Source organism: Streptomyces sp. NPDC038200, from assembly GCF_055600785.1.
On the sequence record NZ_JBVJYH010000010.1, the window covers coordinates 1 to 112,200 of the forward strand.

The following is a 112,200-nucleotide window of genomic DNA, read 5'->3' on the forward strand; positions in this document are numbered from 1 at the left end:
GAGGCGGCCGCCTGGATGCGGCCGAACTTCTTCGCCAACACCCCCGACATCCTGCACGCCTACCTCCAGCACGGCGGACGGCCCGCCTTCGAGGTGCGTGCCGTGCTCGCCGCCACCCTCTCCCCCGCCTGGGGGATCTACAGCGGTTACGAACTGTGTGAGAACACCCCGCTCCGGGAGGGCGGCGAGGAGTACCTGGACTCGGAGAAGTACCAGCTCAAACCCCGCGACTGGGAAGCCGCCGCACGGGAGGGCCGCACCCTCGCGCCCCTCATCACCCGGCTCAACACCATCCGAAGGCGGCACCCGGCGCTGCAGCGCCTGCGCAACCTCCGCTTCCACCGGACCGACAACGATGCCGTGCTCGCCTACAGCAAGAGCACGGGCCCGGACACGGTCGTCGTGGTCGCCAACCTCGACCCCCACCACGCCCAGGAGGCCACGGTCTCGTTGGACATGCGGCAACTCGGCCTGGACCGGGACGCCACCCTGTCGGTGCACGACGAACTGACCGGCGAGACGTATCACTGGGGCAGGACCAACTTCGTGCGTCTCACGCCCGGCCGGACCCCGGCGCACGTGTTCCACGTCGGGCGATCGACGCACCAGATCGGAGGGCCCGCAGCGTCATGACCGTCAACGATCCCGTACCGGACACCTTCGAGGACACTCCCGCCAAGGACCGGGACCCGGAGTGGTTCAAGCGCGCCGTCTTCTACGAGGTGCTGGTCCGCTCCTTCCAGGACAGCAACGGCGACGGCATCGGCGACCTGAAGGGCCTGACCGCCAAACTCGACTATCTCCAGTGGCTCGGCGTCGACTGCCTCTGGCTGCCGCCGTTCTTCGAGTCGCCCCTGCGGGACGGCGGTTACGACGTCTCCGACTACACCGCCGTCCTGCCCGACTTCGGTGACCTCGCCGACTTCGTGGAGTTCGTGGACGCCGCCCACCAGCGCGGCATGCGCGTGATCATCGACTTCGTCATGAACCACACCAGCGACCAGCACCCGTGGTTCCAGGAGTCCCGCAAGAATCCCGACGGACCGTACGGCGACTACTACATGTGGGCCGACGACGACAAGCAGTACCAGGACGCCCGCATCATCTTCGTCGACACCGAGGTCTCCAACTGGACCTTCGACCCGGTACGCGGCCAGTACTACTTCCACCGGTTCTTCTCCCACCAGCCGGACCTCAACTACGAGAACCCGGCCGTCCAGGAGGAGATCCTGGCCGCCCTGCGGTTCTGGCTGGACCTCGGCATCGACGGCTACCGCCTGGACGCGGTGCCCTACCTCTACGCGGAGGAGGGCACCAACTGCGAGAACCTGCCCGCCACGCACGCCTTCCTCAGGCGGGTCCGCCGTGAGATCGACGCGATGTACCCCGACACGGTGCTCCTGGCCGAGGCGAACCAGTGGCCCGAGGACGTCGTCGACTACTTCGGCGACTACTCCACCGGCGGCGACGAGTGCCACATGGCGTTCCACTTCCCGGTGATGCCGCGCATCTTCATGGCCGTGCGCCGCGAGTCGCGCTACCCGGTCTCCGAGATCCTCGCCAAGACGCCCGCCATCCCCTCGCACTGCCAGTGGGGCATCTTCCTGCGCAACCACGACGAGCTGACCCTCGAAATGGTCACCGACGAGGAACGCGACTACATGTGGGCCGAGTACGCCAAGGACCCGCGGATGCGCGCCAACATCGGCATCCGCCGCCGCCTCGCGCCCCTGCTCGACAACGACCGCAACCAGATCGAGCTGTTCACCGCCCTGCTGCTCTCCCTGCCCGGCTCGCCGATCCTCTACTACGGCGACGAGATCGGCATGGGCGACAACATCTGGCTCGGTGACCGCGACGCCGTCCGCACCCCCATGCAGTGGACCCCCGACCGCAACGCCGGCTTCTCGACCTGCGATCCCGGCAGGCTCTACCTGCCCACCATCATGGACCCGGTCCACGGCTACCAGGTCACCAACGTGGAAGCCTCCATGTCCTCCCCGTCCAGTCTGCTGCACTGGACCCGCCGCATGATCGAGATCCGCAAGCAGAACCCCGCGTTCGGGCTCGGCTCCTACACGGAACTCCAGTCGTCCAACCCCGCGGTCCTGGCGTTCCTGCGCGAGTACGGCGACGACCTGGTGCTGTGCGTGAACAACTTCTCCCGCTTCGCCCAGCCCACCGAACTCGACCTGCGGACCTACGACGGACGGCACCCGGTCGAGCTGATCGGCGGGGTGCGCTTCCCCGCCATCGGTGAACTGCCCTACCTGCTCACCCTGCAAGGCCACGGCTTCTACTGGTTCCGGCTCACCCGAGTCGCATCCCGCATCGGCCGCCGCCGCTGACCCGTCCACGACGAGGAAAGGACGCGTCACCATGCCGAAGACCATCACCCCCCGGCCGAGAACCGCGACCGGACTCGACGGGCCCCTGGCCTCGTTGGGCGGGCTGCTGCGCGAGTGGCTGCCGCGGCAGCGCTGGTTCGCGGGCAAGGACCGGCCCGTCACCGATCTGTCGGTGCTGTCCGTGACCGAGCTGTTCCCGGGGTGTCTCCATCTGCTGGTGCACGCCTCGCACGTGCCGGTGCCCACCCCCGGCGGCACTCCCCCGCCCGGCGACTGCTACCAGCTGCTGCTCGGCCTGCGCCCGCACCTCGCCCCGCGGCTGGAGCGGGCCTTCATCGGGCGCGCCGAGGAGGGGCCGCTGGCCGGGCTCGCGGTCTACGACGCGCTGCACGATCCCCGCTCGGCCCATCTGCTGCTGGAGCGGCTGCGGCAGCCCGGGACGGCGGGCCCGCTGCGGTTCGAGGCGGATCCGGCCGCCCGGGTGCCCGGCGGTCTGCCGCCGCGGCTGCTGGACGCCGAGCAGTCCAACTCCTCGATCGTGTACGGCGACGCGTACATCCTGAAGCTCTTCCGGCGGATCCAGCCGGGCGTCAACCCCGACCTGGAGGTGCCGGCGGCGCTGGCCGCGCAGGGCTGCGCCCGGGTGCCCGCGCCGGTGGCCTGGTTCACCACGACCGCCCCCCGCCCGTCCACCCTCGGGGTGCTCCAGCCGTTCCTGCCGGACGCCACCGACGGCTGGTCGCTGGCGCTGCGCGCGCTCGCCGCGGGCGACGACTTCACCACCGAGGCCCGCGCGCTGGGCCGGGCCATGGCCGAGGTGCACCTGGCACTGGCCGAGGCCTTTCCGGCGGCCGGGCCGGGCGAGAACGGCCGTACGGCCGAGGCGATGTGCGCGCGGCTGGACGCCGCCGCCCACGCCGTACCGGGGCTGCTGCCCTTCGTGCCCGGCCTGAAGGCCGCGTTCGGAGCGCTCGCCACGTGCGACACCGGGCCGCCCGCCCAGCGCATCCACGGCGATCTGCACCTCGGGCAGGTGCTGCAGGCCGGCCGTGACTGGTTCGTCATCGACTTCGAGGGCGAACCGTCCCGGCCGCTCACCGAGCGCCGGGCCCCGCAGTCCCCGGTGCGGGACGTCGCGGGGATGCTGCGCTCCTTCGACTACGCGGCCCGGCAGCGCCGCCCCTGGCGACCCGAATGGGCGCGCCGCTGCCGGGAGGCGTTCTGCGCGGGCTACGCGGCTCGCGCGGGCTGGGACCCACGCAAGAAGCACGCGCTGCTGCGCGCGCACGAGACGGACAGGGCGGTCTACGAGGTGCTGTACGAGGCGAGACACCGGCCGGACTGGCTGCCGGTTCCGATGGCGGCGATCAAACGGCTCGCCGTGTGGGGAGGCTGACGCATGGCCCTGCGTGACACCACGCGTCCGGAGACCGCGGGCCCCGTGCCGCCCGCGGCCGTACCGCTGGACCCGGCCGACCGCGGCCGGCTGCTCGCGGGCGCGCACCACGATCCGCACGCCCTGCTGGGCGCCCACCCGGTGCCGGGCGGCACGCTGTTCCGGGCACTGCGCCCCAACGCCCGGTCCGTGAGCGTCGTGATCGACGGGGCGCGCACCGAGATGTGGTCGGAGGGCGACGGCCTCTTCGCCACCGTCCTGCCCTGCCCGGCGATCCCGGCGTACACCCTGCTGGTGACGTACGACGACGCCGAGCTGGAGGTGGACGATCCCTACCGCTTCCTGCCCGCCCTCGGCGAGCTGGACCTGCACCTGATCCGGGAGGGCCGGCACGAGCAGCTGTGGCGGGCGCTCGGGGCCGAGCCGATGGTCCACCAGGGTGTGGCCGGCACCCGCTTCACCGTCTGGGCGCCGAACGCCCGGGGGGTGCGGGTGGCGGGGGACTTCACGTACTGGGACGGCACGCAGTACCCGATGCGGTCGCTCGGCGCGTCCGGCGTGTGGGAACTGTTCCTGCCCGGTATCGGGGAGGGCACCCGGTACAAGTTCGAGATCACCTCCCGGTACGGCCACCGTTTCCTGAAGGCCGACCCGATGGCCCGGGGCACCGAGGTGCCGCCGGACACCGCGTCGGTCGTGACGGCCTCGCACTACGAGTGGGGCGACGCCGAGTGGATGGCGCACCGCGGCGACACGCCCGTGCACCGGGCGCCGTTCTCGGTGTACGAGGTGCACCTGCCGTCCTGGCGGCCCGGACTGACGTACCGGCAGCTCGCGGAGGAACTCCCGTCGTACGTCCGGGGCATGGGCTTCACGCACGTGGAGCTGATGCCCGTGGCCGGGTACCCCTTCAGCGGCTCCTGGGGCTACCAGGTCACCTCCTACTACGCGCCGACACCGCGGCTGGGCACCCCGGACGACTTCCGGTACTTCGTGGACGCCTGTCACCGGGCCGGCCTCGGGGTGATCATGGACTGGGTGCCGGCGCACTTCCCCAAGGACGACTGGGCGCTCGCCCGGTTCGACGGTGATCCACTGTACGAGCCCGGCAACGCGCTGCGGGCCGAGCACCCGGACTGGGGCACGTACGAGTTCGACTACGGCCGTACCGAGGTGCGCAACTTCCTCGTCGCCAACGCGGTCTACTGGTGCGAGGAGTTCCACATCGACGGGCTCCGCGTGGACGCGGTCGCCTCCATGCTCTACCTCGACTACTCGCGGGACTCCGGGCAGTGGGAGCCGAACATGTTCGGCGGCCGGGAGGACCTGGACGCGGTCGCCTTCCTCCAGGAGATGAATGCCACCGTGTACCGGCGCTGCCCCGGTGTGGTGACCATCGCCGAGGAGTCCACCGCGTGGGACGGGGTGACCCGGCCGACGGACAGCGGCGGCCTGGGCTTCGGCCTGAAGTGGAACATGGGCTGGATGCACGACTCGCTGGAGTACATCCAGAAGGAGCCGGTGCACCGCAAGTACCACCACGACGAGATGACCTTCTCGATGGTGTACGCCTACAGCGAGAACTACGTGCTGCCCATCTCCCACGACGAGGTCGTGCACGGCAAGCAGGCGCTGGTGTCGAAGATGCCCGGGGACTGGTGGCAGCGGCGCGCCGACCACCGCGCCTATCTGGGCTTCATGTGGGCCCACCCGGGCAAGCAGCTGTTGTTCATGGGGCAGGAGTTCGCCCAGGGAGCCGAGTGGTCGGAGGCGCACGGCCCGGAGTGGTGGCTGCTCGGCGACGACTACCACTCGGCCGGTGACCATCGCGGCGTCCAGGAGCTGGTCCGGGACCTCAACCGGGTGTACCGGGCGACGCCGGCGCTGTGGCAGCGGGACACCGATCCGGCCGGTTTCCGGTGGGTGCTGTGCGACGCGGCGGACGACAACGTCCTGGCGTTCCTGCGGTTCGCCGACGACGGCGGCCCGTTGCTGGCGGTGTCGAACTTCTCCCCCGTCGTCCGGCACGACTACCGCCTGTGGGTCCCCGACGAGTTCCCCGCCTGGCAGGAGGAGCTGAACACCGACGACGTCCGCTACGGCGGCGGGGGGGTCGGCACCGAAGGGCCCGTCAAGCCCGCGAACGGCTTCCTGACGCTCACGCTGCCGCCCCTCGCCACCGTCTGGCTGGCGCCGGAAGGCTGACACCCGCAGGTGTCGGCGGCCGTCCCAGGGGCAGTCGGGGTCGTACAGACCGCGACTGCCCCTCGTGGCACATTTTCGGAAGGGCGGCACCACGTGCGCACCGTCGGAGTGGAGGAGGAACTCCTCCTGGTCGATCCGGACAGCGGCGAGCCGAAGGCGCTTGCGGCGCCTGTTCTCGCGCATGCCGCGCAGGACGATCCCGGACAGGACGTGTTCGAGAAGGAACTGTTCGGGCAGATGCTGGAGTTCGCCACGCATCCGCAGTCGGACATGGCGGCCCTCGGCGACGAGATCGTCCGCTGCCGCAAGGAGGCGGCCCGGCACGCCGGCGAGATCGGCTGCGCGGTCGTCGCGCTCGCGGCCTCGCCCCTGCCGGTCAGCCCGTCGCTCACCGTGAACGAGCGCTACCGGTGGCTGGCCGAGCGGTACGGGATACCGACCTGGGAGCAGCTGGTGTGCGGCTGCCATGTCCATGTGTCCGTGGAGTCGGACGAGGAGGGCATCGCCGTCCTCGACCGGATCCGGCCGTGGCTGCCGGTGCTGCGCGCGATCAGTGCGAACTCCCCGTTCTGGCAGGGCAAGGACACCGACTACGCCAGCTATCGCAGCCGGGTGTGGAACCGCTGGCCGTCGGCCGGGCCGACCGAGCCGTTCGGGACCGCCGAGCGGTACCACCGGCGGGTGACCGGCATGGTGGCCACGGGGGTCATCCTGGACGAGGCGATGGCGTACTTCGACGCGCGCCTGTCCGCCCGCTACCCGACCGTGGAGATCCGGGTGGCGGACGTGTGCCTGAGCGCGGGCACCGCCGCGCTGATCGCGACGCTCTGCCGTGCCCTCGTGGAGACGGCCGCACGCGAGTGGCGCGCGGACCGGCCCGTCGCCGACCCCGGAGTGAGCCTGCTGAGGCTGGCCGACTGGCAGGCCGCCCGGTTCGGCCTGGAACGGGATCTGCTCGACCCGGTCACCCTGCGGCCCCGGTCCGCCCCCAGCGTGCTGCGCGACCTGCTGGAGTACGTCGGGGACGCGCTCACCGGCAGCGGCGACGCGGCCCGCGCCGAGCGGGCCGTCGAGGAGCTGCTGCGCACGGGCAACGGGGCGCGCGAGCAGCGCGCGCTGCTGCAACGCACCGGCAGTCTGCGGGACGTCGTCACCGAGTGCGTGCACCGCACCCAGAGCTGAGCGTCCCGCCCGGCGGGCTCATCGCGGGCTCTTCGGCGGGCTCACAGGATCATGATCAGGGCGTACACCAGGAAGAACGCCGCGACCAGGACGACGAGGACCAGGATCAGCGTCAGCGGCGCCTTGGCCCAGCCCTTCGGTGGATTGTGCGTCTCCCGGGGCCCGGCCGCGGGCAGGCTGCTCTCGGCAGGAGGGGTCTCGCCTGGCGGGACCCCGCCACCGGGCTCCAGCCCCGTGGTGCGTTCGGGCTCCGGATCGGGGTTCACATGACTCATGTCTCCCGAGTCCCCAGGACACGCCCACATCATCAGCCGATCACGACTTCCTCGTTCCTCGCACCGAACGCGCTTACCTGGGCTACATTCGAGCACCGCCGACACCGAGCCGATCGGCGGAGTGACCCTCCGTACACCAGGAGCAGCGCATGCGGAACGTCGCCCTCGCTCCAGCCGTGGCCCCGCCGCTCACCGGCGGCCTCGCCGACAGTGTCTTCACGACGGCGGACCGGGATCCGACGCTGCCGGTGCTCGCGCGCCGCGCGGGCCCGGAGGCGACCCGCTGGGAGGAAGTGACGGCGGTCGAACTGCGGGACGAGGTGGTCGATCTGGCCAAGGGCCTGATCGCCGCGGGGATCTCGCCCGGCCACCGGGTGGCCCTGATGGCCCGGACCCGTTACGAGTGGACGGTGCTCGCCCACGCGCTGTGGGCCGTGGGCGCCGAGGTCGTGCCGATCCATCCGGCCTCCTCGCGCGACCAGGTCGAGTGGATCCTGCGGGACGCGGGCTGTGTGGCCGTGGTCGTGGAGGACGAGCAGGGCATCATGACCGTCGGGACCGTCTGCACCCGGCTGCCGCGGCTGCGGCACGTCTGGCAGTTGGACGCGGGCGCCCTGCCCGGCCTCGTCGAACGCGGCGCGACGGTCCCGTACACGACCGTGGAGTCGCTGCGCCGCATCGTGCTGCCGGACTCCACGGCGGCCATCGTCTACACCTCCGGCACCTCGGGGCGTCCGCTGGGCTGCGCGCTCAGCCACCGCGGCCTGGCCTACCCGTGCGACACCCTGCTGGCCGGCTGGGCGCACACCGCGGCACCCCCGGGCGAGCAGCCGTCCGTGCTGGCGTTCCTCCCGTTCTCGCACGTCTACGGCATGATGATCATGCTGATGTGTGTGCGCGGCGGGGTCCTGCTGGGGCACCAGCCGGAGCTGACCGAGGTGGCGCTGGCGTCGGCCCTGAGCACGTTCCGGCCGACGTACCTCTACGGCGTGCCGTCGGTGTTCGAGAAGCTCTACAAGACGTTTCTGCGCACGGCCCAGCAGGCGGGCCGGGGCGCCCTGTTCGAGCGGGCCGCGCAGACCGCGCGGGACTTCGCCGCGGCCGAGGAACGCCGTCGGCTGGGCACCGGACCGGGCCCCGGCCTCGAACTGAAGCTGCAACACGCCCTGTACGAGCGGACGGTGTACCGCAGACTGCGGGCCGCGCTCGGCGGCCGGGTGGTGCGCGGCACCTCCGGCGGTTCCGCGCTGGACCGCGAACTGTGCCTGTTCTTCGACGGCATCGGCGTGTTCCTCCACGACGGCTACGGGCTCACCGAGGCCTCCGGCGGGATCACCATGCAGCCGCTCGGCCGGGAGAAGTCCGGGACCGTGGGGCTGCCGCTGCCGGGCACCGAGGTCCACGTCGCCGAGGACGGGGAGATCCTGGTCCGCGGGCCCTCGGTGTTCCAGGGCTACATCAGCGACGAGCCGGCCACCCGGGCCGCGCTGCGCGGCGGCTGGCTGGCCACCGGGGACATCGGGCGGCTGGACTCCGAGGGCTATCTGGCGATCACCGGCCGCAAGAAGGACATCATCGTCACCAGCGGCGGCAAGAGCGTGGCGCCGGCCCTGCTGGAGCAGCGGCTGCGGATGCATCCGCTCATCCACCAGGCGGTGGTGATCGGCGACGACCGGCCCTGTGTCGGCGCGCTGATCACCCTGGACCCGGACTTCCTCGCGCACTGGCGGGGCGCGCTGGCCCTGCAAGGGGACTCCCCGGGCCGGGAGACCCGGGAGGAGAACGCGCTGCGGGAGGAGATCGCGCGGGCCGTCGCCACCGCCAACAGTGCGGTGTCCCGCGCGGAGTCCATCAGGGTCTACCGTGTCCTCCAGGAAGCGTTCGCACCGGACAACGGACTGCTCACGCCGTCCATGAAGCTGCGCCGGGCCGCCGTCGTGCGGCACTACGCGGCCGAGATCGAGGCGATGTACCAGGCGCGTTCCCGGTCGCGGCCGGGCCCGCAGGAGCCGGCCGAATGGGACGAGCCGGACGACGTCTTCCGCTGAGCGGGAGCGCACGGCGGGGGTGCCGGCCCGAGGAGGACGGATAGCCTGCGTGGCGGTGGGAACCCGCAGCACAGACAGATCAGCAACGACGACCGTCCTGGTCGCAGGGCCGTACCCCGGCCCTGTCCGCCGGGACCGGGGAATGCGAGATGGTGACCGAGCCGCGCTGGGACGACCCACCCCCCTCGGAGGAGAGGTACGAGCGTACGTTCTCCTTCCCAGGTGAGCTGCGCAACGTCACGGGAGCCCGGCTCGCGGCCGAGGAGTTCCTGTGTACGCTCACCCGTGCCTCGCCGCCGGGCGCGCACGAGTACTGGGACGACATCCTGCTCGTCGTGACCGAGCTGGCCGCGAACGCGATCCAGTACGCGCCGGGCCCGTTCGACCTGCGGATGCGCCGCACCTTCGACGGGGTGCACGTGACGATGCGGGACACGAGCCGGACCAGGCCCGAGCCACGGCCCTTCCATCCGCGCACCGGTGGCGGCGGCATCGGCTGGCATCTGGTGCACACGCTGTGCACCCAGGTCAGTGTCGTGGTGCACGACACCGGCAAGGACATCCACGTCTTCCTGCCCTGGTGACGGGTGTTCGACGTGTAAGTGCGCGCCGACCGGTTACTCCATCCGTCACCGGGGGCATGCTCGCCCCCACGCGTTCGTCTGCCTGCCGCACCCAGCTGGCGGAACGGCTGGAGGCACGGTGGGATCGGAGTCGGTGCGCAGCGATCCAGGGCATACGAGCGGCGTCGAGTCGGACCGCCTGGAGCCGCAGAAAGGGATGAACACCGTGACACGACCCAGGATCCTGGTGGTTGGCGCAGGCTTCGCCGGAGTCGAGTGCGTCCGCCGCCTGGAGCGGAAGCTCGCCCCCGACGAAGCCGACGTCACGCTGGTGACGCCGTTCGCGTACCAGCTCTATCTGCCACTGCTCCCCCAGGTCGCCTCCGGCGTGCTCACGCCGCAGTCGATCGCCGTCAGTCTGCGCCGGAGCAAGAAGTACCGCACCCGGATCCTTCCGGGAGGGGCCATCGGTGTGGATCTGAAGTCCAAGGTGTGCGTCGTCCGCACCATCACCGACAAGATCGTCAACGAGCCCTACGACTACCTCGTGCTGGCCCCGGGCAGCGTGACCCGCACCTTCGACATCCCCGGCCTGACCGAGCACGCGTTCGGGATGAAGACGCTCGCCGAGGCCGCCTACGTCCGCGACCACGTCATCTCCCAGCTGGATCTGGCGGACGCCAGCGACGACCCGGCCGAACGGGCCGCGCGGCTGCAGTTCGTGGTGGTCGGCGGCGGTTACGCGGGCACCGAGACCGCGGCCTGTCTGCAACGGCTGACGCACGCCGCCGTGCAGCGCTATCCGCGGCTGGACCCGGGCCTGATCCGGTGGCATCTGATCGACATTGCGCCCAAGCTCATGCCGGAGCTGGGCGACAAGCTCGGCCGCAGCGCCCAGGAGATCCTCAAGCGCCGCGGCGTCGAGGTCTCGCTGGGTGTCTCGATCGACAAGGCCGGCCCGGAGGAGGTCACCTTCACCGACGGCCGGGTGGTGCCGACCCACACCCTGATCTGGACGGCCGGTGTGGTCGCCAGCCCGCTGATCGCCACGCTCGGCGCGGAGACGGTCCGCGGCCGGCTCGCGGTCACCGCCGAGATGAGCCTGCCGGGCCACGACGGGGTGTTCGCGCTCGGCGACTCGGCCGCCGTGCCGGACCTGGCCAAGGGCCAGGAGGGCGCGGTCTGCCCGCCCACCGCGCAGCACGCCATGCGGCAGGGCAAGAAGGTCGCCGACAACGTCATCGCGGCGCTGCGGGGCCTGCCGCTGCTCCCGTACGAGCACAGGGACCTGGGGCTCGTCGTCGACCTCGGCGGCAAGGACGCGGTGTCCAAGCCGCTGGGTGTCGAGCTGCGCGGGGTGGCCGCGCAGGCCGTGGCCCGCGGCTACCACTGGTCGGCGCTGCGCACCAATGTCGCCAAGACCCGGGTGATGACCAACTGGCTGCTGAACGCGGTCGCGGGCGACGATTTCGTCCGCACCGGCTTCCAGGCCCGCAAGCCCGCCCGGCTGAAGGACTTCGAGTTCACCGACTCGTATCTGACGCCGGAGCAGGTACGGACCCGGGTGGGGGACGTCCAGCCCTGATGTGACCGGGATCACCAAGGACCGCCGATCATTCCGTACCGGATCGGCGGTCTTCCCTGGTGATCAGGAAACGACACACGGACAGGACACCTCGCCATGACCGAGAAGACCGTGAAGGGCCCGGCGAGCTACTTCCCCTCGATCGAGAAGAAGTACGGCCGCCCGGTCGGCGAGTGGCAGGAGCTGATCCGCTCCTCGCCGCTGGAGAAGCACATGGAGCTGGTCGGCTGGCTGAAGTCCGAGCACGGGCTCGGGCACGGACACGCCAACGCCCTGGTGGCCGCCACCCTGGCCGAGGGCAGGTAGCCCGGGTCCGCGTGCGATGCTGGGTCGGAGATCGATTTCCGGCACGGGAGAGAGCGCGGCGGCGTGAGGGCAGCGGGACGGTCAGGACGGGTACGGATGTGGGACCGGCTCGCGGCGTCGGACCCCGGGCTGCTCCGGCTCACGGCGGGACTGCGCACGGTCACCGCCATCGCCCTCACCCTCGCCGTCCTCGCCGCCCTACGGGTCCCGGTGCCCCAGCTGGTCGCCGGGGCCATCGCGGCGATGGCCGCCACCTTCGCCGTCCGGGAGAAGCAGGCCGGCCCGCAGGCGGTGACGCTCGCGCTCGGCCTGCCGGTGGCGCTGGCCTCGGTGTCGCTGGGGGCGCTGCTCAACCAGCGGGTCGTCGTCGGGGACCTGTTCTTCGTCGTCCTCATCTTCTGCGCCGTCTACGGCCGCCGGTTCGGCGACCGGGGCACGGCGCTGGGGCTGATCGGCTTCCAGGTCTACTTCCTCTCCCTGTTCGTACGCGCGACGACGTCCGCGCTGCCCGCGTTGTTCGGCGTCGTCTGCGTGGCCTTCGCCTGCAGTGCCGCCGCCCGGTTCGTGCTGCTGCCGCAGACCCCGGCGGGCACTCTGGACCGGTTGCGGCGGGCCTTCCGCGCCCGGCTGGCCCAGTTGCTCGCCGTCCAGACCGAGTTGCTGGACGCGGGCCCCGACGACGCCGAGAAGGTGCTGGAGGACCTGCGCGACGGCACCGCGCGGCTGCACGAGACGGCGCTGCTGATCCAGGGCCGGCTGGAGGACGGCACCTCGGACCCGGCGGTCGCCCGGCTGCTCCAGCGCCGGATCGCGGACGCCGAGATCGCCGCCGAGCGGCTGGGTCTGCTGCTGCTCACCGCGCGCAGCGCCGAGCGGACCGACACCCTGACCCTGCATCTGCCGGGTGCCCCGCTGCCCTCCGGCGGGGAGCTGCCGGTGCGGGACGAGGCGACGGCCGCGCTGCGCCGGGACCTCCAGGCGCTGCGGCTGCTGATGCTGCGGCCGGCCGGCGAGGCGTCGGGGACGGCGCTCGCCCAGGTGCGCAACCGGCTGCTGGGATACCGCGAGGAGGAGAACCTGCCCGCGGCCGCCCCGGCCGTGCAGGACGTCTTCCGGGGCCTGGGCGAGGCCGCCCGGGCCGCGCTGGGTCTGCGGCTCGCGCTGGACGGGCCGCAGGACGAGTCCGACGACTCCCCGGCGACCGCCCGCTCGCGCGAGGAACTGGACGCCGAGGACGCCGCGATCGAGGTGAGCGAGGAGAGCGAACCGGAGGAGGCGGAGCCGTCCGGCCTGAAGCGGCCCACCACCCGGGCCGCGGTCCAGGTGGCCGTCGGCTCCTCGCTGGCCATCGCCGGCGGCGAACTGCTGTCCAGCCAGCGCTGGTACTGGGCGGTGCTGACCTGCTGGATCGTATTCATCAACACCGCTTCCACCGGCGAGATCCTGGTGAAGGGCTACCGACGGCTGCTCGGCACGGTGCTCGGCGTGGTGGCCGGCATCGTGCTCGCGGGGCTGGTCGGGCACCACACCTGGACGGCGTTCGCGCTGGTGCTGCTGTTCGTGTTCGCGATGTTCTACACCGCGCCCCTGTCGTACACGCTGATGTCGTTCTTCGTCACGGCGATGCTGGGACTGCTGTACACCCTGCTGAACACGTACAGCCTGTCGGTGCTGGTGCTGCGGGTGGAGGAGACGGCGCTCGGCGCGGCCTGCGGGGTGATCGCGGCGGCGGTGGTGCTGCCGATCCACACCGACCGCCGTACCAACGACCTCCTCGGGGCGGTCCTCGACCGGCTCGCCGACGTCACCCGGGGCGCCGTCGACCAGCTGAGCGGCGGGGCGGGCGGGGACCTGGTGGAGCAGGCGCGTGAACTGGACCAGGCGCTGGCCGACCTGCGGGCGGCCACCCAGCCGCTGACGCATCCGATCACGCCGCTGCGCTCGCGCCGGAACACGGCCCGGTACGTGGTGGCGCTGCTGGAGACGTGCGCATACCACGGGCGTTCCCTCGCGGCCACGGCCGAGCTGCTGCCGACGCATCCGTCGATCGCGGCGGATCCGCGGCTGCGCGGGGCGTGCGGGCGGATCGTGCACAACATCGAGGCGATCTCGGCGCACGTCGCGGACCCGAGGGCCGCGGCCGAGATCGAGACCGGCCCCAGCATCGCGTCGATGCTGGAGCCGGGCACCCTGCGCACCCCGCGCTACGGCCGCGTGACCGACCGGGTGCTGCGTCATCTGCAGCGGCTGGACGAGGCGGTCTCGGGTCTGGCCCGCCCGCTGGGCGTCGCCGGTGGTCCCGCGCAGCCGCGGAAGTGAGCGTTCACCGCGGTTCGGTGCCGGGGCGGCGGCTGCCGAGCACCTCGTCGCGGACGCGGGCGCAGCTGCGGCTGATCAGCCGGGAGACGTGCATCTGGGAGATGCCGAGCCGGTCGGCGATGCGGCTCTGGGTCATGTCCTCGAAGAAGCGCATGTAGAGGATGGCCCGCTCCCTTTCGGGCAGCCGGCGCAGCCCTTCCTTGGCGGCCTCGCGGTCGACCACGACGTCGAAGGAGGTGTCCGAGGCGCCCAGGGTGTCGGCGAGGCTGTAGCCGTCGTCGCCGGAGGAGAGCTCGGCGTCCAGGGACAGGGTGCTGAAGCTCTCCAGCGCCTCCAGCCCGGCGTTCACCTCTTCCTCGGTGAGGCCGGTGTGGGCCGCCAGGTCGGCGACGGAGGGTTCGGGGCTGCCGGGGTTCTGGGTGAGTTCACGTCGGGCCACCCGGACCCGGTTGCGCAGTTCCTGCACCCGGCGCGGCACCCTCAGCGCCCACATCCGGTCACGGAAGTGCCGCTTCACCTCTCCGGTGATGGTCGGCACCGCGTAGCTCTCGAACGCCCCGCGGGACGGGTCGAAACGGTCGATGGCCTTCACCAGCCCGAGCGCGGCCACCTGGCGGAGGTCCTCGACGGACTCGCCGCGATCGCGGAACCGGCCGGCGATCCGGTGGGCCATGGGCAGCCAGGCGGTGACGAGTTCGTCGCGCACGGCGTCCCGCTCCGGCCCGTCGTCCAGCTCCGCCAGCCGGGCGAACAGCTCCGCGGTGTCGGGGGCGTCGTCGTGGTTGCGCCGCGCGGGGGCCGCGGTGGCGGTGTCCGCGGTCGCGTCGGGACGGTTTGTCGGCATGTCGGTCAGCATGCGGAATCGCTCCTGAACGTGGGTTTCAGGGCGCAGCCGGAACACAGATTCCGGATCCTGGCCCGAACAGTGGGTGTCAGGGTTCGCCGCGAGAGCGCCACCGGGCCCGCCAGAAAGGGGCCCAGGCAGCCAGGATGTCTCCCGCTGGGCTCGCGCCTCCGGTCCGAAGCACGAGATTCCGCCTGCCCCCCGGCCACACCCGCAAACACGGCCGATCGGAACTTCGAGAACCGCTTCAGCGCAGCGGCACGACGGCCGTGATGCACTTGCCGCCGCAGGGCAGCTCCGCCACCCGGACGTCCCGGGCCAGCCGGCAGATGATGGGCCAGCCTCGGCCGCCGGGCCGGGTTCGGCCGCGCTCGTCCTCGGCGGGAGCGAGCACCGGGAGTTCGTCGCTGCGGTCGCTCACGGAGACCCGGACGCCGCCGGAGTCGACGCCGACGTCGAAGCCGGTGATGCCGCCGCCGTGCAGCAGGGCGTTGGTGGTGAGTTCCGAGGTGACCAGCAGGGCGTCCTCGACCGCCTCGGGGGCACAGGGCAGGGCGCGGGCGCGGCACTGCTCGGTCACCACGCGCTCGACGGTTCTGCGGGCCTCGGCCGGCCGGAACGGCGCCGGCCTGCGCGGCTCCGGCAGGGTGGCGGAGGAACTGGTCCGGTGCTTGTGGTGCATCCCTTCCTCCTTGGGCGAGGCCCGGGTTGCTGTGCGCTCTCCTCCTTATCCGGCTCACCCGGGGAGGCTCCGTCAAACACCCTGGGTGCCGGGGTCATCACCGGGGATCTTGCGGGTACCCGGCCGGTATGACCGATGTCGTGGACGCGGACGAGTTGTTGCGGCGGATCAGGCGGGGCCGGGAGCGTGCCGCCGAGGAGGAGCGTGCCTGGCGGGAGCGGGCCCAGGGCCTGGCGGCGACGGATCCGGAAGGGTCCCGGGAGGCGGCGGACCGGGCCCGGGCCTACGAGGCGGTGCTGCGGGTGCTGGAGGACATCGTGAGCCCGGGCGGGGGTCCGATGCGGGCGGAAGGAGTGAAACAGGTCACTTGACCCGCTTTCGGTTACCCAGAAGAACGACAGATGGTTTATCGTTCATACATACGTGATGCCGGAGCGGTGCGGACCCGTCCTGGCCCCCCTCCCCGCGTCACCCACACACGGCCCTGGCTGGCTTCCCCCGTCCAGCCAGGGCTTTTTTCTGCCCGGAGCGCGACACGAGCACGAAGTTCCGCTTCCTTCGACGTGCCCGGAGGGACGGCAGCGGCTGAAATGGGCTGTAAGCACAGCCCCCGAACCGCAACCGCCGCCGGCGAGGAGCCCCGCGCCATGACCAAAGCGATCAAACTGCTCACCGCCCTGCCCCAGGCGCAGCGCGAGCGCCTGATGGAGCTGGCCAAGGAGATCTCCTTCCCGGAGGACACCCGGATCTTCGAGGCGGGCGGCACGGCCGACCGGTTCTGGGTGATCCGCTCGGGCGCGGTCCATCTGGACCAGCAGGTCACCTCCCGCCAGCGGGTGACCGTGGCCACGCTCGGCGCGGGCGACCTGCTCGGCTGGTCCTGGCTCTTCCCGCCGTACGCCTGGGACTTCGGCGCGGTGGCCTTCAGCAACGTACGGGCCTACGAGTTCGACGGGCCCTCCGTGCTGGCGCTGTGCGTGGAGGACCCGCTGCTCGGGCTCTCGCTGGTGCGCACGGTGGCCGAGATCCTCGCCCACCGGCTGGAGACGACGCGCGGGAAGCTGATGGACCAGTACGCGCTGCGCCGGGGGCGGGGGCCGCTGTAGGACGTCAGACGCGGTAGCGGCGCAGTGCCGGGACGGCGCAGGCCAGGGCCAGCATCACCACGACGACCAGGGCGCCGCCGCCCGCGACGGCGGCCCGTGGGCCGAACGCCGAGCCCGCGGTGCCGTGCAGGACGTCGGCCAGGCGGGGCCCGCCCGCGACGACCACCGTGAACACCCCTTGCATACGGCCACGCATCTCGTCGGTGGCCGCCGACAGCAGGATCGCGCCGCGGAACACCATCGAGACCATGTCCGCGACCCCGGCCACGGCGAGGAAGGCCGCGGCGACCCAGAGGTTCCCGCTCAGCCCGAACCCGGCGATCGCCGCACCCCAGGCGACGACCGCCCCGACGACCATCCAGCCGTGCCGGCGGGCCCGCGAGAACACGCCGGAGAACAGGCCGCCGAGCACCGCGCCGACCGGGATGCCGGCGAACAGCACACCGAGCGCGAGACCCTCGCCGTAGGAGCCGTACGTCTGCGCGGCCAGCTGCGGGAACAGGGCGCGGGGCATGCCGAGGACCATGGCGACGATGTCGGCGAGGAAGGACAGCAGCAGCACCTTGTGCCGGGATATGTACTGGAAACCGGCCGCTATCTCCCGCACTCCGGCCCGGCGGGCGGCGGCCGGGCCGAGCGGCGGCAGCGCGGGCAGCCGGTGGACGGCCCACACGGTCACGCACAACGCGAGCGCGTCGATCAGGTACAGCTCGGGCAGCCCGATGACCGGGATGAGCACGCCGGCCAGCAGCGGTCCGGCCACCAGCCCGGTCTGCATCACCGTCGAGCCCAGCGCGTTGGCCGCGGGCAGCTGCTCCGCGGGCACCAGGCGGGCGATGGAGGCGGTGCGGGCGGGTGAGTTGAGCCCGAAGAACGCCTGCTGCAGCGCGAGCAGCACCATCAGCACGACCACGGAGTCCAGACCGGTGGCGGCCTGCGCCCAGAACAGCAGCGAGGTCACCGCGATGCCGCTGTTGGTGACCAGCAGCAGCTTGCGGCGGTCCACGGTGTCGGCGACCGCCCCGCCCCACAGCGCGAAGACGACCATGGGCACGAGGCCGGCCAGGCTCGCGTAGCCGACCCAGGCCGAGGAGTGGGTGATGTCGTAGATCTGCTTGGGTACGGCGACGGCGGTGAGCTGACTGCCGACGGCGGTGACGACGGTCGACGACCACAGGCGCCGGTAGGCGGGGATGCGCAGGGGGCGGGTGTCCATCGCCCAGCGGCGCCAGCCCCGCCGGGGCGGGGCCTCGGCCTCCGGCGCGCCGGTGCGGGTCTCGGTGCTGCTGCTCTCGCTCGTGTCCACGGGTGTCCTGGTTGCTCGTTACATCTTTTCGCTTCGAGAGCCTAACTGTCCCAGGAACCGCGGTGCGCGCCGAACGGTTTCGCGTCAGGAACCGGCGACCAGGGTCACGCCCAGGACGAGCATGGTGACGGCGACCAGGCCGTCCAGGGCCCGCCAGGCGCCGGGCCGCGCCAGGAACCGGCCCAGCAGCCGGGCGCCGAAGCCGAGCGCGGCGAACCAGCACAGGCTGGCGAACGCGGCGCCGATCCCGAAGGTCCAGCGCAGCGGGCCCCGGTCGGCCGCCAACGAGCCCAGCAGGAACACGGTGTCCAGATAGACGTGCGGATTGAGCCAGGTCAGCGCGAGGCAGGTGAGCACCGCCCGGCGGCGCGAGCCGGCCGCCTCGCCCTCCGTGCGCAGCCCGGTGCCGGGCCTCAGGACGCGCCGGGCGGCCAGGGCGCCGTAGCAGAGCAGGAAGGCACCGCCGACGATCCCGATCACCCGGAGCGCGGCCGGCCAGGCCACCACCACCGCGCCCACCCCGCCGACGCCCAGCGCGATGAGCACCGCGTCGGACAGGGCGCAGATGCCGACCACGGCCAGGACGGCGTCCCGGCGCGCCCCCTGCCGCAGGACGAAGGCGTTCTGGGCGCCGATGGCGACGATCAATGAGAGACCGGTGCCGAATCCGGACACCGCGGCGGTCAGGGCGTGGTTCATGCTCACGACGCTAGGAAGGTTTACATCACAAGTACAGCTAAAGATTTTTACGTACCCTTAGCGCTTGTGATGTCAGAGCTTCCCCTGGAGCAGGTGCGGACACTGCTGGCCGTGGTGGACGAGGGCACCTTCGACGCGGCCGCCGCCGCGCTGCACGTGACGCCGTCCGCCGTCAGCCAGCGGGTCAAGGCCCTGGAGGAGCGCACCGGCCGGGTGCTGCTCCAGCGCACGAAACCCGTGCGGCCCACGGAATCCGGGGCGGTGCTGGTGCGGTTCGCCCGGCAGCTCGCCCGGCTGGAGCGGGACGCCTGGGGCGAGCTGGGGCTGAACGGCACCGGGGAGCCGACGCGGGTGTCGGTCGCGGTGAACGCGGACTCGCTCGCGACCTGGTTCCTGCCGGCCCTGAACCGGGTGGCGGGCCTCTGCTTCGAACTGCACCGGGAGGACGAGGACCACACGGCGGCACTGCTGCGCGAGGGGCTGGTGATGGCGGCGGTGACCTCCTCGCCCGACCCGGTGCCCGGCTGCACGGTCCGTCCGCTCGGCCGGATGCGCTATCTGCCGGTGGCCGCACCGGAGTTCGCCGCCGCCCAGCTGGCGGGGCGGCCCCTGCCGGAGGCGCTGTCCCGGGCACCCGTCGTGGTCTTCGACCGCAAGGACGACTTCCAGGACGCCTTCGCCCGGCGGCTCGGCCACGGACCCGCCGGCCCCTTCCGGCACCATGTGCCCACCTCGGAGGGGTTCTTGGACACGGTCGCCGCGGGGCTCGGCTGGGGCATGGTCCCGGAGGTGCAGGCAGCACCGCTGCTGGACCGGGGTCGGCTGGTGGTGCTCGCCCCCGGCGAGTGGATGGACGTCGCGCTCCACTGGCAGCAGTGGAAGCTCGACTCCCCCGCGCTGGCGGCCCTGGCCGAGGCGGTCACCGCGACCGCGGCGCGGACGCTGCGCCGCTGAGCGGCCCGCCGCGCGCCGGGTGCCCGGCGGCCCGGCGCGCGTACCGTCGTCCCCCGGTGGCGCGGCGGCCACCGGGCGGGACCGTCGGCCTGCCCCAACCTCCCGCCACCGGTGCCCGGTCGAGCGGCCCGGCGCTCTCTTCGCCCCGCGTCGCGGCCTGTTGACCGCCCACGGTCCCGCGCGGCCCGCGTCCCCGACCCGACCGGTCGGCGATCGTCGCCCGATCCGCCGCCGGTTGTGCTGTTTCATCCCGCCCCGACCGGTGACCCGATTCCTGAGCACGCATGCGCACCGCATGCGGCGAGGCACGAACGACTTCGATGCGATCCAGGAGACTGCGATGGAGAACTGGCGCGGCCACGCCGCGTGCCGCCATGAGGACCCCGACCTGTTCTTCCCGATCGGCACCACCGGGCCCGCCCAGGCGCAGGCCCGGCACGCCAAGGAGGTGTGCGGGCGCTGCCCGGTGCGGGAACAGTGCCTGGACTGGGCGCTGGACACGGGTCAGAGCATCGGCGTCTGGGGCGGTACGACCGAGCTGGAGCGCCGGGCGCTACGGCGCCGCACCCGCTCCCGGCCACGTTCCGGCTGACCCGCGTGGGGGGCCTCGACGCCCCCCGGCGCAGGGCCCCCACGACCTCGTCCACCCCCCTCGGCGCAGGTCCCTCACGCCCTCAGCGGCCCCCTCGGCGCAAGGTCCCCCACGCCCGCTCCTGCCGGGCCATCTCGTCCCGGGCCGCGCCGATCACCTCTTCGGCGATCCAGCACAGCGGCTCGACGTCGGTCACGAGGGGCTCGTTGTCGGGGCCCCGGCCCGCTTCCCGGCCCCGCAGCACCCAGGGGCGCACGCTGGGGCCCTTGTCGTGCGGCAGGTGCGCGTAGTCGTACAGGCGGCGCGCGACCCACAGCTCCACCGACCGGCCCTCCCACCAGGACTCCACGTCGAGCGGGTTGGCGGACAGCCCGGGCATGGGCACACCGGTCAGCTCGTCGGTGCTGGAGACGGCGTCGAGATCGGCGGCGGGGCCGCGGGACCAGCGGACGTACAGGCCCCGGTTCCGTTCCACCAGGCGGGCCGCCTCGGCGAGCGTGGACACGACCGGCAGGTCCTCCGAGCTGCTCATGGTCCGACCTCCCTGTGCTGCGCGTGCGCGGCCGGAGTACCCCCGGCGCACGCCGGGAATCGGACCGCGGTGCCGCGCTGTCAGGGCTCCTCGGCGGGCGGCGGCACGGCCGGCAGGCGCAGGGTGAACACCGCGCCCGCCCCCGGCTCGCTCGCGGCCCCGGCCGTGCCCCCGTGCGCGGCCACCAGGTGGCGGACGATCGGCAGGCCCAGGCCGCTGCCGCCGGTACGCCGACTGCGGGACTTCTCCGCGCGCCAGAACCGCTCGAAGACGTGCGGCAGGTCCTCGGGCGCGATGCCCGCGCCGGTGTCGGCGACCGTGAGCACCACGTCGTCGCCGTCCCGGCCGGCGGTGAGCGTGACGGTCCCGTCGGCGGGGGTGTGCCGGAGCGCGTTGGAGACCAGGTTCCCGAGGGCCTGCCGCATCCGGACCGGATCGGCGTCCAGCCAGGCGGCGTCGGCCTCGGTGCGCAGGGCGACCCCGGCGGCGCCTGCCGCGACGCGGTGGGCGGCGGCGACCTGGTCGAGGAGGTCGCCGGCCCGCAGCGGCTCGCGGTGCAGGCGCAGTGTGCCGGCGTCGGCCGCGGCGAGGTCCTGGAGGTCGTCGATGATCCGCTGGAGGACCAATGCCTCCTCGTGCAGGGAGTCGAGCAGTGCCGGGTCGGGATCGACGACACCGTCGCGGACGACCTCCAGCCAGCCCCGGATGTTGGTGAGGGGGCTGCGCAGCTCGTGCGCGATGTCGCTGACCATGGCCTTGCGCTGGGCCTCCAGCCGGGCGCGCCGCTCGGTCAGGTCGTTGAACGCCTCGGCGAGGATCCCGGTCTCGTCCCGGGTGGTCACCGGTACGCGCACATGCAGGTCGGGCGGCTGCTGTGCGGCCAGGGTCAGTGCGCGCAGCGGCCGTACCAGCCGGACGGCGACGACGGCGGTGACGGCGACGGTGACGGCGAGGACCAGGCCGGCCACGCCGAACACCTTGGCCTTGTTGGCGGGTGACATGTCGAAGCGGGCCGGATTCTGGTCGCCGATGCCGAGGAACAGCTCGGCCACCGGGGCGGCGTAGGGCTCCAGCTGGGTGCGGCGGGCGGTCTGGACGCAGCGCTGGGCGGCCCGCGCGGCCTCACCTGTGGCGATCTTGGAGTACTTGAGCAGGTAGCCACCGCCGAACGGGTCCTTGCCGGTGGGGTCGAAGGTGAGGAACAGCCGTCCGCCGAGGTGCAGACCGGACTGCTTCAGACAGGGCCGGACGAGTTCCGACAGTGCGTCGATGGCCACCTGCTCCGTCGCGGTCGGGGTGTTGAGCCGCCCGTCCTCGCAGACCGTCGCGCCGTAGTCGGCCGGGGCGGTGCCGTCCGGCGTGGTGACGACGGGCCGCCCGCTCGTGATCCGGACGACCGTGGCCTGGAGGCCGTAGCGCTCGTAGCACCGCTTGCGCCTGTCGGCCAGCGCGTCGAGCTTGGCGCGTTCCTTCGCCGGGAGCCGGTAGGGGCCCACCACGCGGGGGTCGATGCCGCTGAGCTGGGCGCCGGTCTCGGTGTAGGTGTCGGTGCGCAGCGGGTCGACGGTGGCGGCGGGCCGGGGCGGCAGGGGGGTGCCGCGGGGCGCGGAGTCGGCGACGAAGGCGCGGTCGGCGGTGGTGAGGGCGATCCGGCGCCCGGTGCGGGCGGCCAGCTCGCGGACGGTGCGCCGCACCCCCGTCCAGTCGGAGTGGGTGGCGGCGTAACCGCTGAGCCGGGCGAGGATGCGGTTGTCGGCGGCCAGGTCCTGGCCCTGTTCCTCCTTGAGGGCGCTGGTGGTGGTGGTCACCGCGAGCCAGGCGGTGGCCGCCACCGAGCAGACGGCGATGAGCGCGGAGACGGACAGCAGCCGGACGAGGAGCCGCTTGCGCAGCGGGATCCGGCGCTTCGCGGACGCCTTCCGGTCGGCTCGGGGGGTGCGGCGCCGCTCGGCCGGCGGCCCGTCGGCCCGTGACCGCCGGCTCCTCACGGCCGGGCCCCGCTCAGCTTGTAGCCGACGCCGAACACGGTCAGCAGCCGCACCGGCCGCCGCGGGTCGGCCTCGACCTTCCGGCGCAGGTTCATGATGTGCACGTCGACGGCCCGCTCGGTGGAGGCCCGGTCGAAGCCGCGCGTGCACTGGAGCAGTTGCCGCCGGGTGAAGACCCGCTCCGGCTCTCCCGCCATGGCCAGCAGGATCTGGAACTCGGCCGGCGTGCACTCCACCGGTGCTCCGTCGCAGCGCACCTCGTGCCGTACCGGGTCGACGCTGATCCCGGCGGCCCGCACGACGGGATCCTCGCCCCGGGCGCCGACGCCCCGCCCGCTGCGCCGCAGGACCGTACGGATACGGGCCATCAACTCGCGCGGGCTGTACGGCTTGGTGAGGTAGTCGTCGGCGCCGACTTCCAGGCCCAGCAGCACGTCGTCCTCGGCGGCGCGGGCGGTGAGCATCACCACCGGGACGTCGGGGTTCTCCGTGCCGCCCCGCAGGGCCCGGCACACGCCGAACCCGTCGACGACCGGGAGCATCAGGTCCAGGACGACGAGATCGGGCCGCAGGCGGCGGGCAGCGTCGAGCGCCGCCGCGCCGTCGTGCACCACCGTGGCGGTGTGCCCCTCGGCAAGCAGCGAGCGCCGGATGAGTTCGGCCTGCTTCTCGTCGTCCTCGGCGACCAGTACATGTGCGCACACGAGTTCGGATCCTAAGCCGCTCAGCGCGCGAGCCAGTCGGCGTACCCCATGACGACGACCGGATGCCGGCCGGGGTCGAGGGTGCGCAGGAGGTCCTTCATGTGGGCCTTGGCGACGCTGACGCAGCCGTGGGTCGGTCCGCCGTGGTCGACGTGCAGCCACACTCCCCCGCCGCGCGCGGGACCGAGGGGCCGGGTCCAGTCCAGCGGCGAGGTGCCCGGCTCGCGGTTGTAGTCGATGGCGACGACGTAGTCGAAGGAGCCCTCCAGCGGTTCGCCCTCGAAGCCGGTGCCGGGCGAGTGGAAGCCGCGGGCGTGGTGGTACGGGAGCCTGCTGCCGGGGTCCGGGAGCAGGCCGCCGGCGTCGGAGAGGGTGTAGACGCCGAGCGGGGAGCGCAGGTCGCCGGACATGTGGTGGGGGCTCCAGCCGCGCAGCGCGTTGTGCGCGGGCCAGGCGGCACCCGCCTGCCAGCCGGTGGCGGTGCGCCGGTGGAGCACGACCGTGCAGCGCGGGGAGTTCTCGCCGCGTCCGGTGACGACGACGGCCTGCCCGCAGCGCTCGGGTATCGCCGCGGACCGCTCGGGTCCGAGGCCGGGTATGCCCCGCGGCGCCGACGGGGTGGACGTCCCGCGGGTGGACGTTCCGGGTCCTGGTGTCCCGGGGGTGGGCGCCGGCGCCGGGCGGCGGGCCGGCGTCCGGTGCCCGGTCGCCTCGGCCCCGCCGCCGCAGCCGGTGAGCAGCAGCGGGGAGGCGACGAGTGCGACGGCGGTTCTGCGTTGGATCATGGGTCGACCTTGGCCGACAGTTGTTTGGAACCGGTCAGAAATCAGGCCCTGTTCGGCTTGCCCTGCGTGTACAGCCAGGTGTGGAACAGCTCCTTCAGCTGCTTCCCGGACTTCTCCTCGGCAAGCCGGACGAACTGTGCCGTGGTGCCGTGGCCGCCGCGGTGCCCGTCCGCCCAGGCGCGCAGGATGCGGAAGAAGTCGCGGTCGCCGACGGTCCGGCGCAGCTCGTGCAGGGCCATCGCGCCGCGCGCGTAGACGGGCGTGCCGAAGATGCGGGCGCCGCTGCCCGGGTCGCCGGGCGGGTAGGCCCACAGGCCGTCGCTCGCGGGCCGGGCGTAGAGGGCGTCGAAGCTCTGCTGGGCGCTCCGGCCGCCGTGCTGCTCGTCGTAGAGCCATTCGGCGTAGGTGGCGAAGCCCTCGTTGAGCCAGATGTCCTTCCAGGCGGTGAGCGACACGGAGTCGCCGAACCACTGGTGGGCGCTCTCGTGGACGAGGGTGTCGAGGTCGGGCGCACGGTCGTAGACCGGCCGGGTCTGTGTCTCCAGGGCGTAGCCGACGTCCGGGGCGTGGTCGACGATCGAGCCGGCGGCCCGGAAGGGGTAGGGCCCGAACAGCTTGCTCTCCCACTCCAGCACGGAGGGCAGCTTCTTCAGGACGGGTCCGGCGGCGCGCGCCTCGCGGGCGTCCACGGCGTTGTAGACCTGGACGCCGTCGCGGGTGGTGTAGCGCTCGACCTGGAACCTGCCGATGGTCGCGGTGGCCAGGTAGGCGGCCATGGGCTGGGTCTCGCGCCAGCGGAAGGTGGTCTGCCCGTGGGCGGTGCGCCGGCCGAGGAGCACGCCGTTGGCGACGGCGGTGCGTCCCTTCGGCACGGTGATCGTGAAGTCGTACGACGCCTTGTCCTTGGGGTGGCCGTTGACCGGGAACCAGGTCATCGGGCCCTGGGGTTCGCCCGCGACGAACGCGCCGTCGTCGGTGGGGATCCAGCCGTCGGCCGAGCCGTCGGGGTCGGTGACCGGCTTCGGGGTGCCGTGGTAGGCGACCGTGACGCGGAAGTCGTGTCCCGACTTCAGGGCCTGACGCGGGGTGACGACGAGTTCCTGCCCGTCGCGCCGGAAGGCGGCCGGGGTGCGGTCGACGGTGACGGCGGTGACCTTCAGGCCCTTCAGGTCGAGGTCGAACCGGGTGAGCCGCTGGGTGGCGCGGGCGCTGAGGACGGCCGTGGCGTCCAGGCGGCGGGAGGTGGTGTCGTAACGGAGCGTCAGGTCGTAGTGGCGTACGTCGTAGCCGCCGTTGCCGCTGAGCGGGAAGTACGGGTCGCCCGCGCCGGGCGCGCCGGTGCCGGACGCCGTGGGTGCGGCGGCGCCGAGCAGCGCGGCCACGGCAGCGGGAACGGTGGCGAGCACGGCGGTACGGCGTCGGACGGGCTGTCTGCGGGGCGGCGTCACATGCGCTCCTCTGGGACTGGGCGGTGATCGACTGGCCGTCAGACTAGGCGGGAGGCGGGCCCGTTTTCCCTCTTCTTCCGGTCAAGTCACTCCGCGTCGCCGACGGCTCGGCGCGGAGTGCCGCAGTACGCTCGCACAACCGTCCCCGATCCCGAAGGGCCCGACCGTGAGCGTGCGCGTGCGCCGGATCTATGAACCGCCCGAGCCCGACGACGGCCTGCGCGTGCTGGTCGACCGGCTGTGGCCACGCGGCCTCGCCAAGGACGCGGCGCACGTGGACGAGTGGCCGAAGGGGCTGACCCCGTCGAGCGAGCTGCGCACGTGGTACCACTCGGGCGAGGGCTCCTACGACGAGTTCCGCCGGCGCTACGAGGCGGAACTCGACGCGCCGGAGGCCGCCGACGTGCTCGACGGACTCCGCGAGTCGGTCCGTGCGGGGCAGGTGACCCTGCTCACGGCGTCGAAGAAGCCGGAGCAGAGCCACGCGACCGTGCTGGCGGAGTTGCTGGCGAGCTGAGGGTCAGGCCGTCTGCCGCGCCGCCGCACGACCCGCCGCCCGGCCCGAGAAGAGGCAGCCGCCGAGGAACGTGCCCTCCAGCGCGTTGTAGCCGTGGACACCGCCGCCGCCGAAGCCGGCCACCTCGCCCGCCGCGTACAGCCCCTCGATCGGTGTGCCGTCGGCGCCGAGGGCCCGGGAGTCCAGGTCGGTCTGGATGCCGCCGAGGGTCTTGCGGGTCAGCACGTGCAGCCGGACCCCGATGAGGGGGCCCGCGGCCGGGTCGAGGATGCGGTGCGGGGCGGCGACGCGGCCGAGCCGGTCGCCGATGTAGCGGCGGGCGTTGCGGATGCCCTGGACCTGGGAGTCCTTGCTGTAGGGGTTGGCGATCTGCAGGTCGCGGGCCTCGATCTGGCGCCGTACCTCGGCCGCGTCCAGCAGCGGCTTGCCGGTGAGACCGTTCATCTTCTCGACCAGCTGCTCCAGGCGGCCGGCGGTGACGAAGTCGGCGCCCTTGTCGAGGAAGGCCCGCACGGGTGCCGGGGCGCCCTTGCCGAGCAGCCGGTCCCGCAGCACGGCCTTGCGGTCCTTGGCGGTGATGTCGGGGTTCTGCTCGGAGCCGGAGAGCGCGAACTCCTTCTCGACGATCTTCCGGGTGAGGATGAACCAGGAGTGGTCGTACTCCGCGATGTCCTCGGTGGTGCGGAGGTACTTGAGCGTGTTCAGGGTGTCGTAGCCGGGCAGGCAGGGGTCGGGCAGCCGGCGGCCGAGCGCGTCCAGCCAGACGGAGGAGGGGCCGGGCAGGATGCGGATGCCGTGGCCGGGCCAGAGGGGACTCCAGTTCTGCAGGCCCTCGGTGTAGTGCCACATGCGGTCGCGGTTCACCAGTCGTACGCCGGCCTCGGCGCTGATGTCGAGCATGCGGCCGTCGACGTAGGCGGGGACGCCGGTGACCATCTCGGCGGGGGGCGTGCCGAGCCGCTCGGGCCAGTAGCGGCGGACGATGTCGTGGTCGGCGCCGATGCCGCCGGTGGTCACGACGACGGCCTGGGCGGTGAGTTCGAAGTCGCCGACGCGGTCGCGGCCGGAGGGGGCGCCGCGCGGGGAGTCGTCGGGGGCGAGGAGGGTGCCGCGCACGCCGCGTGCCGTGCCGTCCTCGACGACCAGCTCGTCCACCCGGTGGCGGTGGTGGAAGGTCAGCAGTCCGTCCCGGGCGGCCTGGCGGGCGTACCGCACGAAGGGTTCGACCACGCCGGTGCCGGTGCCCCAGGCGATGTGGAAGCGGGGCACCGAGTTGCCGTGCCCGTCCGCCCGCAGGTCGCCGCGCTCGGCCCAGCCGACGGTGGGCAGCAGCTCGATGCCGTGCCCCTGGAGCCAGGAGCGCTTCTCGCCGGCCGCGAACTCGACGTAGGCGCGGGCCCAGCGCACCGCCCAGGAGTCCTCGTCGGCGAGCCGGTCGAACTGCGCGCTGCCCTGCCAGTCGTTCCAGGCGAGGGCGAAGGAGTCCTTGATGCCGAGGCGGCGCTGCTCGGGCGAGTCGACGAGGAAGAGCCCGCCGAAGGACCAGAACGCCTGGCCTCCGAGATCGGCGGCGTTCTCCTGGTCGACCAGGGCCACCCGGCGGCCCCGGCTGGTGAGTTCGTGTGCCGCGACCAGGCCGGCGAGACCGGCTCCGACGACGATGACGTCCGCGTCCATGGGCGACTGTGTCCTTCCTGACGGTGCTCGTGCGACCGTGCTCATGCGGGGGTGCGGCTGCCGTCCGTGAGCAGCGCGGTGAGCAGCTGCCCCAGCCAGGCCCGGGCGGCCGTGACGTCCCGGTCCAGCAGCAGTTGGGTGGTGACCCCGTCGTACGCGGCGACCACGGCGTGTGCCGCGCCGTCGACGTCGCCCAGCACGGCGGGCAGTGCGGTGTGTCCCCGGGCCCGGGAGAGCCGGTCGGCGATGGCCTGCCGGAGCCGGGCGCGGTGGTCGAGGAGGGCTCCCGAGACGGCCGGGTCGCGGGCCGCGTGGACCAGGAAGTCCGTCTTCACGAGCAGCCAGTCCACGTCGAGCAGCAGCACCTCGGTGACCCGGTCCACCGAGGCGGGCACGTCCAGGCCGGGCCCGTCCTGGGCGAGCGCGTCGGCGACCTGGGCGGCGATGAGGTCGGCGCGCTCCTGGTAGAGGGCGAAGAACAGCTCGTCCAGGGTGGCGAAGTTCGAGTAGAAGGCGCCCCGGCTGTACCCGGCCGCCTCGCAGACCTCCTCGATGGAGACCCGTCCGAAGCCCTTGGCCGCGAACACCGCGAAGGCGGCGTCGAGCAGCCGGGCCCGGGTGCGGACCCGGCGCCGCGTGACGCGCCCGGGTGGGTCCTGCGTGGGTTTCATCGGCACCGGCCTCTCACTCGCCACCCCTCTTTCGATACATGAACGTATCGGATACATGGATGTATCGAAAGCCCCCTGCACATGCCCGGGCGCGCGACCTATCGAATGGAACGGATTTTCGATTAAGGAGTAGGGTGGGCTCATGGCCACGCACCTCCAGGGCTCCCTGTTCGACCAGACCGACGAGCTGCGGCTCGGCCCGCTCGACGGGCTGCGCCGCACCGGACTGAGCTCGGGCGCCTGGATCGACGTCCTGCCGGGCTGGCTGACCGGGGCCGACGCGCTGTTCGACCAGCTGGCGGCGGACGTCCCCTGGCGGGCGGAGCACCGGAAGATGTACGACAACGTGGTCGCCGTGCCCCGCCTGCTCGCCTACTACGGGGCACCGGATCCGCTCCCCCACCCGGTGCTGGACGAGGCCCGCACCGCCCTGTCCCGGCACTACGCCGAGGAACTGGGCGAACCGTTCACCACGGCCGGGCTGTGCTTCTACCGCGACGGCCGGGACAGCGTGGCCTGGCACGGGGACCGGATCGGGCGGGGCGCCCGTGAGGACACCATGGTCGCGATCCTCTCCGTGGGCGCGCCCCGGGACCTGCTGCTGCGCCCGGCCGGCGGAGGCGGCGGCACGCTGCGCCGGCCCCTCGGCCACGGCGACCTCATCGTGATGGGCGGCTCCTGCCAGCGCACCTGGGAACACTGCGTCCCCAAGACGGGCCGGGCCGCCGGACCGCGCATCAGCATCCAGTTCCGGCCGCAGGGCGTGCGCTGACGTCCGCCGGGACCCGGGCGCGGCGCCCGGCGCGCGACACCATGGCGCCCCCTCGTGCGAGCCGCCGTCGCGTCTGATTGGCTGTCCCCGACGATCCGCCGCTCGAGGCTCGGGGAGACCATGCGGGCTGACGTACACCAAGTCGCCGACGACACCTATCTGGTGCACGGCCACAACACCAACTGGGTGATCCTCAAGGACGGCGACGCCGTCACGCTGGTGGACACCGGGTACCCCGGCGACCGCGCGGGACTGCTGGAGTCCCTCGCGGCGGTGGGCGTTTCACCGGACGCGGTCGCCGCCGTCCTGATCACCCACGCGCACAACGACCATCTGGGCTCTGCCGAGTACCTGCGCGCCGCCCACGGCACCCCGGTCTATCTGCATCCCGCCGAAGTCCCGCACGCGCGGCGCGAGTTCCTCCAGCAGGCGAACATCGGCGACGTGGTCCGCAACGCCTGGCGGCCCGGTGTCCTGCCCTGGGCCGCGCACGTGATCCGGGTGGACGGCCTGCAGAGCCACCCCGTCGCCACGCCCGAGCCGTTCCCCGCCGAGGGGCCGCTCGACCTGCCGGGCCGGCCGGTCCCCGTGCACACCCCCGGTCACACGGACGGGCACTGCGCCTTCCACCTGCCCGACGCCGGCGTGGTGATCTCCGGGGACGCCCTGGTCAGCGGGCACGCCACCTCCCGGATCAAGGGCCCGCAGATGCTGCTCGGCTTCTTCCACCACGAGCCCGCGCGGGCGCTGGGCTCCCTGGACGTGATCGGCGCGCTCGACGGCGACACGCTGCTGCCGGGTCACGGGCCCGTCCACCGCGGCTCGGTGCGGGCCGCGGCCGAGCAGGCCCGGGACCGCGCCGCATAGCCGGACACGGCGTCCGCGGGCCGCGCGGCGGACCGCGCCTCCTGCAACGGGCGGGTGTGGCCTTAGGGTTCGCGTCATGGCCTTGCAGATCAGTGCCACGAACCCGGAGCACCCCGCTCTCCTCCTCGCCCTGCCCTGGGACACACCGCTGGAGGAGTGGCCCGAGGAGTACCTCGTGCCGCTCCCCCGCGGCATCTCCCGGCACGTGGTGCGCTACACGCACGCCGGCGACGAGGTGATCGCCGTCAAGGAGCTGGCCGAACGGCCCGCGCTGCGCGAGTACGAGCTGCTGCGCGACCTGGACCGGCTGGGCATCCCCGCCGTCGACCCGCTGGCCGTGATCACCGGCCGCACCGACCCCTCCGGCGCCCCGCTGGAGCCGGTGCTGGTCACCCGGCATCTGCGCGGCTCGCTGCCGTACCGGTCGATGTTCGAGACGACCATGCGCCCGGCCACCATGCACCGGCTGATGGACGCCCTCGCCGTGCTGCTCGTGCGGCTCCACCTGGCCGGCTTCGCCTGGGGGGACTGCTCGCTGTCCAACACCCTGTTCCGGCGGGACGCGGGCGCCTACGCGGCCTATCTGGTCGACGCCGAGACGGGCGACCTGCACCCGCGGCTCAGCCCCGGCCAGCGGGAGTACGACCTGGACCTGGCCCGGGTGAACATCAGCGGGGAGCTGCTGGACCTGGAGGCGTCCGGCGCGCTGCACCCGTCCGTCGACCCGGTGGAGTTCGGGCACGAGATCTGCACCCGCTACCGGGGACTGTGGCAGGAGCTGACCCGCACCTCGGTGTACCCGGCGGGCAAGTACCACTACATCGAGCGCCGGATCCGCCGCCTGAACGACCTCGGTTTCGACGTGGCCGAGATGCAGATCGAGCACTCCTCCAACGGCGACACGGTCACCTTCGTGCCGAAGGTCGTCGACGCCGGTCACCACCAGCGGCAGCTGCTGCGGCTGACCGGCCTGGACGCCGAGGAGAACCAGGCGCGGCGGCTGCTGACCGACCTGGAGAGCTGGATGGCCACCCAGGACGACTACGTCCCGGGCGACCCCCTCGCCGCCCGCCCCGAAGTGCTGGCCCACCGCTGGGTACGGGACGTGTTCCGGCCCACCGTGCGGTCGGTGCCGCCGGAGCTGCGCGGCTCCATGGACCCGGCCGAGATCTTCCACGAACTGCTCGAACACCGCTGGTACCTGTCCGAGCGCGCCCAGCACGACATAGGTCTCGACACCGCCGTCAAGGACTACACCGAGAACATCCTGCCCCGGGCCCGGACGACCCTGGAGCCGACCGAGCCGGAGTAGCTCACTCGTGCGGGACCACGGCCACCGGGCAGCCTGCGTGGTGGAGCACCCCGTGCGCGACCGAGCCGATCCGGGCGCCGACGGCCGTGCGGCGCGCCCGCCGCCCGACGACCATCAGCTGCGCCCGGCCGGCCATCGACAGCAGCACCTGGCCCGCGCTGCCCATCTCGAGGTGCTCGGCCACCGGCACCTCGGGGAACCGCTCGCGCCAGGGCTGGAGGGCCTCGGCCAGCGCCTGCTTCTCGTACGGTTCGAGACCGCCCGCGTCGTCCAGCAGCTTGAGGGAACCGGGGCTGTAGGCGAAGACCGGGGGCAGGGTCCAGGCTCGTACGGCCCGGACGGCCGCGCCGCGGGCCGCCGCCGTCTCGAACGCGAACCGCAGCGCCGCCGCGCTGTCCTCGGGGCCGCCGTGCTGGCCGACCACGACGTCCCGGCCGGCCGCCTCCGCCGCCGCCTCGTCCTCGGCGCGCACCAGCACGACGGGCCGGGACGTCTCCGCGATCACCTGCTGGCCGACCGAGCCCAGCAGGAACCCGACGACGGGTCCGTGGCCGCGCGAGCCGAGCACCAGCATCTCGGCGCCGGCCGCCGCCTCCGCCAGCGCGTGCGCGGCTCCGCCCTCGACCACGTCGGTGGTCACCGTCAGCCCCTGATGACGCTCGGCGACCGTGCGCACGGCCTCCGCCACCCCCTCCGACACCCACCCCTGCTGGGTGTCCCGGTCGGCGGTGGCGAGCGCCTCGGCGTACCGCCAGGCGTGCACCACGCGCAGCGGCAGCCCCCGGCGGACGGCCTCCCTGGCCGCCCAGTCCAGCGCGGCCAGACTCTCCTCCGTGCCGTCCACCCCTGCCGTGATCGGGCGTGTCATCCGTGGGCCTCCTCGTCGTCGCCGGGTCCTCGCGGTGCCGATGCCCGCTGTCGGGACGCCGGCGGTCACCCCCAATGATGATCTCCGGCACACGGGCCGTGCCACCGGCTCCCCGGTTCCCCGGGCGCCCGCGCGCTCACTGGTCGCTGTGGGACAAGCGTCGTGCTCCATCGGGCAAGCGGAACCCGGAGCCCGAACATACGATGGCCTGGAACCGGTGCGGTGGTCCCCAGGACACCGTGCCGTGGGATCCGGACACTCGGGTGGGGAGACGCATGACACAGGCCGCCGAGACGGCGCGGACCGTCATCCTGACCGTGGACGACGACCCGGGGGTCTCCCGTGCCGTCGCCCGCGATCTCCGGCGGCGCTACGGCGAGTCGTACCGGATCGTGCGCGCCGAGTCCGGCGAGTCCGCGCTGGACGCGCTGCGCGAGCTGAAGCTGCGCGGCGATCTGGTGGCGGTGATCCTGGCCGACTACCGCATGCCGCAGATGAACGGCATCGAGTTCCTGGAGCAGGCGCTCGACGTGTACCCGGGAGCGCGACGGGTGCTGCTCACCGCGTACGCGGACACCAACGCGGCGATCGACGCGATCAACGTGGTCGACCTCGACCACTATCTCCTCAAGCCCTGGGACCCGCCGGAGGAGAAGCTCTACCCGGTCCTGGACGACCTGCTGGAGGCCTGGCGCACCAGCGATTTCCGGCCGGTGCCGAGCACCAAGGTGGTCGGGCACCGGTGGTCGGCGCGCTCCTCGGACGTGCGCGAGTTCCTCGCCCGCAACCAGGTGCCGTACCGCTGGTACTCGGTGGAGGAGCCGGAGGGCCGGCGGCTGCTGACGGCGGCGGGACAGGACGGGCGGCGGCTGCCGCTGGTGGTCACCCCGGACGGCGCCGCCCTGGTCGAGCCCGAGGCTCCCGAACTGGCCGCACGGGTGGGCCTGGCGACGACACCGACCGCCGACTTCTACGACCTCGTGGTGATCGGCGGCGGACCGGCGGGCCTCGGCGCGGCCGTGTACGGGGCCTCCGAGGGGCTCAGGACCGTGCTGGTGGAGCGGTCGGCGACCGGCGGGCAGGCCGGGCAGAGCTCCCGGATCGAGAACTACCTCGGATTCCCGGACGGCGTCTCCGGCGCGCAGCTCACCGACCGGGCACGGCGCCAGGCGGCGAAGTTCGGCGCCGAGATACTCACCGCCCGTGAGGTGACGGCGCTGGAGGTCAACGGCGCCGCACGCGTCATCCGGTTCGCGGACGGCTCGGCGATCGCCGCGCACAGCGTGATCCTCGCGACCGGCGTGCAGTACCGGCAGCTGGAGGCCGCGGGCTGCACCGACCTGACCGGCTGCGGGGTGTTCTACGGCTCGGCGCTGACCGAGGCCGCCTCCTGCCAGGGGCAGGACATCTACATCGTCGGCGGCGCCAACTCGGCGGGCCAGGCGGCGATGTACCTGTCGCGCGGCGCGAAGTCGGTGACCCTGCTGGTGCGCGGGTCGGACCTGTCGGCGTCCATGTCGTACTACCTGATCCAGCAGCTCAACGAGGCGCCGAACATCTCGGTGCGCCCCCACACGGTCGTGGACGCGGCCCATGGCGCCGACCACCTGGAGCAGCTGACGCTGCGTCACACCGTGACCGGGGAGACCGAACAGGTCGACGCGCAGTGGATGTTCGTGTTCATCGGGGCCGCCCCACTCACCGACTGGCTGGGCGACACGGTGCTGCGCGACGAGCGCGGGTTCATCCTGGCCGGCCCCGACCTGACCGCCGACGGCCGGCCGCCGGCCGGCTGGGAGCTGGACCGGCCGCCGTACCACCTGGAGACCAGCATTCCCGGCGTGTTCGTGGCGGGCGACGCACGCGCCGAGTCCGCCAAGCGTGTCGCGTCCGCCGTCGGAGAGGGAGCCATGGCCGTGATGCTCGTCCACCGGTACCTGGAGCAGTCGTGAGCGGGCAGCTCATGCCGTGCAGCGCCAAGGAGATCGGCTCGCTGTTCCTCTTCGAGAAGCTGAGCGCCGAGCAGCTGGGCCGGCTGTGCGCGGCGGGGCGGGTGGAGCTGTTCCAGCCGGGCCCCGTGTACACCGAGGGCGACCCGGCCACCTGTTTCTTCGTGATGATCGAGGGCACGGTCGTGCTGTCCCGGCGGGTCGGGGGCGACGACGTGGAAGTCACCCGGACCTCGCAGTCCGGGGTGTACGCGGGCGCGATGCAGGCCTATCTCGGCGACCGGGTGCGGCAGGTCTACAACAACTCGATGCGGGTCACGCAGCCGACGCGGTTCTTCGTGCTGCCGGCGGACCTCTTCGCGGACGTGATGCGCGAGTGGTTCCCGATGGCCGTGCACCTGCTGGAGGGCCTGTTCTTCGGCTCGAAGAACACCCAGGCGATGATCGGGCAGCGGGAACGGCTGCTGGCGCTGGGCTCGCTGTCGGCGGGGCTCACGCATGAGCTGAACAACCCGGCGGCGGCCGCCGTCCGGGCCACCGCGACCCTGCGGGAGCGGGTCGCGAAGATGCGGCGCAAGCTCGGCCTGATCGCCGAAGGGCCCTTCTCCCGCGAGGTGCTGGCGAGCCTGGTCGAGATCCAGGAGCGCACCGCCGAGCGGGTCGCGAAGGCCCCGGTGCTCAGCCCGCTGGAGGCCAGCGACCGGGAGGACACGCTCACCGAGTGGCTGGAGGACCACGGCATCGACTACGGCTGGCAGGTGGCGCCCACCTTCGTGCAGGCCGGACTCGACGTCGACTGGCTGGAGCAGGTCGCGGCGGCGGTGGACGAGGAGATCCTGCCCAACGCGGTGGGCTGGCTCAACTACACCATCGAGACCGAGCTGCTGATGTCCGAGATCGAGGACTCCACCACCCGCATCTCGCACCTGGTCGACGCGGCCAAGCAGTACTCGCAGCTGGACCGGGCGCCCTACCGGGTGGTGGACGTGCACGAACTCCTCGACAGCACGCTGCTGATGCTGTCCGGGAAGCTCGGCTCGGGCATCGAGGTCGTCAAGGAGTACGACCGCACGCTCCCGCCGGTCCCCGCCTACCCGGCCGAGCTGAACCAGGTGTGGACCAATCTGATCGACAACGCCGCCTCGGCCATGAACGGCGCGGCCGGCCAGGGCACGTTGACCGTGCGGACGGCGCTCGACCACGAGCGACTGCTGGTGGAGTTCCGGGACACCGGGCCCGGCGTCCCGCCGGAGATCAAGGACCGGATCTTCGACCCGTTCTTCACCACCAAGCCGGTCGGCGAGGGCACCGGGCTCGGCCTGGACATCTCCTGGCGGATCGTCGTCAACAAGCACCACGGCAGCCTGCGGGTCGAGTCGGTCCCCGGCGACACCCGCTTCCAGGTGCTGCTGCCCCTGACCGCCGAGACCCCTGACGAGGAGCCGGTATGACCGACGTCGACGGAATCGATCCGCTCGTCCCGCCCAGCGGTACGGGCTGTGTGGAGTGCGAGGAGGCGGGCGGCTGGTGGTTCCATCTGCGCCGGTGCGCGCAGTGCGGACACATCGGCTGCTGCGACGACTCCCCCTCGAAGCACGCCACCGCCCACTACCGGGCGACCGGGCATCCGGTGATGCGCAGCTTCGAGCCGGGCGAGGCCTGGTTCTGGAACTACGCCACGGACGAGTTGTACTCCTCCGGACCCGAACTCGCCGCACCGGCCGCCCATCCCGCGGACCAGCCGGTCCCGGGTCCGGCGGGCCGGGTACCGGAGGACTGGGCGCGCACGCTGCGCTGAGGCCCGGAACGGCCTCGGGGCCGTTCCCGCCGGGGGTGCGCGCTGGTGAGGGGGCGGTCACCGGGGTGTCGTCCGTGCGGCGTGTCAGGATGGGGCCGTGTCGCAGACCCCCTTCATCACAGCGCCGTTGATCGGCCGGGACGAGGAACTGGCCCGGCTCACGGGCGTGCTGGAGCGCGCCCGGGACGGGGTGCCGGGAGCGGTGCTGCTCGCCGGGGACGCCGGGGTCGGCAAGACACGGCTGCTGGACGAGGTCGCCGGTCGGGCGGCGCGGGCCGGGACGACCGTCGTCACCGGGCACTGCGTGGACCTGGGGGACGTCGGCCTGCCGTATCTGCCGTTCACGGAGATCCTCGGCGTGCTCGCCGCCGACGAGCGGTTCACGGCCGTGCTGGCCGCGCATCCGGCGGTGGACCGGCTGCTCGGCGCCGGGCCGGACGCGGCCGGCGGCGCGGACCAGCGGCTCAGGCTCTTCGAGGACGTCGCCGGGCTGCTGGCCGATCTGGCGGCCGTGACCCCGCTGCTGCTCGTCCTGGAGGACCTGCACTGGGCCGACCAGTCCTCCCGGGATCTGCTGCGCTTCCTGCTCAGCCGGGGCGTGCTGCACCGGCCGGGCGGCGGCGCCCCGGACCGGCGGCACGCGGTCCTCGCCTCCTACCGCGCCGACGACCTGCACCGCCGCCACCCGCTGCGGCCCCTGCTCGCCGAGCTGGTCCGGCTGCCGGCCGTGGAACGCCTGGAGCTGCGGCCCCTGCCGGATCCGGAGGTGGCGCGGCTCGTGCGGGCCCTGGAGGACCGTCCCCTGCCCGACGCCGTCGTGCACGGCATCGTGGCCCGCGCGGAGGGCAACGCCTTCTACGCCCAGGAACTGCTCGCGGCTGCCGACGACTGTCCCCCCGGTTCGCACGGAGCCGAGCACCCGGGGACGGACACCGGCGCCGTGCCCAGCGGCCTCGCCGATCTGCTGCTCATCCGGGTCGAGCAGCTGTCCGAGACCGCCCAGCAGGTGCTGCGGACCGCGGCCGTGGCCGGGCGGCGCGTGGAGCACGCGCTGCTGCGCGAGGCGGCCGGACTGCCCGAGGAGGCGCTGGAGACGGCGCTGCGGGAGGCCGTCGGCCACCAGCTCCTGCTCCCCCGGGACGACGGCACGTACGCCTTCCGGCACGCCCTCACCCGCGAGGCGGTCTACGCCGACCTGCTGCCGGGCGAGCGGTCCCGGCTGCACGGTGCGTACGCCCGGCTGCTCGCGGCCCGCGGCCGGGCCCCGGAGACCGCGGCGGAGCGTGCCCACCACTCCCGGGCAGGACGCGACCTGCCCGGGGCGCTCGCGGCCTGCCTGGAGGCCGCCGACCACGCCCGGCGGCTGGGCGCCCCCGCCGAGGAGCTGCGGCATCTGGAGGCCGCCCTGGAGCTGTGGGAGTCGGTGCCGGCGACCGCGCGGCCCGCCGGGGAGGAGCTGAACCGGGTCACGCTGACCCTGCGCGCCTCGGCCGCCGCGGCCCGCGCCGGGGAGTTCCACTGCGCCGTCTCGCTGACCCGGGCGGCGCTCGCCGGGGTCGGTCAGGACGCCGGCGACGAGCTGGCCGCCCGGGTCCGGTACACGCTGGCCGGGAATCTGCTGACCGTGGACAGCCTGGCGGCGGCGTTCCGCTACAGCAGCGAGGCGCTGGCGATGATCCCCGCCGACCCGCCGTCGCGGACATGGGTGTGGGCGGCGGCCACGCATGTCTCCGCGGCCCGTGCGGTCGGCGAGGACGACACCGTGCTGGGTGTCGGCCGGCAGGCCCTGCGCACCGCCGAGGAGCTGGGCCTGCCCGCCGCCCAGGCCGATCTGCTGATCTCCCTCACCCTGGCCGAGGGCGGGGGCCGGCGCTCGCGGGAGGGCCGGGAGCGGCTGAAGCAGGCCCGGGAACTGGCCCGCACGGCGGGGAACGCGCCGGTGGAGATGCGCGCTCTGTTCAATCTGGCGATGGGCGCCTTCGAGTCCGGTGACCTGACGGAGTGCCTGCCGGTGCTGACCGACGGGCTCGACCGGGCGCGCCGGGCCGGGCTGCTGTCCTCGGCGTATCCGCTGGAGATGCGCTACCTCCAGCTGCTGGTGCTGTACACGCTGGGGCGCTGGGACGAGTGCCTGCGCGCGGCGGCCGAGGCGACCCCCGGGCTGCCCATGCCGGGCGGTGCCTTCGCGACCAGCCCCGCCCTGTACGTGGCGCTGGCCCGCGGCGACGGGAACGCCGCCGACCGGGCCCGGGCGCTGCTCGCGGGCCCGTTCGACTGGATGGGCACGCTGGTCGCCGGGATCGTGCTCGTCGACGCCGCCGTGCACGACGGCGACCCGGAGGCGGCCGTCGAGCGGCTGCGGACGTCGCTCGCGGCCCTCGGCGACGGTACGGCGCGCCGGCCCGGTGTGGCGGTCCGGCTGGCGGCGCTCGGTCTGGCGGCGGTCGCCGACCGGGTCACGGAGCTGCGGCGCGCGGGAGCCGTCAGCGCGGAGGCGGCCCGCTGGACGGACACCGGGACCGAGCTGGTGGAGCTTGCGCGGGCCACGGCCGGGCGGGACGAGACGGGCCGGGTGCAGGGCCCCGAAGGGCAGGCGTGGCTGGCCCGGGCCGAGGCGGAGTGGGCGACGGTCGTGTCCGGGCCGGATCCGGCGGCCTGGGCGGCGGCGGTCGCCGCCTTCGGGCCCGGCGACGTCTACGAGCGGGCGCGGTGCCGGCTGCGGTACGCGCGGGCGCTGCTGGCCGTGGAACGGCGGGCGGAGGCGGCGGAGCAGGCGCGGCTGGCCCGCGAGACGGCGGCCGGGCTGGGCGCGGCGCCGCTGCTGGACGGGATCGACGCGCTGGTCCGCCGGGGCCGCCTCGGGGCCGGTGCGGACCGGACGGACACCGTGGCGCTGACCGCGCGGGAGCGGGACGTCCTGCGGCTCCTCGCGCGGGGCCGCAGCAACCGGCAGATCGGCGAGGAACTGTTCATCACCGGTAAGACGGCCAGCGTGCACGTCTCCAACATCCTGGCCAAGCTGGGCGCCGCGAGCCGCACGGAGGCGGTGGCGGTGGCCTATCGGCGGGGCCTGATCGCGCCGGAGCCGGCCGGGTCGGGGTGACCTCGCCGAGGCGGGCGGAGCGGGCCGGCCGGGCCGCGGGGACCCGGCCGGCGCCGGTTCAGCGGGCGCACTCCAGGCCGTTGGGGTCGACGGCGTCGGCGAGGGCCTGCATGCCCTTGTCGTTGGGGTGCAGATGGTCGCCGCCGTCGAAGAACGGCAGGACGCGCTCGGGGTCGTAGGGGCTGCGCAGGATCCGGTCGAAGTCGGTGACGCCGTCGAAGTCGGCGCTGCCGCGCAGGAACCGGTTCACCTCCTGCCGTACGGCTTCGGCGGCGGGGTCCCATTCGGACCAGCCCTTGAACGGACCGACGGTGGCGACGACCACGCAGACGCCCGCCGCGTGTGCCCGCCGGGCGGCCTCCCGGTAGCCGGCGATCAGATCGGCCGCCGTCACACCGGTGTGGGCCTTGATGTCGTTGACGCCCTCGAAGAGGAGGACGGTCCGGACACCGGGCTGGCTGAGGACGTCCCGGTCCAGCCGGTGCAGCGCGGACTGCCCGGCGCCGTCGGCGAGGACCTGGTTGCCGGAGACGCCCTCGTTGGCCACGCCCTGGACGGCCGCGCCCGCCGTGTGCAGACGCCGGGCGAGGTAGTCGGGCCAGCGGCGGTCGAGGTCGGTGGTGGACTGCCAGCCGTCGGTGATGGAGTCGCCGAGCGCGACCACGGCGCCCCCGGGCGCGCGGGAGGGCCGTACCGCGACGGAGTCGAGGTACCACCAGGAGCCGGTCGTCCCCGTCCAGTCCGCTCCGCTCTCCTCGGCGGTGTGGTCGCCCTGGGCCAGGTACGACGTCTGCATCGCCATCCAGTGACCGGTGGCCGGGCCGGCCGCGTCCGGGGTGTGCAGGCTGACGGCCAGGTCGGCGCCGGCCGGGATCCTGCCGGGGAGCGGATCGCTCCAGGCGGCGGCGCCCGCCGGGACGGTGACCGTGCGGGAGCCGCCGAAGGTGACGGGCCGGTTGCTGCCCGGCAGCAGGGCGGCGCCCCGGTCGCGCAGGCCGGCGTAGACGCTGTCCAGGGTGAGCGGCCGGTCGCCGAAGGCGTTGGTGAGCCGCACCCGCAGGTCGCTGCCGCCGACGCTGGTGCGGACGACGAGCCGGTAGCCCCGGCCTGCCGTGCCCTCGCCCATGCGGTCGGCGCTCGCCGCCCAGGTGACCACGCCCGAGGTCGTGGCGGTGGATTCGGGCGGGGTGGCGGCTCGTGCGGCGGGCCCGGACTGGCAGGCGACGGCGGTGAGCAGGGCGGCGACGGCGCGGCGGCAGCGCCCCATCCGGCCGGTCACCGGGCGAGGTCCCGGAGCGTGACGGTCTCACCCGGTCGTACGCGGACCGTCCGGGACGTACCTGCGTGCCCCACGGAGGTCATGGTGCCGCCCACGCTGCGGATCCGCACCTCGGTGGGTTTCCCGTCCCGCCAGTCCAGGTCGACGACGAAGCCGCCGCGGGCCCCGGCTCCGGTCAGCGAGCCGGCCGCGGCCCAGGCGTCCGGGAGCGCCGGCAGCAGTTCCAGGTGGCCCGGGCGGGAGTAGAGCAGCATCTCGGTGACGGCGGCCGGGGTGCCGAAGTTGGCGTCGATCTGGAAGATGCCCCGGCCCTGTTCGACCTCGTAGATGTCGAACAGGTTGGGTGCGCTGCCGTTGCCGCCACCGGTCGACGGGCGCAGGTTGTTCACGACGAGCTGGTACGCCTTGTCGGGGTTCTTCAGACGCGCCCAGCACAGGGCCCGCCAGGCGTTGGCCCAGCCGAAGCTGTTCATGCCGCGGGCGGTGAGCAGGGCGGTGGCGCCGGTGACGATGCCGGCGGGAGTGGAGCCGTCGGGCCGGATGCGGTCGCCGGGGAACAGGCCGACGAGCGGGGAGAGATGCCGGTGGGTGGTCTCGCCGAGGTTGTCGGGGGACAGCCACTCCTCCAGCCAGCCCGTCCTCGGGCTCACGGCCGGGAGGTGGAGCCGGTCGCGCAGGTCGCCGACGGTGCGGGCGTAGCCGGCGTCGCGGCCCAGTTCCGCGGCGGCCGTGCGGTAGTTGCCGAAGAGCGCCCACACGAGTTCCTGGGCGTAGGTGATGCCCTTGGCGTCGAGGGGACCGTGTTCGGGAGACCAGTCGCTGTCGGCGATGAGGACCTCCCTGCCGCCGTCGGGCGGGGTGTGGGGGAGCAGCCGCGTCTCCCAGAACTCGCAGGCGCCCTTGAGCAGAGGGTAGATCTTCTCCAGGTGGGCGCGCGAGGCGGTGTACTCGTAGTGCTCGAACAGGGAGTTGCACAGCCAGGCGTTGCCCGCCGGGTGCCACCACCAGCCGCCTCCGCCGTACGGGTTGGTGGAGATGGCGACGGTCCAGCCGGCGATCCGGCCGCTGGAGTTGCGGTAGCGGTTGCGGGGGTCGTTGAAACGGGTGCGGGTCAGCTCGGTCCAGGACGGGAGCTGTGCCAGGCAGTAGTCGGTGAGGGCGTCGAAGCAGGGGGACAGGCCGGTCCGGTCGGCCATCCAGTAGTTCATCTGGATGTTGATGTCGGTGTGGTAGTCGCCCATCCAGTCGGGGTCGTTGCCGTCGAGCCAGGGTCCCTGGAGGCCGAGCGGCAGGCTGCCCCGGGAGCCGGCGATCATCAGGTACCGCCCGAACTGGACGTAGGCGGCCTCCAGTTCGGGGTCTGGCTCACCGTCGCGGGCACGGGCTCGCAGGCGTTCCCAGGTGTCCAGGGAGCGCTGTGCGGCGGAGGATGTGCCGAGGGAGAGGCCGAACCGGTCGAAGAGGGCGCGGTGGTCGGCGACGTGGGTGCGCAGCAGGGTGTCGGCGGAGTGCCGGGCGGCGGCACGGACCTTGGTGCGGGCGAGCGCCCGCGGGTCCAGGGCGGGGTCGCGGTAGTGGGCGGCGGCGTCGGGTGCGTAGTCGGTACCGCCGCTGAGCACCACGGTCAGTTCCCGGCAGCCGGAGAAGGTGAGGTGCGCGCCGGTCGTCCGGATGCTGCCGCCGCTGCCGTACGCGGCCACCGCGGCGCCGTAGCGGAGTCCGTTGGGGAGGCTGCCGGCGAAGGAGTCCGCCGTTCCGCTCTCCGCGTGCGTGCCGTCGAGCGTGATCGTGCCGGTGTACCGGCCGCCGCCGCTCTGGCTGAAGCGGAGCACGAGGACGTCGTCGGGGTGGCTGGCGAACAGCTGCCGGCGGTAGGTGGTCCCGGAGCGGACGTATGAGGTGGTCACCACGCCCTGCGCGAGGTCGAGGGTGCGGCGGTAGCCGGTGACGGCGGAGAGGTCGTGGTCGGGGATGTCGACGGTGAGCCGGGCGAGGAGGGTGAGGGAGCCGAAGTCGTCCCGGCCGTAGGGGAACTGGCCGTCGGAGTCGAGGGTGCCGTTGAGGCCGCCGGTCCACATCGTGGCGTCGGTGACGAGGAGCAGTTCCCGTCCGGGGTCGTTGGTGGCGAGGGCGCCGAGGCGGCCGTTGCCGACGGGCAGGCCCTGCCGGATGAGCGCGTGCTCGTCGGCGGGGGCCCGCCACCACAGCTGGTGGCGGGCATCGGCGGCGGGCAGGGCGGTGGGGCGCCGCGGGGCGGCGGTGGCGGTGAAGGCGGGCAGTGCGGTGAGGGCTCCGGTGGCCGCGGCGAGGGCGAGGAAGCCGCGTCTGCTGGGCGGGTGCTCCATGGCGGATTCCGATCACTGGCGGGGGGACGAGGGGACGTCGATGCGGTCGATGTCCGGGGCGTAGTCCGGACCGCTGTCGAAGGTGACGGTGTTGCTGCCGGCCTTGAGGGTGACGGGGACGGCGACCTTCTCGACGGTGCCCCAGTCACCGGTGGAGGGGAAGGTGTGGCGGGTGGCCGCGCCCGGGCCGGCGGAGACGTTCACCGGGCGGGCGTCGCCGCTGACGTAGGCCACCTCGATCAGGTAGGTGCCGGGCCGGTCCACGACGACGTGGTCGAAGCGGAGGGTGCCGCCGAGGTAGAGGTTGCCGACCTTCTTGCCGCCGGAGCAGGCGGAGCAGTCGGCGACGGAGGCGTTGCCGCCGAGGGTGTTGCCGCCGGCCTCGGCCTCGTAGCCGGTGGTGGCGGGGGCACTGCCGTGCGGGGCGACGGTGAACAGCCGGGAGCCGTGGGCGGGGAGGGCCTCCGTGATCGTGTTCCGGTGGGTGCCGAGGTTCTCGTGGTTCCACAGGTCGCGGACGGTGGCCCTGCCGGTGAAGCCGAGGGCGGAGAAGTCGGCGGTGACGGCGGCGGGGGCGTCGGCGAGGTTGAACAGGGCGACCGTGTAGGTGCCGTCGGGGTTCTTCGCGGCCCACACCTGCTGGGGGTCGGCGGGGGTGACCGGCCGGGCGGGCGGGGAGGCGCTCTGGTCGACGGCGATGACCTCGCGGTTGGTGAGGAGCTTCACCCCGTAGTCGTCGAGCCTGGTGAGGTCGTCACCGGTGTAGAGCGGGGACTTGGCGATGGCCCACAGGGTGGCGTAGGTCTGGCGTTCGGCCTTGGTCAGGCCGTCCATGGCACCGTTGCCGACGTCGAGGGAGTCCAGGTCGTTCCAGCCGCCGGGGCCGGCGTGCCGGGTCCAGCCGGGGGTGTCGGCGAAGCGGTCGTCGACGGAGTTCTCCCAGCTGACGAGGGTGTTGCAGTAGCACTCGACGTCGGTGTCGACGCGCCAGCCCTGCGCGTACTTCTTCCAGTCGGCGGCGTGGCCGATGTCCAGGGACCAGGACAGTTCGAGATGGATGGGGCGGCCGGTGGCGGCGATCGCCTGCTGCCAGGCGGCGACGTCGGCGACGTTGTCGTAGTGGTCGCCGCTCTTGAAGGAGCCGGGGCCCACGCCGTCGAGCTTGAGGAAGTCGTAGCCCCAGGAGGCGAGCAACCGGGCCTGGGAGTCGACGTACTTCCGGGTGCACGGCTGGGTGAAGTCGAGCTTGTAGGCGCTGTCCCAGCCGTTGGTGGTGCGCAGGTCGCCGTAGACGATGTCGGCGGTGGTGCAGCCGTCGGCGTCGCGGACGGGCACCTTGCCGTCGCCGTACGCCTCCTTCTCCAGGCCGACGGGCAGGTAGATGCCGGCCTTGAGGCCGAGGCCGTGGAGGTGGTCGGCGACCGCCTTCATGCCGTGCGGGAAGCGGACCGGGTCGGCCCGCTGGCGTCCGTTGGCGTCGAAGCCGGGCTTCCAGCTCTTGTCCCGCCACCAGCCGGAGTCGATGTTGACGTACTCGTAGCCGTACGGCTTGAGCTTCTTCGCCAGGGCGTCGGCCTGCTTGAGGACGTTGGCCTCGGTGAGGTAGCTGTAGTCGCCGTCCGGATTGAGGCCGGGGTAGTGGGACGACTGCATGCTCCAGCTGGACCAGCCCATGAAGGGCTTGGCGGCCGGGGCGGGGGTGGTGCCGGCGTGCGCGGTGGCCGGGACCGCCGTGCCGAGGCCGGCGGCGAGGGCCAGGACGACGGCGGCTCTGAGCCCGCGCGCGGGCAGGACGGAGTACGAGGGTGACCGCATGGGCCGTACCTCCTGGGTGGGTTCGGTTCGGGTCGGGGCGGCTCAGCTCTTTCCGCTGCTGGGGTGCTGGGTGATGAAGGTCTGGATGGCGGCGGCGGCCGCGCCGCGCGCCCACTCCTCGAAGGGGAGGGGGCGCGTCTGTACGTCGCAGCGGGCGGCGGATCCGAAGGCGTGGGTGGTGAACGCCTGGCGGATCTGTTCGGCGAAGAGGTCGTAGGCGGCCAGCCCCTCACCGGAGATGATCACGCGTTCGGGGCCGAGCAGGTTGGCGACGGTGGCGATGCCCCGGCCGATGGCCTCCCCCGCCCTGGCGTACACCTCGCGGGCGCCGGGCAGCCCCTGGTGGGCGAGGGCCACCGCCTCGGCGCTGTCGGCGACATGACGGCCCGTCACCTCGCGGATCCGGGCGACGATCGCGGCGTCCCCGGCGATCGCCTCCACACAGCCGCGGTTGCCGCAGTGGCACGGGGGGCCCGCGGGGTCGACGACGAGGTGCCCGATCTCCCCCGCCACGCCGTGCGCCCCGGCGACCACCCGCCCGTGCACCACGAGGCCGCAGCCGATGCCCGCGCCGACGGTCACCACGGCGAAGTCGCTGAGCCCCGCTCCGGCGCCGAACCACTGCTCGGCGACGGTCAGCGCCCGCACGTCGTTGTCGACGGTGACCGGCAGACCGCAGGCGGTCGCGGCGAGTTCGGCCAGCGGCACGTCCCGCCAGTCCAGGAACGGCGAGTACCGTACGACCCCCTCGGCACGGTCGACGTCCCCGGACACGGCGATGCCGAGACCGGCGACCGGGGCGTGCGACGCGGCCGCGTGGGCGAGGAGTTCGTGGACCAGGCCGGTGACGGCGGCCAGGGCGGGTCCGGGGGCCCGGTCCGGCAGGGGGGCGCGGCGGGCCAGGCGGACCCGGCAGCACAGGTCGGTCAGGACGGCGATCAGCTCGTCCCCGGTCGCCTTGACGCCGGCGAAGAGGGCGCGTTCGCCGTTGACCCGGACCAGACTGGCGGGCCGGCCGAGGGCGGGGCGGGCCTCCCCGTCGGCGCCTTCCCCGGGGCCGCCGCTCTCCACCAGGTAGCCCGCGGCGAGCAGGGGGCGCACGGCCTTGGTGACGGCCGCCGGGGACAGCCCGGCCCGGCGGCCCGTCTCCAGGCGGGTCAGGGGGCCGTGGGACAGGACCGTCGTGAAGACCTGGGCGGCGGCCGGCGTGTGGGCCGGGAACGTCTCGGCGTGCGGGGTCGAGCGCATGGCCGGGAACCTAGGGGCCTTATTTTCCGCTGTCAATAAAAGAAACAACGGCTGTTACGGAGGCGGTCGGGGGCTCGCGCGGGCCCGGACATGCGGATGCCCCGCGCGGGGCGGGGCATCCTGTGGGGCCGGTGTACTGCCGTCCGTCAGTGGCGGGCGGCCGGCGTGTTGGCGGCGGTGACGTTGACCGCGGACCACGACTTGTCCACCGTCTTGTACTCGGTGCTGTTCGCGCCGTACAGGTCCTTGGCCGCCTTCAGGGTCGCGATGCGCGCCTGGTGGAAGTCGGTCGTGGAGACCATGTAGCGGGTGAGCGCACGGTAGTAGATGGCGGTGGCCTTGGTGCGGCCGATGCCCTTGACCGTGACGTTGTGGTAGGTCGGCGAGTTGTAGGTGACGCTGCCGATCTTCTTCTTGCCACTGCCCTCGGCGAGGAGGTAGTAGGCGTGCGAGGAGACACCGGAACCGGCGTGCACCTCGGTGTAGTACGTGTCCGCCGACCAGTAGTCGATGGTGCCCTCGAGCTTGTCGAGCGACGGGTGGTCCAGGCGGCGCAGGAACTTCTGCGCGAGGCCCAGCTTCTCACCGACCAGGTAGTCCGGCGTGTCCTTCGCGTTCTTGGCGTAGAACTCGACGTTCGAGCCGAAGATGTCCGCGAGCGACTCGTTCAGCGAGCCCGGCTCGCCGTACTGGTTGCCGTCGGAGTCGACGAAGGTCGGCTGGAGGTTGGCGGTCGCCTCCACCACGCCGTGGGTCAGCTCGTGACCCGTGACGTCGAGGACGACGAGCGGCTTCTTGAACATGTCGCCGTCGCCGTCGCCGTACAGCATGCAGTTGCAGGTCGGGTCCCAGAAGGCGTTGGCGACCTTCTTGCCCCAGTGCACCATCGCCTGGGCGGCCTTGCTGTTGTTGGCGATGCCCTTGCGCTTGAAGGTGCTCTTGTAGAAGTCCAGCGTCTTGGTGACACCGTACTGAGCGTCGGCGGCGGCCGTGGACCGGGCGGTGGTCTTGCCGTTGCCCCACACGTTGGTCGTGTTGGTGAACTTCGTACCGGCGCTGAACTTCTCCGTGTACGAGCCCTTGGCGTCGCGGGTCTCGGTGCCGTACCGGCTCGGGTCCTTGAGCTGGTAGTGGCCGCGCGAGGTCGCCGTGGTGGTGAGGCCGACGGTGCCCACGAAGAGCGTCTTGCCCGTGCCCTTGGCGGACGTCGGGTAGTGCGTGGCACCGGAGAGGCCCGAGCCGGCCAGGCCGGACTGGGCCGCGGCGGAACCGGCACCGGTGGCCGGGTCGACGGTCTCGCCGCGCTCGCGCAGGGTGTCGAGCAGCTTCGGCGACAGGAACTCGTCCCGGGTCGGCGTGTTGCTGCGCACCTTGCCGGTGACCGCGTCGACGACGACCGTGCGGGAGCTGTCCTGGTCGGTGACCGTCACCTGGTAGGCGAGGGCGGAGGAGCCACCACGGGCGTCCACCACGAGCTGGGCGCTGCCGGCGTCGCCCTTCGCGGCCTTGGCGGCCTTGGCGGCGGCCTGGCCCGCGGTCAGCTTGGCCTGTCCGGCGGCCGGCTTGACGGCGTGGTCGGCCGCACGGGTCACGCCCGTGTAGGCCAGCTTCCGGTCGAGGTGGACGATGAGGTCGCCACCGAGCACCGGGAGGTCGTTGTGGGTGCGGACGAATCGGACGTGCCGAGCGCCCTCGGGGTCGATCATGACGTCCTGGGCGTGCAGAGTGTCGCCCTTCGAGACGCCGGTCGCCGAGGCGTGCGCGAAGGCCGCGGTGCGCGCCGCCTCCACCACCACCGTGGCGTTCGAGGCGGCGGAGGCGGCGGACCGCTCCACCCCCGTGGAGGGAGCCGCGAGGGCGGTGCCGGCCAGGCCGGTGGCAGCCGTCGTCACCGCGACGGCGACCGCCACGGTGCGTATGTGCGGTCTACGCAATCTGATCAGGTGTCCTTCGTTCGAAGGCGGCCGGAGTAGCCAACCGCCTTGAGGCGTGGCGCAGTTGGGCGTCACGGGGGGTTGTTCCGACCCCCGGGGGCTACCCTTGCGGATCAGTCATGTGCGCGTAAAGCCGGAATGATCCATTTCGCGAACTTCTATGGCAATCCTTTACGAATGGGCGCCACAGGGTGATCACGAGATGACCAACTGTGTGTCGGCTGTGGAGACGCCACCCCCATCCCTTAGGTTCCCAGGGGGGAATGTGACCGATGTCGCATCATAAACCGGCCAACGAGAGTGAGAAGCAGATGGTCTCAGCAACGGTGGGGCGGGGAGCGGTTCTCGGGGCGGTCGCACTGTCGCTGCTCGCGGTTCCCGCGCAGGCCGCGACGGTGACACCGGGCGGGCCGGGGGCCGCGACACCTCCGGCTCCGGGCTCGGTGGGGGCAACGGCGCTTCCGGCGCCCGACACCGCCGGACTGGCCGAAGTCTTGCGGTCGGTCGTGGCCCAGGGCGCCCCGGGGGCACTGGCCCGGATCGACGACCACGGCCGGACATATCGGGCCACGAAGGGCGTGGCCGACCGCGCCACCGGACGGGCCGTCACGGCCGACGACCGGTTCCGGATCGGCAGCATCACCAAGTCCTTCTCGGCCGTCGTACTGCTCCAGCTCGTCGACGAGCACCGGCTCTCGCTCGACGCGCCCGTCAACCGCTATCTGCCGCGGCTGCTGCCGGACGACCGGATCACGGTCCGTCACGTCCTGAGCCACCGCAGCGGACTGTACGACTACACGAACGACATGTTCGCCGACAGCGTCCCCGGCTTCGAAGCGGTCCGGAAGAGGGTCTTCACCTACCGGGAGCTTGTCGCCCTCTCCCTGAAGAAGCCCCGCACCAACGCGCCGGGCGCCGCGTACGCGTACTCCAACACCAACTTCGTCGTGGCCGGCCTGCTCATCGAGAAGCTCACCGGCAAGTCCGTGAAGACCGCGTACCAGGACCGCATCATCACACCGCTGAAGCTGAGCGACACCTTCTACGTCCATCCGGACACCGCGATCCCCGGCCGGTACACCCGCGGATACCTGACCCCGGACAAAGCGGGCGCCCCGCTGGTCGACGCGACCGCGCAGACCGTCTCCTGGGCCCAGAGCGCGGGGGCCGTCATCTCCAGCGCGCGGGATCTCGACGTCTTCTACAGTGCCCTGCTCAAGGGGAAGCTGATGTCCGCCGCGCGGCTCGCGGAGATGGAGCGCTTCACCAAGGTGAGCAGCACGACGGCGTACGGGCTCGGACTGCGGCGGCGCGACCTGTCCTGCGGGGTGTCGGTGTACGGGCACACCGGAGCGGTGCAGGGCTACTACTCGTACGCCTTCGCCACGAAGGACGGGGGGCGCAGTCTCACGGCTGTGGCCAACACGTCCAACAACGGCAAGGTGCTGGATACGTTGGCGGGGGTGCTGGAGTCGGCGTTCTGCGGGAAGCCGAAGGCCAAGACCGAGCCGACGGCCCAGCCCGGCCCGAACGCCGGGACCGGGCCGAAGACGGGCGCGGAGGCGAAGGGGGAGGCGGGCAAGCCGTAGGGGCTGCGGGCAGGGCGGTCGCCCCCCCCCCAGGGAACCCGCCGCCATCGCACCGGCGTCGTAGGGGGCATGAGCGAGCTGGTTCCCGGGGGCAACGCGGTCCTGCCGGACGGCGTGGTGCGACTGCGGGTCGCCGGGGCCTTCGACGTGTCCGCCCTGATCACCGGTCCCGACGGAAAGGTCGGCGGCGACGCCGACTTCGTGTTCTACAACCAGCCCGAGGCGCCCGGTGTCCGGCTGAGCGGGGACACACTGGCCGTCGATCCGGCCGGGCTGCGCGGCGGCGCGTGCCGGGTCACGGTCGCCGTGAGCGCGGCCGAGCCCGGCGCCCCGCTCGGCCGGCTGCCGGCGCCCCGGCTCGACGTCACCGACGACCGCGGCCGTACGGTGGCCCGGTTCGCGCCGCCGCGGCCGGGCCCGGAGACCGTCCTGCTGCTCGCCGAGCTGTACCTCCGCCCGGGCACCGGCTGGAAGCTGCGGGCGCTGGGGCAGGGGTACGCGGACGGACTGGCCGGGCTCGCCCGGGACTTCGGGGTGGACATAGCGGACGACGGACAGGCGGCCGCGCCGAGCCCTCGCCGGAGCGCCACGGCCGGCACCCCGCCCCGCCCCTCCCGCTCCCCCTCCTCGCCCTCGCCCTCCCCCTCACCCTCGCCCTCGCCCTCGCCCTCGCCGAACGACTTCACCCGCCTGGTCAACGCCGCCCGCACCCGCGCCGGTGCGCCGCCCGTCGCGCCGGATCCGCGCCTGGCCTCCGCCGCCCGAGCGCACGCCCGGGCCATGGCGGGCGCCGGGCGGCTCGACGGGGAGGGGCCGGACGGGGTGTCGGTGCACCAGCGGATCTCGGCCGCCGGATACGCGTACCTCACCGTCGGCGAGCACCTCGTCTCGGGGCCGCGCACCGATGCCGAGTTCGTGGCGTACTGCCTGGGTGCGGAGCGGGCCCGGCGCACCCTGCTCGACCCGTCCTTCCGTCATGCCGCGCTGGCCCACGCCGACGCCGGTGCCGACGGGCGGTACTGGACCGCGCTGTGGGCCGCTCCCCTCACCCCGGACGGGCTGTCGCGCACGGCCACCGAGGTCCTCGCGCTCACCAACGCCGAACGCCGCCGGGCCGGGCTGCCCCCGCTGGCGGCGGATCCGCTGCTGGCGGCCGCCGCGCAGGCACACTGCGCGGACATGGTGGCCCGTGACTTCTACGCGCACACCTCCCCGGACGGCGGCGAGCCCTGGGACCGGGCCGCCGCCGCGGGGTGCCGCCCGCGCACGGTCGGCGAGAACATAGCCTGCGGCCAGCGCTCCCCCGCCGAGGTGGTCGACGGCTGGATGAACAGTCCCGGCCATCGCGCCAACATCCTGAAGCGGGAGTTCACGCACCTCGGCGTCGGCTTCGCGGGCGGCGGCCGGGCGGGCACGTACTGGACGCAGCTGTTCGGTGGCTGAACCGGTACCTTCCGTGATCTTGGCGGAATACAGTCTTCCGGGCCACCATGCCCCGCATGAAGGGTGATCTCTTTTCCAGTCAGCACATGGTGCAGCCGGCCGTGGAGCCGGGAATGTCCGTCGAGAACGCCAAGTGCGTCAAGTACGCGGTGAACGGCGAGATGTACGCGCGGCAGGGCGCGATGATCGCCTACCGCGGCGACCTCGCGTTCGAGCGCAAGGGCCAGGGCGTCGGTGGCATGCTCAAGCGTGCGGTCACCGGCGAGGGGCTGCCCCTCATGACGGTGCGCGGGCAGGGCGAGGCCTGGTTCGCGCACGAGGCGCAGAACTGTTTCATCGTCGACGTGGAGCCCGGTGACCAGTTCACCGTCAACGGCCGCAACGTCCTGTGTTTCGACGCCTCCCTGTCGTACGAGATCAAGACGGTGAAGGGGTCGGGCATCGCGGGTGGCGGCCTGTTCAACAGCGTGTTCACCGGGCACGGCCGGCTCGGCCTGGTCTGCGAGGGCAACCCGCTGGTCATCCCGGTGTCGGCGCAGGCTCCGGTGTACGTCGACACGGACGCGGTGGTGGGCTGGACCGCCCAGCTGCAGACCTCGCTGCACCGCTCGCAGTCCATCGGCTCGATGCTGCGCGGCGGTTCCGGCGAGGCCGTGCAGCTGATGTTGCAGGGTGAGGGCTATGTCGTGGTGCGGCCGAGCGAACTGACGCCCCAGAAGGCCCAGCAGCACTGAACCTTCACATGTGATCCGTGACCCACGGGCAACCCCCGCCGCCGTACCGACGTCTTGATCGACAACAGACCGGGCCCCGGTCCCTTGGGCCGGGGCATCTTTTCGAGACGCTATACACGATATGTATACACTCCGTGTATAGAAGGGTACGCATGTACGGCAAGGCTTTCGCCCCTGAGTACCAGGGCGCCCTGACCACCCTGTCCGTGAACTCCTCGCTGGTCGACGTGCTGGCCGAGGGCGTCGAGCGGCTGCGCGAGGCCGAGCGCAACGGCAGCCCCGGCGAGGCGGCGCGCTGCGGACTCGCCGTCGCCGAGGCGCACCGGCGGCTCGGCCATGTGCAGGACGCCGACCGGGCGTGGAAGGCGAGTTACCGCGCCGCCCGGGACGCCGGGGACACCGCCGCGATGGCCTGGGCGCTGTGGAGCGGGGGCACGCTGGCCCGGCAGCGCGGGGCCTTCCCGCTGGCCTGGCGGCTGCTGGGGCTCGCGGCCGAACTCGGCGAGCGCGGCGGGGACGTCGTGGTCCGCGGGTACTCGCTCGCCGGTCTCGCGGAGACCGGCCGGATCCAGGGCGACTACGCGGCGGTCGGCCGGCTGCACGAGCAGCTGCTGGCCGAGGCCCGCAAACGGGGCGAGGCCCGGCACACGGTGTGGGCCCTGGAAGGCATCGCCCAGATGCACCGCAACACCGGTGACCACGACCGGGCCTACGCCCTGTTCGAGGAGGCGGCCGAGATAGCCGGCCGGGCCGACGACCGGCGGGGGCACGCCTGGGCACTGCGCGGGCTCGCCGACGTCCTGTCGATCCGCGACGGTGCCACCGAGCGGGCGCTGGAGCTGCTGGCCGAGGCGGAGGAGACCTGCCGGGCGATGAACCTCTCCAGCGCGCTCGCCTACAACCACAAGATGCAGGGCAACGTCCTGTACCGCGCCGGACGCCACGCGGAGGCCCGTGACCGGTACGAGCTGGCGCTGGCGGAGTTCCGGACGATGAGCGAGCCGCGCGGCGAGGCACTGTCCCGGCTGGGCCTCGCCAAGTCCCTGGCCCGGCTCGGCCGCGACCGCGCCGAGACCGCCGCCGAACTCGCCGACCTGGCCCGGACGCTGGAGCGCAGCGGGCTGCGGCACGCACGGGAGATGGTGGCCCGGGCCCAGCGGGAGTTCGGTCTCGACACGGAGGTCGCCCGGTGACGGCGCTCACCTCGCCGGTGCGCGAGTCCGCCCGAATCGTGCTCGACCGGTGCCGGGAGCTGGTGCAGCCCCGGCTGCGGGAGTCCGTGCGGGGGCTGCACCCCTGGGTGGCCGAGATGGCCGCGTACTCCTTCGGCTGGTGCGAGGTCGGCGGGGCGCCCGCCGCCGCGCCGGGCGGGAAGGGCGTACGCCAGGCGCTGGCGGTCCTCGGCGCGGAGGCGGCGGGCGCCGACGGGACGGCCGGTGTCCCGGCGGCGGTCGCGGTGGAGCTGGTGCACGCCTTCTCCCTGCTGCACGACGACATCATGGACGGCGACGCGACCCGGCGCCGCCGGCCCGCCGTGTGGCGGGCGTACGGCACGGGCCCGGCCGTGCTGGCCGGGGACGCCCTGTTCGCGCTGGCGGTCGACACCCTCGCCGCCGCGCCCGAGGGCGCAGGGGCGGTACGGCTCCTGTCCCGCGCCCTGGCCGAGCTGGTCCGCGGACAGGCCGACGACCTGCTGTTCGCCACCCGGCCCTGGACCGGTCCGGAACGCGTGACCCCCGCTGAGTACCGGGCGATGGCCGAGGGCAAGACCGGCGCGCTGCTGGGCTGCGCCGCCGCGCTGGGCGCCACGCTCGGCGGGGCGCCCCAGGACACGGCCGACGCCCTGGACCGGGTGGGACGGCACCTCGGGCTCGCCTTCCAGCTGGTCGACGACGTGCTCGGTATCTGGGGCGACCCGGCCGTCACCGGCAAACCGGCCGGCGGCGATCTGCGCGAGCGGAAGAAGACGTTCCCCGTGCTGGCCGCGCTCGACTCCCCGGCTGCCCGGCACCTGCCCGCGCTGCTCGGCTCCGCCGAGCACGCCGAGGAGGCCGCCGCGCTGATCGAGGCGGCGGGGGGCCGTACCGCGGCCCTTGCCGAGGCCCGCACCCACACGGCCGCCGCGCGGGAGCTGCTCGCCGCCGCGCCCCTGGCCACTCGTCCCGCCGAGGAGCTGACCGGCCTGCTGGACTTCCTGGTCAGCCGCGCGCTGTAGCGGGTCGGAAACGGCGTTGACCGACGGCCGCCCGGCGGGCCAAGGTGCGAACGGCGCGGCTCCCGACCCGCGCCGGAAGGATGAAACACCTTGATCGACATTTCGGACATCGAAGCCGCCGCGCAGCGGATCGCCGGGCACGTCGTACGGACGCCGACGGTGCCGAGCCCCGGCCTCGGCACCCTGCTCGGCGTCCCGGTCACCGCCAAACTGGAACTGCTCCAGCGCACCGGCTCGTTCAAGGCGCGCGGGGCGACGGCGAAGCTGCTGTCGCTGAGCGAGGCCGAGCGGGCGGCCGGCGTGGTCGCGGTCAGCGGCGGCAACCACGGGATCGCGCTGGCGGTGATGGCGGCGGCCCTCGACGTGAAGGCGACCGTGGTCATGCCGCGCACCGCGCCCGCTCGCTCCATCGCGCTCGCCGAGGACGCCGGCGCCTCGGTGCGGCTGACCGACGGCATGGAGAGCGCCTTCCAGCTGGTGACGCGGCTGCGGGACGAGGGCCTGACCCTGGTCCACCCCTTCGACGATCCGGTCGTGATCGCCGGACAGGGCACGGTGGGGCTGGAACTGGCCGAGGACGCCGGGGAGCTGACGGACGTCGTCGTCAGCATCGGGGGCGGCGGCCTGATCGCCGGCGTCGCGGCGGCCCTGCGCGCCCGGCGTCCGGGGGTGCGCGTGTGGGGCGTGGAGACCGAGGGCGCGGAGGCGATGTCCGGCGCACTGCGGGCCGGCGGACCGGTCGCCGTGCCGCTGTCCTCGCTGGTCACCACGTTGAGCGCGCCCTCGGTGTCGCAGCTGACCCACGACCGCGTGTCCGCGCTCGTCGAGGAGGTCCTGGTGGTCCCGGACCGGGACGCGGTGCAGGGCTGTCTCGACCTCGCCGAACACGCCAAGGTGTGGGCCGAGCCGGCCGCGGGCTGTCTGCTGCCGGCGGCCCGGCAGGTGGCCGCGCGGGCCGGCGGCGGTGCCCGGATCGGGCTCGTGGTGTGCGGCGGCAACACGACCCCGCGGGAGCTCCTCGGCTGGGCCGACCGCTTCGGGCTGCTGTGAGGCCGGACGGCCATCCTGACATCGCAAACGCCGTCGAACGTTTGAATAAAAGGCAAGGAGGGGCCTGAGTTGAGGATTCTTTGAACGCTCCCCCGCGTGCCCCGCGTACCTCTGGGAAAGACGAGCAGGGGTTTCAGCGAGGGATGACCATGGTCAAGGCGCACGTCTCCGCACACGGGTTGGTCGCCGGACGGTACCGGCTCCTGGAGGTCTTCTCCCGCGAGACGAACCGCCTGTGGTGGTACGCCGAGGACGTGGCGGCCGAGCGGCCCCGCCTGGTGACGCAGACCGCGCTGCCGGAGTCCGCCGCCGAGGACACCGCACGCCGTGCCGTCGCCCGGGTCGTCCGCACGTCCGAGACCATGCGGCTGCTGCGCCCGGGGCAGGTCGCCGCGGTGGTGGACGCGGTGGTGGAGGAGGGCACCCTGTGGACGGTCGTCGAGTGGATCGACGGTACGCCGCTCGGCGAAGTCCTCGCCCGCGAGGGCGCGTTCGCCCCGGTACGGGCGGCCCGGCTCGGTCTGGAGCTGCTGGACGTGCTGCAGGCCGCGCACGACGAGGGCGTCACCCACGGCGAGTTGAGTCCCGGTCAGGTCTTCGTGCGGGACGACGGCCCGGTCGTGGTCACCGGGTTCGGGCTGGCGGGCGCGACGCTCGTACCGCGGCTCACGGCACCCTCGTACGCCTCCCCGGAGCAGGCCCGCGACGAGCGCATCGGTCCGGCCGCCGACCTGTGGGCACTCGGCGCGCTGCTCTACACGATGGTCGAGGGCCGGCCGCCGTTCCGGGACCGCGGCCGGTCCGACGCCACGCTGAAGGCCGTGGACCGGCTGCCGCTGCGCACCCCGTTGCGCGCGGGTCCGCTCGGCCAGGCCGTGCAGGGGCTGTTGCGCAAAGACGCGCGGGAGCGGCTGACCCGGCCGGTGGTCCGCGAGGCGCTGACCCGGGCGCTGAGCGAGGACACCGACGCGGACCGGCAGCCGGCCCCCGAGCCTCCGCCACGCGGCGCGTCCCGGGGTGTGCGGCTCGCCGGACCGCTGCGCGGCAGGCGGGTCCTGGCCGTCGGCACCGCGCTGGCCGTGGTCACCGTGGCCGCCGCGGTGCTGGCCGCGACCGGGGCGCTGCCGGGCACGGACTCGGCCGGGGCCCCGCCGCGGGCCACCGCCCCGGCCGCCCCCGCAGACCGGCGTACCGACGGCGGCTCCCCTTCCCCGTCCACTCCCACGCCTCCTCCCCCGTCCGCCCCCGCGACCACCTCGGCACCGACCACTCCGTCCGCGGCCCTGCCGGCCGGATACCGCCGGTACAGCGCCCCCGAGGGCTTCTCGGTGGCGCTGCCCGGGGGCTGGCGACGGCTGGCCACCTCCCGGTCCGGTGACCTCGCCTACCGCGTCACCTTCGGCCCGGGCGGCGCCGCGCCCACGCTCGCGGTCACCTACAGCGAGCGGGTCGGCCCGGACCCGGTCGCCGTCTGGCGGGACGACGTCGAGCCCGAGCTGGCGAAGCTGCCCGGCTACCAGCGGGTCGGCGCGGTGCGGGCCACCGGCTACCAGGGCCGCGAGGCCGCCGACCTGGAGTGGCTGGCGGGCATCGGGCAGGCACGGACGCACACCTTCGGGCGGGGCTTCCTGCTGGGCGGCGGGCGGGGCTTCTCCCTGCGCTTCACCACCCCGTCCGCGACCTGGGACGACGCGGTGAACCGGCTGGCGCTGACGACCGCTCTGCGCACCTTCCGCGCGCCGCGGAGCTGACCGTCGCCGATGGTTTTCCGGCCGCCAGGCCGGGGGACTCGCCGGTCATGGTGCAAATCGGATACACGATGATGACCGAGCAGGCCGGCCCGAGGGACCTCGTGGATCACGTGGTGGGAGCCGAGGAGGCGGGTTTCGACTTCTCGGTGATCTCGGACCACTACTTCCCGTGGCTGCGCTCGCAGGGCCACTCCTCGTACGCGTGGAGCGTGCTGGGCGCCGCCGCCCAGGCCACCTCGCGGATCCCCCTGATGACCTACGTCACCTGCCCCATCCTGCGCTACCATCCGGCCATCGTGGCGCAGAAGGCGGCGACCGTGCAGCTGCTGTCGGAGGGCAGGTTCCGGCTCGGCCTCGGCGCCGGCGAGAACCTCAACGAGCACGTCGTGGGCGGCGGCTGGCCCCCGGTGGACGTCCGTCACGAGATGCTGGAAGAGGCCGTCGGGATCATCCGGGCGCTGTTCGAGGGCGGCCATGTCACCCATCACGGGCAGCACTACGACGTGGAGTCGGCGCGGCTGTGGGATCTCCCGGAGACGGCGCCGCCGATCGGCATCGCCGTCTCCGGCGACCAGTCCTGCAAGCTCGCCGGGCACCTCGCCGACCTGGTCATCGCCACCGAGCCGAAGGCGGGACTGCTGGCGGCCTTCGACCGGCACGGCGGCAGCGGCAAGCCCCGGGTCGGCCAGCTCCCGGTGTGCTACGACACCGACCGGGACACGGCGGTCAAGCGTGCCCACTCCCAGTTCCGCTGGTTCGGCCTGGGCTGGAAGGTGAACGCGGAACTGCCGCACCCCGACTCCTTCGAGGCGGCGACCCAGTTCGTCACCGAGGACGACGTCGGCTCCGCCATTCCCTGCGGTGACGACCCCGACGCCTTCGTGGAGGCCGTGCGCCCGTACGCGGAGGCCGGGTTCGACGAGGTCGCCCTGGTGCAGATCGGCGGCGACACCCAGCCGGAGTTCCTGGACTGGTCGGCGAAGACCCTGCTGCCTGCGCTGCGGGAGGCGTTCGCCTGACGCCGGGCCACTGCGCGGCACGGGTCGCCGAAGGATGGCCTACGGGCCCGTTCGGGCTCTCCTGTCTGCACCCGAATGGGCCCATATAGGCTTTCCTGTCTGCACCCGTCCGGGTGCGGTCCCTTCCGCCTCGTCCGCAGGAGAGCCCTCCGTGACCCTTGCCCTCGACCCGTCCGGGACGCCGTCCGCCGATCCGTCCGCCGCGGCCGTGCCGCCGCTGTCCGACCTGGTGGCGCGTGACGCCCGGGAGTTCGGCGTGTACGCGCGCACCGGCGGCTGGGCCTTCGCGCTGATGGTGGCCCGCAGCGTGCGGCCGGGCGGGCAGGCCGCCGGCGAGTCGCCGAAGGTGTCGGCGAAGGAGTTCGCGGAGCTGGCCGGCTGCTCCCCCGAGCGGGTCATGCGCTACTACAAGGCCTGGGACCGGGCCGCCGACGACGGGATCGTCCCGCACTTCGAGACCCTGGAGCCGGGCCGGGACATCGAGCTGCCGGACGCCGACGTGTGGCTGAGCTACTACGTGTCCCGCAACAGCGCCACCTCCGAGCGCGGCACGGCGATCGCGCAGGCCGCGGAGGCCGAGGGCATCCGTCCCACCAAGGCGCTGGAGGTCGCCGAGAACCCGACCGCCCTGCGCGCGGCGATCCTCGCCGACCCCTCCACCGCCCGAGCGGCCCGCGCCGCCCTGCTGGACCGGGTCCGGGAGGACCCGGAGCTGCAGGCGGACCTGGCCCGGGACGTCGTACGGACCGACGACCTCAAGAAGGCCGTGGCGACCGAGAGCCGGGCGGCCGACCGGATCGGCTACGTCCGCCAGATCGCCGAGTCCGGGCAGATCCGGACCCCCGCCGGGCAGACCGTGGCGGCCCCCGCACAGCTGCGCGAGGAGGCCGAGCGGCATCTGTCGCTCATCGACGAGCTGGAGGCCGACGAGGACAGCGGCGAGTGGGCCGCCGAGGCCTACGACACCTTGAAGTCCCTCGTCGCCGAGACGGTCGAGGCCGATCCCGAGCTGCGGGTCCAGGAACGGCGGACCAGGTTCTACAGCAGCCTGCAGAAGGCGACCAGGGCGTTCGAGGAGCTGACCTTCGACGACGCGCAGGACTTCTACGAGGACGACATGGTCCAGCGCCTGGAGGAATTGCAGCAGGCCATCGGCAGCTGTCTGACCGCGCTGCGCGGAGTCCGCGGGAATCAGCCTCACGAGTGAGCAACCCTGGCGTCATGGGGGTACTAGAGGGCCCTACGCCCATTGTTCCCGGAGGCCCCCGCATGAGTTCGTCCGTGCACAAGACCCTGGTGGTGCAGCTCCTCGCGCACGGCACCGGCCGGTGTCCGGTACTGGCCCATCTCCGCTACGACGCCGACGACCCGTTCGCCGTCACCGCCGTGTTCGCCCACGACGGCCGTGTGCTGGCCTGCTGGCGGCTGGACCGGGAGATGCTCTCGGCCGGGCTGGCCGGACCGGTCGGCGTGGGGGACGTGCGGCTGCGGCCGGCCACCACCGGCCTCTGGCACGAGCTGCGGCTGGAGTTCCTCGGGGACACCCGGCCGGACGGCAGCCGGCACCGGGCGGTGGTGTTCGCCTGGGCGCCCGCGATCGCCGCGTTTCTGCGCGAGACCCACCGGATCGTCCCGCCGGGCCGGGAACACGTCCCGATGGACGAGCTGCTGGCGGAGATCCTCTCCGCGGGCTGAGTAGCCGTACTCATGTCCGCGGCTCCCGAACGGCGCCACGATGGGGCTCCTCGCCACCCTCGACCCAGGAGCCCCGCCGTGACCGCAGCGCACCCCGTCCCGCTCCCGACCGCGCGCCGTGTGCCGCCCGCCCTCTTCGCCGGCGTGGCGGCCGTGGGGCTGGCCGTGTCGGCGTGGGGCGCACGCGACCGCACCACCTGGTTCCTGGAGACGGTGTGGGCGCTGGTGGGCCTGCCCCTGGTGGTGCTGGCCTGGCGGCGCTTCCCGCTGACGGGGCTGCTGTGCGGGCTGCTGACGGCGCACGCGCTGGTCCTCGCGCTCGGCGGGCACTACACGTATGCGCAGGTCCCGGTGGGTGACTGGGTACGGGACACCGTCGGCCTGGACCGCAATCCGTACGACCGCTTCGGGCACCTGATGCAGGGCTTCGTCCCGGCGGTGCTGGTCCGGGAACTGCTCGGCCGCACATCGCCGTTGCGCGGCAGCCGGTGGCTGGCGCCGCTCACGGTGTGCGCCTGTCTCGCCTTCAGCGCCTGCTTCGAGCTGCTGGAGTGGCTGGCGGCCGAGATCGGGGGGCACGGCGCGGACGCGTTCCTCGCCACCCAGGGCGACGTGTGGGACACCCAGTGGGACATGTTCTGCGCGCTCGTCGGGGCCGTCCTGTCCCTGCTGCTGCTCAGCCGGGTGCACGACCGGCAGCTGCGGGCGCTGGAGGTGGTTGCCCCGGCACATCGTGATCAGTAACGTTCTCCGGGTGACTGCCGGGTCGGCCATGGGCCACGCACGAGTGAGGGTCCCGGCCTCGGCGTGAGCGCGAGGCGGGCGAGAGGCCCGCCACCGTCTCCGAGTTCCTGCCCCGGCGCCCCGAGAAGGCGCCCCGCCCAGCAGACCTCACGCCCGGAGACGCACCTTTCATGCAGACCAGCCCGCAGCACGCCCCGACGACCACCGTCCGGCTCGACCACACCGCCGTCCTCGCCCGGGACCGGCGGCTGTCGGCTGACTTCCTCGCCGCCGTCCTCGGCCTGACCGTCGGCGCCCCGTTCGGCCCGTTCCTGCCGGTCGACCTCGGCAACGGCGTGACGCTCGACTTCTACGAGCAGCGCGAGGGGCCCATACAGTCGCAGCACTACGCGTTCCTCGTGCCCGAGGAGCGGTTCGACGCCATGATCGCCCGGCTGGAGGCGCTCGACGTCACGTACTACGCCGATCCGCACCACACCGAGCCCGGCCGGATCAACCGCCTCTTCGGGGGCCGCGGCGCGTACTTCACCGACCCCTCCGGGCACAACATGGAGATCATGACCCGGCCCTACGTCCGCCCCTAGCCGGGCGGGCCGGCGCCGCACCGGCGCGAACGAGGGCACGGAACGGGAGCGGGCCACCGCCTCGCGCCGGTGCGGCGCCGGGTGTTCACCCGGTGGGGTGAGGATCCTGGTTGCCGTCCGCTCGGTGTAGGAGGCTTTCCGGTGGTGCCCGACCGATCCGTCGGCACGACGGCGACCATCACACGGAGGAGCCCATGGCCACCCCGGAGGACCTCAAGTACACCAAGGACCACGAGTGGGTCCGTGTCGCAGACGGCAAGGCCTACGTGGGCATCACCGACCACGCCCAGAAGCAGCTGGGTGACGTGGTCTTCGTCGAACTGCCCGAGCCCGGCGCCCGGTTCGACGCCTCGGAACCATTCGGCAGCGTGGAGTCCGTGAAGGCGGTGACCGAGGTCTACATGCCGCTGTCCGGCTCCGTCGCCGAGGTGAACGCCGCGCTCGACGGCGAGCCGGAACTGGTCAACACCGAGCCTTACGGCGACGGCTGGATGATCGTGATCACGCTGACCGACACACCGCAGCTGGGCGGCCTCCTCACCGCGGCCGAGTACGAGGAGTACATCACGGCGGAGTCCGAGTAGCGGGACCCGCCGCGGGGGCGTCCGGGCCGAGGGGCGTCTCGGCGCCCCTCCGCAGGCCGCCCCCTCAGCCGCCTTCCGGCCGCGTCGTGTGCCTGCGCCGGGCCCACAACGGCAGGCCGAACCAGCACGCGAGGTACCAGGCGACGACGGCCGCCACCAGATACGGCACATAGCCGTCGTGCGTGGCCACGCGGAGGATCAGCAGGAGGGACGACGTCATCGTCGCCAGCAGCAGGACCAGTCCGACGAACGTCATCCGGGAGGCCAGCCGCACCGCCTGCGGCTTGACCCGGCGACCGGAGACCAGCCGGTGCAGGGACACCGGCCCGATGAGGGCACCGGTCGCACAGGCGCCCAGCACGACGGTCACGATGTAGATCACCTGGTCGGTGAGGGTCAAGCGCTCGTACTTCGGCTGGAAGACGACGGTGAGCAGAAAGCCGAAGAGGATCTGGACCCCCGTCTGGGCCACCCGGACCTCCTGGATGAGTTCACCCCACATCCGGTCGGCCCGCTCCTCCTCGGTCTCGTTGCGCCCTCTGCGCCGTCCTTCCTCAGTCATGCGGTGCGTGTAACCGCCGGGTCGTTCGTTCAAACGGTCGACTCGCCCGCGCCTACCACCGGGACTCGACCTGGTCCTTGATCCGGCGCTCGTACAGCTCGCGGATCGCGCCGGACGTCTCCCGCGGCAGCGGCGGCAGTTTGGCCGCGGCGGCGTTGGCACGGGCCTGCTCCGGGTTGCGGGCGCCGGGGATGACCGTGGTCACGCCGTCCTGCTCGATGATCCAGCGCAGCGCCAGCTGGGCCGGGGTGTATCCCTCGGGGGCGAGCGCGGCGAACTCGGCGGCGGCCTCCACCCCCGTGCCGTAGTCCACGCCGGAGAAGGTCTCCCCCTGGTCGAAGGCCTCGCCGTGCCGGTTGAAGGTGCGGTGGTCGTCGGCCGCGAACACCGTGTCCTTCGTGTACCTGCCGGACAGCAGCCCGGAGGCGAGCGGCACGCGCGCGATGATGCCGACGCCGGCCTCGCGGGCGGCGGGCAGCACCTCGTACAGAGGCTTCATGCGGAACGGGTTGAGGATGATCTGCACGCTCGCCACGTTCGGCCGGGCGATCGCGGTGAGCGCCTCCGCGCAGGTCTCGACACTCACCCCGTACGCGGCGATGCGCTCCTCCTCCACCAGGGTGTCCAGGGCGTCGAACACCGCGTCCGAGGAGTAGACCGGGGTGGGCGGGCAGTGCAGCTGCACCAGGTCGATGCGGTCGACGCCGAGGTTGCGGCGCGAGCGGTCGTTCCAGGCACGGAAGTTGTCCAGGACGTAGTTCTCCGGGATCTGCTCGACCCGGCGGCCCATCTTGGTGGCCACCAGCACATGCAGATCGGGCCGTCCGCTCAGGAAGGCGGCGATGGTCCCCTCGCTGCGTCCGTCGCCGTAGACGTCGGCCGTGTCGAAGAACGTGACTCCGGCCTCGGCCGCCGCCTCCAGCACGGACAGGGCCTCCTTGTCGTCCACGTCGCCCCAGTCGGCGCCCAGCTGCCATGTGCCGAGACCGACCACCGATGCCCACTGACCCGACCTGCCGATTACGCGTTCGTCCATGGCGCCAGTCTGTCACTCGGTGCGGCGTCCCGCGGGGCCGGCCGGCGGGCGGTGCCGGTGTCGGCCGGTGCCCCTGCCACCGGGTGTCAGCTGTGCCTGGACGACGGGGCCGTAGCGGTCGACGACGGCGTCGGTGCCGGTGCCGCGCAGGTGCGGGCCGTGGGCGATGCCGTACATCACGCCGAGTCCGACGAGGGCGGCGACGGCGAGTTCGGCGCGCAGGCCGGCGTCGGGGCCGGTGAGCCGGGCGGCGAGGCGTTCGGTCACCTGGGCGCGGAAGTTGGCGCGCAGCACGTCCCCGTGGTCGCCGTGCAGCGGGGCGAAGGCGATGCGCAGCAGCGGGTCGGTGCCCCGCTCGCGCTGGCTGGACAGGACGTGGCGGACCATGTGCCGGCCGAGGTCGTCCAGCGGCGCGTCGAGCAGGTCGTCGGCGTCGGTGTCGAAGGACATCACGCGGGCGAAGAGCGCGTCCTTGTTGCCGAAGTACTTCAGGATCAGCGGCGGGCTGACGCCGGCCCGCTCGGCGACGTCCTTGAGGGTGATGTCGGCGTGGGCGTGCCGGGCCAGGAAATAGCGGGCGGCCTTCAGGATGGCGGCCTTGGTGGCCTCGGCGTCCCGGCGCGCGGGGGCGGGCGCCCGACCGGGTGGTGTGGTCATGGTCCTCATGCTCCCTCCATCGCCTCGTCCCGGGCGGCCGGGGTGGTGCCCCGGGCCCGCCGGGTGAGGCCGGAGGGGCCGTCGCCCGGGATGGTCAGGGCCGCCGCACAGGCCGCGAGGGCGACGGCGCCCGCCATGACGAAGGCGAGCTGGTACCCGCGCAGGGTGGGTACGGGGACACCGCCGACGGGGCTGGTGTGGTGGACGAGGACGGCGGCGACGGCCGCGCTGGAGACGGCCTGCCCGATGGTGCGCATGAGGACGTTGACGCCGTTGGCGGAGGCGGTCTGGGCGGCCGGCACGGCGCGCAGGATCAGGGTCGGCAGCGCGGAGTAGGCGAGCGTGGTACCGGTCGCCACCACCGTGGCCCCCAGGATGATCATCCACAGGTCGCGGCTGTCGGCGATGCGCAGGGCGTACCCGCAGGCGATGACGGCGGCGCCCAGCGCGAGGGTGATCCGCGGGCCGCGGGCGGCCGAGATACGGGCCGACAGGGGGGAGAACAGCAGCATGGTGACGCCGCCGGGCAGCAGGCAGAGACCGGTGGCGACGATGGACAGGCCGAGGCCGTACCCGGTGGCCTCGGGAGCCTGCACCAGCTGGGCGGTGACCAGGGAGTTGGCGTAGAAGGCGAACCCGGTCAGCAGGGCCGCCACATGGGACAGGCCCACGCGTGGCCGGGTGACCAGCCTCAGGTCGACCAGCGGCCGGGCGGTGCGCAGCTGCCGCCACCACCACAGGGCGAGGACCACGACGGCCGCGAGGAACAGGCCGAGGACCCGTGCGCTCCCCCAGCCCCAGATGCCGCCCTGGGAGACGCCGAGCAGGAGACAGATCAGCCCGGCGGCGAGGCCGAGGGCGCCGAGGACGTCGAACCGTCCGGGCTCCCGCACCGGCGACTCCTTCACCGCCCACCAGGTCGCCGCGACGCCGAGCGCGCCGAGGGCGCTGGTCAGCCAGAACATGGTGTGCCAGTCGGCGTACTGCACGACCAGCGCGGCGAGCGGCAGGCCGAGCGCGGCGCCGATACCGACGGTGGAGCTCATCAGCGCCACCGCCGAGCCCCGGCGCTCCGGCGGGAGTTCGTCGCGCAGGATGCTGATGGAGAGCGGGACGACGGAGGCGGCGGCGCCCTGGAGCGCGCGGGCGGCGATGAGCACGCCGATGTCGGAGGAGAGCGCGCACAGGACGGAGCCGACGGTCATCAGGGCGAGCGCGGCGGTGAGCACCCGGCGCTTTCCGTACATGTCGCCGGCCCGGCCGAGCACGGGGGTGAGGACGGCGCCGGCGAGCAGGGTCGCGGTGACCGTCCAGGAGACGGTGGCGGCCGACGCCCCGGTCAGCCGGGGCAGGTCGGGCAGCAGGGGGACGACCACGGTCTGCATGACCGCCATGAGGATGCCGCCCGACGCCAGTACGGGGATGGTGAGCCGGTCGCGCAGCCGGGACGCCGGGGTGCCGTCGCCGGGCGGCGGGGATATCGGGACGGGCTGGTCCATCGGCGCTCCTGCGGGCGGCACGGATACGAGGTGAATGGCCATTCACGCTATCCGGTGAATGGCCATTCACCAACTCCTCGCGCACCGGGAGCGACGCGCCGTCAGGCCAGGTTCCGCTCCAGCACGGCCACGTAGTTGCCCATGAAGTGGTCGCGGACGCCGTCGGAGGCGGGGGCGAACGGGTCCGCGGTCAGTCCCCTGGCCCGGTCGCCCAGCGCCGACAGCATCGGCATCGCCTCGTGCAGCCTGCCCGCGGAGTCGAAGTAGCGCAGTGCCCGCACATGGGTGAAGGCCGGCTCCGGCGGGAGATGCGGGACGATGTCGTTGTTGTTGACGAAGCGGTACATCCGGCCGCCGAAGCCCTTGTGGAACGCCTCGGCCAGCAGCCGGTCGCAGGTGCGGGGCTGGCCGTAGGTGTAGACGCCGTCGGCCGCCAGGTGCGGCTCCTCCAGGTACAGCCGGGCGCCGGCCAGCATGGCGAGCGCTCCGCCGAGGCTGTGCCCGGCGAGGTAGACGCTCTGGCCGTCGGTGCGCAGTTCGGCGAGGGTGTCGTGGACGGCCGGGTAGACGGATTCCAGGGCCTCGGCGAATCCGTGGTGGACGTAGCCGTTGCCGCCGGGGCCGGGCCGGGGCGGGGTGGTGGCGTCGGAGAGCCAGTCCTTGATCTGGGCGGGCTCGGTCCCGCGGAACGCCGTGACGATCATCCGGTCGCTCGCCAGGGTGTAGGCCTGGGTGTCCTGGAGCGGGAAGGGCGGGGTGAAGCGGGTGTGGTGGTGCCGTACCTCCTCGAAGCCCCACTGGGCGGCCTGATCCTCGATGGCGGCGGGCTCCTGGTAGGCCAGCTCGGCCGCGCGGGCCAGCCAGTAGGCGCGCTGGAGGCTGTAGCCGGTCGAGGTGTGGTCGAACGCGACGGGCACGGCCATGGGGGACTCCTTCGCTGTGGTGGTGCTGGTGGGGGGTGGGGAGCAGGAGCGGTCGCCGGAGGCCGGCCCGGCGGAGGGGCGCCAGGGTCTTTAGTTTGGATCAGGCCTGATCCGGCCTGATCCAAACGAAAGACCCTAGTCCCGGCGGGCCGTGGAGCGGGCGTGCAGGGCGCGGGCGGCGCGGGGGCCGAGCCAGCGCTTGAGCCGGCGCAGCGCCTCCATCCGTCCGGCGGCCTTGTCCAGGCCGTAGTACAGCTGCGGCGGGACGTACGGCAGCAGCGGCGAGTGGCGCTGGCCGAGCAGGGCGAACATGCGGTGCGGGGGCAGGTTGATGTAGCGGGGCAGGCTCTCGTACCACTGGGCGCTGTAGCGGGCCGCGCTCTGCACGGACAGCAGTTCCGCCTGGCGCCGGCGCTCGTAGGCGGCGAGGGCCTCGGGCAGCGCGGCGTGCTCGCGCAGGGCGCCGGCGAGGCACATGGCGTCCTCCAGGGCGAGGGTGGTGCCGGCGCCGATGGAGTAGTGGGTGGTGTGGGCCGCGTCGCCGAGCAGGACCAGGTTGCCGTGGTGCCAGGTGCGGTTGGTGAGGGTGCGGAAGTGCAGCCAGGAGGCGCCGGCGCGGGCGATCAGGGGGTGGCCGTCGAGGACGTCGGCGAAGAGCTTCTCCAGCAGGACGATGCCCTCGGCCTGGTCGGCCCGGTCCAGGCCGAGGCCGGTGAAGGTCTCCGGGGAGCACTCGACGACGCAGGTGCTGTGGTCGGCGCTGTAGCCGTAGCCGTAGGCCCAGATCCAGCCGTGCTCGGTCTCGGCGAAGGAGAAGGTGAAGGCGTCGAAGACCTTGGTGGTGCCGAGCCAGATGTAGTGGTTGCGGCCGGAGGTGATCCGAGTGCCGAAGTGGGCGGCCCGGTCGGTGCGCAGGGCGCTGTGCACGCCGTCGGCCGCGACGACGAGGTCCGCCCCGGCGGGCGGCCGGGTCGGCTCGCTCTCGAACTCCAGTCGGACGCCGAGGTCCCGGGCCCGGCCCGCGAGGACGTCGAGGAGCCGGTGCCGGCCGATGCCGAATCCCTGGTCGCCCTGGTGCCGGGTGGTCAGGTCCCGCACGTGGGCGACGCCGTCGCTCCAGCGGACGGAGTGGGTCTCGATCGCCCGCGCCGTGTCGGGGTCGTGTTCCTGGAGCTTGTCGAGGAGGCCGCGCCAGTACGTGACGCCCCAGCCGTAGGTGGAGCCCTCGGGGTTGCGTTCGTGGACGGTGATGTCATGGGACGGGTCCTGCAGTTTGAGCAGGATGGCGAGGTAGAGGCCCGCGGGCCCGCCTCCGACGCAGACGACCTTCACGTGCATACCCCTGACAGTCACTGGACGTGTTCGAACGGCACCGGAGGGTAGCAGGGTGACGGGCCGCGTGATCGCGTCAGTCTGTCGTGGTGAGCCACGCCACCCGGACGGACGGCACCCGGAAAGGATCATCGGAAAGCCGGGCGACCCGGCAAGGAATTCCCCGTTCCGGGGCAGATCGACCCACCGTCACAGCAAGATCATCTTCGTTCAACTCTGTATGACATGTGGTTAATTGTCCGGATCCCGGCCAACCGGTTCCGGGCGATTTCTTCCGCTCCACGACATCCCGATAGGCATGCGTCGTCACCACCGAACCACTCCTCAGGAGGACCCGCATGCCCGACATCACCCGGCGCCGCGCGCTCACCGCGGCGGCCGCCGTGGCCGCGACGGCCTCGGTCGTCACCCTCGCCGCACCCGCCGCGTCGGCCGCCGGCCACCACGACCACACCGCGCCCGACACCTTCGACGAGGTCTACCGGGGGCGCCGGATACAGGGCCGTCCGTCGAGCGGCGGCGGACACCACCACGAACACGGCGGCGGATACGAGGTGTTCATAGACGGCGTGCAGCTGCATGTGATGCGCAACGCCGACGGCAGCTGGATCAGCGTCGTCAGCCACTACGACCCGGTGGCCACCCCGCGTGCCGCCGCCCGTGCCGCGGTGGACGAGCTGCAGGGCGCCGCGCTGCTGCCGTTCCCCGCCAACTGACCGCCCCCGCAAGGAATTCCGGAGCACCGCGCACCATGACCGTACGCAAGAACCAGGCCGCCCTGACCGCCGACGAGAAGAAGCGGTTCGTCGGCGCCGTCCTCGAACTCAAGCGCAGCGGGCGCTATGACGATTTCGTCCGCACGCACAACGAGTTCATCATGGCGGACACCGACACCGGCGAGCGCACCGGCCACCGCTCGCCCTCCTTCCTGCCCTGGCACCGCAGATTCCTGCTCGACTTCGAGCAGGCGCTGCAGTCCGTGGACTCCTCGGTCGCGCTGCCCTACTGGGACTGGAGCACCGACCGCACGGTGCGCGCCTCGCTGTGGGCCCCCGACTTCCTCGGCGGCACCGGCCGCAGCTCCGACGGCCGGGTGACGGACGGTCCGTTCGCCGCCTCCACCGGCAACTGGACGATCAACGTGCGCGTCGACGGCCGTACGTTCCTGCGCCGCTCGCTCGGCACCGGCGTGCGCGAGCTGCCGACGCGCGCCGAGGTGGATTCGGTGCTGTCGATGGCGACGTACGACATGGCGCCGTACAACAGCGCCTCGGACGGCTTCCGCAACCACCTGGAGGGGTGGCGCGGGGTGAACCTGCACAACAGGGTGCACGTCTGGGTCGGCGGGCAGATGGCCACCGGCGTGTCCCCCAACGACCCGGTGTTCTGGCTGCACCACGCCTACGTCGACAAGCTGTGGGCGGAGTGGCAGCGCCGGCACCCGGGCGCGGCCTATGTGCCGGCGGCCGGCACGCCGGACGTGGTGGACCTGAACGACACCATGAAGCCGTGGAACGACGTGCGCCCCGCGGACCTGCTGGACCACACCGCGCACTACACGTTCGACGTCTGATCAGGCCTCGGCCGTGCGGCACTCCGGGTGGCCCCAGCCCTGCGCGTTCTTGGCGATCTTCTCGCCGGCCGCGTAGGAGCGGCCGCACAGGCAGCGGCCGGGGAACTTCGCCTTGATGGTGCGGGAGGACGCGCCGCCGCCGGTGCGGCGGGGCGTCTTCCCGCGCGGCGCCCCGGCCGCCTTCGGGGTGTCCGGCGACGGCGGGGGCTCCGGCGAGCCGAGCGCGCTGCCGGCCGGCTCCTGGACGGAGGCCGCCTGGCTGGCCGCGCGGTCGGCGAAGTCGTTCAGCGGGTCGCCGTCCACCTGGTGGGCGGGCACGTAGCGGAACTCGACCGAGCGGCCGCCGAGCAGCTCGTCGATGCGGATCACCAGGTCCTGGTTGGCGACGGGCTTGCCGGCGGACGTCTTCCAGCCGTTGCGCTTCCAGCCGGGCAGCCACGTGGTGACGGCCTTCATCGCGTACTGGGAGTCCATCCGGATCTCCAGCGGCACGTCCGGGTCGACGGCCGCGAGGAGCTGTTCCAGGGCCGTCAGTTCCGCGACGTTGTTGGTGGCCCTGCCGAGCGGGCCCGCCGCCCAGCGGGCGGGGGTCCGCTCGTCGTCGTCCGAGACCACCCACGCCCATCCGGCCGGTCCGGGGTTCCCCTTCGAAGCCCCGTCGCACGCGGCCACCATACGTTCACGCATGTGCTCGATCATGCCATGGCCCGGCGGAGCGCTGTTCCGGGCCGGGTCACACGTCCTTGATCTTCGGCATCTCGCCCTCGGTGGTCGTGATGTCGATCACCGAGAAGTTGGCGCCCTGCGGGTCGCCGAGCGCGGCGAACCGGCCGAAGGGGCTGCTCATCGGCCCGAAGCGGAGGATCCCGCCGAGCTTGACGGCCCGGTCGACGGCCGTGTCGCAGTCGTCGACGGTGAAGTAGACGTTGATGTACGACGGCACCTCGGGCGGGAAGTCGTCGGTCATCCGCATCCGGCCGAGGACGGTGTCCTCGCCGATGTCGAACATCCGGAAGTCCACCGCGTCGTCCTCGATCTGCTTCATCCGGTACGGGAAGACCGCGGAGAGGAAGGCGTCCGCCTGCTCCGCGTCACGCGTGAAGACCTCGGCCCAGCAGTAGGCGCCGGGCGTGGCCGTGGTCTCGAAGCCCTCGTGGGTGCCCGCCTGCCACACGCCGAACACGGCCCCGCTGGGCTCCCGGGCCAGGCACATCGTGCCGAAATCGGCGACCTGCATCGGCTCCATCAGCACTTCGCCGCCGTGCTCCCGGATCCGCTCCGCGGTGGCCGCGGCGTCCGGCGACGCGAAGTACAGGCACCACTGCGACTGGCCCTCCTGGCCGGGCATGGGCGGGACGACGGCCGCCACGGCCTTGCCGTCGACGTAGGCCTGGGTGTAGTTGCCGTACTGCGACGACGACTCGCCGAAGGTCCAGCCGAGGACGTCGCCGTAGAACCTCTTCGCTCCCTCGACGTCACTGAACATCGCATCGGCCCAGCAGGGCGTTCCCTCGGGTTGCACGGCCATGATCGGGCCCTCCCGTTCAGCTGGTCTGTCCCGCTCCCTCACGCTAGTCATCCCGCGGTCGGCCCGCGCGCCGAACGCCGGACGCCGAAACCCCTCCCGCCCCAGGGTGCGGAGGTGTGACACCGGCGCGCGATCGCCCCATCTTCCCCAGCGCGCTCTCGGCGGCAGGTTTGCACCACACCATGATCGAAACCGCCCCTTTCGCGCTGTACCAGGACATCGGCCGTCCTGTTTGGCTGGTCCGAGCGCACCGGCACCCTGCGCACCGCCGACCGATCCACCTCTCCCCCGTCCGCCTCTCCGCAGGAGGGAATGTGTCCACTCCGGACATCGCCACCGGTTCCGCAGTCGACGAATCCGAGCCCGGGGCGCCCGCAGACGCCCAGCTCACCAGCCTGGGCACCCGGGCGGCCCGGCAGCTGACCACCACCACCAAGTCCGCACCGCAGATGCAGGCCATCACCTCGCGGTGGCTGCTGAAGACCCTGCCGTGGGTGGACGTCAAGGGCGGCGCCTACCGGGTCAACCGGCGTCTGCAACTGCGCACCGGCCGCGGACGTGTGCACTTCGAGCAGAACGGCGCCGACGACATCCGGGTCGTGCCCGAGACACTGACCGAGCTGCCGATCCTGCGCGGCTATCCCGACCTCGACGTGCTCCGGGAGATCGCCGGCCGCTTCCAGCCACGGGAGGTGCGCCCGGGCCAGGTGCTGTTCGAGGCGGGACAGCCGGTCACCGAGGCGTACCTCGTGGCACACGGACGGTTCACCCGCTACGCCACCGGGAAGTACGGCGAGGAGGAGATCGTCGGCGTCGTCACCGACGGCGACCAGATGGGCGACGAGGCGGTCGGCCAGTCCGATCCGCTGTGGCTGGCCTCGGTCCGGGCGGAGACCGCCGGTGTGGTGCTGGCGCTGCCCTGGGCGGTGGTGGAGGAGTTCACCGAGCGGGTGCCGTCCCTCGCCGCCCACCTGGCGGCGTACGTCGAGCGGCAGCGCCGGCCGATGAACCGCAAGGGCGAGGCGGAGGTGCCCGTACAGGCCGGCCATGTGGGCGAGCCGACCCTGCGGGGCGGCTTCGTCGACTACGAACTCACCCCGCGCGAGTACGAGTTGTCACTCACCCAGACCGTGCTGCGGGTGCACACCCGGGTCGCCGACCTCTACAACGACCCGATGGACCAGACCGCCCAGCAGCTGCGGCTAACCGTCGAGGAGATCCGCGAACGGCAGGAGTGGGAGCTGGTCAACAACCGCGAGTTCGGGCTCCTGCACAACGTCGACTACGGCCAGCGGATCAGCACCTTCGCGGGGCCGCCGACGCCGGACGACATGGACGAACTGCTGGCGATGCGGCGCAAGACGAAGGTGTTCCTCGCCCATCCGAAGGCGATCGCGGCCTTCTTCCGGCAGTGCAACCGGCGGGGCCTGGTGCCCGGCACCGCGAGCGTCGACGGTCACGAGGTGCCCGCCTGGCGCGGGGTGCCGATCTTCCCGTGCAGCAAGATCCCGATCACCGAGAACCACACCAGCAGCATCATCGCGCTGCGTACCGGCGAGGCCGACCAGGGCGTGGTCGGCCTCTACCAGACCGGTATCCCCGAGGAGTACCAGCCGGGCCTGAACGTCCGCTTCATGGGGATCAACAGCGCCGCCGTCGTCAACTACCTCGTCACCGCCTACTACTCGCTGGCCGTCCTGGTTCCCGACGCGGCGGGGATCCTGGAGAACGTCCAGCTCGGCCGGACGGCCGAGTGACGGCCGGGAGCACCGCCATGAGCACACCGACCGACTCCTACCGGCTGCCCGGTCCGCCCGACATCGCCCGGAGCATGCGCCGCGACCGGCGCACCGGGACGATCCCCGGACTGCACCACCAGCCGGCCGCTCCCGCCGACCCGGCGAAGGCCGCGGAGGTCGACCGCCGGCTGGAGACCTGGGCCCGCGGGCTGGACCTGTTCCCCGAGGCGTGGAAAGGGGACTTCTCCGGCTTCCAGTTCGGCCGGGCCGTCGTGCTGCAGCATCCGGGCGCCCTGGACCTGGAGCGCCTGACGGCCGCCGGCAAGCTGCTGCTCGCCGAGAACGTCGTCGACTCCTGCTACTGCGAGGAGGACGAGGGCCGGGGCGGCGCGCGCCGGGGTCTGGGCGGGCGGCTGGTCGTGGCCCAGTCGGCGCTCGACCCTTACCACGGCATCCCGGAACTGGAGGAGGAGTGGCGCCGGGGAGTGCGGGCCGACGGTCCGCTGCGCTCGTACCACTTCGCCCTCGCCGACTACGCCGCCTTCGCCACGCCCAGTCAGACCGACCGGTTCGTGCACGACATCGCACGGCTGCACCTGGGCTATCTGGCCGAGGCCGCCTGGGCCGAGACCCGGTACGTGCCCAGGGTGTGGGAGTACCTGGTGATGCGGCAGTTCAACAACTTCCGGCCCTGTCTGTCGATCGTCGACGCGGTCGACGGCTACGAACTGCCCGAGCAGATCTACGCCCGCCCCGAGATCCAGCGGATCACCGCGCTCGCCTGCAACGCCACCACCATCGTGAACGACCTGTACTCCTTCACCAAGGAGCTGGCCAGCGACCCGAACCACCTCAACCTGCCGCAGGTGGTCGCGGCCAACGACCGCCGCGGGCTGAAGGCCGCCTATCTGAAGTCCGTCGAGATCCACAACCGGATCATGGAGGCCTTCGAGGAGGAGTCCGCCCTGCTGGCGGGCACCTCGCCCCTCGTGGAGCGCTACGCCCAGGGGCTCGCCGCCTGGGTGTCCGGCAACCACGAGTGGCACGCCACCAACACCCACCGCTACCACCTGCCCGAGTACTGGTAAGCGCCCCCGCTTCCGCGGAACGAAACACCGTCACATGCGCCATGAGGAGTCACCGTTGACGACCGTGCCCGTCGCCCGGACCGCATCCGTTTCCGTGCCGGCCCAGTCCACCTACCAGAGTCGCGTCGCCGACTACTGGAACGCCGAGGAGAACCCGGTCAACCTGGAGCTCGGCAAGATCGACGATCTCTACCACCACCATTACGGAATCGGGGCGGCCGACCGCTCGGTGCTCGACGAGCCGGACAGCACGCTGCGCCGGGAGCGCGTCACCACCGAACTGCACCGGCTCGAACACGCCCAGGCCGAGCTGCTCGCCTCCCACCTGGGGCCGCTCTCCCCCGCCGACCGGGTCTTCGACGCCGGCTGCGGCCGCGGCGGCGGCAGCGTCGTGGCGCATCTGCGGCACGGCTGCCACGCCGACGGTGTCACCATCTCGGCGAAGCAGGCGGAGTTCGCCAACGCGCAGGCCCGCGCGCGGGGCATCGACGACAAGGTGCGCTACCACCACCGCAACATGCTCGACACCGGCTTCGAGACCGGCGGGTACGCGGCGTCCTGGAACAACGAGTCCACCATGTACGTCGAACTGGACCTGCTGTTCGCCGAACACGCCCGGCTGCTGCGCCGGGGCGGACGCTACGTGGTGATCACCGGCTGCTACAACGACACCTACGGGCAGGCCTCCCGCGAGGTGTCCCTCATCAACGCGCACTACATCTGCGACATCCATCCGCGCTCGGAGTACTTCCGCGCGATGGCCCGGAACCGGCTGGTGCCGGTCCATGTCGAGGACCTGACGGAGGCCACCCTTCCGTACTGGGAGCTGCGCAGGGAGGCCGACCACCTGGTCACGGGCATCGAGGACACCTTCCTGTCCGCGTACCGCAACGGCAGCTTCCAGTATCTGCTCATCGTGGCCGACCGGGTTTGAGCCCGCCGAAAATCCGTCGACAGCGAGGGCGGCGAGGCGCTGGGATGGCTCCGATGAGTGCCTTCGACAGCCGGCATCCGCAGAGGATGCACACGGACGAGGTCGACCTCGACGCCCCGCTGGTCCGGCGTCTGATCGCCCGCGAGTTCCCGCAGTGGGCCCCGCTGCCCGTCCGGCGTCTTCCGTCCTCCGGGACCGAGAACGCCATGTTCCGCCTGGGGACCGGCCTCGTGGTGCGGCTGCCCCGGCGCCCGGCCGCCGTACCGGACGTGACGCACGAGCTGAACTGGCTCCCCCGGCTCGGCCCGCTGCTGCCGGTGGCGGTGCCCGAGCCGCTGGGGGTGGGCGGACCGGACGCGGACTTCCCGTGGCCCTGGTCCGTCTACCGCTGGCTGGAGGGCCGCAATCCGGTGGCGGGTGCCGTCGAGACGCCGGAGCGGCTCGCCGAGGAGCTGGGGGCGTTCGTGCGCGCACTGCGCCGCGTCGACCCCCGGGACGGTCCGCCCGGTTACCGGGCCGGCCCCCTGGGGGTCCGTGACGACTCCACCCGCGCGGCCGTCGCCGAGCTGGGCGGGAGGGTCGACACCGAGGCGGTGACGGCCTGCTGGGAGCAGGCGCTGCGGGCCCCGGGGCACTCCGGGCCACCGGTGTGGGCCCACGGGGACCTGTCTCCCGGCAACGTGCTGGTCGACGGCGGCCGGCTGAGCGCCGTGATCGATTTCGCCACCGCCGGGGTCGGCGACCCCGCCGTGGATCTGATGGTGGCCTGGAACCTGCTGCCCGCGACGGCCCGGGACACCTTCCGCAAGGCCGTGGGCGCCGACGACGCGGAGTGGGCGCGCGGCCGGGGCTGGGCGCTGTCGGTCGCGCTGATCCAGCTGCCCTACTACTGGCACACCAACCCGGCCCTGGCGGAGAACTCCCGGCATGTGATCACCGAGATCCTCGCCGAGACGGGGTAGGCGCCCCGGTCCGCTACTCGCCCGCGTACACCTTCTCCAGCTCCGCGACGTCCAGCTTGCCCATCCCCATCATGGCCTTGGTGGCACGCGCGGCCTTCTCCGGGTCCGGGTCGCCGACCATGTCGATCAGCCGGGCGTAGACGACCTGCCAGGACACGCCGTACCGGTCCTTGAGCCAGCCGCAGGGGCCGCCCTCGCCGCCGTTCTCGGTGAGCTTCGTCCAGTAGTGGTCGATCTCCTGCTGGTCGGAGCACATGATCTGGAAGGAGACGGCCTCGTTGAACGTGAACTGGGGGCCGCCGTTGAGCGCGACGAACTTCTGGCCGTTGGCCGTGAACTCCACGGTGAGCACGGAGCCGGCCGGGCCGGGTCCGGACTCGGTCCACCGGACGACGCGGCCGACGCGGGAGTCGGGGAAGACCGACACGTAGTAGTGCGCGGCCTCCTCGGCCTGGCCGTCGAACCAGAGACACGTGGTGAATCCGTCGGTGGTCATGAGTACCTCCTGGAGCGTGGGACGCGGTCATCCGTATCGACCGCCGGCCGCGTCGAAACTCATCGGCCGCATCCACGTATCACCCGAACGGCGGAGCGACTCCCGCCTAGCATCCGGATCATGGCTTCCACCACCGATGCCTCCGAGTCCCCCGAGTCCCCCGAGTCCCCCGACGAGAGCGTCCGGCCCTTCCGCCTCGCGGTGCCGCAGAGCGACCTCGACGACCTGTACGACCGCCTCGACCGCACCCGCTGGCCCGCCGAACTGCCCGGCGCGGGCTGGGAGTACGGCGTCCCTGCCGGCTATCTGCGGGAGCTGGCCGGATACTGGCGGCACACCTACGACTGGCGTGCCGCGGAGGCGCGGCTGAACGCGTGGCCGCAGTTCACCACCACGATCGACGGCGCGCACATCCACTTCGCGCACCTGCGCTCCCCCGAACCGGACGCCACCCCCCTGCTGCTGACCCACGGCTGGCCGGGCTCGCTCGTGGAGTTCTGGGAGGTGGCCGGGCCGCTCGCCGACCCGGCGGCCCACGGCGGGGATCCGGCCGACGCCTTCCACGTCGTGGTGCCGACCATTCCCGGCTTCGGGCTGTCCGGGCCCACCACGGAGCCCGGCTGGGAGGCGGGCCGGGTCGCCGACGCCTGGGCGGAGCTGATGCGCCGGCTCGGCTACGAGCGGTTCGGCGCCCAGGGCGGCGACTGGGGCGCCGCGATCACCCGCGAGTTGGGCCGCGCCCATCCCGACCGGGTGATCGGCGTCCACCTCAACCTGCTGCCCGGCGCGCACGCGGCCACCGAGCCGGCCGAGGAGGAACTGGCCGGGCTCGGGCCCGAGGAGCGGGAGCGGACGCTGCGGTCGTGGCGCGCCTGGGCGCAGTGGTCGCGGGAGGGCACCGGATACGCCGTGCTCCAGTCGACCCGGCCGCACACCGTCGGCTACGCCCTGACCGACTCGCCCGTCGGCCAGCTCGCCTGGATCATCGAGAAGTTCCGGGAGTGGAGCGACTGCGCGGAGCTGCCGGAGGAGGCCGTCGACCGGGACAGGCTGCTGACCAACGTGATGCTGTACTGGCTGACCGGCACGGCCGCCTCCTCCGCCCGGATCTACTACGAGCGGGCGCACGCCACCGGCCGTACCGCCCGCCCGGCCGAGCCGTCGACGGTACCGACCGCGCTCGCCCTGTTCCCCGCCGAACCGCAGATCCCGCTGCGGCACAAGGCGGAGCGCACCGAGAACCTGGTGCGCTGGACGGAGTTCGGCCGGGGTGGCCACTTCGCGGCCATGGAGGAGCCGGACCTCCTGCTCGACGATGTCCGGGCGTTCTTCCGGCAGCTCCGGGAGCAGTGACCCGGCGGGGCTGCCGGGCCGGTCGGCCCGGCAGAGCCCCTGGGAGGGCCGGTGCGGTCCACGGCACCGGCCCCACGGCAGAGGAGCCCCTCGTCGGCGCCGTGCGGGGGCTGTTTCACGCCGGTGCGGCACAGAGGTGGCATGCGACGCGTCACGGCGGGTAGGCGCCCTGTGAGCGTCTCGGCGGGGACGCATGGCCCGCCCGAGACCGGGTACCCGCGGAGCACGCGATCTGAACAAGATCGGATGCAGAGGCCGAACAGGCTGATGTCCAGCCGTGACTTTTGTGGGAGAGGTAATGGATACCGCCGCCGGGATCCGGTCGGGAGCAGAGGTCCTCGAGCGGACCGAGCAGGACAGGACGGGCGAGGGATCACTGCCTGGCATCGCGGACCCGGCGTCCGTCGCACCACGGGACGCGCGCGAGCTGTCCCGCGAGTTCTTCCGTCGGCTCGCCGAGCTGGAGGAGGGTACGCACGAGTACCAGTACGCGCGCAATACCCTCATCGAGATGAACATGTCGCTGGTGCGCTTCGCGGCCGGACGGTTCCGGGGCCGTGGCGACGACATGGAGGACATCGTCCAGACCGGCATGATCGGCCTGATCAAGGCCATCGACCGGTTCGATCTCTCGCGCGAGGTCGAGTTCACCTCGTTCGCCCTGCCGTACATCGTCGGCGAGATCAAGCGCTTCTTCCGGGACACCACCTGGGCCGTCCATGTGCCGCGGCGGCTCCAGGAGCTGCGGGTGGAGCTGGCCAAGGCCCGCGAGGAGCTGTCCAGCCGGCTGGACCGGGACCCGACGGTGGCCGAGCTGGCCACGCTGATGAACCTCTCCGCTGGCGAGGTGGTCGAGGCCCAGCTCGCCTCCAACGGCTACAACTCCGCATCGCTGGACGCCGCGCTCACCGGTGACGGCCCCGAGGACGGCGAGGCGGTGCTCGCCGACTTCATCGGCGTGGAGGAGGAGGGGCTGCGGCTCGTCGAGGACTTCCACGCCCTGGCGCCGCTGATGGCGGAGCTGAGCGACCGCGACCGGCAGATCATCCATCTGCGGTTCGTGGAGGAAGCCACCCAGGCGGAGATCGGGGAGCGCCTCGGATGCTCCCAGATGCATGTCTCCCGGCTGATCAAGCGGATCATCACCCGGCTGCGCCAGGGGATGCTCGGCGAACTCGGCTGCGCGTGACACGGCGGCCCTGAGGGGCTTTCCCGGCGCCTCAGGGCTGGATCCGAGGGCTCGACGCGGTGGGGCAGTTCTGGGGCCCTCGGCAGGGTCAGCGTCCGAGCGGGAACACCGCCCGAACCCGCTTCCCCACCGGGACGCGTTCCACGGTGACCTCCGAGGCCAGGGCGTGCACGATCTCCAGACCGTGCCGTCCGACGCGCTGAGGGTCCTTCGGGAAGCGGCGGGGCAGGGCGGTACTGCTGTCGTACACGGACACCACGATCGAGCTGTCCGTGCCCTCCAGCTCCAGGATGTACGGGCCGCTGCTGTGCCGGTCGGCGTTGGTCACCAGCTCACTCACCATCAGAAGCAGCTCGCCGTCGGCGCGGCCGTCGGTGGCGGCGCACCATTCGGTCCGCAGCTGCCGGAGGAACTGCGCCGCGAAGGCACGGGCCTCGGCGATGCATCCGGGTTCGCCGGTGTAGTGCGCCGCGCTTCGCAGCGGCTCCACGGGTACGTCGAAACCAGTCGGTATCACTGCCCCGCCCAGGTGCTCGGTCATGCTGTCTCTCTCGGAATGCCCGGTCCGGCCGGTCGCTGTTGCACCAGTCCTCGTACCCCGAGTGGGGCCCGCCAGTCCACCCAATACGTTCGCTGACCGCGCACAGTGACGATCGTCACCCGCCGGAGGGGCCGATGAGGCGTCTCAGGTCGTGGGAGAGCCCGGCTCCTCCCGCTCGGACGAGGTCGTCTGCGGCTGTACTCCCGTCCCGGGGACCTGTCCCGGCGCGGACTCCGGGCGGGAAGCGGACGAGGCCGGAGCCGTGCCGGCGGACGTCCTGGTCGCCGCGGACCCGGGCGACGAGGCCGACGGCTCCGTGGCCGACGACTCCGTCGACGGGGTCCCGGTCGGCGCGATCCCGGCCGACGGCGTCTGCCTCGACGGCGAGGTATTCCCGTGGCGCGACGAGGAGGTGGGCGAGGTGGCCGGGGCGGTGGACGCGGGGGGCGGGGTCGAGGACGGGGCCGTGGACCTCGGGGACGGCGAGGGCGACCTGGGAGTGGGCGGCGTCGACTTCGAGGACGGGGACGTCGGTCGCGCGGCGGGAGACGTCGACTCCGACGAGGCCGTCGGCGTGGAGGACGTCGGCTTCGAGGCGGACGAGGGCCCTGAAGTCCGCGAGGACGAGGTCGGGGACGACATCGAGGGACCGGTCCGCGCGGCGGTCGGCGTACAGGGCTGCGACGTGGCGCCCGGCGTACGGGTCGTCCCCGGGGTGGCCGCGCACGGCAGCGGCCGGTTCCACGGATCCGGGTCCTTCGGCGGCCTGGCGTTCCCGTCGCGGCCTCCGGTGCCGTCGCCGCGATGGCGGTCCACCCACTCCTCGTGGCGCGGGTCGTAGATCACGAAGACCGTGACGATCGCCGGAGCCGGCTTCACCACGACGACGTCCGCCGGCCGGTACGCCGACCAGCGCTCCCCCACCAGCTTCGGCGCGGTGCGCCGGGCGACCGGGTCGGCCAGCGGATTGCCGCACGCACAGCGCAGCCGGGGCATGCCGTGTCCGTCGACGAGCACCGCCGTACCGGCCTGGAGGACGGACTGGTAGGTGGTGGTGACGCCGTTGCGGTACCCGTGGTTCGTGACCCGGGTGTCCGCGCGCAGTTGGACGGAGGTGAGGGAGCGCAGATATGCGGCGACGGCGGAGGGCCGCACGCCGACCACCGAGGCGAACGCCCGGTTCCTGTCCGGGTCGGCGCGCAGCACCCTGATCTGCTTCTCGACATCGCAGCTGGGGGTCCTCCGGGTGCCGCTGTAGAGGCCGGGCGCCCCGCCCTGCACCCCGCGGATCACGTTGGCCGCGCCGGTGGGTGCGGTGGAGCCGGTGGCGGGGGGCGTGGAGCCGCGGGTGGGTGACGGGGGCCGCGCGGAGCCGTCGGTCGCGGTCGACTCGGTGAACGGGTGCTCGCCCGTACTGTTGGCCGCCTCCAGGAAGATCTCGCCGCCCTCGGCGGAGGATCCGCCGCCGGGTCGGGTGAGGACCACCGCGAGGACGGCACCGACGATCAGCACGGCGGTGAGCGCGGCCAGGCGGGGCACCGACCGCCACCACGGCCGGTGTGGCTCCTCGGGTCCGGGGGCGCTCGGCGGAGGCTGCCCGCGCGGCGGACCGGACGGCGGCGGACCGGACGGCGGTCCGGAGGGCGGCGGTCCTGAAGGCAGTGGGGAAGAGCCGGACAGGGGGCCGGAGGGCGGCCCGGTGGGGCGGTCGGAGTTCGGAGGTTCGACGCTCACGAGCACTTCTTCCCGTCGCGATGCGCGGCTGCGCTCACACCAGGGTCGTTAAACCCTTCTTTGGTGCGTTTGCATGCACATTGCCCCCATTGTGTGCCGGAGGGCGGTGCGGCCCGCAAGCCGACGCGGGCGTCCCACCCGGCGGGCGACGCGCCACGGCGCACTACGGGTTGCCCCTGCTCGGCATCGGCGCTCGCGGGCGGCGGCCTGACCGGGCGTCCCTCGTCGTCGCTCTCAGCCCCCACTCCCGCTCCCGGACGAGCCGAGGACCGGAGCGGCCCAGGACGGGGGCCGGACGGCGGCCTCGGCCGGCACCGGGGGGCCGGGCCTGCCGCCGGTGCCGGGGGTGGCCACGGCCGTGCGCAGGGCGGCGACGAAGGCGAGGCAGGTGGCGTAGCGGGCGTCCGGGCTCTTGGCCAGGGCGGTGGCGAAGACGGGGTCGAGGGCCGGGGCGAGGCCGGGGCGGGTCCGGCTCGGCGGGGGCGGCTCGTCGTACTGATGGGCCCACAGCAGGGCCATGTCGTCCTCGCGCCGGAACGGGGGGCGGCCGGTGAGGGTCTCGTAGACGACGCAGGAGAGACCGTAGACGTCGCAGCGGCCGTCGACCGGGCGCCCGGAGATCTGTTCCGGGGACACGTAGTCGAGGGTGCCGACGAACTGGCCCACGCTGGTGAACCCGGTCAGGGACAGCGACTTCTTGGTGAGCCCGAAGTCGGTGAGGTACACGTGCTCGGGGTGGTCGCGGTCGGCGCCCTCGGCGACCAGGATGTTGCCGGGCTTCACGTCCCGGTGGACCAGGCCGTGCTCGTGGGCGGCGTCCAGGGCGGAGGCCACCTGGGCGGCGATCCGCACCGCGTCCGGCGGCGACAGCGGTCCGTTCCCGTCCAGGAGGTGGCGCAGATCGCTGCCGGGGACGTACCGCATGGCGATGTAGAGCACCCCGTCGGTCTCGCCGGCCTCGAAGACGGGCACGATGTGCGGGTGGTCGATGGACGCGGCCACCTGCGACTCGTGGGTGAAACGCCTGCGGAAGGTGTCGTTGCGGGCCAGTTCCGGGGCGAGCAGTTTGAGGGCGACCGTGCGGTCCAGGCGCAGGTCGTGCGCGCGGTACACGACGGCCATCCCACCGCGCCCGATCTCGCCCTCGATGCGGTAGCCCGCCACCTGCCGGCCGACCAGTCCGGCGGGGCCGCCGGAGAACAGGCCGGCCTCGTCCGTCATCCGCGCTCACCCTCGGACACGACCAGCCGGGTGGGGGCGTGCCGGGGGTCGTCCGCGCCGGTCACCGGCCGGTCGGTGGCGTGGGTGCTCAGCCGCCGTCCGTCGCCGTACATCCACCGCCCCTCCTGCGGGTCGTACAGCCACATCGACTCGCCGTCGACCACGAGCCCGATCCTCACTCCCCGGGCTCGGCCCGCGAAGCCCTCGCCGTCCAGGGCACCCGACGCCAGCTCCTCCACGGCGGCCCGGTAGTCGGCCAGCGCCTGTTCGGCACGGGCCAGCAGGGGCCGCGGATCCGCGGTGTCGCCGTTGCCGTCGGTGCCGTCGGTGCCGTCGGTGCCGTCGGCGGTGGGCGGATCCTCGGGCACGGCGACCAGGCAGCGGCCGTCGACCCAGGCGGACCAGCCGTTGGCGCAGCGGATGCGCCCCCAGTCGCCGCGCCGCTCCAGGAGCTGCACCGGCAGCAGCGGGTCCAGGGGCACCGTGGGCCGCGCCGGGTCCGGTGCCTCCCAGGCGGGCATGCCGCGCCGCGGGACGACGTGCGTGGGCCGGAATCCGGGAGCGGTCATCGCCTGCCTACTTCCGCGTCACGGCCGGCTCCTGCCGGCGCGGCGGCCGGGCGGTCGCGCACCGTGCGGCCCGCCTCCGGCACCCTCGCGTGTGCGGGTGCGGGCGACATGACCGGCCACTCGGCCATGCCGAAATTCTACCGATGCGCACACGTCCGCGCCCCGCGCCGCGTCACGGGGCGTCCCGCGCGGCGCCCGGGTCCGCCGGTCAGGCGACGGGTACGACGAGCGCCGGGACGGTCCGCTGCATGCGCAGCGCGTCGACGGACTCCGCGAGCAGCTCGTACTCGGTGGTGTCGTCACCGGTCGCGAGCCGTACCAGCCGGCCCGCGGCCAACTCGTCGGCGACCAGTTCCTGTTGGGCGGGGTCGCCGCACCAGGCGCGCAGTACGGCCGGCACGTCGGGCACGGTGTCGGCGACCGGGACGAGCGAGCGGGACGGGAAGTGTCCGGCCTCGGGCTGCGGGTCGAGGCGGTCGGCGATCCAGCTCGCGCGGTCGCGCAGCCACCACAGGGCGAGGGCCAGGGTGGGCGCCCGGTAGGTGCCGAGGGGCACTCCGACGCGCTGTCCGCCGCAGGTGCCGTACGCGGTGACATGGCACAGGAACTCGTCGTGCATGCGCACTCCCCCCGGTAGCGTCGTTCGCCTGCCGGCCGGCCTCGCTTTCGATGCGACCCATGTGCGGTGCGTGATCGGAACCTCGCTCGAAGTGAAGTTCCACACTGACGAGTATGTTCACTGCTGAACCACTGTCACCATGACTTTCCGGCCACTCTCTTGGCATATTCCGCCCGGCCGGTGGCCTGAATGCGGCGGAGGCGGCCATGACCTGAGGGGTAATCGACGGTGCGCGCGGCGGCGGGCAGGGTGGTCGTACCGGGTCGCCGCAAGCCGGGATCCGGGTCCTGACCAGTACCGAACCCCTCGATGGAGGCTGATCGCCCATGTCCGCGCACACCGACCGTTACGAGACCGCCGTCGCCCGTTACTTCGACGCCTGGAACGCCACCGGACCGGAGGAGCTGGCCAAGGCGGTGGCCGTGGCCTGGTCCGAGGACGGCGGATACACCGACCCCCTCGCCGACGTCAGCGGCCACGACGGCATCGCGGCCGTGATCGCGGCCGCGCACGAGCAGTTCCCGGGGTTCGCCTTCCGGCCCTCGGGCACCGTCGACGGCCACCACGACACGGCGCGCTTCTCCTGGGAGCTGGTGAGCGAGGCCGACGGGTCCGCTCCGGTCGCCGGCTTCGACGTGATCACGCTGGACGCGGACGGCCGTATCCGTTCCGTGCTCGGATTCCTCGACCGGGTGCCCGCCGGGGCGTGAGGAGCGGCGTCCACGAGGGGTTCCGCCGCTCCCGGAGCCCTTCCGAAGGGACGGGCTCCGGGAGCGGCGGGGACCTCACGACGGCGACCGCGCGGCCGGGAGAACGGCTGGGCTCCCGGCGGCCGCCCGGAGGCGGACGGCGACGGTGGTCCTGGAACCGGCCCGCCCGGCGGGTTCAGCCCTTCACGATCGCGTCGATCCGCGCCAGTTCCTCGTCCGCGAACTCCAGGTTGCGGAGGGTGCCGACGCTGTCCTCGAGCTGCCGCGGGCTGCTCGCGCCGACCAGGGCGGAGGTGACCCGGCCGCCGCGGAGCACCCAGGCCAGGGCCAGTTGGGCCAGGGTCTGTCCGCGGGACTTGGCGATCTCGTCCAGCGCGCGCAGCCGGCCGACCAGGTCCTCGGTGACCGCGTCCGAGTTCAGGAAGGGACTGTCGCTCGCGGCCCGGGAGTCCTCGGGGATGCCGTCGAGGTAGCGGCCGGTGAGCAGGCCCTGCTCCAGCGGGGAGTAGACGACGGAGCCGGCCTGGACCTCGTCCAGGGCGTCCAGCAGGCCCTCGTCCTCGGGGCGCCGGTCGAGCATCGAGTAGCGCGGCTGGTGGACGAGGAGCGGGGTGCCGAGTTCGCCGAGGATGCGGGCCGCCTCGCGGGTCTGCTCCGCCGAGTAGTTGGAGACACCGACGTACAGCGCCTTGCCCTGCTGCACCGCCGAGTGCAGCGCGCCCATCGTCTCCTCCAGCGGAGTCTCCGGGTCGAAGCGGTGCGAGTAGAAGATGTCGACGTAGTCGAGGCCCGTCCGCCTCAGGCTCTGGTCCAGGGAGGACAGCAGGTACTTGCGCGAGCCCCACTCGCCGTACGGGCCGGGCCACATGAGATAGCCGGCCTTGGTGGAGACGACCAGCTCGTCCCGGTGACGGGCGAAGTCCGCCCGCAGCGCCTCGCCGAAGGCGGACTCGGCGGCGCCGGGCGGCGGTCCGTAGTTGTTCGCGAGGTCGAAGTGGGTCACGCCCAGGTCGAAGGCCCGGCGGAGGATGGCCCGCTGGGTCTCGACGGGCCGGTCGGGCCCGAAGTTGTGCCACAGGCCGAGCGACAGAGCGGGGAGCTTCAGGCCGCTGCGGCCGGTGCGCCGGTAGGGCATGTCGGCGTAACGGTCGGGGTGTGCGGTGTACAACGCGACTCCAGAGGGGTTGGCACACGATCTACCGGTTCCACTCTTCCCCCGGCGCCGGGCAGCGGTCCAACAGAAGAATTCGATGGAATTCAGCGGCTAGGCTTCTCAATCATGGAATTGCGCCATCTTCAGCACTTCGTCGCGGTCGCCGAGGACCAGCACTTCACCCGGGCCGCCGAACGGCTGATGGTGTCCCAGTCGGGTCTGTCGGCGTCCGTCCGGGCGCTGGAGCGGGAGCTGCGGGCGCCCCTGTTCGTGCGGACCACCCGCCGGGTGACCCTGACCGAGGCGGGACGCGCGCTGCTCCGGGAGGCCGAGCGGATCCTCTCCCAGGTGCGGGCGGCGCACGAGGCGGTGGCCGCCGTGCAGGGCGTGCTGCGCGGCACGCTCGCCCTCGGCACCGAGCAGTGCATCGCCGGGGTGCACGTGGCCAGGCTGCTGGCGGCCTTCCGGGGCCGGCACCCGGACGTGGAGATCCGGCTGCGGCAGGCCGGCTCCGGCGCGCTGGCGGAGGAGGTCGCGGCCGGGCGGCTCGACCTGGCCTTCGCCTACCGCACCCAGGCGGACACCGACCAGCTGCGCTCGGTGCCGCTGACCAGCGAGCCGATGACCGTGCTGTGCCATCCCAGCCACCGCCTGGCCGCGGCGCCGGGCCTGCTCGGCCCGGCCGATCTCGCCGGGGAGGTCTTCGTCGACTTCCACCCCGACTGGGGCCCGCGCCGCACCACCGACGCCGCGTTCGCCGCGGCCGGTGTCCGGCGCACGGTCGCGCTGGAGGTGAACGACGTGCACAGCCTGCTGGACCTGGTGGACGAGAACCTCGGGATCGCCGTCGTGCCCCGGCACTTCCGGCACAAGCGGCCGTCCCTCACGGCACTGCCGCTGAAGGGCGCGGGCGAGACGGCGTACGAGACGATCGCCCTGCTGCCCCCGGAGCGGGCCACGAGCCCGGCCTCCCGCGCGCTCGTCACCCTGCTGGAAACGGAGGGCCTGGCGCCGGCCCCGTGATCCTCGCGGCGCGGGACCCCACCGGCGAGCCGGCGGCCCGGGCGCAGCTGCCGGGGCGGGGGCCGGCGGGCTTTCGGGAAGGCCGGATTCCGGACGCGTGAGCTGCCGTGATTTGCGATGGTGGACGGTATGCATGCAAAGGACGTCCTCATCGACGGCTACGGCCGCATCCAGGAAGAAGTCCATGCCGCCCTCGACGGCCTCGGCCCGGACGAACTCCACCACCGCCCGGCTCCCGACGCCAACTCCGTCGCCTGGCTGGTCTGGCACCTGACCCGGGTGCAGGACGACCATGTCGCCGACGCCTTCGACCTCGACCAGGTATGGCTCTCGCAGGGCTGGGAGAAGCGGTTCGGCCTGGATCTGCCCCGGCACGACACCGGCTACGGACACAGCCCCGCCAAGGTCGCGAAGGTGCGGGTCGAGTCGGCCGGCCTGCTCACGGAGTACTACGACGCCGTCCACGAGCAGACCCTGGGCGCTCTGCGCTCCCTGGCCGCCAAGGACCTGGAACGCGTCGTGGACGAGCGCTGGGACCCCCCGGTCACGCTGGGGGTCCGCCTGGTGAGCGTCCTGTCCGACGATCTCCAGCACGTCGGACAGGCCGCCTACCTCAGGGGGCTGGTTCAGAGCGCGGCGGCGTAACCCGGCAGGATCACGTCCTCGATGAGGGCCTTGCGCTCGTCGAACGGGATGAACGCGCTCTTGACGGCGTTCACGGTGACCGTGCGCAGGTCCTCGACCGTCCACCCGGCCTGCTCCACCAGCAGGGACATCTCACGGGTCATCGTCGTGCCCGACACCAGACGGTTGTCGGTGTTCAGGGTGACCCGGAAGCCCAGGTCCTTCAGGGCCGTGATCGGGTGCTCCGCGATCGAGGTGGCGCAGCCGGTCTGCAGGTTGGAGGTGGGGCACATCTCCAGGGCGATGCGGCGGTCGCGTATCCAGGAGGCGAGACGGCCGAGCTTGCCGTCCACGATGTCCTCGGTGATGCGCACACCGTGGCCGATGCGCTGGGCGCCGCACACCTGGAGCGCCTGGTGGATGCTGGGCAGGCCGTGCGCCTCACCGGCGTGGATGGTGAAGGGCACGCTCTCGCGGCGCAGGTGCTCGAAGGCGTCGAGGTGGTCGGCGGGCGGGAAGCCGTCCTCGGCGCCGGCGATGTCGAAGCCGACGACGCCGGCGTCACGGTGGGCGACGGCCTGGTCGGCGGCCTCGCGGACGCGGTCGAACATCCGCATGCCGCACAGCAGCGTGCCGACGCGGACCGGGGTGCCCGCCGCCCTGGCCTTGGCCATGCCGGCGGCGAGGCCCTCCTGGACGGTCTCCACGACCTCGCTCATCGAGAGCCCGCCCCGCGTGTTCAGCTCGGGGGCGTAGCGCACCTCGGCGTAGACGACACCGTCGGCGGCGAGGTCCAGGACGTACTCCTCGGCGACGCGCAGCAGGCCCTCGCGGGTCTGCATGACGGCGAGGGTGTGCTCGAAGGTGGCGATGTAGCGGACCAGGTCCCCGGAGTTGGCGGCCTCGAAGTACCAGGCGGCCAGCTCGTCGGGGTCGGTGGTGGGCAGCTGGTGGCCGATCGCCTCCGCGAGTTCGACGACGGTGGCGGGGCGCAGGCCGCCGTCGAGGTGGTCGTGCAGGACGGCCTTGGGCAGGCGGCGGATCACTTCGGCGTCTACGCGCGTAGCAGTCATGGCGGTCTTTCCTTGAGCGGGTGGTTCGAAGCGGCGGGGGGCGTGCGGCGGCGAGAAGGTCAGCCGGCCGGCTGGAGCAGGTCCCAGCGGTTGCCGTACAGGTCCTCGAAGACGGCGACGGTGCCGTACGGCTCGTGACGCGGCTCTTCCAGGAAGGTCACACCGGCGGCGGCCATCCGCGCGTGATCGCGGGCGAAGTCGTCGGTGTGCAGGAAGAAGCCGACACGCCCGCCGGTCTGGTCGCCGACGCGGGTCCGCTGGTCCTCGTCCTTGGCGCGGGCCAGCAGCAGGCCGGTGCCGTGGCCGTCGCCGCCGGGCTCCACGACGACCCAGCGCGAACCGTCGGGCCGCGGGGCGTCCTCGACGAGACGGAACCCGAGGGCCTCGGTGTAGAAGCGGACGGCCTCGTCGTAGTCGTGGACGACGAGGGTGACCAGGGCGACGCGACGCATGGCGACCTTCCGGTGGGGGTGGTTAGCCGGTGAGGTTATACGTAAAACCTTTCGCGCGCCAGTTCTGTTCTACGCGCGTCGCAACGCGGCGTTCCGCCCCCTTCGCGGAGGAACGCGGGCAGCTCTCGCCGGGCGGCCCGAGGGGGCTTCTCCCCCGACCGTCACCGGCCGGCCGGAGGGGTTCCCTCAGGGCCGTTCCTCCCCCTGTGCCACCTCCACGCGGTGGTGGACGTCGGCCGTCCCGGTGGCCGAGGCCACGCAGGACAGGGCGGCGCAGGCGACGAGGAGCGCGGCGATCGCGCGGCCCGCGCGGGGCGGACGCGGGGCGGCCAGCAGGGCCTGGACGCGGAGCGGCACGGGCCCCCCGGTGGCGCCCGGGGCGACGCCGGGACGCGCCGAGCGGGCCGCCTGGGCGGCGAGGGCGGCCCGGGCGACGGCCCGGGCGGTCAGCCGCCGGTCGCCGACCGAGGCGGCGGCGGCCTCGTCGGCGGCCCGCTCGGCGGCCAGCCGGATCGTGTCGCGGACCGGGCGCAGCGCGGGGTGGCAGTGCGCGGCGAGTTCGGCGGCGGCGAGTGCGTAGTGGTGGCCGCCCGCGTTGTGGGCCCGCTCGTGGGCGAGCAGGGCCTCCCGCTCGGGGCCGTCCAGGCTGCGGAGCATCGCCGTGGTGACGACGACCCGGTGCGGGCGGCCGGGCAGGGCGTAGGCGTCGGGGCGGGGCGAGTCCACGACGTACAAGTCACCGGCGGCGGACCGGTGCCCGGTCTCCGCGCGGGCCGCCCGGAACGCCCGGATCTGCCCGAGGACGGAGCGGACGAGGGCCCCGCCGCACGCGGCGAGCGCGCCGAGGGAGGCGACGGCGGCCGGGAGGACGAAGGCGTCGGGGGCGGTGCGCAGCGGATGGACCAGTTCGCCGAGCGCGGCGAAGAGCGGCAGCTTCAGCAGCCCGAGCAGGACGAACAGACCGAGCGTCACCGCCGAGCAGCCTGCCAGGAGCACCGTGCAGCCGGTGACGGACCACAGTGCGGCGGCCGGGGGCAGCCGGTCCAGGGCCCGGCGGGCCAAGGGCGGCAGGGCGACGGGCAGCAGGAGCGGGAGCAGCAGGAACAGGGCGGTCATCGGCCGTCGGGTTCGAGCAGGTCCCGCAGGATGCGTTCGTCGTCCGGACTGAGCTGGGCGACGAAGCGGGCGAGGACGGTCTCGCGGTCGCTGTCGCGGTCCAGTTCGCTGTGCATCCGGCGGGCGGTGAGACCGTGGGCGTCCTGCACGTCCCGGACGGGGAAGTAGGCGTACCCCCGGCCCTGGCGCCGCCGGTCGACGACGCCCTTGTCGTGCAGGCGGGTGAGGATCGTGGTCACCGTCGTGCGCGCGAGGCCGGTGCCGAGGCTCTGCTGGATCTGTCCGGGGGTGCGGGGGGCGCCCGCGGCCCAGAGCGCGGCCAGGACGCTCGCTTCGAGTTCACCGGCCGGCCGGCGTTCGTCCTTGGCGTCGGTCATGGGGAGGTTCCTCACCCCGTCTTCGTGTGCAGTCCGGAAGGCCGTCCCCGCCATCGTAGTCAGCCGGGTGCCGTCCTCCGCCGCGCGGCCGCCCGCACCGGGGGCGGATGCCTCGCCGGTGCCAGGGACCTGGGCCGCGGGCTCGCGGTGCGAAGGCGGTGGGGCCCGGTTGCGTCGCCGGCCATGAGATCACCGAGGCCGCCCGCGACGGGGCGCGGCGCAAGCGCGAGGCGCCGGGCCGCCTGCGGCGGGAGACGGAAGCCTGGGTGGTGACCGCGGACGCGAGGGGACGGCCGCGTCTCGTGCCGCTGTGGCCCGCCCGGGACGGGGAGTCGATAGGGCTGTGCACGCGCGGCGGCACCCCCACGGGCCGCAATCCGCGCGACGGCGGCCGGACCCGGCTCGTTCTCGGTCACACCTGGACGTCGTGCTGATCGACGGAGAGGCGCGGGCCATCGGCGCCGAGGAGGTTCCCGCGGCGGCTGCCGACGCGTTCGCGGCCCGGACCGGCCGGGACCCGCGCGCGGACGACCCGGCGTACGTCTACTTCCAGGTACGGCCGCGCGGGGTGGGGGCATGGCGCGGGGAACGCGAGCTGCGTGGCCGTCACCTCGTGCGGGACGGCGCCTGGGTCGTGTGACGGTCAGCTCGCCGGGCGGCGGGCCGCGTCCAGCCGGGCCAGCTCCCCGGCGGTGAGCCGCAGCGCACCGGCGGCGACGTTCTCGGCCAGGTGGTCGGGGTCGCCGGTGCCGGGAATGGCGAGGACGTGCGGCCCCTGGTGGAGGGTCCAGGCGATGCGGACCTGCGCGGGGCTCACGCCGTGGGCCCGGGCGACGGAGAGCACCGCGTCGTCGTGCGCGGTCGTCGCACCGTGCTGCCCCGCCTCTCCGGCCACGGCGTAGAAGGGGACGAAGGCGATGCCGTGCTCGCCGCACAGCCGCAGGACCTCGTCGCCGAGGGGGTCGGGGCGGTCCACGGCGTACCGGTTCTGGACGCTGACCACCGGTGCTATCTCCAGTGCCTCGGCGAGGTGCCGGGGTTCGACGGCGGAGATCGCCAGGTGCCGGATCAGGCCGGCTTCGCGCAACTCGGCGAGCGCACCGAAGTGTTCGGCGATGGAGTCCTGACGCATCCGGCGCAGGTACACGACGTCGAGGTGGTCCCGCCCGAGCTGGCGCAGATTCTCCTCCACGTGCCCGCGCAGCTGGTCGGGCCGGGCGGAGGTGCCCCACTCTCCGTCGGGGTCGCGGTAGGGGCCGACCTTGGTGGCGACGACCAGGTCGTCGGGGTACGGGGAGAGCGCGGTGTTGATCAGCTCGTTGGCGGAACGCAGCGAGGAGAAGTAGAAGGCCGCCGTGTCGATGTGGTTCACGCCCAGCTCGACGGCCCTGCGCAGGACGGCGAGCGCCCGTCGCCGGTCGCTGGGGGTGCCGAGATGGAAGGCGGCGCTGCCCGTCAGCCGCATCGCGCCGAAGCCGATGCGGTGGACGGGCAGGTCGCCGAGTTTCCAGGTGCCGGAGGCATCCGCGGCGATGGTGTCTGGGGTCATCGGCGGAGTCTCGCACACGGCACCGGGGACGGGTGTCAGCAGTACAGGTTGCCCCCGGGGCTGACCCCGAGGATCTGGGCGAACCGCTGGTAGGCGGAGACCCGGCTCTGTACCTGCGCGGGGTTCTTGCCGTCGCACTCCAGGGAGCCGTTGATGCTGCGGATGGTCTGGCCGAAGCCGGCACCGCCCACCATGGCGTTGTGCGGGGTCATCGTGCCCGGCCCGGACTGGGTGTTCCAGTACCACAGGCCGGTCTTCCAGGCGACGGACGCGTTGCTCTGCACCAGGTTGGGGTTGTGGAGCAGGTCGATGCCGAGCGCGTCCCCGGCGGCCTTGTAGTTGAAGTTCCAGGAGAGCTGGATGGGGCCGCGCCCGTAGTAGGCGGCCTGGCCCGCCGGGCAGCCGTAGGACTGGCTCCAGTCGCAGTAGTGCGGGTAGTTGGCGGTGTTCTGCTCGACGACGTAGACCAGACCGCCGGTCTCGTGGTTGACGTTGGCGAGGAAGGCCGCGGCCTCCTGCTTCTTCACGGTGTCGCTGCCGGTGTTCGCGAAGGCGGGATAGGCGCCGAGGGCGGCGGTCAGACCGTTGTAGGTGTAGAACGAATTCCGGTTCGGGAACATCTGGTTGAACTGCGCCTCGCTGACCACGAAACCGGCGGCGGACGCCGTGGGTGCCGCCTGGAGCACCAGGGCGGAGGTGCCTATCGCGAGCGAGGTGAGCAGAGCGGCGATGCGATGCCTCAACACGGACCAACTCCTTTGCGGAGCACGGCCGTACCCGCCGAAGGGGGATACGGCCGTGGTGGGGGGTTGGGGCACACTCAACCTCTTTGTTTGGGACCGGTAAGGGTTTAGACCAGTCAAACGCTCGCCGGTTGCGCGGGTGAACGCCCGCCGGAGGGACAGCAGTCGGCCCCGCCCGCGTACGCGCCCGGGCCCGGGGAGGCTTGCGGAGGATCAGCTCAGCGGCTTCGCCAGAACCGCCTTGCGGTGGCTGAACGTCTCGATGGAGTAGCGGCCGTGGTAGCTGCCCATGCCGCTCTCCCCCACCCCGCCGAACGGCAGGTCGGAGACGGTGAGATGAGCCAGCGGCAGGCCGAGGCCCAGGCCGCCGGAGGACGTCTCCGCCGCGATGCGCGCCCGGGTCTCGTCCGACTCGCTGAACACGTACAGGGCGAGCGGCTTGTCGCGGTCGTTGACGAAGGCGATCGCCTCGTCCAGGCCCGGCACCGTGACGATCGGCAGGATCGGGCCGAAGATCTCCTCCCGCATCACGGGCGACTCGGGGTCGACGTCCGCGAGAACGGTGGGCGCGAGGTACTTCGCGGCCCGGTCGCCGACGCCGCCGACGGCGACACGGCCCGAGTCGAGCAGTCCGGACAGCCGGTCGAAGTGCCGCTCGTTGACGATTCGCCCGTACTCCGGGGAACGCGCCGGATCCGCGCCGAACAGGGCCTCGACCGCGCGGACCAGCGCGACCTCCAGCTCCGCGGCGGTCTCCGGGTCGGTCAGGACGTAGTCGGGGGCGACGCAGGTCTGGCCGGCGTTGAGGAACTTGCCGCGGGCGAGCCGGTCGGCGACCGCGTCCGGATCGGTGCCGCGGTCCACGAACACCGGCGACTTGCCGCCCAGTTCGAGGGTGACCGGGGTGAGGTGCTCGGCGGCGGCCCGCATGACGATGCGGCCGACGGTGCCGTTGCCGGTGTAGAAGATGTGGTCGAAGCGCTCGGCCAGCAGGGCCGTGGTCTCCGGGACACCGCCCTCGACGACGGCGACCGCGTCCGTGTCCAGATAGGCCGGGATCAGCTCGGCCAGCGCGGCGGAAGTGGCCGGGGCCAGCTCGCTCGGCTTGGCGACGACCGCGTTGCCGGAGGCCAGCGCGCCGACCACGGGGGCGAGCAGCAGCTGCGCCGGGTAGTTCCAGGGAGCGATGACGAGGACGACGCCCAGCGGGTCGTACTGCGTCCAGGCGGTGGCGTCGGCGCCGAGGTGCGCCGGGACGGGCGCGGGCTCGGGGCGCAGCCAGTCCGCCAGGTGCTCCAGGGTGTGGTCGATCTCGCGGACGGTGAAGTCGATCTCGGTGCGATAGGCCTCGGTACCGCTCTTGCCGAGGTCGGCGTGGAGGGCGGCGGCGAGGTCGGCGCCGCGTTCCGTGAGCATCGCGCGCAGCCGGCGCAGCTGGTCGGTGCGCCAGGCGACGGGCTTGGTGCGGCCGGTGGCGAAGGTGGCGCGCAGCCTGGCCACGACGTCGGCGGGCTGCTCGGGCAGGGAGTGGTTCACGATGCCTCGCTGGGGTGCACGGGCGGGTTCGGCCCGAGCCTAGGTCTCAGTGGATGTAATTGCCAACCTTTCAGGTTCTCAAGTTCATTCCGGCGGTTCGCGGTGACGCGCGTCACGTGGCCGACGGGGGGCCCGGCGTGATTCCGGTGCCCCGCCGGCGCCGCCGCCCGGGAGGCGCGCTCGGCCTCGCTGCCGGCCGGTCCGGCGCCCAGGCCGTACCCCGTGGCCGCCTCGGCGGTGCGGACGCTGCACGCCGTCGTGGCCCCGCCGGGCCGGCCGCCTGGTCCCGGCGGTGGCGAAGGCGTCCCGGACCGCTTCCTCGGCGAGACCGAGGTCGCCGAGGAAGCGGACGAGGACGGAGACCGCGCGCCCGTACTCGGCGCGGAGGACGGCCTCGACGCCGGGGGCCGCGGCCATCGCCGTCGCCGCTTCGTCAGTGCTGGTCCACGAAGGGCCGTACCTCGATGGGCAGGCTGGTGGCCAGGGCCGCCTTGCGCCCCCATGCCAGGGCCTCGTCCCGGTCGGCGGCCCGGATCAGACACAGTCCGCCCAGGTACTCCTTGCCCTCGGCGTAGGGCCCGTCGGTGACGAGCACGTCGCCGTCCCTCGGCCGGAGCACGGTCGCGGTCTCCGGGCCGTGCAGACCGCCGGCGAAGACCCAGGCGCCGGCGGCGCGCAGCTCGTCGTTGAACGCCTCGACGTTGCGCATGATCCCGGCGAGGGCTTCGGGGCCGGGCGGGGTGCCGCCGGCCGGCTGGACCACGCTGAGCAGGTAGTGCTTCATGACGTCCTCCAAGGCGTCGGGGCGGGCCCGTGTCGGGCTCTCTGTCACCTCCTACACGAACGGCACGGCCCCGGCTCGCCACCGCGCGCCGCGACCGGGGCAAAAAATTCTCCGGGAGAACCGGAAGAATCCACCCCATGACGCTCACCCCGCATCCGCTCGTCGTCCGCGCCCGCCGGCTCGCCACGGACCTGCTCGTCCCCCAGGCCGAGCGGGTCGACCAGGAGGGGGTGCCCGCGAGCCATGTCGCGGCGGTGAAGCGGTCCGGGCTGCTCGGGGTGACCGCACCCGCGGACCACGGCGGCGCGGGGGCCGGTCCCGCCGTGCTGCGGGAGACCGCGGAGATCCTCGCCGGGGCGTGCTGTGCGACCTGGTTCGTGCAGACCCAGCACCACACGCCGGTGCAGACCCTGGTACGGAGCACGCTGCCGGTGCGGGAGCGGCTGCTGGGCCCGCTGTCCCGGGGCGAGCTGCTGTCCGGGGTGGCGTACGCCCATCTGCGGTCGTTCCCGCGCCGTCCGGTGCGGGTCCGCCAGGAGGGCGACGGGTGGCGGTTCGACGGGACCGTCCCCTGGTACACCGGGTGGGGGCTGAACGACGTGATGCTGCTGGCCGGGGCGACCGACTCCGGCGAGGTCCTGTTCGCCTTCACCGAGGCACGCGAGCAGCCGGGGCTGCGTGCCTCGGCGCCGCTGCGGCTGGCGGCCCTGACCGCGGCCCGCACGGTGTCGCTGGAGCTGGACGGCCTGTGGCTGCCCGCGGAGGCGGTGGCGCTGCACACGCCGTACGAGCGGTGGGCCGCCGGCGACCGGGCCAGGACGCTGCACACCGGCCCGGCGGTGTTCGGCGTGGCGGAGGCCGCGCTGTCCCTGCTGGAGGACGAGACGGCCGCGCCGCTCCGCTCCCGTCTCGCCGCCGTCCGCCGCCGCGCCTACGCCCTGGCCGACCTTCCGGCACCGGACGGGCGGGGCGGGGAAGGGCCCGCGGAGGCGGAGTGGGCCGGGGAGTTGCTGGCGGTGCGCGCGGCGGCGTACGAGGTGCTGGGTACGGCCACCACGGCGGCGGTGGTGGCCGGCGGCGGCCGCGCGATGGCGCTGACGAGCCGCGCTCAGCGCCTCGCCCGGGAGGGGCTGTTCCTGCTGGTGCAGGGCCAGACGAGCGAGTCGCGCGCGGCGCATCTGCGGGCACTGACCGAGGCCGGGGCTGGAGGACGGGACCGGTAGGGGCAGGCGTCGCGCTCAGCGCCGGCGCAGCAGGCGGTGGGCCACGGCGTGGGTGCCCGCCGTGGCCGCCGCCGCGAAGACCAGTCCCTGGACGACGTCCCGGGGGCGGGTGGGACGCAGCAGACCGGCGCGGCGCAGCCGGGTGCGGGCCCACAGGGTGAAGGGCAGGACGACCAGGGGCGAGGTCACGGAGCCGGGGGTGTAGCCGCGGACGGCCGCCGCCTGGGCCAGGTGGACCAGTCCGTGCGCGCCGAACGCGTTCAGCGCGGTCTGGTAGACGGCGGAGCGCCCGCCCGTGCGCCGGCCGTCGGCCGCCGCCGCGGCGACGACGACCGCCATGGCCGCGACGGCCGTGCCGAAGCGGCGCTGGTCCACGGCCGCCAGTGCCCGCCACGCCCGCTCGGGCACGCGGGGGAACCGCTCGGGCAGTTCCGGCACCCGGGTCCGCACCCAGCGGGGCACCATGACCACTTCCTCGGTGTCGTGCACGGCCCAGGCGGCCAGCAGTCCCCAGGTGACGGCCCCGGAGACGACGTTCGGTCCACTCTCGTCGCTGTTCATGAACACGCAGTCTGCCAGGGCCGGTTGCTCAGCTCGCGAACGGAACCCGGGCGGCGGCAGGAAGCGCGCTGCCGCCGGGGTGCGCCCACAGTCCCTGCGCGGCGAGCCGGGGCAGGACGCCCTCGCCGAACCAGTAGGCCTCCTCCAGGTGCGGATAGCCGGAGAGGACGAACTCGTCGATGCCGAGGGCGTGGTACTCCTTGATGCGCTCGGCGACCTCGTCGTGGCTGCCCACCAGGGCGGTGCCGGCGCCACCGCGCACCAGCCCGATACCGGCCCAGAGATTGGGATGGATCTCCAGGCCGGAGTGGTCGCCCCCGCTGCGGGCGGAGCCGGGAGCGTGCGGGAGGCTGCCGCCGTGCAACGCGAGCATGCGCTGCTGGCCCTCCGACTCGCTGCGGGCGAGGCCGGTCTGCACGGCCCGTACGGTCTCCGGGTCGAAGCCGTCGAGCAGCCGGTCGGCCTCCGCCCAGGCCTGCGCCGAGGTGTCCCGGGTGATGACGTGCAACCGGATCCCGAAGCGCAGGGTACGGCCGTGCTCCGCGGCGAGCTTGCGGATCCAGGCGATCTTCTCGGCGACCTGGGCGGGCGGTTCGCCCCAGGTGAGGTACACGTCGGCGTACCGGGCCGCGACCTCGCCGGCGGCGGCCGAGGAGCCGCCGAAGTACACCTCGGGGACCGGATCGGGCACCCGGCTGAGCGTGGCCTCCTCGACCCGCAGGTGCTCCCCGCGCAGGTCGACGCTTCCGCCCTGCCACAACTCGCGGACGATGTGCAGGAACTCGCCGGTACGGCGGTAGCGGGCGTCCTTGTCGAGGAAGTCGCCGTAGGCCCGCTGCTCGCGGCTCTCGCCGCCGGTGACGACGTTGAGCAGCAGCCGGCCGCCGGTACGGCGCTGGAAGGTGGACGCCATCTGGGCGGCGAGCGTCGGAGAGAGGAAGCCGGGGCGGAAGGCGACCAGGAACTTCAGCCGTTCGGAGTGCTGGCTGACCATGGCGGTGGTCAGCCACGCGTCCTCGCACCAGGCGCCGGTCGGGGTGAGCGCGCCGACGAAGCCCAGGTCCTCGGCGGCCCGGGCGATCTGGCTCAAGTAGGCGACGGTCGGCGGGCGGTCGCGGCCGGAGGCGGTCGCCGGGGTGCCGTGGCCGCCGCCGACGACGTCACGGCTGTCGCCGTTGGTGGGCAGGAACCAGTGGAAGGTGAGGGACACGCGGGGTCTCCGATCGGGGCGGAACGGGTTCCGTTGCGCACGTACCGGCCGGTGTGCCGGATCTGCCGGCGGACGACCCGGTGGGCGAAGGTCACGGGTGCCGCACGCCTGCGGAAGTCCGGTCGCGGTACACCGCGGAAAACACACGAGTACGTGCGGGGAATACACGAGGGCTTTCGGGTGCGCGGAATTCCGCACACGGAAGGGCACGGAATTCGGGCGCGCCGCGGAAACCCGGAAGTGCGGGGAGAACGCGGCAGGTCAGGCCGCGGGACAACAGGAGGCGCTGGAGACCCGCGCGAGGTCGACATGGCGTCGCCGCGTGAGATCCAGTCGCATCGTCATGGCGTCGATCGTGGCAGCAGCCGGTGAGGGCCGTCAAGGTGAACCCGACCGTTCTCGAATCGCGGACCATTGTTTTCCGAAAAGGCCCGGCGGGAAAACCTGGAGCCCTCTCGGCAGCCCGGCACGGCCTCCGGCGCGGGCGGGCACGGCGCGGGCGGGCACGGCGCGGGCCGGCACGACAGCGGCCGGCGCCGTGTGCCGGCGGACCCTCAGCCGCGGCCGCCGTCCTCCCGGCCCTCGACCACGACGAGGAAGGCGTCCGACTTCAGGTCCATCACCACGGTCGCGGGTTCACCCTCGGCACGCCGGGCGGCCGCGTACTCCTCCGCCGGCCACGATCCCCGCGGAGCCCCTGCGGGAAAACGCTCCAACACCCTCGCACTCATGACGGCGGCCACCTCCTGCGGCACGGATCCGAACGGAATGTACCTGGTGTACCGATCCGGCTGCCCCCGATCGGCGCAGACATGTCACCGCACCCGTTCGGCCGCCTCCGGGGAGGAAACGCATCCGCGGCCGCGCTGCCGCGGGAAGGGATCGGAAGAGGACCACCGACGCGAGAAGGGCCTGCCTGCGATGAACGACGACGACCCGGCGGGCGGGCTCCGCTGCCTGGTGACCGGCGCCACGGGATACATCGGCGGCCGGCTGGTGCCCGAACTGCTCACCGCCGGCCACCGGGTGCGCTGCCTCGCCCGCTCCCCCGACAAGCTGCGCGACCACCCCTGGGCGAGGGACGTGGAGGTGGTGCGGGGGGACGTCACGGACGCCGACTCGGTCGCCGGGGCGATGCGGGACGTCGACGTGGCGTACTACCTGGTGCACGCGCTCGGCAGCGGCGAGAACTTCGAGGAGACCGACCGCCGCGCGGCCCACGTCTTCGGGGAACAGGCGAAGGCGGCCGGGGTGCGGCGCATCGTGTACCTCGGCGCTCTGGCGCCGGCCGGGGTACCGGAGGAGCGGCTCTCCCCGCACCTCAGGTCCCGGGCGGAGGTCGGTCGCATCCTGCAGGCCTCGGGGGTGCCGGCCGCCGTGCTGCGTGCCGCCGTCATCATCGGCTCCGGCTCGGCCTCCTTCGAGATGCTGCGGTACCTCACGGAGCGGCTGCCGGTGATGATCACGCCCAGCTGGGTGCGCACCCGGATCCAGCCCATCGCCGTCCGGGACGTCCTGCGGCTCCTCGTGGGCTGCGCGCGGCTGCCCGACGACGTCAGCCGTTCGTTCGACATCGGCGGCCCGGAGATCCTCACGTACCGGGACATGATGATCCGGTACGCGCAGGTGGCGGGCCTCCCCCGGCGGCTCATCGTGCCCGTGCCGGTCCTGACCCCGCGCCTGTCCAGCCTTTGGGTGGGACTGGTCACGCCCGTGCCCGCGTCCATCGCGCGGCCGTTGACGGAGTCGCTGCGGCACGAGGTGGTCTGCCACGAGCACGACATCGCCCGGTACGTACCCGATCCGCCGGGGCATCCGCTCCCCTTCGACGAGGCGGTGCGGCTGGCCCTGCGCAAGGTCCGCGACGCGGCGGTGAGCACCCGCTGGTCGTCCGCGGCGGTGCCCGGCGCACCCAGCGAGCCGTTGCCCACCGACCCGGACTGGGCGGGCGGCAGCCTGTACACCGACCGGCGCGAGGCGGTGGTGGACGCCCCCGCGCACGAGCTGTGGCGGGTGATCGAGGGGGTGGGCGGGGAGAACGGCTGGTACTCCTTCCCGCTCGCCTGGAGTCTGCGGGGCTGGCTGGACCGGCTGGTGGGCGGGGTCGGCCTGCGCCGGGGCCGGCGGGACGCCACACGGCTGCGGGTGGGCGACTCGCTGGACTTCTGGCGGGTGGAGGAGATCGAGCCCGGACGCCTGCTGCGGCTGCGGGCGGAGATGCGACTGCCCGGCCTGGCCTGGCTGGAGATGACCGCCGAGCCGGACGGCGACGTCCGCAGCCGGTACCGGCAGCGGGCGATGTTCCACCCCCACGGGCTGCTCGGCCACGCCTACTGGTGGAGCGTGTCGCCCTTCCACGCCGTGGTCTTCGGCGGGATGGCCCGCAACATCGCGCGGGCGGCGGCCCGGCGGGCGCCCGCGCGAGGCCGCTGAGGCGCATCCGCCGGCCCCGCCGGGCCCGAACCGCTCCACGTCCACAGCACTCGTCCCGGAGCACCGCCATGTACGTCTCGGTCGTCCTGTTCACCGCCGACCTGCGCCTGCACGACCATCCGCCGCTGCGGGCCGCGCTGGACGGCCGCCGTGAGGTCGTCCCGCTGTTCGTCCTCGACCGGGGAGTGGCCGCCGCGGGCTTCGCGGCGCCCAACCGGCTGGCGTTCCTCGCCGACTGTCTGCGGGACCTGGACGCCGGGCTGCGCGAGCGCGGCGGGCGGCTGGTGGTGCGCTCCGGCGACCTCGTCGAGGAGGTGTGCAAGGTCGCCGCGGAGGCGGACGCCGACGAGGTGCACATGTCGGCCGACGCCAGCGCCTACGCCCATCTGCGGGAGCGGCGGCTGCGGCGCGCCCTGGAGGCCGACGGGCGGCGGCTGCACGTGCACGACTCGGTGACCTCCGCGGTGGCTCCCGGCACCGTCACGCCGGCCTCCTCGGACCACTTCGCCGTGTTCACGCCGTACTTCCGGCAGTGGTCGGGGCAGCGGCTGCGGGAGGTGCTCGGCGCGCCCCGCGCGGTCCGCGTACCGGCGGGCGTCGGATCCGAGGAACTGCCGTCCCGCTCCGCACTGTCGGGGATCTCCCCGGGTCTGGCCGAGGGCGGCGAGTCGGCGGGGCGCACGCGGCTCGGCGCCTGGCTCCGCTCCGGCCTCGCCGCCTACGAGGAGCGCCACGACGACCTGGCCGGGGACGCGACCTCGCGGCTCTCGCCGCACCTGCACTTCGGCACCCTCTCCCCGGTCGAAGTGATCCACCGGGCGCGCCGGGCGGGCGGCCCGGGAGCGGAGGCGTTCGTACGGCAGGTGGCGTGGCGGGACTTCCACCGGCAGGTCCTGGCGGCCCGGCCGGCGGCGGCCACCGCGGACTACCGCACCAAGCACGACCGCTGGCGGTCCGAGCGGACGGCCCGGGAGGACATCGAGGCGTGGCGGGAGGGCCGTACCGGCTATCCGGTGGTGGACGCGGCGATGCGCCAGCTGCGTCACGAAGGGTGGATGCACAACCGGGCCCGCCTGCTCACGGCGAGCTTCCTGGCCAAGACGCTGTACGTCGACTGGCGTGTCGGGGCCCGGTACTTCCTGGAGCTGCTGGTGGACGGTGACGTGGCCAACAACCAGCTGAACTGGCAGTGGGTCGCGGGCACCGGCACGGACACCCGCCCGAACCGCGTCCTCAACCCCGTCGCCCAGGCCAGCCGGCACGACCCCGACGGCGGGTACGTCCGGCGCTGGGTGCCCGAGCTGGCGGGCGTCGCGGGCGCGGCGGTCCACGAGCCGTGGCGGCTGGCGGAGGCGGACCGGGCGCGCATCGCCGCGTATCCGGAGCCGATCGTCGGCCTCGCGGACGGACTGGCCCGCTTCAAGCGCGCCCGGAGCCGGGACTGAACCCCGTCAGGAGGGCACGGCGGGTAGCGCGGCGGCGCAACCGGCCGTCAGCGTGTCGAGGGCGTCGGACAGGGCGGTCGGGCGGAGCGTGCCGTGGACGGGCCGGCCGGACCAGCCGGGGCCGCCGAGCATCGTCAGCGGCTGGGTACGGGCGCCCCTGACGCCCCACTCCATGGCGGCGACGTGCTCGGCCAGCGGCGGGCTCGCGGTGGAGCGCGCCTGCGCCCAGAGCACCACGGCGGCCGGGCCGATCCGCCGTACCGCCGCGAGGAGTGCCTCCGCCGGGACCGCGGCGCCGAACATCCGGGTCGGCACGCCGCGTTGGCTCAGTGCCGCGTTGAGCGCCTCCAGCGGAAGCGTGTGCTGCTCACCGGGGACGCAGGCCAGGAGGACGGGGGCCGCCCCCGTGACGTCGGCCGTCGGCGCGGGCTGCCGCGTGTGCCGGCGCAGGGCTGTGGACACGTGCCAGGAGAGCAGGTGCTCGACCTCGACGTACCGGTCCCCGGACGAGGCCCACTTGCGGCCGACGGCGTGCAGGGTCGGCACCACCACCTCCTGCCAGGCGGTGACCAGGCCGTATCGGCCCAGGGCGGCCTCCAGCCCCTCCTCGACGCCCGGGGCGTCGAGCCGGACGGCCGCCCGGGCCAGACCCCGGCCCTCCTGGCGCACCTCGTCGGGGGCCGGTGCGGCGGGTGCGGGGCCGGTGGCGGGGCCGGCCGGCCCCGCACCCGCCGGTACGGAGGTCTGCCGGGCCCCGCGCCGGGCGGGCGCCGGGTACGGCCGTTCCCGCGCGGCCCGCGCGGCCTCGGCGGGCGGCACGCCGGACGCGGTCAGCCGGCACATCGCCTCCAGCACGGTGACGTCCTCGGGCGTCCATCGCCGGTGCCTGCCGTCGGTGCGTGCGGCGGGGCCGATGCCGTAGCGGCGGTCCCAGGAGCGGAGCGTCGTGGGCGAGACGCCGAGCCGGCGGGCCAGCGCTCCGGTCGTCAGCGGCGGCTCGGCGGCACCGGGCTCCGGGGTGTCCACGGTGTCGGTCACGTCCATGCGACGACGATACGACGCAGGAGCGATGCGAGTCGGCGGCCGCGGGCGCGGTCACGAGCGATGCGCGCCGGGGCCCGCACCCGCTGCACCACAACCCGGAGCACCTCTACACATAAAGAAGAAATAAGTGCAAACTGGACTATGTGGCGCTGGCCGCACACCGCGCCGGACGCGGCCTGGCCTGCGAAGCCAAAGGAGATGACTCATGGCCAACTTGCACAGGGGTGACATATCGAGCCACCCCGATGTCTCCGAGATGCGGGAACGCTACGACCGTGTACTCGGGGGTCGTGATGTGGCACTCGTGGACGGGCCGGTGTTCCTGCTCGGCCTCTACTGCGCCGCGTCCCCCTGGATCGTGCACTACGCGGCGAGCCAGCCCGCACTCACGACGCACAACCTGATCATGGGCATAGCGATAGGGCTGCTGGCCCTCGGCTTCACCCGAGCCCCCGAGCGGATGTACGGCCTGAGCTGGGCCATGTGCGCCCTGGGCATCTGGATGATCATCGCCCCATGGGTCGTGGGCCGCGGCCCGGACGCGGGCGTCATCATCAACAACATCGTCATCGGAGCCCTGGCTCTCGCCCTCGGACTGGTCTGCGCCGGAACGGCGACGAAGAGCAACCCCAGGCCGTAAAAGAGGAGACCGAGGAAAGGAAGAGAAGATCAGCGGGGCCGGTTCGCCCGGGCGGACCGGCCCGCGCCGGTCGCGCTAGCCCACTTCCACCGGCGTGGCAGGCACGCCGTACTCCTCGCTGATCTCCTTCCGGCCGAACGGCCAGACCTTCTCCAGCCGCGCCCACACGAAGAAGGCCGCGCAGCCGAGGGCCAGCCAGGCCAGGGACCACTCGATGGGATGACGGCCCGGGGAGTTCCGGTCGGCGTACCCGTAGATGACGCACCAGCCGGCGAGGGCGACGGCGCTCGGCAAGGGATAGAGCCACATGCGGTACGGGCGGGGCATCGTCGGCCGGCGCCCGCGCAGCACGGTCAGCGCGACGATCTGGGCGAGCGCCTGGACGATGACCATCACCGTGGTGAGCAGCTGGATCAAGGTCGCCAGATCGGTGTGGCGGCCGATGAGGAACCCGACCGCGGTGACCACACCCATGGTGGCGAGGCCGAGCGTCGGGAACCGGTGCTTCGGGTGCAGTTTCGCGTACGGGCGGAAGAAGACCCGGTCGCGAGCGGCGTCGTAGGGCACCCGGGAGCCGCCGAGCAGGCCGGTGAAGACGGAGGCGAACGCGGTGATCAGGATCAGCACGGTCACGACGTCCGCCGCGCCCTTGCCCCAGGTCTCCTCCAGCACCGCGGAGGCCACCGAGGTGGCGGCGATGTCATGCGGGTCGGTCATCCGGCGCCAGTCGACGACGCCGAGCGTGCCGATCTGGAGCAGCAGGTAGATCCCCATGATGCCGAGGATCGAGAAGAGGATGGAGCGCGGGAGCGCACGCCCCGGGTCCTTGATCTCGGCGCCCATGTACGCGGTCGTGTTGTAGCCGAGGTAGTCGTAGATGCCGATGGTCAGGCCCGCGGCGAAGCCCGGCCAGAAGTGGCCGCTCGTCAGGTCGAAGGCGCCCGCCGGGTAGGTGAAGGCCCTGTGCGGGCTGAAGTCCGTGGCGGCGGCGACGATCACCAGCAGCACCGAGGCGATCATCACCGTCCACATCACGGCGGAGATCCGGGCGATGTGTTCGATGCCGCGCCAGAGCAGGAGCACCACCAGCGCGACGATGCCGAGCCCGATCAGGTCACCGGCGGTCTGCCCCAGGCCGGGGGCCAGATAGCCCAGGTACTGCACGAAGCCGACCACCCCCGTGGACATGATCAGCGGGATGAAGAGCATCGCCGTCCACACGAACAGGAACGGCATCAGGCGGCCGGTGCGGTACTGGAAGGCCTGGCGCAGATAGACGTAACTGCCGCCGGAGCCGGGCATGGCGGCGCCCAGCTCCGCCCAGACCAGCCCGTCGCACAGCGCCAGGACCGCGCCCGCGACGAAGCCGACGACGGCCTGGGGGCCGCCGAACGCGGCGACCATCAGCGGGATCGTCACGAACGGACCGATGCCGCACATCTGGCTCATGTTGATCGCCGTGGCCTGGAACAGGCCGACGCGACGGACGAAGCCACCCGTGGGTGGCGGGCTACCGGACATGGGGACTCCTGACGCGACGGGCACCGCGCGGCGCCCGACGGGGTGACGGGCCGATAAAGTTAAGGAGCCTTACTAGACGCGTCAAGTACGCGTCAGGAATGCACGAGAATGGTGGGATGCCCGCCAGCGAAGCCGTAGAGCAGCAGGAACAGCCCTGGAGCCGTCGCCGCCTGCGCAGCACCAACGAGCGGCTGCTCCTGGACCGGCTGCGCGGCCTCGGCGCCGCCTCGCGCGCCCAGCTGGCCCGGGAGACGGGCCTGTCGAAGCCGACGGTCTCCAGCGCATTGGCCTCGCTGACGGCGGCCGGCCTGGTGCACGAGGTCGGCACGCAGGCCCCCGAGCGCGGTCGCACCGCCGTGCTCTACGCCCCCGATCCGGCCGCCGGGTACGCGCTCGGCGTGGACATAGGCCGGGGCTGGCTGCGCGTCGCCGTGGTCGACCTGGACGGAACGGTCGTCGCCCGGGCCGACGTGCGCAACCGGGCCCGCGCCTCCGCCGCCCTGACCGACCTGGTCGTGACCACCGCCCGCCAGGTGATCGCGAACTCGGGCGTGGACCCGGCGGAGGTGGTGCACGGAGTCGTGGGGACGCCGGGGGTGTACGACGAGAAGCAGCGGCGGGTGCGGTACGCGATGCATCTGCCGGGCTGGGGGCAGGCCGGGCTCGTGGACCACGTGCGCACGGAGCTGGGTGTGCCGCTGGAGGTGCACAACGACGCCAATCTGGCGGCGCTCGGCGAGTACACCTACGGCGTGGGCGCGGGCAGCCGGCTCTTCGCGTACATCCTCATCGGCACCGGCCTCGGGATGGGGATCGTCGGGGAGGGGCGGCTGTTCACCGGCGCGCACGGGCTGGCCGGGGAGATCGGATTCCTGCCCTGGCACGGACGGCGGAAGCCGGAGCGGCTGGAGGACGCGGTGTCGGGGGTGGCCGTGGTGGAGGCGGCCCGGCAGTTCGGGATGCGCGGGCAGCTCACGGCGAAGGCCGTGTTCGACGCGGCCCGGCAGAGCCATCCGGCCGCCGTGCGGGCGGTGGAGCTGGAGGGTGAGCGGATAGCGCACACCGTGGCCGCTGCCGCCGCCGTGCTCGACCCGGACCTCGTGGTGCTCGGCGGCGGGGTCGGCCACAGCGTCGACCTGCTGCTGCGGCCGGTACGGGAGCACTTGCGCGCGCTCACCCCGCTGCGCCCCCGGCTCGCGCCGAGCCGGCTCGGCGAGGACGCCGTCCTGCTGGGCGCGGTGGCCACCGCGCTGGACACGGCCCGGGACCTGGTCTTCGAACGCCGGACGGCCGGAACCTGACCCGCCGAACGGCCCGCACGGCGCGGATCGTTGACAGGCCCCGGGGGGCACCCTAGCGTGAGCGAGGTTAGTAAAGTTTCTTAACTTTACGAGGCTGGAGACCGCCGTGTTCCCTCGCCCCGCCCGCCGGCTCCCCACGGCCGCCGTGCTCCTGGCCCTGGCCGGCTCCCTGGCCACCGGCGCCTGGAGCGGCTCACGGGAGGCGACCGAGCACCCGCGCCCCGCACGGACCACCCGCGTTCCCTCCACCGCCGGCTCCAGCACCCCGCTGTCCGGCTTCGCCGTCCAGTCCTCGGCGAGGGTGAGCGACTCCGCGGCCGCCGTGTCCTCCCCCGGCTATCCGGCCACGGGCTGGTACCCGGCGGGCCCCCGCTCGACGGTGCTGGCCGCGCTGCTGGCCAACGGCGTGTACGCCGATCCCTTCCACTCGACCGACCAGCAGAAGATCCCGCGGGCCGACTTCGAGGTGCCCTGGTGGTACCGCTCCGACTTCACCGTCGAGGACACCGAGCGGCACACCTCGCTCGACTTCAGCGGCGTCGTCTCGGCGGCCGACGTCTACGTCAACGGCCGGCAGGTGGCGTCGGCCGCGGACGTCACCGGCGCCTACACCCACCACGAGCTGGACATCACCTCACTGGTCAGGCCCGGCACGAACACGGTCGCCTTCCGTGTCCGGCCCAACGACCCGCTCAAGCACCTCACCATGAGCTGGCTCGACTGGATCCAGACGCCGCCCGACCGGAACATGGGCCTCGTCCGGGACGTCCTGGTCCGCCGGGGCGGCCCGGTCGCGCTGCGCGACGCGCACGTGGTGACCGAGCTGGCGGTGCCGTCGCTCGCCACCGCCGACCTGACGGTCAAGGCCCAGGCCCGCAACGACACGGGCACGGCGGTCACGGCGGAGGTCGGCGGCAGCATCGGCGGAACGGAGTTCGGCACGACGGTGTCGCTCGCCGCGCACGAGACGAAGACCGTCACCTTCTCCCCCTCCGACGTCCCGGACCTGCACCTGACCGATCCGAAGGTGTGGTGGCCGGCCGGAATGGGCGGGCAACCCCTGTACGACCTCGATCTCACCGCCACCGTGGCCGGTACGGTGTCGGACACCGCGCACCAGACCTTCGGCATCCGTGACGTACAGGCCCCGTTGAACTCCGACGGCGCCCGCCAGTACTGGATCAACGGCCGCAAGCTGCTGATCAAGGGCGGCGGCTGGTCCCCGGACGAGTTCCTGCGCTGGGACGCCGGTTACGTCGAGGACCGGCTGAAGTACGCCCTCGATCTGGGCCTCAACACCCTCCGGCTGGAGGGCCACCTGGAACCCGACGAGTTCTTCGACCTGGCCGACCGCCACGGGGTGCTGATCCTGCCGGGCTGGCAGTGCTGCAGCAAGTGGGAGGGCGAGGTCAACGGCAGCGAGGCCGGGGACACCTGGACCGCTGCCGACTATCCGGTCGCGAAGGCGTCCATGGCCGGCGAGGCCGCCCGGCTGCGCGCGCACCCGAGCGTGATCTCGTTCCTGATCGGCAGCGACTTCGCACCGGACGCGACGATCGAGAAGAACTACCTGGACGCCCTGAAGGCCGCCGACTGGCCCACCCCGGTCGTCTCCTCCGCCTCCGACCGCTCCTCACCCCAGCTGGGCGGCTCGGGCCTGAAGATGACCGGCCCCTACGACTGGGTGCCGCCCGGCTACTGGTACGCCAAGCGCGAGGGCGGAGCGACCGGCTTCAACTCCGAGACCAGCGCGGGCCCGAGCATCCCCACCCTCGACACCCTGCGCCGGATGATGACGCCCGCCGAACTGGACACGCTCTGGAAGAACCCGGACGCCAAGCAGTACCACCGCTCGCCGTCCGCCACGTTCAGCACCCTCAAGATCTACCACCAGGCGCTCACCGGCCGCTACGGCGCTCCCACCAGCCTCGTCGACTACGTGCGCAAGGCCCAGCTCGCCCAGTACGAGAACGTGCGCGCCCAGTTCGAGGCGTACGGGCGCAACGCGACCGACACGGACCAGCCCGCCACCGGGGTGATCCACTGGATGTTCAACAGCGGCTGGACGTCCCTGCACTGGCAGCTGGTGGACCGCTACCTCGACCAGAACGGTGCCTACTTCGGCGCGAAGAAGGCGAACGAGCCGCTGCACATCCAGTACTCCTACGACAACCGCTCGGTCGTGGTGGTGAACAACCGGCACGCCGCCGCGCAGGGCCTGACCGTACGGGCCACCCTGTTCGACCCCGACGGCACCCAGAGGTACGACAGGACCGTCACCGATGTGGCGGTGGACGGGGAGGGAGCGCACGGCTCCCCGCTCACCCTGCCGTCCTCGGTGAGCGGTCCGGCGCGGACGCATCTGCTCCGGCTGGTGCTGACGGACGCGGACGGCACGGAGGTGAGCCGGAACGTGTACTGGCTCTCCACCCGGGCCGACACCCTCGACTGGAACGGCACCACCTGGTACTACACGCCGACGACGAGCTACGCCGACCTCAAGGGGCTCACCTCGATGGCGCAGGCGCCGGTGGAGGCGACGGCGGCCACGCGTACCTCGGACGGCACGTCCACCACCACGGTGACGCTGCGCCACACCGGGGCCGGGAAGACGCCGGCGCTGCTGACGGACGTCCGTCTCGTGGACGCGCGGAACCAGCCCGTGCTGCCGGTGCGCTGGTCGGACAACGAGGTGAGTCTGTGGCCGGGCGAGTCGGTGACGCTGACCGTCGCCTACCGGACGGCCGACCTGCACGGCTCGGCACCGCACGTGCGGGTCTCCGGCTGGAACACAGCGGAGCGGACGGTGCCCGCGACCTGACACGGGCCGCGGAAGGGGGGGCGGGCCACCGCGGCCCACCCCCCTCTTTTTTTGCTGCTCGGCCCGTCGCCGCTCAGCCCACGTCGAGCGCCGCGTCGTCGATGACGAAGGACGTCTGCAGGGTAGAGCCCTCGGTGCCGGTGAACTTGAGCGTGACCGTCTGGCCCGCGTAGCTCGCGAGGTTGAAGCTGCGCTGGGTGTAGCCGCTCGCCGCGTTGAGGTTCGAGTAGGTGGCGAGGGTCGACAGCACCGATCCGCTGCTGTTGAGAACCTGCGCCTTCAGCGTGTCGTACGCCGTCGAGGTGCTCGTCTCCGCGGTGTCGACATGGAGGTAGAAGCTCAGGGTCGCGCTGGTGCACCCCGCGGGGACGGTCACCGACTGCGCGAGGGTGTCGGTGTGGGCCGAGCCGTAGCCGTTCAGCCATGCCTTGTAGGAACCGGTACGGGCGGCCTCCCCGGTGTCGCCGGTGATGACACCGCTGGACCCGGTCCAGGAGGTGGCACCGGACTCGAAGCCGGGGTTCGCCAGCAGCTGCCCGGCGGTGCAGGTGCCGCCACCGCCGCCGCCCCCACCGCTGGTGCCGTCGCCGGCCAGCCAGGCGGTGGCGTTGAGGGCGAGGGCCGCGTTGGTGGCACCGGAGTCGTTCCAACCGTCGTACAGGGTGTTGCCGGACTGGCCGGTGCCGTCGTCGATCGGGGAGCTGTCGCCCCAGAAGGCGACTTGGCCGCTGCCGAAGGTGCTGGTGGCGAAGAAGGCGCCGGTGTTGCCGGAGTACCCGGTGCGGTAGAGCAGGCCCTTGACGGCGGAGTTGTCGGCGGGCTTGAGGGTGGCCGTGGTGCCACTGGCGATCAGGCTCTTGCTGACGGTGCCGAAGGAGCCGTGCAGCACCGGGTCGGTGCTGTCGCTGACGGCCGACGGGTGGTCGGAACCGATGCTCAGCGAATCCACGGAGAAGCCGAACGGGTCGGTGGAGTCGACGCTGTTGTTCGTCATCAGGTCGTTGAAGATCTCGACCGCGTCCTCACCGTCGTTGTTGCGGTCGGCGCCGGTGTGGTCGGAGATCATGAACAGACCGCCGCCGTTCTTCACGAAGTTCATGATCGCCGTCTTCTCGGCGGACGTGAACAGCGTGTTCGGCTCCGGCAGGACCAGCGTGTCGAAGTTCGACAGATCGGTCGCGGACGTGCCGCCGTAGGCGAGGCTGGAGCCCGACGGCAGGGTCTTCAGGCTGTAGGAGCCGGTCTTCTGCAACGCGACGCCCCACGAGGACAGGGCGCCGGTCCAGTCCGTCTCGGCGGACGGGGTGGAGTCCTGGCCGAGCGGGTCGGGCTGGCTGGTGGAGACGATCCAGTCGGCGTTGCCCGCCGTCTCGGCGTGGGCGTTGTCGAACAGGACGCGGTGGGTGGTCGCCGCGTGGGCGGGCGTGCCGGTGCCGACCTGGAGAGCGGCTCCGGTGAGGAGCAGTCCGAAGCCCGTCAGGGCCGTGGTGAGTCTGCGGCGGAATCTCCTGGATCCGAGCATCCGTCAAAACCTCCAAGTGGGGGTGGGGAGAGGCGGTGCGGGCGCCCAAGTCTGCGCGCGTAGAGCCCGCTTGAGGGTTCTACACGCGTCGATTGGTTGAAAGGTACATGGCATGAAGCGCCGGTGAACAGAGCGGTGAACGGAGGCTTCCTGCGGGCGGCGCCGACCGGTTCGCTCTCGCGAGCGCGACCGCGTCGACGACCGTGCCGGGACCGGCGGCCGGACGGGCGAGCAGCCGCCAGCCGAGGCCGGCGGGCTCGTCGCGGGCGTACAGCCCCACTCGAAGTCCCTCTTCATGGCCGCGGTCCCGGTCACCGCGGCACCGCGCGGGCTGCCCCGGCGCCCGGTGCTGTGCGGTGCACCGCTGGGGTTCGCCGTCTGCAACGCACTGGTCGCGCTGTCGTCGTCGTATCCGCTCACCGTCGCGGCCCGGCTGCCGGCCGGGGCCACGGGCGGCACGCTGCGGGCGCTGCTCGCCGGTTACGCGGCCCGCCGTTGCCCCGGAGCGGGCGGCGGCGACCGTCCCGGAGCCGGCTGGTGGCGGAAGTGCGGGAGCCGCGTCGCCGATCCCACCCGAGGCGCCCGCAGCCTGAGGGTCAGCCCAGTTCGAGGGTGGTGACGCCGAAGACCCGCTCCCGGGCGTGCGCGCGCACCGGGCCGGTGTACATGCGGGCGGTCTCGAACGAGGGCCGCAGTCCCGCCTCTTCGGCGAGGGCGATGCCGGCCGCGTTCGGTTCGGGCACGTCGATCGCCACTTCGCGGCCCGCGACGTCGGCGGTCAGGGCGGCGAACAGGGCCCGGGCGTCGTCGGCGGTGTCCGCGAAGAGGGGGCCGATGCGCAGCGTGTCGTGGCCGGGCCGGATCACGCCGTAGCCGGTGGGGCGCCCGGCGTTCTCGCGAACGACGGCACGGTGGCCGGGGCCGGTGAGCCACTCGGCGAGGAAGCGCGGCCGGTCGGCGGGCTGGCAGGCGCTGTCGTAGGCGGTGAGCGCGGCCAGGTCGGCGGGGCCGGCCGGACGGACGCCGGTGGGCGCGGGGCCGGTGGGCGCGGGGCCGGTGGGCGCGGGGCCGGTGGGCGCGGGGCCGGTGGGCGCGGGGCCGGTGGGCGCGGGGCCGGTGAAACGGACGGTGCGGTAGGCGAACCGGAAGCCGGACTGCCGGTAGTTGTCCTGCTGGGCGACGACTCCGTCCAGGCCGACGGTGCGGCTGCCCGCGTGCGCCAGGGCGGTCTTCCACGTGGTCAGACCGTGTCCGCGGCCGCGCAGGTCGGGGCGGACGAGGTAGCAGCCGAGGAAGGCGTAGTCGGGGCCGTGGTTGACGACGGAGACGGCGGAGACCGGCTCCCCGTCGATCCGGCCGAGGAAGAATCCGTCGGGGTCCTGTGCGAAGAACGCGGGGCCGTCCGACAGTCCGGGGTTCCAGCCCTCCGCCGCCGCCCACCCGCTGATCACCGGCCAGTCGGCGAGGGTGGCCTGCGTGACGACGAGGTCCTGGGGGGCCGCAGAGGTCATCGGTGCGCTCCGTTTCCTTCGGGGGGCGGGCTGTCCTGCGGCACGGCTCCCGGTCGGGCCGTGCCCGCAGCATCCTTCCGGATCGACGGGGGGCCGCGCCACGGGAAGATCAGCCGATGCGCACGACGTCCCGGAGCGGGAGCGACCTGCGCGGCACGGGCGTCGGAGGGGGGTGCCCGCCGGTCGCCGCGCGGACGCGACGGGCCCCGGCGACGCCCGGTACGGCCCCCAGCGGGCCGGCGTCCGGTGGGGGCGGTACGGGAGGAGCCGGTCAGCCGGAGCGGCCCGGGCGGAAGCGGCGGTACAGGATCGCGCCCGTGCCGAGGAGCGCGATGCTGCCGACCGCGGCGGGTGCCGTGAGGTCCGCTCCGGTGTGGGCCAGTGTGGCCGCCGCCGGGCGGGGGGCGGACCGGGGGGACCGGGGCTTCGGCACGCGGGGCTTCGGGGTGGCGGTGCGCGGGGGGCGGCGGGTCTGCTCGCCGGGGTCGTCGACCGCCTGGTTGCCGACGGCCGGATTGCCCACACCGATCACGTCGACACTGTTCCCGGAGACGTTCACCGGGAGGTCGACCGGGAGCTGGACGCCGTTGCCCGAGAGCACCCCGGGCGAGCCGGCCGCCGCGCCGTGGGCGTCGGCCCCGCCGGACGAGGCCGCTCGACCGGACCCGGTCGATGCGCCGGCTCCCCCGGCGCCGTCGGCCTTCGCCCCGCCCGTGTTCGCGCAGGCGTTGCCCGCGGCCGGGTCGAGCAGCCCCACGACGTTCACCGTGTTGCCGCAGATGTTCACCGGCACGTGCACCGGGAGTTGCACGTTGTTGCCGGAGACCAGTCCGGGCGAGCCGG

General features: G+C 73.1%; 104 protein-coding genes and 2 pseudogenes (1 of these 106 only partly in view). 55 read left to right on the top strand and 51 right to left on the bottom strand.

The features are described from left to right. The 5 genes from ACZ7KF_RS21345 to ACZ7KF_RS21365 all read left to right on the top strand — a co-directional run. A partial coding sequence (locus ACZ7KF_RS21345; RefSeq protein WP_471077110.1) for an alpha-glucosidase C-terminal domain-containing protein occupies positions 1-633 on the top strand: 633 nt, incomplete at its 5' end. Next, a complete protein-coding gene (gene treS, locus ACZ7KF_RS21350; RefSeq protein ID WP_471077112.1) occupies positions 630-2,348 on the top strand; it encodes a maltose alpha-D-glucosyltransferase in 1,719 nt (572 codons plus the stop codon). The genes ACZ7KF_RS21345 and treS, both read left to right, overlap by 4 nt. Before the next feature lie 31 nt (positions 2,349-2,379). Beyond that, positions 2,380-3,744, top strand: coding sequence for a maltokinase N-terminal cap-like domain-containing protein (locus tag ACZ7KF_RS21355; protein ID WP_471077113.1), 1,365 nt, complete (start codon positions 2,380-2,382; stop codon positions 3,742-3,744). 3 nt (positions 3,745-3,747) lie between these two features. Continuing rightward, positions 3,748-5,949, top strand: a complete 2,202-nt coding sequence (gene glgB, locus ACZ7KF_RS21360; RefSeq protein WP_471077115.1) for a 1,4-alpha-glucan branching enzyme — start codon at positions 3,748-3,750, stop codon at positions 5,947-5,949. 93 nt (positions 5,950-6,042) lie between these two features. Next, positions 6,043-7,131 carry a glutamate--cysteine ligase 2 gene (locus ACZ7KF_RS21365; protein WP_471077117.1) on the top strand — a complete coding sequence of 363 codons (1,089 nt, stop codon included), beginning with the start codon at positions 6,043-6,045 and terminating at the stop codon, positions 7,129-7,131. 41 nt (positions 7,132-7,172) lie between these two features. Here the strand turns inward: ACZ7KF_RS21365 and ACZ7KF_RS21370 are convergent, their stop codons facing one another. Further along, on the bottom strand, positions 7,173-7,406 hold the full coding sequence (locus tag ACZ7KF_RS21370) for a DUF6480 family protein (protein ID WP_471077119.1): 234 nt from the start codon (positions 7,404-7,406) through the stop codon (positions 7,173-7,175). Positions 7,407-7,555: 149 nt separating this feature from the next. Here ACZ7KF_RS21370 and ACZ7KF_RS21375 point away from each other — a divergent pair, with 149 nt between their 5' ends. The 5 genes from ACZ7KF_RS21375 to ACZ7KF_RS21395 all read left to right on the top strand — a co-directional run bounded on the left by ACZ7KF_RS21375 (position 7,556) and on the right by ACZ7KF_RS21395 (position 14,227). Continuing rightward, a complete protein-coding gene (locus ACZ7KF_RS21375; protein ID WP_471077122.1) occupies positions 7,556-9,454 on the top strand; it encodes an AMP-dependent synthetase/ligase in 1,899 nt (632 codons plus the stop codon). Positions 9,455-9,603: 149 nt separating this feature from the next. Then, positions 9,604-10,038 carry an ATP-binding protein gene (locus ACZ7KF_RS21380; protein ID WP_471077124.1) on the top strand — a complete coding sequence of 145 codons (435 nt, stop codon included), beginning with the start codon at positions 9,604-9,606 and terminating at the stop codon, positions 10,036-10,038. A 196-nt stretch (positions 10,039-10,234) separates the two neighbouring features. Next, entirely contained in the window at positions 10,235-11,602 is a 1,368-nt protein-coding gene (locus ACZ7KF_RS21385; RefSeq protein WP_471077127.1) for an NAD(P)/FAD-dependent oxidoreductase, read from the top strand. 96 nt (positions 11,603-11,698) lie between these two features. Then, positions 11,699-11,908: a DUF4287 domain-containing protein gene (locus ACZ7KF_RS21390; RefSeq protein WP_471077130.1), complete on the top strand. Its 210-nt coding sequence runs from the start codon at positions 11,699-11,701 to the stop codon at positions 11,906-11,908. A gap of 96 nt (positions 11,909-12,004) precedes the next feature. Next, positions 12,005-14,227, top strand: coding sequence for an FUSC family protein (locus ACZ7KF_RS21395; protein WP_471077132.1), 2,223 nt, complete (start codon positions 12,005-12,007; stop codon positions 14,225-14,227). Between the two features lie 4 nt (positions 14,228-14,231). Here ACZ7KF_RS21395 and ACZ7KF_RS21400 read toward each other — a convergent pair whose 3' ends face one another. Together ACZ7KF_RS21400 and ACZ7KF_RS21405 are read right to left on the bottom strand one after the other, a co-directional pair. Next, the gene (locus ACZ7KF_RS21400) at positions 14,232-15,083 is read right to left on the bottom strand and encodes a SigB/SigF/SigG family RNA polymerase sigma factor (RefSeq protein ID WP_471077135.1); all 852 of its coding nucleotides are present in this window, start codon (positions 15,081-15,083) and stop codon (positions 14,232-14,234) included. A gap of 235 nt (positions 15,084-15,318) precedes the next feature. Beyond that, a complete protein-coding gene (locus tag ACZ7KF_RS21405) occupies positions 15,319-15,753 on the bottom strand; it encodes an ATP-binding protein (protein WP_471077138.1) in 435 nt (144 codons plus the stop codon). Between the two features lie 128 nt (positions 15,754-15,881). Here ACZ7KF_RS21405 and ACZ7KF_RS21410 point away from each other — a divergent pair, with 128 nt between their 5' ends. Then, positions 15,882-16,124 carry a hypothetical protein gene (locus tag ACZ7KF_RS21410; protein WP_471077141.1) on the top strand — a complete coding sequence of 81 codons (243 nt, stop codon included), beginning with the start codon at positions 15,882-15,884 and terminating at the stop codon, positions 16,122-16,124. Positions 16,125-16,400: 276 nt separating this feature from the next. Beyond that, positions 16,401-16,859 (top strand): cyclic nucleotide-binding domain-containing protein, encoded by a 459-nt coding sequence (locus ACZ7KF_RS21415; RefSeq protein WP_225825503.1) that lies wholly within the window; start codon positions 16,401-16,403, stop codon positions 16,857-16,859. A 4-nt stretch (positions 16,860-16,863) separates the two neighbouring features. Here ACZ7KF_RS21415 and ACZ7KF_RS21420 read toward each other — a convergent pair whose 3' ends face one another. Both ACZ7KF_RS21420 and ACZ7KF_RS21425 read right to left on the bottom strand, forming a co-directional pair. Further along, positions 16,864-18,165: an MFS transporter gene (locus ACZ7KF_RS21420; RefSeq protein ID WP_471077144.1), complete on the bottom strand. Its 1,302-nt coding sequence runs from the start codon at positions 18,163-18,165 to the stop codon at positions 16,864-16,866. Positions 18,166-18,249: 84 nt separating this feature from the next. Further along, on the bottom strand, positions 18,250-18,864 hold the full coding sequence (locus tag ACZ7KF_RS21425) for a LysE/ArgO family amino acid transporter (RefSeq protein WP_471077147.1): 615 nt from the start codon (positions 18,862-18,864) through the stop codon (positions 18,250-18,252). Positions 18,865-18,933: 69 nt separating this feature from the next. Between ACZ7KF_RS21425 and ACZ7KF_RS21430 the strand changes: the two genes are divergently transcribed. Together ACZ7KF_RS21430 and ACZ7KF_RS21435 are read left to right on the top strand one after the other, a co-directional pair. Beyond that, positions 18,934-19,818, top strand: coding sequence for a LysR family transcriptional regulator ArgP (locus ACZ7KF_RS21430; protein ID WP_471077150.1), 885 nt, complete (start codon positions 18,934-18,936; stop codon positions 19,816-19,818). Positions 19,819-20,158: 340 nt separating this feature from the next. Continuing rightward, positions 20,159-20,410: a WhiB family transcriptional regulator gene (locus ACZ7KF_RS21435; RefSeq protein WP_471077153.1), complete on the top strand. Its 252-nt coding sequence runs from the start codon at positions 20,159-20,161 to the stop codon at positions 20,408-20,410. A gap of 82 nt (positions 20,411-20,492) precedes the next feature. On the opposite strand, the gene ACZ7KF_RS21440 is transcribed toward ACZ7KF_RS21435, so the two are convergent. The 5 genes from ACZ7KF_RS21440 to ACZ7KF_RS21460 all read right to left on the bottom strand — a co-directional run bounded on the left by ACZ7KF_RS21440 (position 20,493) and on the right by ACZ7KF_RS21460 (position 25,867). After that, positions 20,493-20,942: a DUF6098 family protein gene (locus ACZ7KF_RS21440; protein WP_471077156.1), complete on the bottom strand. Its 450-nt coding sequence runs from the start codon at positions 20,940-20,942 to the stop codon at positions 20,493-20,495. A gap of 80 nt (positions 20,943-21,022) precedes the next feature. Beyond that, positions 21,023-22,840, bottom strand: coding sequence for a sensor histidine kinase (locus ACZ7KF_RS21445; protein WP_471077803.1), 1,818 nt, complete (start codon positions 22,838-22,840; stop codon positions 21,023-21,025). 86 nt (positions 22,841-22,926) lie between these two features. Further along, positions 22,927-23,634, bottom strand: coding sequence for a response regulator transcription factor (locus ACZ7KF_RS21450; protein ID WP_471077159.1), 708 nt, complete (start codon positions 23,632-23,634; stop codon positions 22,927-22,929). Positions 23,635-23,654: 20 nt separating this feature from the next. Beyond that, positions 23,655-24,419: a L,D-transpeptidase family protein gene (locus tag ACZ7KF_RS21455; protein ID WP_471077162.1), complete on the bottom strand. Its 765-nt coding sequence runs from the start codon at positions 24,417-24,419 to the stop codon at positions 23,655-23,657. Positions 24,420-24,460: 41 nt separating this feature from the next. After that, positions 24,461-25,867 (bottom strand): M1 family metallopeptidase, encoded by a 1,407-nt coding sequence (locus ACZ7KF_RS21460; protein ID WP_471077165.1) that lies wholly within the window; start codon positions 25,865-25,867, stop codon positions 24,461-24,463. A 166-nt stretch (positions 25,868-26,033) separates the two neighbouring features. On the opposite strand from ACZ7KF_RS21460, the gene ACZ7KF_RS21465 reads away from it, so the two are divergent. Continuing rightward, positions 26,034-26,384 carry a DUF488 domain-containing protein gene (locus ACZ7KF_RS21465; protein WP_471077168.1) on the top strand — a complete coding sequence of 117 codons (351 nt, stop codon included), beginning with the start codon at positions 26,034-26,036 and terminating at the stop codon, positions 26,382-26,384. A gap of 3 nt (positions 26,385-26,387) precedes the next feature. Here ACZ7KF_RS21465 and ACZ7KF_RS21470 read toward each other — a convergent pair whose 3' ends face one another. Both ACZ7KF_RS21470 and ACZ7KF_RS21475 read right to left on the bottom strand, forming a co-directional pair. Next, positions 26,388-28,061 carry an FAD-binding dehydrogenase gene (locus ACZ7KF_RS21470; protein ID WP_471077171.1) on the bottom strand — a complete coding sequence of 558 codons (1,674 nt, stop codon included), beginning with the start codon at positions 28,059-28,061 and terminating at the stop codon, positions 26,388-26,390. A gap of 41 nt (positions 28,062-28,102) precedes the next feature. After that, positions 28,103-28,732: a TetR/AcrR family transcriptional regulator gene (locus tag ACZ7KF_RS21475; protein ID WP_471077174.1), complete on the bottom strand. Its 630-nt coding sequence runs from the start codon at positions 28,730-28,732 to the stop codon at positions 28,103-28,105. 142 nt (positions 28,733-28,874) lie between these two features. Here ACZ7KF_RS21475 and ACZ7KF_RS21480 point away from each other — a divergent pair, with 142 nt between their 5' ends. The 3 genes from ACZ7KF_RS21480 to ACZ7KF_RS21490 all read left to right on the top strand — a co-directional run bounded on the left by ACZ7KF_RS21480 (position 28,875) and on the right by ACZ7KF_RS21490 (position 31,683). Then, positions 28,875-29,504 (top strand): alpha-ketoglutarate-dependent dioxygenase AlkB, encoded by a 630-nt coding sequence (locus ACZ7KF_RS21480; protein ID WP_471077177.1) that lies wholly within the window; start codon positions 28,875-28,877, stop codon positions 29,502-29,504. A 120-nt stretch (positions 29,505-29,624) separates the two neighbouring features. Then, positions 29,625-30,371 (top strand): MBL fold metallo-hydrolase, encoded by a 747-nt coding sequence (locus ACZ7KF_RS21485; protein WP_471077180.1) that lies wholly within the window; start codon positions 29,625-29,627, stop codon positions 30,369-30,371. 76 nt (positions 30,372-30,447) lie between these two features. Then, a complete protein-coding gene (locus ACZ7KF_RS21490; RefSeq protein WP_471077183.1) occupies positions 30,448-31,683 on the top strand; it encodes a DUF4032 domain-containing protein in 1,236 nt (411 codons plus the stop codon). A 1-nt stretch (position 31,684) separates the two neighbouring features. Here ACZ7KF_RS21490 and ACZ7KF_RS21495 read toward each other — a convergent pair whose 3' ends face one another. Next, positions 31,685-32,551: a universal stress protein gene (locus ACZ7KF_RS21495; RefSeq protein WP_471077186.1), complete on the bottom strand. Its 867-nt coding sequence runs from the start codon at positions 32,549-32,551 to the stop codon at positions 31,685-31,687. 275 nt (positions 32,552-32,826) lie between these two features. On the opposite strand from ACZ7KF_RS21495, the gene ACZ7KF_RS21500 reads away from it, so the two are divergent. The 4 genes from ACZ7KF_RS21500 (at position 32,827) to ACZ7KF_RS21515 (ending at position 39,401) form a co-directional block, all read left to right on the top strand. After that, positions 32,827-34,503, top strand: a complete 1,677-nt coding sequence (locus ACZ7KF_RS21500) for an NAD(P)/FAD-dependent oxidoreductase (RefSeq protein ID WP_471077189.1) — start codon at positions 32,827-32,829, stop codon at positions 34,501-34,503. After that, a complete protein-coding gene (locus tag ACZ7KF_RS21505; protein WP_471077192.1) occupies positions 34,500-35,951 on the top strand; it encodes an ATP-binding protein in 1,452 nt (483 codons plus the stop codon). The genes ACZ7KF_RS21500 and ACZ7KF_RS21505 overlap by 4 nt, the downstream gene beginning before the upstream one ends. After that, on the top strand, positions 35,948-36,298 hold the full coding sequence (locus tag ACZ7KF_RS21510; protein WP_471077195.1) for a UBP-type zinc finger domain-containing protein: 351 nt from the start codon (positions 35,948-35,950) through the stop codon (positions 36,296-36,298). Before ACZ7KF_RS21505 ends, ACZ7KF_RS21510 begins: the two co-directional genes overlap by 4 nt. Before the next feature lie 97 nt (positions 36,299-36,395). Then, positions 36,396-39,401, top strand: a complete 3,006-nt coding sequence (locus tag ACZ7KF_RS21515; protein ID WP_471077198.1) for a helix-turn-helix transcriptional regulator — start codon at positions 36,396-36,398, stop codon at positions 39,399-39,401. Positions 39,402-39,459: 58 nt separating this feature from the next. Here the strand turns inward: ACZ7KF_RS21515 and ACZ7KF_RS21520 are convergent, their stop codons facing one another. From ACZ7KF_RS21520 to ACZ7KF_RS21540, 5 genes are all read right to left on the bottom strand, one after another. Continuing rightward, positions 39,460-40,668 carry an SGNH/GDSL hydrolase family protein gene (locus ACZ7KF_RS21520; RefSeq protein WP_471077806.1) on the bottom strand — a complete coding sequence of 403 codons (1,209 nt, stop codon included), beginning with the start codon at positions 40,666-40,668 and terminating at the stop codon, positions 39,460-39,462. Between the two features lie 8 nt (positions 40,669-40,676). Further along, positions 40,677-43,025: a glycosyl hydrolase family 95 catalytic domain-containing protein gene (locus ACZ7KF_RS21525; protein ID WP_471077201.1), complete on the bottom strand. Its 2,349-nt coding sequence runs from the start codon at positions 43,023-43,025 to the stop codon at positions 40,677-40,679. A gap of 12 nt (positions 43,026-43,037) precedes the next feature. Then, complete coding sequence (locus tag ACZ7KF_RS21530; protein ID WP_471077204.1) at positions 43,038-44,840, bottom strand: alpha-galactosidase D; 1,803 nt, start codon at positions 44,838-44,840, stop codon at positions 43,038-43,040. Between the two features lie 42 nt (positions 44,841-44,882). Then, on the bottom strand, positions 44,883-46,088 hold the full coding sequence (locus ACZ7KF_RS21535) for an ROK family protein (protein WP_471077207.1): 1,206 nt from the start codon (positions 46,086-46,088) through the stop codon (positions 44,883-44,885). Positions 46,089-46,234: 146 nt separating this feature from the next. Next, positions 46,235-47,998 (bottom strand): M4 family metallopeptidase, encoded by a 1,764-nt coding sequence (locus ACZ7KF_RS21540; RefSeq protein ID WP_471077210.1) that lies wholly within the window; start codon positions 47,996-47,998, stop codon positions 46,235-46,237. A 335-nt stretch (positions 47,999-48,333) separates the two neighbouring features. On the opposite strand from ACZ7KF_RS21540, the gene ACZ7KF_RS21545 reads away from it, so the two are divergent. The 13 genes from ACZ7KF_RS21545 to gcvH all read left to right on the top strand — a co-directional run bounded on the left by ACZ7KF_RS21545 (position 48,334) and on the right by gcvH (position 61,430). Further along, positions 48,334-49,611: a serine hydrolase domain-containing protein gene (locus ACZ7KF_RS21545; RefSeq protein WP_471077213.1), complete on the top strand. Its 1,278-nt coding sequence runs from the start codon at positions 48,334-48,336 to the stop codon at positions 49,609-49,611. Between the two features lie 69 nt (positions 49,612-49,680). Further along, positions 49,681-51,054 (top strand): CAP domain-containing protein, encoded by a 1,374-nt coding sequence (locus ACZ7KF_RS21550; RefSeq protein ID WP_471077216.1) that lies wholly within the window; start codon positions 49,681-49,683, stop codon positions 51,052-51,054. Positions 51,055-51,110: 56 nt separating this feature from the next. Then, a complete protein-coding gene (locus ACZ7KF_RS21555) occupies positions 51,111-51,788 on the top strand; it encodes an AIM24 family protein (protein ID WP_471077219.1) in 678 nt (225 codons plus the stop codon). 152 nt (positions 51,789-51,940) lie between these two features. Beyond that, positions 51,941-52,981: a tetratricopeptide repeat protein gene (locus ACZ7KF_RS21560; protein WP_471077221.1), complete on the top strand. Its 1,041-nt coding sequence runs from the start codon at positions 51,941-51,943 to the stop codon at positions 52,979-52,981. Beyond that, on the top strand, positions 52,978-54,003 hold the full coding sequence (locus tag ACZ7KF_RS21565; protein WP_471077224.1) for a polyprenyl synthetase family protein: 1,026 nt from the start codon (positions 52,978-52,980) through the stop codon (positions 54,001-54,003). Before ACZ7KF_RS21560 ends, ACZ7KF_RS21565 begins: the two co-directional genes overlap by 4 nt. Positions 54,004-54,093: 90 nt before the next feature. Next, positions 54,094-55,053: a threonine/serine dehydratase gene (locus tag ACZ7KF_RS21570; RefSeq protein WP_471077227.1), complete on the top strand. Its 960-nt coding sequence runs from the start codon at positions 54,094-54,096 to the stop codon at positions 55,051-55,053. A 143-nt stretch (positions 55,054-55,196) separates the two neighbouring features. Next, a complete protein-coding gene (locus tag ACZ7KF_RS21575; RefSeq protein WP_471077230.1) occupies positions 55,197-56,804 on the top strand; it encodes a serine/threonine-protein kinase in 1,608 nt (535 codons plus the stop codon). A gap of 47 nt (positions 56,805-56,851) precedes the next feature. Then, entirely contained in the window at positions 56,852-57,823 is a 972-nt protein-coding gene (locus ACZ7KF_RS21580) for an LLM class F420-dependent oxidoreductase (RefSeq protein WP_471077233.1), read from the top strand. Positions 57,824-57,974: 151 nt separating this feature from the next. After that, the gene (locus ACZ7KF_RS21585; protein WP_471077236.1) at positions 57,975-59,030 is read left to right on the top strand and encodes a hypothetical protein; all 1,056 of its coding nucleotides are present in this window, start codon (positions 57,975-57,977) and stop codon (positions 59,028-59,030) included. A gap of 62 nt (positions 59,031-59,092) precedes the next feature. After that, positions 59,093-59,518 (top strand): SsgA family sporulation/cell division regulator, encoded by a 426-nt coding sequence (locus ACZ7KF_RS21590; protein WP_471077239.1) that lies wholly within the window; start codon positions 59,093-59,095, stop codon positions 59,516-59,518. A 78-nt stretch (positions 59,519-59,596) separates the two neighbouring features. Further along, positions 59,597-60,262, top strand: a complete 666-nt coding sequence (locus ACZ7KF_RS21595; RefSeq protein WP_471077242.1) for a DUF2238 domain-containing protein — start codon at positions 59,597-59,599, stop codon at positions 60,260-60,262. Positions 60,263-60,432: 170 nt separating this feature from the next. Further along, positions 60,433-60,846, top strand: a complete 414-nt coding sequence (locus tag ACZ7KF_RS21600; RefSeq protein WP_471077245.1) for a VOC family protein — start codon at positions 60,433-60,435, stop codon at positions 60,844-60,846. Positions 60,847-61,040: 194 nt separating this feature from the next. Next, positions 61,041-61,430, top strand: a complete 390-nt coding sequence (gene gcvH, locus ACZ7KF_RS21605; protein ID WP_471077248.1) for a glycine cleavage system protein GcvH — start codon at positions 61,041-61,043, stop codon at positions 61,428-61,430. Between the two features lie 64 nt (positions 61,431-61,494). Here gcvH and ACZ7KF_RS21610 read toward each other — a convergent pair whose 3' ends face one another. The 6 genes from ACZ7KF_RS21610 to ACZ7KF_RS21635 form a co-directional block, all read right to left on the bottom strand. Then, the gene (locus ACZ7KF_RS21610; protein ID WP_471077251.1) at positions 61,495-61,992 is read right to left on the bottom strand and encodes a DUF6328 family protein; all 498 of its coding nucleotides are present in this window, start codon (positions 61,990-61,992) and stop codon (positions 61,495-61,497) included. A gap of 52 nt (positions 61,993-62,044) precedes the next feature. Continuing rightward, a complete protein-coding gene (locus ACZ7KF_RS21615; protein WP_471077254.1) occupies positions 62,045-63,028 on the bottom strand; it encodes an aldo/keto reductase in 984 nt (327 codons plus the stop codon). Between the two features lie 12 nt (positions 63,029-63,040). Next, positions 63,041-63,694, bottom strand: coding sequence for a TetR/AcrR family transcriptional regulator (locus ACZ7KF_RS21620; RefSeq protein ID WP_471077257.1), 654 nt, complete (start codon positions 63,692-63,694; stop codon positions 63,041-63,043). Next, a complete protein-coding gene (locus tag ACZ7KF_RS21625; protein ID WP_471077260.1) occupies positions 63,691-65,184 on the bottom strand; it encodes an MFS transporter in 1,494 nt (497 codons plus the stop codon). Before ACZ7KF_RS21625 ends, ACZ7KF_RS21620 begins: the two co-directional genes overlap by 4 nt. Positions 65,185-65,285: 101 nt before the next feature. Next, positions 65,286-66,107 (bottom strand): lipase family protein, encoded by an 822-nt coding sequence (locus tag ACZ7KF_RS21630; RefSeq protein ID WP_471077263.1) that lies wholly within the window; start codon positions 66,105-66,107, stop codon positions 65,286-65,288. A 135-nt stretch (positions 66,108-66,242) separates the two neighbouring features. Further along, the gene (locus ACZ7KF_RS21635) at positions 66,243-67,445 is read right to left on the bottom strand and encodes an FAD-dependent monooxygenase (RefSeq protein ID WP_471077266.1); all 1,203 of its coding nucleotides are present in this window, start codon (positions 67,443-67,445) and stop codon (positions 66,243-66,245) included. 332 nt (positions 67,446-67,777) lie between these two features. Here ACZ7KF_RS21635 and melC1 point away from each other — a divergent pair, with 332 nt between their 5' ends. Next, a complete protein-coding gene (gene melC1 / locus ACZ7KF_RS21640; RefSeq protein WP_225825449.1) occupies positions 67,778-68,155 on the top strand; it encodes an apotyrosinase chaperone MelC1 in 378 nt (125 codons plus the stop codon). A 35-nt stretch (positions 68,156-68,190) separates the two neighbouring features. Continuing rightward, the gene (gene melC2 / locus ACZ7KF_RS21645; RefSeq protein WP_471077270.1) at positions 68,191-69,012 is read left to right on the top strand and encodes a tyrosinase MelC2; all 822 of its coding nucleotides are present in this window, start codon (positions 68,191-68,193) and stop codon (positions 69,010-69,012) included. Here the strand turns inward: melC2 and ACZ7KF_RS21650 are convergent, their stop codons facing one another. Both ACZ7KF_RS21650 and ACZ7KF_RS21655 read right to left on the bottom strand, forming a co-directional pair. After that, positions 69,013-69,711, bottom strand: a complete 699-nt coding sequence (locus ACZ7KF_RS21650; protein ID WP_471077273.1) for a ribonuclease H family protein — start codon at positions 69,709-69,711, stop codon at positions 69,013-69,015. A 34-nt stretch (positions 69,712-69,745) separates the two neighbouring features. Beyond that, a complete protein-coding gene (locus ACZ7KF_RS21655) occupies positions 69,746-70,540 on the bottom strand; it encodes a VOC family protein (RefSeq protein ID WP_471077276.1) in 795 nt (264 codons plus the stop codon). Between the two features lie 314 nt (positions 70,541-70,854). On the opposite strand from ACZ7KF_RS21655, the gene ACZ7KF_RS21660 reads away from it, so the two are divergent. Genes ACZ7KF_RS21660 through ACZ7KF_RS21675 form a run of 4 tightly spaced genes read left to right on the top strand, consistent with a single transcriptional unit; the run spans position 70,855 to position 75,263 of the window. Next, positions 70,855-72,297, top strand: coding sequence for a family 2B encapsulin nanocompartment shell protein (locus ACZ7KF_RS21660; protein ID WP_471077279.1), 1,443 nt, complete (start codon positions 70,855-70,857; stop codon positions 72,295-72,297). A gap of 17 nt (positions 72,298-72,314) precedes the next feature. Next, complete coding sequence (locus ACZ7KF_RS21665; RefSeq protein WP_471077282.1) at positions 72,315-73,367, top strand: family 2 encapsulin nanocompartment cargo protein terpene cyclase; 1,053 nt, start codon at positions 72,315-72,317, stop codon at positions 73,365-73,367. 55 nt (positions 73,368-73,422) lie between these two features. Next, entirely contained in the window at positions 73,423-74,301 is an 879-nt protein-coding gene (locus ACZ7KF_RS21670) for a geranyl diphosphate 2-C-methyltransferase (RefSeq protein WP_471077285.1), read from the top strand. A 53-nt stretch (positions 74,302-74,354) separates the two neighbouring features. Then, positions 74,355-75,263, top strand: coding sequence for an aminoglycoside phosphotransferase family protein (locus ACZ7KF_RS21675; RefSeq protein ID WP_471077288.1), 909 nt, complete (start codon positions 74,355-74,357; stop codon positions 75,261-75,263). 13 nt (positions 75,264-75,276) lie between these two features. On the opposite strand, the gene ACZ7KF_RS21680 is transcribed toward ACZ7KF_RS21675, so the two are convergent. Then, on the bottom strand, positions 75,277-75,759 hold the full coding sequence (locus tag ACZ7KF_RS21680; RefSeq protein ID WP_471077291.1) for a VOC family protein: 483 nt from the start codon (positions 75,757-75,759) through the stop codon (positions 75,277-75,279). Between the two features lie 120 nt (positions 75,760-75,879). Here ACZ7KF_RS21680 and ACZ7KF_RS21685 point away from each other — a divergent pair, with 120 nt between their 5' ends. Together ACZ7KF_RS21685 and ACZ7KF_RS21690 are read left to right on the top strand one after the other, a co-directional pair. Further along, complete coding sequence (locus ACZ7KF_RS21685) at positions 75,880-77,112, top strand: epoxide hydrolase family protein (RefSeq protein WP_471077294.1); 1,233 nt, start codon at positions 75,880-75,882, stop codon at positions 77,110-77,112. Positions 77,113-77,410: 298 nt separating this feature from the next. Further along, complete coding sequence (locus ACZ7KF_RS21690; RefSeq protein ID WP_471077297.1) at positions 77,411-78,301, top strand: RNA polymerase sigma factor SigF; 891 nt, start codon at positions 77,411-77,413, stop codon at positions 78,299-78,301. 88 nt (positions 78,302-78,389) lie between these two features. On the opposite strand, the gene ACZ7KF_RS21695 is transcribed toward ACZ7KF_RS21690, so the two are convergent. The 5 genes and pseudogenes from ACZ7KF_RS21695 to ACZ7KF_RS21715 all read right to left on the bottom strand — a co-directional run bounded on the left by ACZ7KF_RS21695 (position 78,390) and on the right by ACZ7KF_RS21715 (position 82,985). After that, entirely contained in the window at positions 78,390-78,842 is a 453-nt protein-coding gene (locus ACZ7KF_RS21695; RefSeq protein ID WP_471077300.1) for an ATP-binding protein, read from the bottom strand. A 480-nt stretch (positions 78,843-79,322) separates the two neighbouring features. Beyond that, positions 79,323-80,576, bottom strand: a pseudogene (locus tag ACZ7KF_RS21700) (DUF6777 domain-containing protein); the annotation flags it as partial. A 234-nt stretch (positions 80,577-80,810) separates the two neighbouring features. Next, the gene (locus ACZ7KF_RS21705; protein ID WP_471077303.1) at positions 80,811-81,797 is read right to left on the bottom strand and encodes a serine/threonine-protein kinase; all 987 of its coding nucleotides are present in this window, start codon (positions 81,795-81,797) and stop codon (positions 80,811-80,813) included. Then, positions 81,794-82,366: a hypothetical protein gene (locus ACZ7KF_RS21710; RefSeq protein WP_471077306.1), complete on the bottom strand. Its 573-nt coding sequence runs from the start codon at positions 82,364-82,366 to the stop codon at positions 81,794-81,796. The genes ACZ7KF_RS21705 and ACZ7KF_RS21710 overlap by 4 nt, the downstream gene beginning before the upstream one ends. A gap of 208 nt (positions 82,367-82,574) precedes the next feature. Next, a complete protein-coding gene (locus ACZ7KF_RS21715) occupies positions 82,575-82,985 on the bottom strand; it encodes a hypothetical protein (protein WP_471077309.1) in 411 nt (136 codons plus the stop codon). Positions 82,986-83,311: 326 nt separating this feature from the next. Here ACZ7KF_RS21715 and ACZ7KF_RS21720 point away from each other — a divergent pair, with 326 nt between their 5' ends. Then, the gene (locus ACZ7KF_RS21720; RefSeq protein ID WP_471077312.1) at positions 83,312-83,695 is read left to right on the top strand and encodes a nuclear transport factor 2 family protein; all 384 of its coding nucleotides are present in this window, start codon (positions 83,312-83,314) and stop codon (positions 83,693-83,695) included. A 175-nt stretch (positions 83,696-83,870) separates the two neighbouring features. Here the strand turns inward: ACZ7KF_RS21720 and mgrA are convergent, their stop codons facing one another. Then, the gene (mgrA, locus tag ACZ7KF_RS21725) at positions 83,871-84,863 is read right to left on the bottom strand and encodes an L-glyceraldehyde 3-phosphate reductase (protein ID WP_471077314.1); all 993 of its coding nucleotides are present in this window, start codon (positions 84,861-84,863) and stop codon (positions 83,871-83,873) included. A gap of 111 nt (positions 84,864-84,974) precedes the next feature. Between mgrA and ACZ7KF_RS21730 the strand changes: the two genes are divergently transcribed. Both ACZ7KF_RS21730 and ACZ7KF_RS21735 read left to right on the top strand, forming a co-directional pair. Further along, positions 84,975-85,871: a LysR family transcriptional regulator gene (locus tag ACZ7KF_RS21730; RefSeq protein WP_471077317.1), complete on the top strand. Its 897-nt coding sequence runs from the start codon at positions 84,975-84,977 to the stop codon at positions 85,869-85,871. Between the two features lie 129 nt (positions 85,872-86,000). After that, positions 86,001-86,516 (top strand): mycothiol transferase, encoded by a 516-nt coding sequence (locus tag ACZ7KF_RS21735; RefSeq protein WP_471077320.1) that lies wholly within the window; start codon positions 86,001-86,003, stop codon positions 86,514-86,516. On the opposite strand, the gene ACZ7KF_RS21740 is transcribed toward ACZ7KF_RS21735, so the two are convergent. From ACZ7KF_RS21740 to ACZ7KF_RS21755, 4 genes are all read right to left on the bottom strand, one after another. Then, positions 86,498-87,568, bottom strand: a complete 1,071-nt coding sequence (locus tag ACZ7KF_RS21740) for an adenosine deaminase (RefSeq protein WP_471077323.1) — start codon at positions 87,566-87,568, stop codon at positions 86,498-86,500. The genes ACZ7KF_RS21735 and ACZ7KF_RS21740 overlap by 19 nt on opposite strands. A gap of 59 nt (positions 87,569-87,627) precedes the next feature. Continuing rightward, positions 87,628-88,020: a VOC family protein gene (locus ACZ7KF_RS21745; RefSeq protein WP_225825425.1), complete on the bottom strand. Its 393-nt coding sequence runs from the start codon at positions 88,018-88,020 to the stop codon at positions 87,628-87,630. A gap of 186 nt (positions 88,021-88,206) precedes the next feature. Continuing rightward, entirely contained in the window at positions 88,207-89,136 is a 930-nt protein-coding gene (locus ACZ7KF_RS21750; RefSeq protein WP_471077326.1) for a M48 family metalloprotease, read from the bottom strand. Beyond that, the gene (locus ACZ7KF_RS21755; protein ID WP_471077329.1) at positions 89,133-89,513 is read right to left on the bottom strand and encodes a BlaI/MecI/CopY family transcriptional regulator; all 381 of its coding nucleotides are present in this window, start codon (positions 89,511-89,513) and stop codon (positions 89,133-89,135) included. Before ACZ7KF_RS21755 ends, ACZ7KF_RS21750 begins: the two co-directional genes overlap by 4 nt. Positions 89,514-89,671: 158 nt before the next feature. Here ACZ7KF_RS21755 and ACZ7KF_RS21760 point away from each other — a divergent pair, with 158 nt between their 5' ends. Together ACZ7KF_RS21760 and ACZ7KF_RS21765 are read left to right on the top strand one after the other, a co-directional pair. Next, positions 89,672-89,947 (top strand): hypothetical protein, encoded by a 276-nt coding sequence (locus ACZ7KF_RS21760; RefSeq protein ID WP_471077332.1) that lies wholly within the window; start codon positions 89,672-89,674, stop codon positions 89,945-89,947. Then, positions 89,941-90,153, top strand: a complete 213-nt coding sequence (locus tag ACZ7KF_RS21765; RefSeq protein ID WP_471077335.1) for a hypothetical protein — start codon at positions 89,941-89,943, stop codon at positions 90,151-90,153. Before ACZ7KF_RS21760 ends, ACZ7KF_RS21765 begins: the two co-directional genes overlap by 7 nt. Before the next feature lie 3 nt (positions 90,154-90,156). Here the strand turns inward: ACZ7KF_RS21765 and ACZ7KF_RS21770 are convergent, their stop codons facing one another. From ACZ7KF_RS21770 to ACZ7KF_RS21790, 5 genes and pseudogenes are all read right to left on the bottom strand, one after another. Next, positions 90,157-91,062, bottom strand: coding sequence for an aldo/keto reductase (locus ACZ7KF_RS21770; protein WP_471077338.1), 906 nt, complete (start codon positions 91,060-91,062; stop codon positions 90,157-90,159). 35 nt (positions 91,063-91,097) lie between these two features. Continuing rightward, positions 91,098-91,766, bottom strand: coding sequence for a chitinase (locus ACZ7KF_RS21775; RefSeq protein WP_471077809.1), 669 nt, complete (start codon positions 91,764-91,766; stop codon positions 91,098-91,100). 252 nt (positions 91,767-92,018) lie between these two features. Further along, entirely contained in the window at positions 92,019-93,341 is a 1,323-nt protein-coding gene (locus tag ACZ7KF_RS21780) for an aldehyde dehydrogenase family protein (RefSeq protein ID WP_471077341.1), read from the bottom strand. A gap of 273 nt (positions 93,342-93,614) precedes the next feature. Further along, a pseudogene (locus ACZ7KF_RS21785) lies at positions 93,615-93,758 on the bottom strand (RNA polymerase sigma factor); the annotation flags it as partial. A gap of 16 nt (positions 93,759-93,774) precedes the next feature. Beyond that, complete coding sequence (locus ACZ7KF_RS21790; protein ID WP_471077344.1) at positions 93,775-94,125, bottom strand: YciI family protein; 351 nt, start codon at positions 94,123-94,125, stop codon at positions 93,775-93,777. Positions 94,126-94,262: 137 nt separating this feature from the next. Here ACZ7KF_RS21790 and ACZ7KF_RS21795 point away from each other — a divergent pair, with 137 nt between their 5' ends. Further along, positions 94,263-95,348, top strand: coding sequence for an acyl-CoA dehydrogenase family protein (locus ACZ7KF_RS21795; protein ID WP_471077347.1), 1,086 nt, complete (start codon positions 94,263-94,265; stop codon positions 95,346-95,348). Positions 95,349-95,363: 15 nt separating this feature from the next. Here the strand turns inward: ACZ7KF_RS21795 and ACZ7KF_RS21800 are convergent, their stop codons facing one another. The 4 genes from ACZ7KF_RS21800 to ACZ7KF_RS21815 all read right to left on the bottom strand — a co-directional run bounded on the left by ACZ7KF_RS21800 (position 95,364) and on the right by ACZ7KF_RS21815 (position 97,850). Further along, positions 95,364-95,909 carry an HXXEE domain-containing protein gene (locus ACZ7KF_RS21800; protein WP_471077350.1) on the bottom strand — a complete coding sequence of 182 codons (546 nt, stop codon included), beginning with the start codon at positions 95,907-95,909 and terminating at the stop codon, positions 95,364-95,366. A gap of 28 nt (positions 95,910-95,937) precedes the next feature. Then, on the bottom strand, positions 95,938-97,119 hold the full coding sequence (locus ACZ7KF_RS21805; RefSeq protein WP_471077352.1) for an LLM class flavin-dependent oxidoreductase: 1,182 nt from the start codon (positions 97,117-97,119) through the stop codon (positions 95,938-95,940). 261 nt (positions 97,120-97,380) lie between these two features. Then, entirely contained in the window at positions 97,381-97,464 is an 84-nt protein-coding gene (locus ACZ7KF_RS21810; RefSeq protein ID WP_356947393.1) for a putative leader peptide, read from the bottom strand. 209 nt (positions 97,465-97,673) lie between these two features. Further along, positions 97,674-97,850, bottom strand: coding sequence for a hypothetical protein (locus ACZ7KF_RS21815; RefSeq protein ID WP_225825414.1), 177 nt, complete (start codon positions 97,848-97,850; stop codon positions 97,674-97,676). Between the two features lie 190 nt (positions 97,851-98,040). Here ACZ7KF_RS21815 and ACZ7KF_RS21820 point away from each other — a divergent pair, with 190 nt between their 5' ends. Both ACZ7KF_RS21820 and ACZ7KF_RS21825 read left to right on the top strand, forming a co-directional pair. Beyond that, the gene (locus tag ACZ7KF_RS21820) at positions 98,041-99,552 is read left to right on the top strand and encodes an SDR family oxidoreductase (protein WP_471077355.1); all 1,512 of its coding nucleotides are present in this window, start codon (positions 98,041-98,043) and stop codon (positions 99,550-99,552) included. 68 nt (positions 99,553-99,620) lie between these two features. Beyond that, positions 99,621-100,997, top strand: coding sequence for a cryptochrome/photolyase family protein (locus tag ACZ7KF_RS21825; RefSeq protein WP_471077358.1), 1,377 nt, complete (start codon positions 99,621-99,623; stop codon positions 100,995-100,997). Between the two features lie 6 nt (positions 100,998-101,003). On the opposite strand, the gene ACZ7KF_RS21830 is transcribed toward ACZ7KF_RS21825, so the two are convergent. Then, positions 101,004-102,041, bottom strand: a complete 1,038-nt coding sequence (locus tag ACZ7KF_RS21830; protein WP_471077361.1) for a MerR family transcriptional regulator — start codon at positions 102,039-102,041, stop codon at positions 101,004-101,006. A gap of 205 nt (positions 102,042-102,246) precedes the next feature. Here ACZ7KF_RS21830 and ACZ7KF_RS21835 point away from each other — a divergent pair, with 205 nt between their 5' ends. Next, the gene (locus tag ACZ7KF_RS21835; protein ID WP_471077364.1) at positions 102,247-102,681 is read left to right on the top strand and encodes an SPW repeat protein; all 435 of its coding nucleotides are present in this window, start codon (positions 102,247-102,249) and stop codon (positions 102,679-102,681) included. Positions 102,682-102,756: 75 nt separating this feature from the next. On the opposite strand, the gene ACZ7KF_RS21840 is transcribed toward ACZ7KF_RS21835, so the two are convergent. Then, a complete protein-coding gene (locus tag ACZ7KF_RS21840) occupies positions 102,757-104,202 on the bottom strand; it encodes an APC family permease (RefSeq protein ID WP_471077367.1) in 1,446 nt (481 codons plus the stop codon). Between the two features lie 116 nt (positions 104,203-104,318). Here ACZ7KF_RS21840 and ACZ7KF_RS21845 point away from each other — a divergent pair, with 116 nt between their 5' ends. Both ACZ7KF_RS21845 and ACZ7KF_RS21850 read left to right on the top strand, forming a co-directional pair. Then, positions 104,319-105,503 (top strand): ROK family transcriptional regulator, encoded by a 1,185-nt coding sequence (locus ACZ7KF_RS21845; RefSeq protein WP_471077370.1) that lies wholly within the window; start codon positions 104,319-104,321, stop codon positions 105,501-105,503. A gap of 106 nt (positions 105,504-105,609) precedes the next feature. Next, positions 105,610-108,324 (top strand): glycoside hydrolase family 2 protein, encoded by a 2,715-nt coding sequence (locus ACZ7KF_RS21850; protein ID WP_471077373.1) that lies wholly within the window; start codon positions 105,610-105,612, stop codon positions 108,322-108,324. A 73-nt stretch (positions 108,325-108,397) separates the two neighbouring features. On the opposite strand, the gene ACZ7KF_RS21855 is transcribed toward ACZ7KF_RS21850, so the two are convergent. Beyond that, positions 108,398-109,846: a hydrolase gene (locus ACZ7KF_RS21855; protein WP_471077376.1), complete on the bottom strand. Its 1,449-nt coding sequence runs from the start codon at positions 109,844-109,846 to the stop codon at positions 108,398-108,400. 295 nt (positions 109,847-110,141) lie between these two features. On the opposite strand from ACZ7KF_RS21855, the gene ACZ7KF_RS21860 reads away from it, so the two are divergent. Then, positions 110,142-110,465 carry a hypothetical protein gene (locus tag ACZ7KF_RS21860; RefSeq protein WP_471077379.1) on the top strand — a complete coding sequence of 108 codons (324 nt, stop codon included), beginning with the start codon at positions 110,142-110,144 and terminating at the stop codon, positions 110,463-110,465. Here the strand turns inward: ACZ7KF_RS21860 and ACZ7KF_RS21865 are convergent. After that, a complete protein-coding gene (locus ACZ7KF_RS21865; RefSeq protein WP_471077382.1) occupies positions 110,443-111,357 on the bottom strand; it encodes a GNAT family N-acetyltransferase in 915 nt (304 codons plus the stop codon). The genes ACZ7KF_RS21860 and ACZ7KF_RS21865 overlap by 23 nt on opposite strands. Before the next feature lie 271 nt (positions 111,358-111,628). Continuing rightward, on the bottom strand, positions 111,629-112,200 hold the 3' portion of the coding sequence (locus tag ACZ7KF_RS21870; RefSeq protein WP_471077385.1) for a chaplin. 88 nt of this gene lie beyond the right edge of the window; the window shows 572 of its 660 coding nt (coding positions 89-660); the start codon falls outside the window, past its right edge — the gene reads right to left on this strand; it ends in the stop codon at positions 111,629-111,631.

Coding starts and splice junctions, on each gene's coding strand:
- ACZ7KF_RS21525 (WP_471077201.1), bottom strand. CDS start 43,025: ATGGAGCACCCGCCCAGCAGACGCGGCTTCCTCGCCCTCGCCGCGGCC.
- ACZ7KF_RS21590 (WP_471077239.1), top strand. CDS start 59,093: ATGAGTTCGTCCGTGCACAAGACCCTGGTGGTGCAGCTCCTCGCGCAC.
- ACZ7KF_RS21620 (WP_471077257.1), bottom strand. CDS start 63,694: ATGAGGACCATGACCACACCACCCGGTCGGGCGCCCGCCCCCGCGCGC.
- ACZ7KF_RS21380 (WP_471077124.1), top strand. CDS start 9,604: ATGGTGACCGAGCCGCGCTGGGACGACCCACCCCCCTCGGAGGAGAGG.
- ACZ7KF_RS21435 (WP_471077153.1), top strand. CDS start 20,159: ATGGAGAACTGGCGCGGCCACGCCGCGTGCCGCCATGAGGACCCCGAC.
- ACZ7KF_RS21440 (WP_471077156.1), bottom strand. CDS start 20,942: ATGAGCAGCTCGGAGGACCTGCCGGTCGTGTCCACGCTCGCCGAGGCG.
- ACZ7KF_RS21500 (WP_471077189.1), top strand. CDS start 32,827: ATGACACAGGCCGCCGAGACGGCGCGGACCGTCATCCTGACCGTGGAC.
- ACZ7KF_RS21495 (WP_471077186.1), bottom strand. CDS start 32,551: ATGACACGCCCGATCACGGCAGGGGTGGACGGCACGGAGGAGAGTCTG.
- ACZ7KF_RS21830 (WP_471077361.1), bottom strand. CDS start 102,041: ATGGACGTGACCGACACCGTGGACACCCCGGAGCCCGGTGCCGCCGAG.
- ACZ7KF_RS21560 (WP_471077221.1), top strand. CDS start 51,941: ATGTACGGCAAGGCTTTCGCCCCTGAGTACCAGGGCGCCCTGACCACC.
- treS (WP_471077112.1), top strand. CDS start 630: ATGACCGTCAACGATCCCGTACCGGACACCTTCGAGGACACTCCCGCC.
- ACZ7KF_RS21545 (WP_471077213.1), top strand. CDS start 48,334: ATGGTCTCAGCAACGGTGGGGCGGGGAGCGGTTCTCGGGGCGGTCGCA.
- ACZ7KF_RS21575 (WP_471077230.1), top strand. CDS start 55,197: ATGACCATGGTCAAGGCGCACGTCTCCGCACACGGGTTGGTCGCCGGA.
- ACZ7KF_RS21750 (WP_471077326.1), bottom strand. CDS start 89,136: ATGACCGCCCTGTTCCTGCTGCTCCCGCTCCTGCTGCCCGTCGCCCTG.
- ACZ7KF_RS21530 (WP_471077204.1), bottom strand. CDS start 44,840: ATGCGGTCACCCTCGTACTCCGTCCTGCCCGCGCGCGGGCTCAGAGCC.
- ACZ7KF_RS21735 (WP_471077320.1), top strand. CDS start 86,001: ATGCATGCAAAGGACGTCCTCATCGACGGCTACGGCCGCATCCAGGAA.
- ACZ7KF_RS21425 (WP_471077147.1), bottom strand. CDS start 18,864: ATGAACCACGCCCTGACCGCCGCGGTGTCCGGATTCGGCACCGGTCTC.
- ACZ7KF_RS21410 (WP_471077141.1), top strand. CDS start 15,882: ATGACCGATGTCGTGGACGCGGACGAGTTGTTGCGGCGGATCAGGCGG.
- ACZ7KF_RS21510 (WP_471077195.1), top strand. CDS start 35,948: ATGACCGACGTCGACGGAATCGATCCGCTCGTCCCGCCCAGCGGTACG.
- ACZ7KF_RS21690 (WP_471077297.1), top strand. CDS start 77,411: ATGGATACCGCCGCCGGGATCCGGTCGGGAGCAGAGGTCCTCGAGCGG.
- ACZ7KF_RS21715 (WP_471077309.1), bottom strand. CDS start 82,985: ATGCACGACGAGTTCCTGTGCCATGTCACCGCGTACGGCACCTGCGGC.
- ACZ7KF_RS21795 (WP_471077347.1), top strand. CDS start 94,263: ATGACGCTCACCCCGCATCCGCTCGTCGTCCGCGCCCGCCGGCTCGCC.
- ACZ7KF_RS21820 (WP_471077355.1), top strand. CDS start 98,041: ATGAACGACGACGACCCGGCGGGCGGGCTCCGCTGCCTGGTGACCGGC.
- ACZ7KF_RS21675 (WP_471077288.1), top strand. CDS start 74,355: ATGAGTGCCTTCGACAGCCGGCATCCGCAGAGGATGCACACGGACGAG.
- ACZ7KF_RS21610 (WP_471077251.1), bottom strand. CDS start 61,992: ATGACTGAGGAAGGACGGCGCAGAGGGCGCAACGAGACCGAGGAGGAG.
- ACZ7KF_RS21455 (WP_471077162.1), bottom strand. CDS start 24,419: ATGATCCAACGCAGAACCGCCGTCGCACTCGTCGCCTCCCCGCTGCTG.
- ACZ7KF_RS21770 (WP_471077338.1), bottom strand. CDS start 91,062: ATGACCCCAGACACCATCGCCGCGGATGCCTCCGGCACCTGGAAACTC.
- ACZ7KF_RS21485 (WP_471077180.1), top strand. CDS start 29,625: ATGCGGGCTGACGTACACCAAGTCGCCGACGACACCTATCTGGTGCAC.
- ACZ7KF_RS21755 (WP_471077329.1), bottom strand. CDS start 89,513: ATGACCGACGCCAAGGACGAACGCCGGCCGGCCGGTGAACTCGAAGCG.
- ACZ7KF_RS21800 (WP_471077350.1), bottom strand. CDS start 95,909: ATGAACAGCGACGAGAGTGGACCGAACGTCGTCTCCGGGGCCGTCACC.
- ACZ7KF_RS21815 (WP_225825414.1), bottom strand. CDS start 97,850: ATGAGTGCGAGGGTGTTGGAGCGTTTTCCCGCAGGGGCTCCGCGGGGA.
- ACZ7KF_RS21655 (WP_471077276.1), bottom strand. CDS start 70,540: ATGGCCGTGCAACCCGAGGGAACGCCCTGCTGGGCCGATGCGATGTTC.
- ACZ7KF_RS21415 (WP_225825503.1), top strand. CDS start 16,401: ATGACCAAAGCGATCAAACTGCTCACCGCCCTGCCCCAGGCGCAGCGC.
- ACZ7KF_RS21580 (WP_471077233.1), top strand. CDS start 56,852: ATGGTGCAAATCGGATACACGATGATGACCGAGCAGGCCGGCCCGAGG.
- ACZ7KF_RS21490 (WP_471077183.1), top strand. CDS start 30,448: ATGGCCTTGCAGATCAGTGCCACGAACCCGGAGCACCCCGCTCTCCTC.
- melC1 (WP_225825449.1), top strand. CDS start 67,778: ATGCCCGACATCACCCGGCGCCGCGCGCTCACCGCGGCGGCCGCCGTG.
- ACZ7KF_RS21840 (WP_471077367.1), bottom strand. CDS start 104,202: ATGTCCGGTAGCCCGCCACCCACGGGTGGCTTCGTCCGTCGCGTCGGC.
- ACZ7KF_RS21860 (WP_471077379.1), top strand. CDS start 110,142: ATGGCCGCGGTCCCGGTCACCGCGGCACCGCGCGGGCTGCCCCGGCGC.
- ACZ7KF_RS21470 (WP_471077171.1), bottom strand. CDS start 28,061: ATGGACGCGGACGTCATCGTCGTCGGAGCCGGTCTCGCCGGCCTGGTC.
- ACZ7KF_RS21865 (WP_471077382.1), bottom strand. CDS start 111,357: ATGACCTCTGCGGCCCCCCAGGACCTCGTCGTCACGCAGGCCACCCTC.
- ACZ7KF_RS21845 (WP_471077370.1), top strand. CDS start 104,319: ATGCCCGCCAGCGAAGCCGTAGAGCAGCAGGAACAGCCCTGGAGCCGT.
- ACZ7KF_RS21600 (WP_471077245.1), top strand. CDS start 60,433: ATGCAGACCAGCCCGCAGCACGCCCCGACGACCACCGTCCGGCTCGAC.
- ACZ7KF_RS21680 (WP_471077291.1), bottom strand. CDS start 75,759: ATGACCACCGACGGATTCACCACGTGTCTCTGGTTCGACGGCCAGGCC.
- ACZ7KF_RS21745 (WP_225825425.1), bottom strand. CDS start 88,020: ATGCGTCGCGTCGCCCTGGTCACCCTCGTCGTCCACGACTACGACGAG.
- ACZ7KF_RS21720 (WP_471077312.1), top strand. CDS start 83,312: ATGTCCGCGCACACCGACCGTTACGAGACCGCCGTCGCCCGTTACTTC.
- ACZ7KF_RS21740 (WP_471077323.1), bottom strand. CDS start 87,568: ATGACTGCTACGCGCGTAGACGCCGAAGTGATCCGCCGCCTGCCCAAG.
- ACZ7KF_RS21355 (WP_471077113.1), top strand. CDS start 2,380: ATGCCGAAGACCATCACCCCCCGGCCGAGAACCGCGACCGGACTCGAC.
- ACZ7KF_RS21615 (WP_471077254.1), bottom strand. CDS start 63,028: ATGGACGAACGCGTAATCGGCAGGTCGGGTCAGTGGGCATCGGTGGTC.
- gcvH (WP_471077248.1), top strand. CDS start 61,041: ATGGCCACCCCGGAGGACCTCAAGTACACCAAGGACCACGAGTGGGTC.
- ACZ7KF_RS21375 (WP_471077122.1), top strand. CDS start 7,556: ATGCGGAACGTCGCCCTCGCTCCAGCCGTGGCCCCGCCGCTCACCGGC.
- ACZ7KF_RS21520 (WP_471077806.1), bottom strand. CDS start 40,668: ATGGGGCGCTGCCGCCGCGCCGTCGCCGCCCTGCTCACCGCCGTCGCC.
- melC2 (WP_471077270.1), top strand. CDS start 68,191: ATGACCGTACGCAAGAACCAGGCCGCCCTGACCGCCGACGAGAAGAAG.
- ACZ7KF_RS21430 (WP_471077150.1), top strand. CDS start 18,934: ATGTCAGAGCTTCCCCTGGAGCAGGTGCGGACACTGCTGGCCGTGGTG.
- ACZ7KF_RS21730 (WP_471077317.1), top strand. CDS start 84,975: ATGGAATTGCGCCATCTTCAGCACTTCGTCGCGGTCGCCGAGGACCAG.
- ACZ7KF_RS21370 (WP_471077119.1), bottom strand. CDS start 7,406: ATGAGTCATGTGAACCCCGATCCGGAGCCCGAACGCACCACGGGGCTG.
- ACZ7KF_RS21480 (WP_471077177.1), top strand. CDS start 28,875: ATGGCCACGCACCTCCAGGGCTCCCTGTTCGACCAGACCGACGAGCTG.
- ACZ7KF_RS21475 (WP_471077174.1), bottom strand. CDS start 28,732: ATGAAACCCACGCAGGACCCACCCGGGCGCGTCACGCGGCGCCGGGTC.
- ACZ7KF_RS21535 (WP_471077207.1), bottom strand. CDS start 46,088: ATGCGCTCGACCCCGCACGCCGAGACGTTCCCGGCCCACACGCCGGCC.
- ACZ7KF_RS21710 (WP_471077306.1), bottom strand. CDS start 82,366: ATGACCGCTCCCGGATTCCGGCCCACGCACGTCGTCCCGCGGCGCGGC.
- ACZ7KF_RS21665 (WP_471077282.1), top strand. CDS start 72,315: ATGAGCACACCGACCGACTCCTACCGGCTGCCCGGTCCGCCCGACATC.
- ACZ7KF_RS21650 (WP_471077273.1), bottom strand. CDS start 69,711: ATGATCGAGCACATGCGTGAACGTATGGTGGCCGCGTGCGACGGGGCT.
- ACZ7KF_RS21395 (WP_471077132.1), top strand. CDS start 12,005: ATGTGGGACCGGCTCGCGGCGTCGGACCCCGGGCTGCTCCGGCTCACG.
- ACZ7KF_RS21705 (WP_471077303.1), bottom strand. CDS start 81,797: ATGACGGACGAGGCCGGCCTGTTCTCCGGCGGCCCCGCCGGACTGGTC.
- ACZ7KF_RS21695 (WP_471077300.1), bottom strand. CDS start 78,842: ATGACCGAGCACCTGGGCGGGGCAGTGATACCGACTGGTTTCGACGTA.
- glgB (WP_471077115.1), top strand. CDS start 3,748: ATGGCCCTGCGTGACACCACGCGTCCGGAGACCGCGGGCCCCGTGCCG.
- ACZ7KF_RS21625 (WP_471077260.1), bottom strand. CDS start 65,184: ATGGACCAGCCCGTCCCGATATCCCCGCCGCCCGGCGACGGCACCCCG.
- ACZ7KF_RS21630 (WP_471077263.1), bottom strand. CDS start 66,107: ATGGCCGTGCCCGTCGCGTTCGACCACACCTCGACCGGCTACAGCCTC.
- ACZ7KF_RS21635 (WP_471077266.1), bottom strand. CDS start 67,445: ATGCACGTGAAGGTCGTCTGCGTCGGAGGCGGGCCCGCGGGCCTCTAC.
- ACZ7KF_RS21550 (WP_471077216.1), top strand. CDS start 49,681: ATGAGCGAGCTGGTTCCCGGGGGCAACGCGGTCCTGCCGGACGGCGTG.
- ACZ7KF_RS21825 (WP_471077358.1), top strand. CDS start 99,621: ATGTACGTCTCGGTCGTCCTGTTCACCGCCGACCTGCGCCTGCACGAC.
- ACZ7KF_RS21685 (WP_471077294.1), top strand. CDS start 75,880: ATGGCTTCCACCACCGATGCCTCCGAGTCCCCCGAGTCCCCCGAGTCC.
- ACZ7KF_RS21855 (WP_471077376.1), bottom strand. CDS start 109,846: ATGCTCGGATCCAGGAGATTCCGCCGCAGACTCACCACGGCCCTGACG.
- ACZ7KF_RS21835 (WP_471077364.1), top strand. CDS start 102,247: ATGGCCAACTTGCACAGGGGTGACATATCGAGCCACCCCGATGTCTCC.
- ACZ7KF_RS21405 (WP_471077138.1), bottom strand. CDS start 15,753: ATGCACCACAAGCACCGGACCAGTTCCTCCGCCACCCTGCCGGAGCCG.
- ACZ7KF_RS21390 (WP_471077130.1), top strand. CDS start 11,699: ATGACCGAGAAGACCGTGAAGGGCCCGGCGAGCTACTTCCCCTCGATC.
- ACZ7KF_RS21555 (WP_471077219.1), top strand. CDS start 51,111: ATGAAGGGTGATCTCTTTTCCAGTCAGCACATGGTGCAGCCGGCCGTG.
- ACZ7KF_RS21810 (WP_356947393.1), bottom strand. CDS start 97,464: ATGACGATGCGACTGGATCTCACGCGGCGACGCCATGTCGACCTCGCG.
- ACZ7KF_RS21400 (WP_471077135.1), bottom strand. CDS start 15,083: ATGCTGACCGACATGCCGACAAACCGTCCCGACGCGACCGCGGACACC.
- ACZ7KF_RS21790 (WP_471077344.1), bottom strand. CDS start 94,125: ATGAAGCACTACCTGCTCAGCGTGGTCCAGCCGGCCGGCGGCACCCCG.
- ACZ7KF_RS21385 (WP_471077127.1), top strand. CDS start 10,235: ATGAACACCGTGACACGACCCAGGATCCTGGTGGTTGGCGCAGGCTTC.